This is a genomic window from Pseudolabrys sp. FHR47, assembly GCF_005153485.1.
Classification (GTDB): Bacteria; Pseudomonadota; Alphaproteobacteria; order Rhizobiales; family Xanthobacteraceae; genus Pseudolabrys.
The window spans coordinates 1,839,109-1,952,084 of sequence record NZ_CP039740.1 but is presented as its reverse complement, the minus strand read 5'-3'; the positions used below and the strand labels follow the sequence as shown (position 1 = coordinate 1,952,084).

Below are 112,976 nucleotides of genomic sequence, written 5' to 3'. Positions count from 1 at the left end.
GGCGGCCTCGGGGGCTTTATCCTGCCGATCGCCTTCGGCGTTCTCAACGATCTCACCGGTATCTGGACCAGCTGCTTCATGCTGCTGTTCCTGATCGCCACCGTCTCGCTGGCCTGGATGCATTTCGCCATCCGCCGCATGGAGCGGGAGAGCTTCGAGCCGCAACTGGAGAAGCTTCCGCAGTTTCCGGAAATGCAGCCGATCCACGAGGAGAAGCACGTCGGCGCGCTCGCCGGTCATGTGCTCGACGAGTGGAAGCCGGAGGACGCCGTCTTTTGGGACGCCAAGGGCAAAGCCATCGCCCGGCGTAATCTTTGGATATCGATCCCGGCGCTGCTCCTGGCCTTCGCGGTCTGGATGGTGTGGTCGGTTGTGGTCGCCAAACTGCCGGCAGTCGGTTTCAAGTTCTCGACCGATCAGCTGTTCTGGCTCGCGGCCATGCCGGGGCTCTCCGGCGCGACCTTGCGCATCTTCTACTCCTTTATGCCGCCGATCTTCGGCGGCCGCCTCTGGACCTCAATCTCGACCTGGTCGTTGATGATCCCGGCGGTCGGCATCGGCCTGGCGGTGCAGAGCACCGACACGCCTTACATCATCTTCCTGTCGCTGGCGCTGCTGTGCGGCTTCGGCGGCGGCAACTTCGCCTCGTCGATGGCCAACATCTCCTTCTTCTTCCCCAAGGCGGAGAAGGGCAATGCGCTCGCGCTTAATGCCGGCCTCGGCAATCTCGGCGTCAGCGTGGTGCAGTTCGTCATCCCGCTCGTCATCACCGCGGGTGTATTCGGCTGGCTCGGTGGCGAGCCGCAGGCGGCCGGCCCGACGGCGAAGCTCTGGCTGCAGAACGCCGGCTTCATCTGGGTGCCGTTCATCGCCATCTCGGCGACGCTGGCCTGGTTCGGCATGAATGACATCGCCGCGATGAAGGCGTCCTTCGCCGACCAAGCGGTGATCTTCAAGCGCAAGCACAACTGGCTGATGTGCTGGCTCTACACCGGCACCTTCGGCTCCTTCATCGGATACTCGGCTGGCTTCCCGCTTTTGGCCAAGACCCAGTTCCCCGATGTCGATTCGCTGAAGTTCGTCTTCCTCGGTCCTCTGGTCGGCGCGCTGTCGCGCTCGGCGACCGGCTGGCTATCGGACAAATACGGTGGTGGCCGTGTCACGCTCTGGGTGTTCGCGCTGATGATCGCGGCGGTGGCCGGGGTGCTCTACTTCCTCGGCATCAAGGATCAGCCTTACGCCTTCTGGGGCTTCTTCGCGATGTTCATGCTCCTGTTCTTTGCGACGGGCGTGGGCAACGCGTCCACCTTCCAGATGATCCCTGCGATCATGCGGGTGGAAATCCCGCGCCTCGAGCCGGACCTCGCGGCGCCGGCGCGCCAGAAGCAGGCCGAGATGGAATCGGCAGCGATTATCGGCTTCACCTCCGCGGTGGCGGCTTACGGCGCCTTCTTCATCCCGAAGAGCTACGGCACCTCGATCTCGCTGACAGGCGGACCGGAAATGGCGCTGTGGGGCTTCATGGGCTTCTACGTCACCTGCGTGGCCATCACCTGGTGGTTCTACACCCGCCGCGGCGGCCTGCTCTACGACATCGAACACGGCACGACGTTGCCGCCTTCCGCACCGCGCCCGCCCCTCGCCACGCAACCGGCCGAATAAGGAATTGCGACGATGAGTCACTTTCTCGACCGACTGACATTCTTCAAACGCGGCGACGAGCCGTTTTCCAACGGCCACGGCATCGTCACCCACGAGGACCGGCGCTGGGAGGACGGCTACCGCAAGCGCTGGCAGCACGACAAAATCGTGCGCTCCACGCATGGCGCCAACTGCACCGGCTCGTGCTCGTGGAAGATCTACGTCAAGGGCGGCATCGTCACCTGGGAGACGCAGCAGACCGACTATCCGCGCACGCGGCCTGAATTGCCGAACCACGAGCCGCGCGGCTGTTCGCGCGGCGCCAGCTACTCCTGGTATCTCTATTCCGGCAACCGCGTGAAATATCCGCTGGTGCGCTCACGGCTTCTGAAGTTGTGGCGCGAGGCGCGCGTGCTGCGCACGCCGGTCGCGGCCTGGGCCTCGATCGTCGAAGACGCCGAGAAGCGAGAGGCCTATACGACCAAGCGCGGCCTCGGCGGCTTCGTGCGCGCGCACTGGGATGAAGTCACCGAGATCATCGCCGCGGCTAATGCCTACACGGTGAAGAAGCACGGCCCCGACCGCGTCATCGGCTTCTCGCCGATCCCGGCGATGTCGATGGTCTCCTATGCCGCGGGCTCGCGCTACCTGTCGCTGCTCGGCGGCGTCTGCATGTCGTTCTATGACTGGTACTGTGACCTGCCGCCGGCGTCACCCCAGACCTGGGGCGAGCAGACCGACGTTCCGGAAAGCGCCGACTGGTACAATTCGGGCTTCCTGATCCTCTGGGGCTCCAATGTGCCGCAGACGCGCACACCGGATGCCCACTTCTATACCGAAGCGCGCTATCGCGGCGCCAAGAGCGTGGTGATCTGCCCGGACTATTCGGAAGCCTCCAAGTTCGCCGATCTGTGGATTTCGGTGAAGCAAGGCACCGACGCCGCGCTCGCCATGGCCATGGGCCACGTCATCCTGCGCGAATTCCATATCGACCGGAAAGCGAAGTATTTCGACGACTATGTCCGCCAGTACACGGATATGCCGATGCTGGTGGAGCTCGTGAAGCAGGACGGCAAACTGGTGCCCGGGCGGCTCCTGCGCGCCTCCGACTTCACGGGCTATCTTAACGAGACCAATAATCCGGAATGGAAGACGGTTGCCTTCGACGAGACGAGCAAGTCCATCGTCGCGCCGCGCGGCTCCATCGGCTTCCGCTGGGGCGAGAAAGGCAAGTGGAATCTCGAGGAGAAGAAGTCCGACGGCGAAGCAACCAAGCTGCAGCTCACCTTTGCCGAGGATCGTGACGAGCTCGCCGATGTCGCCTTCCCCTATTTCGGCAACCGCGAGCACGACCACTTCGCCGGCACCGACCATCCGAGCGTGCTGGTGCGCAAGGTGCCGGCCAAGCTGGTGGCGCTGAAGGACGGCGAGAAACTGGTCGCCACCGTCTACGACCTGTTCGTCGCCAATTACGGCCTCGACCGCGGTTTCGGCGGCGATCACGTCGCGACGTCCTACGATGCCAACGTGCCCTATACGCCGGCCTGGGCGGAAAAGATCACCGGCGTGCCGCGCGACCAGATCATCACCACGGCGCGCGAGTTCGCGCTCAATGCCGAGAAGACCAATGGCCGATCGATGATCATCATCGGCGCGGCCATGAACCACTGGTACCACGCCGACATGAACTACCGCGGCGTCATCAACATGCTGGTGATGTGCGGCTGTGTAGGCCAATCGGGCGGCGGCTGGTCGCATTATGTTGGACAGGAGAAGCTGCGGCCGCAATCCGGATGGCTGCCGCTCGCCTTCGGTCTCGACTGGGGCCGGCCGCCGCGCCAGATGAACTCGACGTCGTTCTTCTATGCGCACACCGACCAGTGGCGCTACGAGACCATCGGGGTCGACGAGATCCTGTCGCCGACCGCACCGGCCGGCCCGTGGGACGGCGCGCTCATTGATTATAATGTGCGGGCCGAACGCATGGGCTGGCTGCCGTCGGCACCGCAGCTCCGGCAGAACCCGCTGGAGATCGCCAAGAAGGCGGCGGCTGCCGGCCTCGAGCCGAAGGACTATGTCGCCAAGGCGCTGAAGTCCGGCGAACTGCAGATGTCCTGCGAGGACCCGGACCATCCCGACAACTGGCCGCGCAACATGTTCGTGTGGCGCTCCAATTTGCTCGGCTCGTCCGGCAAGGGTCACGAGTATTTCCTCAAGCACTTGCTCGGCACGACGCATGGCGTGCAGGGCAAGGACCTTGGCGAAATGGGTCACAAGAAGCCGCAGGAAGTCGCCTGGCATGACGAGGCGCCGAAAGGAAAGCTCGACCTTCTGGTGACGCTGGACTTCCGCATGTCGACGACCTGCGTCTACTCCGACATCGTGCTGCCGACCGCCACCTGGTACGAGAAGAACGACCTCAACACCTCGGACATGCATCCCTTCATCCATCCACTGACCTCGGCGGTGGACCCGGTGTGGGAGGCCAAAAGCGACTGGGAGATCTACAAAGCGATCGCGAAAGCGTTCTCGCGCGTCGCGCCGGAAGTGCTCGGCGTCGAGAAGGATGTGGTGCTGACCCCTATCCAGCACGACAGCGCCGGCGAGATCGCCCAGCCCTTCGACGTCAAGGAATGGAAGGAGGGCGAGATCGAGCCGATCCCCGGCAAGACCATGCCGGCGGTGGCGGTGGTCGAGCGCGACTATCCGCACATCTATGAGCGCTACACCGCGCTTGGGCCGTTGATGCAGAAGCTCGGCAACGGCGTGAAAGGCATGGCCTGGAACACCGAGCACGAAGTGGAGCTGTTGAAGCGCCTCAATGGCGAGGTGACCGAGGATGGTCCGACCAAGGGCCTCGCCCGTATCGACAGCGACATCGACGCCACCGAGGTGATCCTTTCGCTGGCGCCTGAGACCAATGGCGAGGTTGCCGTGAAGGCTTGGGCTGCGCTGTCGCAGACAACCGGCATCGACCACACTCATCTCGCCATCCCGAAGGAAGACGAGAAGATCCGCTTCCGCGACGTGGTGGCGCAGCCGCGCAAGATCATCTCGGCACCGACCTGGTCGGGACTGGAGTCCGAGAAGGTCTGCTACAACGCCGGCTACACCAACGTCCACGAACTGATCCCGTGGCGCACCCTCTCCGGCCGCCAGCAGCTCTATCAGGATCATCTGTGGATGCGGGCCTTCGGCGAGGCGCTCTGCGTTTATCGCCCGCCGGTCGATCTCAAGGCCGTCAAGCCAGTAATCGATTCAAAGCCGAACGGCGAGAAGCAGATCGTCCTCAACTTCATCACGCCGCATCAGAAGTGGGGCATCCACTCCACCTACACCGACAACCTGATGATGCTGACTTTGTCGCGCGGCGGACCGATCGTCTGGATCAGCGAGAACGACGCCCGGAAAGTCGGCATTGCCGACAACGACTGGATCGAGGCCTACAACTCGAACGGTGCGCTGGTCGCGCGTGCCGTCGTGTCGCAGCGCGTGAAAGATGGCATGTGCATGATGTATCACGCGCAGGAGAAGATCGTGAACGTGCCGGGCTCGGAAGTGACCGGCCAGCGCGGCGGCATCCACAACTCGGTGACGCGCGTCGTCGTCAAGCCGACGCACATGATCGGCGGCTACGCCCAGCAGGCCTATGGCTTCAACTACTACGGCACGATCGGCACCAACCGCGACGAATTCGTCATCATCCGCAAGATGAAGACCGTGGACTGGCTCGACAAGCCCGCCACCGATCAGCCCGAACCGCTCACCGTCGCACCCAAGAATACGCCCAAGAACACTCTGGAGGCCGCAGAATGAAAATCCGCGCACAAATCGCGATGGTGCTGAACCTCGACAAATGCATCGGGTGCCACACCTGCTCCGTGACCTGCAAGAACGTCTGGACCAATCGCGAAGGCATGGAATATGCCTGGTTCAACAACGTCGAGACCAAGCCGGGCATCGGCTATCCCAAGGAGTGGGAAAACCAGAAGCGCTGGAACGGCGGCTGGCGGCGCAAGAAGAACGGCAAGATCGAGCCGCGCATCGGCGGCAAGTGGCGCGTTCTGGCCAACATCTTTGCCAATCCCGACCTGCCCGAGATCGACGACTACTACGAGCCGTTCACCTTCGACTACGACCACCTGCAGAACGCACCGGAGATGAAGGCATCGCCGACTGCGCGCCCCCGTTCGCTGATCACCGGCGAGCGGATGGAGAAAATCGAGTGGGGGCCGAACTGGGAAGAGATCCTGGGAACCGAATTTGCCAAGCGATCGAAGGACGTCAACTTCGAGGGCATCCAAAAGGACATCTACGGCCAGTTCGAAAACACCTTCATGATGTACCTGCCGCGGCTGTGCGAGCACTGTCTCAACCCGACCTGTGCCGCCGCCTGCCCTTCCGGCGCCATCTACAAACGCGAGGAGGACGGCATCGTCCTGATCGATCAGGACAAGTGCCGTGGCTGGCGCATGTGCGTGTCCGGCTGCCCCTACAAGAAGATTTACTACAACTGGTCGAGCGGAAAATCCGAGAAGTGCATCTTCTGCTATCCGCGCATCGAGGCCGGCCAGCCGACAGTGTGCTCGGAGACCTGTGTCGGCCGCATCCGCTATCTCGGCGTCGTGCTCTATGACGCTGACCGCATCGAGGAAGCTGCCAGCGTGCCCAACGAGCAGGACCTCTACGAGGCCCAGCTCGGCATTTTCCTAAACCCGCACGACCCGGCGGTGATCGAACAAGCCCGCCGCGACGGCATCCCTGAGAACTGGCTGGAGGGCGCGCGCCACTCGCCGGTCTACAAGATGGCCATGGAGTGGAAGGTCGCCTTCCCGCTGCATCCCGAATATCGCACGCTACCGATGGTCTGGTATGTGCCGCCGCTGTCGCCGATCCAGTCCGCGGCGCAAGCCGGCAAGATCGGTCATGACGGTGAAATGCCGGATGTGCGTTCGCTGCGCATCCCGCTCAAATACCTCGCCAACCTCCTGACCGCCGGCAAAGAAGAGCCGGTGGCGCTAGGCCTTGAGCGCATGCTGGCGATGCGCGCCTATATGCGGGCCAAGACCATCGACGGCATCATCGACGAGAACATCGCCAATCGCGTCGGCCTCACCGGCCAGCAGATCGACGACATGTACCACATCATGGCGATCGCCAATTACGAGGATCGCTTCGTCATTCCGACCGCACATCGCGAGATCAACGAGGACGCCTACGACCTGCGCGGCTCGTGCGGCTTCTCGTTCGGTAATGGCTGCTCCGGCGGCGAAACCACCACCAACCTGTTCGGCTCGCCGAAACGGGCCAAGAACCCGATGGAGATGGTCTGATGAGCCGCACTCTGAAAGCGCTGTCGGCGCTGCTCACCTACCCCACTCCCGAACTCGTCCAGGCCGCGGGCGAGATCAGCGAGGCGCTGGACAAGGATCGGCGCCTCCCGGCCTCGGTACGCGAGCAGTTGCATCGCCTGATCAACGAAATGGCGACCGGCGACATCTACGACCTGCAGGAGCGTTACGTCCTGCTGTTCGATCGCACGCGGTCGCTGTCGCTGCACCTGTTCGAGCACGTTCACGGCGAAAGCCGCGACCGTGGCCAGGCCATGATTGACCTCAAGTCGCAGTATGAAGCGGCGGGACTCTTTATGGATGTGTCCGAGTTGCCGGACTTCTTGCCGCTGTTCCTCGAATATGTGGCGACGCGGCCGGCCGTCGAAGCGTCCGAGAGCCTCGGCCAGCCGGCGCACATCTTCGCCGCCATGGCCGAGCGCCTGCGCAAACGCCACTCGCCCTATGAAGCGGTGTTCCGCGCGCTGGGGGCCATCGCCGCCGCCAAGCCGACGGAAGAAGAAGTGTCCGCCCTACTGAGCCTGCCCGACCCCGACGCCGACGATCTCGCGGCACTCGATGCCGCCTGGGAGGACGAGCCGGTGAGCTTCGGTCCCGGCTCCGGCGACGGTTGCAAGGACAATCTCATCGCCCGCGTGCGCGGCTCCATGCGGCCCGCGCCCGACATGCCCCAACGCTCGCGTCCGTGAGGAAATGACCATGCGCGACATGATCAATTACATCGTCTTCGGCTGGTACCCTTACCTCTGCCTCACTGTCTTCCTGCTGGGCAGCCTGGTGCGTTTCGACCGCGAGCAATATACGTGGCGCTCGGGCTCGAGCCAGCTCCTGCGCCGCCGGCAACTGACCTGGGGCTCCAATCTGTTCCATGTCGGCATTCTGGCGATCTTCGCCGGGCACTTCGTCGGCCTCTTAACGCCGATCTGGGTGTTCGACACGCTCGGCATCTCGCACACCTTCAAACAATGGATGGCCATCGTCATCGGCGGCGTCGCCGGCGTTGCCTGCTTCGTCGGCATGACGCTGCTCATCCACCGCCGCCTGTTCGACGCGCGCATCCGCACGACCTCGTCGTTCGGCGACATCGCCATCCTGCTCATTCTCTATGTGCAGCTCATCTTGGGCCTGAGCACCATCTTCGTCTCGCTCGGTCATCTCGACGGCCATGAGATGGTGAAGTTCATGACCTGGGCGCAGGGCATCCTCACCTTGCAGCCGGGTGTCGCGGCGCAGATCGCCGACGTGCACCCGATCTTCAAGGCGCACCTGTTCCTCGGCATGACGATCTTCCTGGTGTTCCCGTTCACGCGCCTCGTCCACATCTGGAGCGCGCCGGTCTGGTATCTCGGCCGTCGCGGCTATCAGGTGGTGCGCACGCGGCGCCCGATGATCCCGGCGGAGTGAGCGACATGGCGGTATCCATCGAAGTGCGCTTCCCGACGAAGACGACCGAAAAGCCGGTGAAGGTGAGCGTCAACGGCGTCACCATTCCGCGCGACGATATCGTGCGCGAAATGCAGAACCACCCGGCCGACAAGCCGTTCGCCGCGTGGCAACAGGCCGCCCGCGCGCTCGTCGTGCGCGAGCTGCTGATGCAGCGCGCCCAGGCGCTCGGCCTGAGCGCCGAGCCGCTGACGGAGGACGGGCGGCGCGAAACGGAAGACGAGGCGTTGATGCGGGCGCTGGTCGACAGCGAGGTCGCGGTGCCGGAGCCCGACGACGCGACCTGCCGGCGCTACTACGACAGCAACAGAGCCCGCTTCCGTTCGCCGGACATCTATGAGGCCTCGCACATTCTTTTTGCCGCACCGGCGGAGGACAAGGATGCGTCCGCCGAGGCGCGTGCCGATGCCGAGGCCGTGCTGGCGACGCTGCAGGACGACCCCGACGCCTTCGCCGCGCTGGCGCAGGCCTATTCGCGTTGCCCATCCGCGGCACAGGGCGGCAATCTCGGCCAGCTGACGCTCGATCAGGTGACGGCGGAGTTCGCCGACGCACTTGAGACCATGAAGGCCGGCGAGCTTTGCCTGACGCCGGTCGAAACCCGCTACGGCATTCACATCATTCGCCTCGACCGCAAAGTCGAGGGCCGGACGCTGCCTTACGAGGCCGTGGCCGAGCGCATCGCCGACTATCTGCGCGACAGCGTCATGCACCGCGCCCAGGCGCAATATGTCGCCCGGCTGGTGTCGGCGGCGCAGATCGACGGCGTGACGCTGGCCGGCGCCGCCGAGCATCGCGTGAACTGAGGAGACCGAGCATGCTGCTGGGCGATCTGATGCGGCGCCTCACCGACGACACGGCCGCGACCGAACTCATTGTCGGTTTGGGCGATCTGACGCTGCTGCAGGCGATGACCGAACGCGCCGAGGGCGAAGGCCTCGACCTTGCGACCTTCAGCAAGGACGCTGTGCGCTCCTATGCCGCACGGGCGTCGGAAGAAGAATGGGTCACGCTGCTCGGCCAGATCGGCAAGTCGGCCGATCCGGCGGCGATCTTCATCAAACGCGCCTTTGCCAGCGCGATCCAGCCCGCGTGCGAAATCCATGGCCGGTGAAATGTCATCCAATATTCTCGCAGTGGTCTATTCCGACGGCCTCGCCGCCGACCGGATGCTGGCCGACATTGCCTACCGCCTGCGCGACGACGGCGTCGTTGTCGCCGGGCTGGTGCAGCTCAACACCTTCGTCCGCGACCGGACGAAATGCGACATGGCGGTCGAGGAGCTTTATTCGCGCACGGTCTACCAGCTCTCCGAAGATCGCGGGCCCGCCGCCACAGGCTGCCGGCTCGACCACACCAGGCTCACCGAGGCGGCCGGACTGCTTAGCGAAGCGCTGAAGAAACGTCCCGAACTGGTCGTGCTCAACAAGTTCGGCAAGGTCGAAGCCGAAGGCGGCGGCTTGCGCGACGCGTTGGGACACGCCGTCGCGCTCGAACTCCCGCTCATCGTTGGCGTGCCTTATCGCAATCTCGACCAGTGGCGTAATTTCGCCAGCGGCCTCGCCGACGAATGCGAGGTCTCGGCGCCGGATATCCTGCACTGGCTGGAAGCCAAGGGCTTCGCCTTAACGGCCGATGACTATACGCCGACGACGAGCAACGATCTGAGGCCATAGAGCTGGACGGCGCCCATGTGCCTCGACCATCTGTTCGATCGCAATGTCGCCTGGGCGCAGGCCAAGACCCGAGACGACCCCGGTTATTTCGTGCGCATGGCCGGCATTCAGAGCCCGAAGCTATTGTGGATTGGCTGTTCGGATAGCCGCGTGACGGCGAACGACGTGCTCGGCCTCGATCCCGGCGAGGTGTTTGTTCAGCGCAATATCGCCAACATGGTGCACACCAGCGACATGAACCTGCTGGCCGTGCTCGAATATGCCGTCGATGTGCTCAACATCGAACACGTCATCGTCTGCGGACACTACGGCTGCGGCGGCATCCAGCGCGCCTTGGGCGACGAGCGCACGGCGCTGGTCGATCACTGGCTGCAGCCGATCACCATGCTGTACCGCAAGCATCGCAAGCTGTTCGACGCCATACCCGACCCGGCGGCGCGCATCGACCGCATGTGCGAATTGAACGTCGAGATGCAGGTACGCCGCATCGCGGCGATCCCGACCGTCGAGAAAGCCTGGCTGCGCGGGCAGCGGCTGCACCTGCATGGCTGGCTCTACGGCGTCACCGACGGCTTGCTGCGCGATCTCGGCCCGCATTTGTCGTCGATCAAGGAGCGCGATGAGCTTCCGAGCATCGACGACCGCGCCCGCCAGCCGATCGAGCCGGTGAGCGGGATGCGCCAGCACGCTTTGGCAGCGTTCAACGCGGTGTAGGCGACCAGTTGCCTAACTGGTCTGGCTCGCCTGGTCGAAGTCCTGATCGCGATCCTTCTTGTCCGGCACCTTCTGCGAGGAATCCTGCGACGACTGGCCGGGGTATTTCCACGGTTCGTGCGTCCCCTGCTGGCCGGTCTCGATGTTCTTCTCGTGTTGCTTAGTCGGCATCGTATTCCTCCGGTCGCTTCGCCGAGCCGGCTCGGCCATTGCAAGCACGTCACGCCGGATGGCCGTCGAACTCACCATCCTTTGGCATCTGGTCCTTCTCCGCCCGCGGCGGTGTCGGATGCGTGTCCGGCTTTCCGGGCACGCCTTGCGGGCCCAACTGCTCTCTTGCCCGATCGTCCTCGGTAATCAGGTCGCCGCCTCTTTGTGACTCGTTCTTGACGTGAGACATGGCAACGTCCCTTCCATATTCGGGGGCAAACGCGTGGCTGCGCAATTTGTTCGCATCCGGCTCAATTACAAAGGAACTCTCCAGCAGCATCCGCATTAGGACGCCAGCCAATCCCAGCGGAGACGTCCCATGTCAAAAGTTAAAACCCTCGACACGCTTTTCCACGACACCCTGAAAGACATCTATTTCGCCGAAAAGAAGATCCTCGTCGCGCTACCCAAGATGGCGAAAGCCGCGCAAAGCGATGAACTGCGCGCCGCCTTCGAGAAGCACGAAGCCGAGACCGAAGGTCAGGTGGAGCGCCTCGAGAAGGTATTCGCGGAAATCGATGCCAAGCCTCAAGGCAAAACCTGCGACGCCATCATGGGCATCATCGAGGAAGGCAAGGAGATCATGGAGGAATATGACGGCTCCCCGGCGCTCGATGCCGGCCTCCTCGCCGCCGCCCAGGCCGTCGAGCACTATGAAATATCACGCTACGGCACGCTGGTCGCGTGGGCAGAGAAGCTCGGCATGACCCAGGCCGCCAAGCTGCTTCAGCAGAATCTCGACGAGGAAGAGAAGACTGACGAAGCTTTGACCGGTCTGGCCGACACGGCGATCAACGAGATGGCCGAAGCCGCGGAATAGCTGCTGCACCGCTGCACGTTCCCGTCATCGGCCAGTCAAGCGCCGGTGGCGGGAGTGCGCGCGTTTGCGCCGGAACAATTCCGCGACGGGGGCAGTTGGCAACCGAGTTCTGTTGAGAACGCGGATGCCGTTTATCGAACCCCTCATCACCAAACTTGAATCAATCGGGACGCTGAGCGCCAAGGACCGCAACCTCCTCGACAGCCTGCCGATTGTCTCCCGCCGGCTGACGCCGCAGGAGTATCTGCTGCATCAGGGCGACCGGCCGACGAACAGCGCGGTGGTGCTGGAGGGAGTCATGGCCCGATTCCAGGAGCTTCCTGACGGCGACCGCCAGGTGGTCTCATTTCATCTGCGCGGAGATGCGCCCGACCTGCACACGCTGTTCATCAATCGCATGGATCACTCACTGGTGGCGATCACCGACTGTCTTGTCGGGCTGATCGCGCACACCGAGTTGCGGCACATCATGCCGGCCTCACCGTCCCTCACCGCCCTGCTCTGGCGCGTCACCTTGATCGATGCCGCCGTATTTCGGCAATGGATCGCCAATAACGGACGGCGTGGCGCGCTGGCGGGAACGGCACACCTGTTGTGCGAATTGATCGTCCGCGCTCGCGCGATTGGAGACCTGACAACCGACGAAGCATGGCGCATGCCGTTCACGCAGCAACAGCTCGGCGACGCTCTGGGATTGAGCCTGGTGCACACCAATCGCACTCTCAAGACCCTGCGCGAAGCCAACGCCGCCGTGATCGACCGCGGCTATTTGCGTGTTCTCGACTGGGAAAAATTGCAACAGCTCGCCGGCTTCGACCCCACATACCTGCATCTGAAACATGAAAATTGAATTCAAACCCGTCACGCTCGTGATTGACGATGAGGCCCGGCTCGTCGAGATGGATGGCCGGCTGCTGGCCGTCGTCACCCTTCACGATGCGGCCGATGTCGGCGCACCGGTACACGTCGAGGCGCATTTCCACGGCGACGCGCCGAACACCTTCGATTCCCTCGATGCCATGGAAATCTGGATCAGGAGCAACCACGGCCGCATCGGCTAGCGACTGTTCCAGCCGCGCGACGCGCACTCTCCACCGCGCCACCGAAGTTCCACGAAGTTGCGGGTTTTGTTGCCGCTGCGAGGGGCCTATATTCAAATGACACAGGCGGAACTTTTTTCGATTCCCGCGATCTGGCATGCAGGACGGTTCGATGCAGCAAAGCGGCGCAGTTCCCATTTCCAAGCGGCACGCGGCCAGCTCACCGGCGGAAAATGAACTGAGCGCCGCGATCGGTGAGAAACTGACCTACGGTCTGGGCAAGAGCTTCGACACCGCGACGGACAACGACTGGTATCACGCCACGGCACTGGCGGTGCGCGATCGCGTCGTCGATGTCTGGATGGCGTCGCGTCGCCACACAAAGGCGCAGCGCAAGAAGCGCGTTTACTACCTCTCGATCGAGTTTCTCATCGGCCGGCTGCTGCTGGATGCGCTGACCAATCTCCGTCTGGTCGAGCCGGCGCGCCGGGCACTGGCCGAATACGGCGTCGATCTCGATCGCCTGCGCACCGGCGAACCGGATGCCGCGCTCGGCAATGGCGGCCTGGGTCGCCTCGCCGCCTGTTTTCTCGACAGCATGTCGGCGCTGCAGATTCCGGCCTTTGGCTACGGCATTCGCTACGAGAACGGCCTGTTCGAGCAGCGCATCGTCGATGGCTGGCAGCACGAAGTGCCGGAGGATTGGCTCGCCACCGGCAATCCGTGGGAGTTCATGCGGCCCGAACTGCGCTATCCGGTCGGCTTCGGCGGGCGCGTGGAGTATGTCGGTGCGCCGGGGCCGACCGCGCGCGCCATGTGGTATCCTGACGAGATCGTGTTCGCCCTGCCCTTTGACACGCCGATCGTCGGCTGGCGCGGCCGCCATGCCAATACGCTGCGACTCTGGTCGGCCCGGGCTGCCGATCCGATCCACCTCGAGACCTTCAATCGCGGCGACCTTGTCGGCGCCACCGCGGCGCGCGCCCGGGCCGAAGCGATCTCGCGCGTTCTCTATCCGAACGACGGCACCGCCATCGGCCAGGAGCTGCGGCTGCGGCAGGAATTCTTCTTCACCTCGGCGACGCTGCAGGATCTGACGCGGCGACACATCGAGGAATTCGGCACGCTCGACACATTGCCCGATCAGGCCGCCGTGCAGCTCAACGATACGCATCCGGCCATCGCCGTGGCCGAGCTGATGCGCATCCTGGTCGACGAGAACGAGATCGAGTGGACCAAGGCCTGGCACATTACCCGCGCCACATTGAGCTACACCAACCACACTTTGTTGCCCGAGGCGCTGGAGACCTGGCCGGTCGATCTCATGGGCCGTCTACTGCCGCGTCACCTGCAGATCATCTACGCCATCAACTGGCTGCATCTGCGCGAACTCGACAGCCGCGGCCTCGGCGAGCCGGAACTCGTCGCGCGCGTATCGCTGGTGCATGAGGACGACCAGCGCCGCATCCGCATGGCGAACCTCGCCTTCATCGGCACGCATACCGTCAACGGCGTCTCGGCGCTGCATACCCGGCTGCTGCGCGACAATGTGTTCGGCGATCTCGCACGCTCGTCGGCGACCCGCATCGTCAACAAGACCAACGGCATCACCTTCCGCCGCTGGCTCTTCGAGGCCAATCCCAAACTGACGTCCCTGCTGGTCGACACCCTCGGCGAGAGCGTGCTCGACGATCCGGCGCGGCTCACCGAACTTGCCGGGCTTGCCGGCGATGCCAAATTCATGGCGCGCTACGAATATGCCCGGCTCGCCAACAAGACCGCGCTCGCCACGCTGCTGCGTTCGAAGACCGGCGTCAAGGTCGATCCGCATGCCCTGTTCGACGTGCAGATCAAGCGCATCCACGAATACAAGCGCCAGCTCCTCAATCTCCTCGAGACCATCGCGCTCTACCAGGACATCCGCGCCAACCCGAACGCCAACCACGCCCCCCGCGTCAAGATCTTCGCCGGCAAGGCGGCCGCCAGCTACGACCGCGCCAAGCTGATCATCAAACTGGCGAACGACGTCGCCCAGGTCGTCAACAACGATCCTGCCGTCGACGATCGCCTCAAGGTCGTGTTCGTGCCCAATTACAGCGCCAGCCTCGCCGAGGCGATCATCCCCGCCGCCGACGTCTCCGAGCAGATATCGACCGCCGGGCTGGAAGCCTCCGGCACCGGCAACATGAAACTCGCGCTCAACGGCGCGATCACCATCGGCACCCTGGACGGCGCCAATATCGAAATCTGCGAGCATGTCGGCCGCGACAATGTCGTGATCTTCGGCCTCGAGGCCGCCGACGTGGCAGAACGGCAGAAGCGCCACTTCCGCGGCGAAGTCGCCATCGCCGCCTCGCCGCGCCTTGCCGCCGCGATCGACGCCCTCGCCTCCGGCCAGTTTGCCGACGGCGATCGCGATCGCTACGCCCCGCTCGTCATGGCGCTGCGCGACTATGACCGCTTCATGGTCGCCGCCGACTTCGACGCCTATTGGGAGGCGCAGCGGTCCATCGACCGCCTTTGGCGCTCGCCGCCGGACTGGTGGCGCATGAGCATTCTCAACACGGCGCACATGGGCTGGTTCTCGTCCGATCGCACCATTCGCGAATACGCCGAGGACATCTGGCGCGTGCCGGTCGCCTGAGACGCAGCGCCTTAAGTCTTGCGTCCCGCCTGCGCGAAGGCCTCGGCCACGGCCGCCAGCTCAGCATGGCTCGCAAGCTCTTCGAGACTGACCGGCAGCTTGCGCCGCCAGTTCGGATGCTCGGCCACCGTGCCCGGAATGTTGGGCTGATCGAGCGCGTCGACAACATCGTCGAGACCGACCATCGCCAGCTTCGACGGCGTCGCGCCGAGCACCGCGGCGACCGCGGCGAAGTCCTCGGACGAGCGGCCGCCGCCGAACTCCCCCAGCAGCCGGCGCAGCGCGCCCTGCCACCAGGTCCGCGCTTCCGCAGTCTCGCCGGGATCGACGCCGATCTCGTTCTTCGTCCGCAGGTCGTGGCCCGTGATCCAGCCGCGGAAGGTCGGCAGGTCGTGCGTATTGAAGGTCGCCAGCGCCTGCTCGGGATAGGTCTGCGGCGCGGCGAACTCTCCATCATGCCGGCGCTCGAAGAGCAGCACGCGATAGGTCCACAGCCCCCAACGCATCATCGTGTCGCGAAAGCCGTCCGGCACCGTGCCGAGGTCTTCGCCGATCACCACGCAACGCGCCTTGCGGCTTTCATCGGCAATGACACGCAACATCGCCTCGAACGGATAGCGCACATAAGCGCCATTCTTCGCGCCGGCGCCGACGGGCATCAGAAACATGCGCTTCAGGCCGAGAACATGGTCGATGCGCACGGCGCCGGCATGGCGCATGGTCGCGCGCAGCAACCGGCGCAGCGAAGCAAAATCGTTCGACGAGATGTGCGATGGATGAAACGGCGCGAGACCCCAATCCTGCCCCGCCGGATTGAACTCATCGGGCGGCGCCCCGGCCGAGGCATCGGACAGCACCGTGTCCTGATCGCTCCAGGCGTCGGCGCCGTGGCGGTCGATGCCGACAGCGAGATCGACATAGAGCCCAACCGGCATGCCGAGCTGGCGCGCCGTCTCCTTGCACGCGGCCAGTTGACGGTCGGCGATCCACTGGCAGAACGCGACGAAGCCGCAGGCATAGTGCGACTCGTAGAAGTCCGACAGTGCCGCCTTGTCCGGCGTTCGCCATGGCGCCGGCCATTCCGGCCAGGGTCGCGGCGACAACTGCCGGCGCAATACTTCGAAGCAGCAGAAGCGCAGCAAAGCTTCCCCTTGCTCCTCGCGAAAGGCATCGAAATCGGAGAGCCGCTTGGCTGTGGCTCCGGCCCTGAAGCCAGCATAGGCGCGTGCCAATGCCGCGAGTTTCAGTCGCGCGACCGCGCCGTAGTCGATCAGGTCGAGCCCCCGCAGACGCGCTGCTTCGGCCTGCTCCGCAGCGGTAAGCCCGCCAAACTCGGGGATCGCCTGCACATCTATATAGAGCACATTCAGGAACAGCCGGCTGTTCGGCCCATAGGGGCTCGCCCGCTCCGCATCTTCCGGAAACAGCGCGTGCAGCGGGTTGAGGCCGATGGCCGCGGCACCGAGCGGCGCGGTGGTCTCGATCAGCCGCTTGAGGTCGCCGAAGTCGCCATGTCCCCAGTTGCGCGCCGACCGTAGCGCATAGAGCTGCACCGCGAGGCCCCAGACGCGGCGGCCATCGCCCTGAAACGCGCGGTCATGATCGGCGAATGCGGGCTCCGCTTCTGTCTGAACAGGACTTGCGCCGTCGCGTCGAAGCGACAGCAAAAGACGTTTGATCGTGTCTTCTGGCACGGCGTGCCAGTGGCCGAAGACATCATGATAGCCCGGCTCGATGCCCCAGCGCTCGGCTTCTGCGACCATATCGTTCATCGCTTCCGCCCGCCGCGCCATCCGCAAAATGGGAACTTTTCGGTAGCTGGCCGGTTGACTGTGCGGGTAAGGCGGCCCGCCGAAATTCCGTCCGGACGCGAGCCGTGGTGTGGCAGGCATGGGACTTTTCGAGCAGAAGCAGACAATTGAACAATCCCCGAGTGATCCGACCGGCCCTCGATTCCACATCGAGGGAATTTTCCCCGGCGTGGATGGTGGCCGCTACGCAGTTAAACGCATTGCCGGCGAAATCGTCGACGTCTGGGCGGATATTTTTCGCGACGGTCACGATGTGCTCGCCGCCGCGCTGATCTGGCGGCGCGAAGGCGAACCGGACTGGCACCGCGAGCCGATGCAGCTGCACAGCAACGACCGCTGGCATGGTCGCTTCGTGCCGCCCGAGCCGGGATACTATCTCTTCGCGATTGAAGCCTGGACCGACCAGTACGGAACGTGGCGCAAGGAGTTCACGCTCAAGCGCGCCGCCGGACAGGACGTCACGCTCGAGGCCCGTGAGGGCTATGACCTGCTGCTCCAGCTTCTCCCCTCCCAGGCCGAAGCGCGTCACGTCGCCGATACCGCCGCGCGCCGCTACGCCGCCGAAATGGACCCCGGCGTCCTGCTCGACGACGATCTCGCGGCCGTCATGGCCGAGCATGGCGCCCGTCCCGATCTGACGCGCAGCCCGAGCGTGCCGCTGGTCGCCGATCGCGAACGCGCGCGCGCCAGCGCCTGGTACGAAATGGTACCGCGCAGCCAGAGCCGCGTGCCCGGCCAGCACGGCACCTTTCGCGACTGCATCGCGCGCGTGCCGGAAATCGCCGATCTTGGTTTCGACGTGCTTTATCTCACGCCGATCCATCCCGTCGGTCGCACCAACCGCAAGGGCAAGAACAATGCCGTCAAGGCCGAGCCCGGCGACGTCGGCTCGTTCTATGCCATCGGCAACGAGCATGGCGGCCACGATGCGATCGAACCGCAGCTCGGCACGCTCGACGATTTTCGCGACCTCGTCTCCGTCTGCCACCGACATGGCATGGAGATCGCGCTCGACATCGCCATCCAATGCTCGCCAGACCATCCCTGGCTGAAGCAGCACCCGGAATGGTTCAGCCGGCGGCCCGACGGCTCGATCCGCTATGCCGAGAATCCGCCGAAGAAGTACGAGGACATCGTCAACCCGGACTTCTATTGCGACGACCGCATCGGGCTGTGGACCGCGCTGCGTGACGTCTTCCTGTTCTGGGTCGGCCACGGCGTTCGCATCTTCCGTGTCGATAATCCGCACACCAAGCCGTTCCCATTCTGGGAGTGGCTCATCCGCGAAGTGCAGTCGCGCGACCCCGGCGTTATCTTTCTTGCCGAAGCCTTCACCCGGCCGAAGGTGATGAAGGGCCTCGCCAAGCTCGGCTTCACGCAATCCTACACATATTTTACCTGGCGCACGCACAAGGCCGAGATCGAGGCTTACCTTGCCGAGCTCACCGGCTATCCGGAGCGCGACTACTACCGCCCGAACTTCTTCGTCACCACGCCGGATATTCTCCCTGTTCAATTGCAGACGGGCGAGCCGTGGCTGTTCAAGGCGCGCGCCGCGCTCGCCGCGACGGCGTCATCGAACTACGGCATCTATAACGGCTTCGAATTGATCGAATACGAGCCCCTGCCCGGCCGCGAGGAATACATCAATTCGGAAAAGTACGAGATCCGCACCCGCGACTGGAACAAGCCGGGCAACATCAAGGACTATCTCAAGCGCCTCAACACGATCCGGCGCGCCAATCCGGCTATGCTGCAAACCGCCGATCTGCGCTTCCTGCAGACCAATGACGGCAACGTCACCGGTTTCCTCAAGGAGTCGCCCGGCGGCGACAATGCGATTGCCTGCGCCATCGCGCTGAGCCGCACGCCCAAAGAGTTCTGGCTGCATTTCGGCGACCTCACGATCGGACCGCCGGACGACCGCCGCCCGGTGCGCGCGGCCGAAAACCTCGTCACCGGCGAGCGCCATCTGCTCGAATGGAACGGCCTGCGTGTTCGCATCGAACCGGATCGCGATCCGGCGCTTTTACTTCGGTGCGAGGTATGAGGCGGCCATGAACATGCATAAAAGCATCGAGACTGTTCCCGCCTTCTCCGAGACGCCCGACGACGGCCTCTGGTACAAGGACGCGATCATCTACCAGCTTCATGTCAAGGCGTTCCACGACAGTAATGGCGACGGCATCGGCGATTTCGCCGGCCTGACCGAGAAGCTCGACTATCTGCGCGATCTCGGCGTCACGGTGCTGTGGCTGCTGCCGTTTTATCCGAGCCCCGGCCGCGACGACGGCTACGACATCTCGGACTACGGCGATATCAACCCGCAGTTCGGCACCATGAAGGACTTTCGCCGCTTCATGGTCGAGGCCAAGAAGCGCGGCCTTCGTGTCATCACCGAACTGGTGGTCAATCACACGTCGGACCAGCACGCCTGGTTCAAACGCGCACGGCGCTCGCCACCCGGCTCGAGCGCGCGCGACTGGTATGTGTGGAGCGACACCGACCAGAAGTTCCTCGAAACCCGTATTATCTTCACCGATACCGAGAAATCGAACTGGGCCTGGGACGCCGAGGCCAATGCCTTCTATTGGCATCGCTTCTTCTCGCACCAGCCGGACTTGAATTTCGACAATCCGCGTGTCGTGCGCGCGGTCGTGCAAGTCATGAAGCGTTGGCTCGATACTGGCGTCGACGGCTTCCGTCTCGATGCCGTGCCCTATCTGATCGAACGCGAAGGCACCAGCAACGAAAACCTTCCCGAGACGCACCTCATCATCAAGCAATTGCGCGCCGAACTGGACGCCTATGCGCCGGGCAAGGTGCTGCTCGCCGAAGCCAATATGTGGCCGGAGGACGTGCAGCAATATTTCGGCAATGGCGACGAATGCCAGATGGCCTATCACTTCCCGCTGATGCCGCGCATCTACATGGCGATCGCGCAGGAAGACCGCTTCCCGATCGCCGACATCATGCGGCAAACGCCCGAAATCCCATCGAACTGCCAGTGGGCGATGTTCTTGCGCAACCACGACGAACTGACCCTCGAAATGGTCACCGACGTCGAGCGCGACTATCTGTGGTCGACCTACGCCGCCGACCCCCGCGCGCGTATCAATGTCGGCATTCGCCGCCGCCTCGCGCCGCTGATGGACAATGACCGGCGCAAGATCGAATTGATGAACTCGATCCTGATGTCGATGCCCGGCACGCCGATCATCTATTACGGCGACGAGATCGGCATGGGCGACAACATTTTCCTCGGCGATCGCAATGGCGTGCGCACGCCGATGCAATGGACGCCGGACCGCAATGGCGGATTCTCCCGCGCCGATCCGGCCGCGCTCTTCCTGCCCTGCATCATGGACCCCGTCTACGGCTTCTCCGCCGTCAATGTCGAGGCGCAGAGCCGCTCGGCTTCATCGCTGTTGAGCTGGATGCGGCGTCTGATCGCCGTGCGCAAATCGACCTCGGTGTTCGGCCGCGGCACGCTCACTTTCGTGCGGCCCGCCAATCGCGCCGTATTGGCTTATGTGCGCCAGCTCGGCAACGAGGCCATCCTCTGCGTTGCCAATCTGGCGCGCACCGCACAGGCGGTCGAACTCGACCTGCCTCAATGGGAAGGCCGCATCCCGCAGGAGATGCTCGGCCGGACGAATTTCCCGCGCATCGGCCAATTGCCCTATCTGGTGACATTGCCGCCTTACGGCTTCTTCTGGTTCCAGCTCAACGAGGAAAGCGGCAAGGTCGAGGAGACGAAGCTGCCGCGCGAGATTTCCACGCTCGTGCTCGGGCCGACGCTGCAGTCGCTGACGTCCGGCTGGACCTTGCGCACGCTCGAGAATGATGTGCTGCCGGGCTTCATCGCCAACCGCCGCTGGTTCGGCGAAAAGAACCAGCGCACGCCCTCGATCAAGGTATCAAGCGCGATCCCGGTGGAGTTCGGCAATGACCGCTTCCTGATGGCGGTGGCCGATACATCCAGCGGCGCCGGCACCAGCCGCTACATGCTGCCGCTCACCATTCGTTGGTCGCGCTACACCGCCATCGACCGCGGGCCAGCAAGCGTTCTGGCGGCCGTCCGCCGCGGGCCCCGCGAAGGCACCCTGCTCGACGCCACGGTGGAGCCCGAATTCATCGCGGCGCTGCTGGCCAGCATCCGCGCCGGCGCCGTAGCGGGGCATACAGTGGCGGGGGTTGGAGACCAACGCATCGAATTCAGGCCGACCGGAGTTTTCGCCGCCGCGCCGCCGCCGGAGGTGAAGTCCGTGAAGGCGGTCGATCGCGAGCAATCGAATTCCAGCATCATCGTGGACGACCGCTATGTCGTGAAACTGCTGCGCCGCCTGTCGCCGGGCATTCATCCGGAAATCGAGATCGGGCGTTTCCTGACCGACGAGACCTCGTTCCAGAACGCGCCGGCTTTGCTCGGCTCTGCCGAACTGATCGAGGGCGACACCAGCAGCGCACTGGTCGTGGTCCATGCCTTCATCGAGAACCAGGGCGATGCCTGGAGCCTGACCGTCGGCTCGCTCGAGCGCCTGATCGATGCGCAGCGGCTCAATCTCGCCGAGCCGATCCTGGAAACCGCCGATACGCCCGTGCTGCTGCAGCGCATCCGGCAGATCGGCAAGCGGACGGCGGAGATGCACCTCGCCTTCGCCAGCCGGCCGGACATTGCCGCCTTCGCGCCGGAGTCGATTACGGATGTGGACGTTGCGGCCTGGACCGACGATCTGGCGGACCGCACGCGCGCCCGGCTGGACCTCGTCGCCAGCTCCATGGCGAACCTCCCGCGGGAGATACATCCAATTGCCTCACGGCTGACCGAGAGCCGCGAGGCCGTCCTTTCTCATATCGAAAACGGCCGCAAATCGGCCTTTGACGGCCAGAAAATCCGCCACCACGGCGATTTCCATCTCGGCCAGGTCCTCATCGCCAAAGATGATGCCTACATCCTCGACTTCGAAGGCGAGCCCCGCCGTACCGTCGAGGAACGTCGCCGCAAAGCGCCGCCGGCGCGCGACGTCGCCGGCCTGATCCGGTCGATCGATTACGCCATCAGCGCGGCCATCGCCAATGCGCCGGACCTGAACGACGAGGACCGCAGCGTGCTCACGCCGCTGATGCGCGACTGGGGCGATCGCCTGACCGAGGCCTTCTGGTCCTGTTACCGCGAGACGCTCGGCGATAGTGGCCTCTGGCCGGCCGATGCGGAGCAGGCCCGGCAGTTACTCGACACCTTCCTGTTGGAGAAGGCGCTCTACGAAATCGAATACGAACTGACGAACCGCCCCGCGTGGTCGCATATTCCGCTGGAAGCGACGGCGCGCATTCTCTTTCAGCGCGGGGTGATTGCCTTATGAACCCGATCCTCTCCGACTACGATCTTTATCTGCTCGGCGAAGGCAACCAACTCCGGCTGTACGACAAGCTCGGCGCGCATCCCATGATTCATGACGGAGTGTCAGGTGTCGGGTTCATCGTGCTTGCGCCCAATGCCCAGCGCGTCAGTGTCGTCGGCGATTTCAATTCATGGGACGGCAACAGCAACCCGATGCAGGTGCGCGGCCAGGGCTATTGGGAAACATTCGTCGCCGGCGCCAAAGTTGGAGATAGGTACAAGTTCGAAATTGTCGATCGCTTTGGTCAAATGCTGCCGTTGAAGGCGGATCCGGTCGCCTTCGCGTCGGAAGTACGCCCGCTCTCCGCATCGATCGTCGTCGATCCTTCGACAATCCCGCACCCCTCGCCGGCGCCCTCGGAAATCAACGCCTACAACAAGCCGATCTCCATCTACGAAGTCCATCTGGGCTCCTGGCGCCGCAGTGCCGAACGTGGCGGCGGCTGGCTGACCTATCGCGAACTCGCCGAACAATTGCCGGGCTATGTGCGCGACATGGGCTTCACCCACGTCGAATTGCTGCCCATCTCAGAGCACCCCTTCGACGGCTCGTGGGGCTATCAGCCGACCGGCCTGTTCGCGCCGACCAGCCGCTTCGGCCCGCCGGAGGACTTCGCGCATCTGGTGGATGCCCTGCATAAGGCTGGTCTCGGCGTATTGCTCGACTGGGTGCCCGGCCATTTTCCCGATGACCCGCATGGCCTTGCCCGCTTCGACGGCACTGGTCTCTACGAACACGAGGACCCGCGCCAGGGCCGCCACCTCGACTGGGGCACGCTGATCTACAATTACGGGCGCACGGAGGTCACGAACTTCCTGCTGTCGAACGCCCTGTTCTGGTTTGACCGCTACGGCATTGACGGCTTGCGCGTCGATGCCGTCGCCTCGATGCTGTATCTCGATTACAGCCGGCCCGCGCACGGCTGGATTCCCAACAAGCACGGCGGCCGCGAAAACATCGATGCCGTCGACTTCCTGCGGCGCACCAACACCGAGGTGTTCCGGCAATATCCGCACGCCACCACGGTCGCCGAGGAGTCGACCGCCTGGCCGCAGGTGTCACGCCCGGTCGACTGGGGCGGACTTGGCTTCGGCTACAAGTGGAATATGGGGTGGATGAACGACACCCTCGATTACATGTCCAAGGATCCGATCCATCGCCGCTATCACCACGGCAAGATCCTGTTCGGGCTGCACTACGCCTTCTCGGAAAACTTCATTTTGCCGCTGTCGCACGACGAGGTCGTTCACGGCAAACGTTCGATCCTCGGCCGCATGCCGGGCGACGCGTGGCAACGCTTCGCAAACTTGAGGGCCTACTACGCCTTCATGTTCTCGCATCCCGGCAAGAAGCTGATGTTCATGGGCTGCGAGTTCGGCCAGGACACCGAGTGGAACCACGATGTCAGCCTGCCGTGGCACCTTCTGGAAAAGTCCGAGCATGCCGGCATCCAGCGCCTCGTCCGCGACCTCAATCATCTTTATCGCGACATTCCCGCCCTGCACAGCCTCGACTGTCAGGCGGAAGGCTTCGAATGGCTGATCACCGACGATGCCGACAACAGCGTCTTCGCCTGGCTGCGCAAGGGCCGCGACCCCGGATCGCGCGCCGTCTTCGTCGTGAACTTCACCCCGCAGGTGCTGCACGACTACCGCCTTCGTGTGCCCTTCGCCGGTCACTGGCGCGAGGCCTTCAATTCGGATGCGGCCATTTATGGCGGCAGCAATGTCGGGAACGCGGGCGGCGTCTCAACCGTTGCCACGCCCGACAGTCAGGAGATTCGCATTGTTCTCCCACCGCTTGCTGCCCTCATTTTCGTTCCTGAGTCCTAACGGCAAGAAATCCGCCGCGGGGGCGCCCTATCCGCTTGGCGCGACATGGGACGGCCGTGGCACGAATTTCGCGCTGTTTTCAGCCAACGCGACCAAGGTCGAACTCTGCCTGTTCGATCGCGACGGCCGGCGGGAAACCGAGCGCGTCACGCTCAACGAACGCACCGACGATGTCTGGCACACCTACCTGTCGAATGTCGGGCCGGGGCAGCTTTATGGCTACCGGGTGTACGGCCCCTATGCCCCGGAGGAAGGCCACCGTTTCAACGCCCACAAACTGCTGATCGACCCTTACAGCAAGCAGCTCGGCGGCCACTGCACCTGGAACGATGCGCACTTCGGCTACCGGACCGGCAGCAAGCAGCAGGACCTGTCATTCGACAAGCGCGACAATGCCCGTTTCATGGTCAAGTCGGTCGTCGTCGATGACGCGTACACCGGCTCGAACCACCGTCCTCATGTCCCGTGGGAAGACACGGTGATCTATGAAGCGCACGTCAAGGGCCTCACTCACCAACGAACCGAGATTTCGGAAGGCCTGCGCGGCACATACCGCGCTCTCTCCGACCCGGCCATGATAACGCACCTGCGCAAGCTTAGCGTCACCGCGATCGAGTTGCTGCCGGTGCACTCCTTTCTCAATGACCGCCACCTGCTGGACCGCAATCTGACCAATTACTGGGGTTACAACACCCTCAGCTTCTTCACGCCGGAGGCCCGCTATTCCAATGGCTCCGAGGTAAACGATCTGCGCGGGACCATTGCCGCGCTGCATGACGCCGGGATCGAGGTCATCCTCGACGTCGTCTATAATCATACTTGCGAAGGCAATCATATGGGGCCGACGCTCTGCTATCGCGGTATCGACAATGCTTCCTACTATTGGTTGATGCCGGACGACGCGCGCTATTACGACGATTTCACCGGCACGGGGAATTCTCTCAAGCTCGCTCATCCGCGCGTGCTGCAAATGGTGATGGACTCGCTGCGGCATTGGGTCGAAGCCTATCAGGTCGATGGCTTCCGCTTCGATCTCGCCACGACGCTGGCGCGCGGTCCGGCATTCGATCGCAACGCGCCGTTTCTCACCGCCGTAAGGCAGGACCCAGTGCTCGCCGACGTCAAGATGATCGCCGAACCTTGGGACGTCGGCATGGGCGGCTATCAGGTTGGCGGCTTCCCCAACGGCTGGTCGGAATGGAACGACATTTATCGCAGGACCTTGCGGCGATTCTGGCGCGGCGACGGCGACCTGATTGGCGATATTGCCCATGCGATGACGGGCTCGTCCGTACAGTTCCAGCACGACGGGCGGTCACCGCGCGCCAGCATCAACCACGTCACGGTGCATGATGGCTTCACGCTGGCCGACCTCTACAGCTATGACGGCAAGCACAACGAGGCCAATGGCGAGGACAACAGAGACGGTTCGGACGACAATGTCAGCACCAATTGCGGCGCCGAAGGCCCAACGGACGATCCCGCAATCCTCGCATTGCGACGGACGCTCCGCCGCAATCAACTGGCCTCGCTCTATCTAGCCCAGGGCATCCCGCTGATACTGGCCGGTGACGAAGTCGGCAATTCGCAGAGTGGCAACAACAACGCCTACTGCCAGGACAACGAGATCGGCTGGGTCGACTGGTCGGCACTTGGCACCGACGACGATCTGATCGGCTTCGTCAGCACCCTTGCGCAAATCCGTCGGCAATATCCGCAGGTGCGCCAAAACAAGTGGCTGGAAGGCAAGCGCGCCGACGGCACGCACGATGTGCTCTGGCTGACGCCCGGCGCGACGGAGATGACGGATGATGACTGGAATTTCCCGGGCGGTAAGTTCGTCTCCTACGTCCTCGCCGGTCCGAAGGAAGGCGACGCACCGCTCTACATCATCCTCAATGGCGCCGATCATGATGTCGAGGTGACGTTCCCCACCTGGGAAGGATCGCCAAAATGGAAGAACCTCATCGACACCGGCAATGACGGGCCGCAGGACGTCGTCGGCGATACGGGATCGCCATGGACCATCAAGCCGCGCTCGATTGTCGTTTTTGCAGGCCAACCGTGAGCGCCCTCCCCACGTTCGGGCCGCTGATCGCCGATGATGGCGTGACCTTTAGGCTATGGGCGCCGGCGGCAAAACAAGTCGAGCTCGTGCTCGACAGCACGCAACAGATGCGGCGCGCCGACGGCGGCTGGTTCTCCTTGCATGTGCCCGGCGTCAAGGCCGGCACCCACTACAGTTTTCGCATCGACGGCGAAATCACCATTGCCGACCCGGCATCGCACTTCCAGCCCGAGGACGTCGCCGGCCCCAGCGAAGTCATCGACCACACGTACGACTGGCGCGCCGCGGACTGGAAAGGCCGTCCGTGGGAACAAACGGTATTTCTCGAAACGCATGTCGGCACGTTCACGCCCGAAGGAAGCTATCGCGCGATGATCGACAAGCTCGATCACCTCGTCGAAACCGGCATCACGGCGCTCGAGCTGATGCCGCTCGCCGAATTTCCCGGCCGCTGGAACTGGGGTTACGACGGCGTGCTCTTGTTTGCACCCGACGCGACCTACGGCCGTCCCAACGATCTCAAGGCGCTGATCGACGCCGCTCACCAGCGCGGCCTGATGGTGTTTCTTGACGTGGTCTACAACCACTTCGGGCCGGAGGGAAACTACCTGCCGCGCATCGGGCCGCCTTTCTTTACCGACATGCATACGCCGTGGGGCAGCGCAATCGACTATCGCATGCCCGAGGTTCGCACCTTCGCCGTCGAGAACGCCGTGCACTGGCTGCGCAACTATCGCTTCGACGGTCTGCGCCTCGATGCCGTGCATGCCATCGTCGCGCCCGGCGAGCCGAACGTACTGGAGGACATCAGCAAGGCGGTCGGCGATTTGGCGCAGGAAACCGGCCGGCATATCCATCTCGTGCTCGAGAACGACGACAACACCGCGCGCCGTCTAGCGCCGCTCGAGGATCCTCCCGCGGGCCACTACAACGCGCAATGGAACGACGACTACCACCACGCCTGGCACGTACTGCTGACCGGCGAAACCCAAGGCTATTACCGGGACTATCACGACGCGGCGCAGCACGTAGCGCGGACTTTGGCGGAAGGCTTTGCCTACCAGGGCGAGCCGTCGCCACACCGGGACAACGCGTCGCGCGGCGAGCAGAGCGCCGCGCTGCCGCGCCTCGCCTTCGTCAACTTCATCCAGAACCACGACCAGATCGGCAACCGGCCTCTCGGCGAAAGGCTCACAACGCTGGCCGATGACGACGCGGTCGCCGCCGCCCTGAGCGTGCTGCTGCTCCAGCCGGGCCCGCCCCTCCTGTTCATGGGTGAGGAATGGGGCGCGAAAGAGCCATTCCCGTTCTTCTGCGACTTCAAGGGCGATCTTGCCGATGCGGTGCGCAACGGCCGTAAACGCGAATTCGCCGAAGCCTACGCCAAACACGGCGACGAGATACCCGACCCGCTGGCCGAGCAGACGCGCGACCTCGCCGTGCTCGACTGGGCGGTCTGCGACAAACCTGCGCATGCACGGCGTCTCGAACTAACGCGGTCGCTGCTGGCGGCACGGCATCGCGACATTGTGCCGTTGCTGCGGTCGATGACCGGCCCGGGTCAGGCGACGATGACGGGAAGCCTGTTGTCGGCGCGCTGGCCCGCAAAGGACAAGAGCCTGCTGCTGCTGGCCAACCTTTCCGGGACAGCGCAGCCGCGCCCGCGTGACCTCGCATGGGGATCGCAAGCAGTATGGGGCGGAGATCCGCCGGCCGAACTGCCGCCGTGGTCGGTCTATGCCGCGATCGGAGGCTAGCGCCATGCCGCCTGCCATTCCGCGCGCGACCTACCGCGTGCAACTGACCAAGGATTTCACCTTCGACGATGCCGCCGCCATCGTCCCGTATCTCAAGGCGCTGGGCATCAGCCATCTCTACGCTTCGCCGTTTCTGAAGGCGCGGCCGGGCAGCACGCACGGCTATGACATCGTCGATCACGACCGCCTCAACCCCGAGCTTGGCGGCGATGAGGCTTTCGCGCGGATGAGCGACGCGCTGAAAGCGAACGACCTTGGCCTGATCCTCGACTTCGTGCCGAACCACATGGGCGTCGGCCTGTCCGATAATCAGTGGTGGCTCGACGTCCTGGAATGGGGCCAGCACTCCCCGCATGCCGAGGCTTTCGATATCGACTGGGAGGCTATCCCCTATCGGCGCCATCCGGGCGTGCTGTTGCCGATCCTCGGGCGACCTTATGGCGACGCCTTGCAGGCCGGCGAGATCGAACTGGGCTACGATTCAGCCGACGGCAGCTTCGCTGCCTGGTATTTCGAGCACAAGCTGCCGATCAATCCGCAGCGCTACGGCGAGATGCTCAGAATAATCGTTGGGACAACGCAAGCGGAGGCCGAGCGCGTCGGTGCCGCACTGTTGAAACTGGCGGACGAATTCGGCGCGCATGGCACGCCATCCTATCGTGAGGCGCCAAAGCTAAAGCAAGCCCTGACAACAACCGAAGGCGCGGCGCCGCTGATCGAGCGAGGCCTTTCTGCTTATCGCGGCGAGACCGGCGTGGCTGCGTTGCACCGCCTGCTCGAGCGGCAACATTATCGCCTCGCCTACTGGCGCGTCGCTTTCGCCGCCGTCAATTATCGCCGCTTTTTCGATATCAACGATCTGGCCGGCCTGCGCGTCGAAAGGCCGGCCGTCTTCCGCGCCATTCACCCGCTGGTCACGCGGCTGATCGCGGCCGGTCAATTGCAGGGGCTGCGGCTCGATCACATCGACGGCCTGCGCGATCCGGCGCAATACACGCGCCGCCTGCGCCAACTGGTGACAAAGGCGCGTGGCAAGGAGCGCCGTGGACCTTTCTGGATCGGTATCGAGAAAATTCTCGGTCCGGGCGAGCCCCTGCCCGACTTTTCCGGCGTCGCCGGTACGACCGGTTATGAATGGCTCAATGTCATTGGCCATGTGCTGGCCGACGCGCGCGGGCTCGATGCGCTGGAGAAGACATGGCGCGACTTCACTGGCGAGCGTGCAACGCCCGCGCAAATGCTCGATACCGCCAAGCGCCGGGTCATCGACACCATGCTGGCGAGCGAATTCACCGTGCTCGGCCTGCAACTGGCGCGCATCGCCGCCGGCCATTTCAGCACGCGAGACTACACACTCAACCGTTTGCGCGAGGCACTGCTGCTCTATGTGCTGGAGTTTCCCGTTTACCGAACTTATGTCACCGCAGGCGGGGCGTCCGACAAGGACCGCGCCATCATCGACGCGACCATCGCACGGGCCCGAGCGCGCTGGGGCGGACCCGATCCCGACGTCATGGATTTCCTGCGCGATGTCATCACGCTCGATCTGGTGAACAACCCCGGCTATAGCGCGCCGCGCGTACGCAACTTCGCCTTGAAGCTGCAGCAGTTCACCGGCCCGCTGATGGCGAAGGCGCTGGAAGACACGGTGTTCTATCGCGATCACCGCTTCCTCGCCTTCAACGAGGTCGGCGGCCATCCCGATGCGCAGGCGCTGTCGCCCCAACAATTCCACGAGCTGCAGGCCGAACGCCTGAGAACGTCGCCGGCAGGTCTGACCGCAACGGCGACGCATGACACCAAGCGCGGCGAAGACTCCCGCATGCGCATTCTGGCGCTGAGCGAAATGTCCGACGAATGGGCATCGTGCGTGAAGAAATGGGACGGCATGAACCACGCTATTGCCGCCGTGCAGGATGGATCGCTCTGGCCGAGCAAGGCGCATCAATACATGATCTATCAGGCGCTCATCGGCGCCTGGCCGGAGACCCTCGACGCGGAGTTCACCGCGCGCATGAAAGCCTATGCGCTGAAAGCGGCGCGCGAAGGCAAGCAGGAGACGAGCTGGACGGCGCCGAACGACAAGTATGAAGCGGCGCTGGACGGCTATATCGGCGCCCTGCTCGATCCGGCGCGGTCGAAAACGTTTCTCGAGTCATTCGGCGCTTTCGCGGCGCGTACCGCGCTGATCGGAGCGCTCAACAGTCTCTCCCAGCTCGCGCTCAAGGTACTCGGCCCCGGCATTCCGGACATCTATCAGGGCACGGAATATTGGGACCTTTCGCTGGTCGATCCGGACAACCGCCGGCCGGTGGACTTCGCCAGGCGCGCGGCCGAACTTGAGAATCCGGGTGACGACTGGCCGGGCCTCGCCGAGACCTGGCGCGACAGTCGCATCAAGCTGCATCTGCTTCATAAGCTGCTCGATATTCGCCGCGCGCATGCCGAACTGTTCCGCCGTGGCGATTACATCGCGCTCGATGTGAGCGGCCCCGATGCCGACCACGTCATTGCCTTCGCCCGCCGGTGGAAGCGCGACGAAATTGTGGTCGCGGTCGGCCGCCACTTCGCGCCAAAGTCGGACGACGGACGCCGATGGCCGCGTCCGCTCCACGCAGCCATTACCCTCGCTTCCGAGACGATCTTTCTGGACGGAGTCGTGCAATCGACAGAGGCAACGCCGCTTTGCGTCTGCACTCCGGCAGTCCATGTCTTCCGGCGGCGGATTGCCTGAAATATGGAAAAGGAAGGAATTGGTTATGCAATTGACGCCGCACCGCCGCTGATTGCACGTAAGCTCCGCCACGGTATCGCAGAGCGCAGCCGCTCCGATGGCACGATCGAAACGGCGATTACGCCAGCGGCGCTCGATGCGCCTGATCGAGAAACTGTCCGGCCTCGGCGTTTCGGCCGTGGCGGTGTCTCTGCTCAACGCTTACGTCAATCCGGCGCATGAAGCCGAGCGACGGCGCTTTCGCGCGCTCTCACAACTGCCAAGATACTTAAAGCGCCTTCGCTCGTCAGCGCCGATATGGGCGGCACGAGCTTCGACACCAATCACACCCTCGCCGCCGCGATCTTCATCATCGAACGGCTCCTTACCGCGTCAGATAGCGGCTTCCGCCGCGCGCATGGCTTCGGATCGAATGTCTTCGGTGAGCCGTGCCTTCAAGGCGGAGAATTCCGGGCTGGTCTTGATCGTATAGTGCCGCGGATACGGCAGATCGACGCGCACGTCGCTCTTGATACGGCCTGGCCGCGCCGACATCACCACCACGCGCGAAGCGAGAAAGATTGCTTCCTCGATATCGTGGGTGACGAACAGCACCGTCTTGCGGTCGCGTTGCCAGATGCCGAGCAGCAGTTCCTGCATCAGGCTGCGCGTCTGGTTGTCGAGCGCGCCGAACGGCTCATCGAGCAGCAGGATCGCCGGATCGTTGGCCAGCGCGCGCGCGATGGCGGTGCGCTGTTGCATGCCGCCCGAGAGCTGCTTGGGGTAGTGGCTCCCGAATCCAGCGAGTTCAACGCGCGACAGCCAGTCGGTGACGACCTTGCTGCGTTCGGCCGGCACAACGCCCTTCTCGCGCAACCCGAAGGCAACGTTGTCGGCGACCGACAGCCACGGAAACAATGTGTAGGACTGGAACACCATGCCACGATCCGGCCCCGGCCCAATAACCGGCTTGCCGTCGAGCAGGACGCGGCCGGTGGTCGGCCGGTCGAGGCCAGCAATCATGCGCAGCAAGGTCGACTTGCCGCAGCCGGAGGGGCCGAGAATGGTGACGAAGTCATTGTCGGCGACAGTGAGGCTGGTCGGCTCCAAAGCGCGCGTCGGCTCGCCGCCATGCACGGCGGGAAAGACACGCGAGACACCTTCGATGAGGAGCTTGCTCATGCAATCCTCCAAATCATGAGAGGCTCCATGGGAAAAGCCAGCGGTTGAATGACTTGAACAGAAAGTCCGAGATCAGGCCGATGACCCCGATGACGATGATGCCGAAGATCATCTGCCCCGTCGCCAGCAGCGCCTGGCTGTCGATGATCATGTGGCCGATACCGGCGGATGAGCCGATGAGTTCGGCGACGATGACATAAGTCCAGGCCCAGCCGAGCACGAGCCGGAGGATCTCGGCGATGGCAGGCGCCGACGACGGAATAAGGACGCGGCCGAGAATGCCGCTGTCCTTGGCGCCAAGCGTGAGCGCGGCCTCGACCAGATCGCGGCGGGTCGAAGCAACCGTGACCGCCACCATGAGAATGACCTGAAACACCGAGCCGATGAAGATGACGAGCAGCTTCTGCAATTCGCCGATGCCGGCCCACAGGATCAGGAGCGGTATGAAAGCCGACGCCGGCAGATAGCGCGCGAAGGACACGAAGGGTTCGAGCAACGCTTCGATCGGCTTATAGGCGCCCATCAGCACGCCGACCGGTACTGCGACGACTGCGGCCAGAGCGAAGCCGCCGACCACGCGCCAGACGGTGACGCCGATATCAGCGGCAAATCCGTGTTTTGTCAGAAGCAGCCAGCCGTCATCCAGCATGGTCAGCGGATCGGCGAGAAATGTCCTGGAGACGTAGCCGCCAAGAGTCGCGAAAGCCCACGCGCTGAAAAACAGCACGAAGAACAAAAGACCTAGCACAACGCGCGCGCGGCTTGAAATCGGTGCGAGTGGTTTCATGAAGAAAAATGCGAGCGCGACAAGATTATTTTGCCGCGCTCGCCCGGCGATTACTGGATGAACTTGGTATCGGCAAGCTTCGACAGATCGGGGATCTGCTTGATGATGCCGACTTCGAGCAGCAGGTCAGCCGCTTCCTTCGAGAACTGGGCGTGCTCGCCGGAGAAGAACTTCTTGTTCGCCTCCTTGTCCTGCCAGCGCAGATACTTCGCCGAGTTGCCGAACTGCTCGCCGGTCTGCTTCACGTCGGCGCCCATGATCTGATAGGCCTTGGCCTGATCCGACTTGATCATATCCACGGCGTCGAAATAGCTCTTGGCCAGCGCCTTGGCGGCATCCGGATTCTCCGACAGGAACTTCGGCGTGCAGCCGAACGTATCCATGATCATCGGATAGTCGAGCGTGGTGGCGATGATCTTGCCGGCGTCCGGTTTCGCGCGCACCGACGACAGGTAAGGCTCGTAGGTCATGGCCGCGTCGTTCTGGCCGGCGATGAAGGCCTGCGCGGCCGGACCTGGCTCCATGTTGACAACGGTGACGTCCTTCACCGACAGGCCATTCTTCTTGAGGAACCAGGCGAGCGTGAAGTAAGGCGCGGTGCCCGGCGCCGAAGCGGCGACCTGCTTGCCCTTGAGATCCTTGATCGAGGCGATGTCCTTGCGCACCACCATGCCGTCGGCGCCGTAAGACTTGTCCATCTGGAAGATTTGCGTGGTGGCGACGCCGTTGGCGTTCCACACCACCCAGGTTTCAACGGTGGTCGCGGCGCACTGGATGTCGCCGGAGGCGATAGCGAGATGGCGGCTCGCCTGCGGAATCTTCTTCAGCGTAACGTCGAGACCGTTCTTGGCGAAGATGCCGGCTTCCTTCGCCAACGTGAGCGGCGCAAAGCCCGTCCAGCCCGAGAAACCGATCGCGACCTTGGTCTGCGCCATGGCGGGAGACGCCGCCAGAGACGCCAGCATGGTCAACACGATTGCATGACGCTTGTTGATGATAGTCATGTTACTCTCCGATAGCCCCAATTAACTGCGTTCATGGCACCACGGGGCCCCCTCTGGTGTCAAACTCACTCTCCATCGCGCGACGGATTGAAGCGGACAGTCAACTGATAGCGGCTGCCCGGATAGGTCAATTCGACATGTGTGACGGTGCCGGCATCGAGCCAGGTCGAACGTTCGACCACAAGACAGGCATGGTTTGCCTCTATTTCCAGCAGCCGCGCCATTTCCGCCGTCGCATTCGTCGCGCGAATGAGGTGTTCCGCCTCGCGCCATTGCACCTTGGCCAGCAGCCAGCTTCCGGGCGCGATGTTTGAAAAATCGACGTCGCGCGCATCCGGCGCAACCGCGAGATTGATCACCCGGTCTTCGGCCACCAGCGGGATGCCGTCGGCGTAATGCAGGCTCTTGACGGCGAGCACCGCATCCCCCGCCGACACCTTGAGCCGCTCGGCATCGCGCTTGCTGGCACGGCGCAAGGAGCGCGAACGCAGCTCGTAACGGTAGTCACGGCCTTCGCGCGCCACTTCCTCCGGGATATTCTGGATTTTCAGGACGCTTTTCTGTGACACCGGCAGTGCCACAACGGTGCCGGTGCGGCGGCGGCGAATGACCATGCCGGACGCCGCAAGCTCACTCATCGCGCGGTTCACCGTCATGCGCGAGCAGCCGTAGCGCGCGACCAGTTCCTGCTCCGACGGCACACGATGACCAGGGGGCCAGTCACCGGAAAGGATGGACTGCTCCAGCGAGCGCCGGATTTCCGCATAACGTGGCAATTGCTCGGCCATGCGCTGATGCCCTGCCCTAATTCGCCAGCCGCAACATGGCCGCACGATAGCGGCGGCTGATGCCGTCGCGCTGCCGGTGACGACCTGCCGTGACGACCATCTCACCGCCGGCATAGACCTCCCGGATGGCGGCACGGCCGGCGGTGTAAATAAATGTATCGAGCACAAGATCGTCGCTGCGGCCGGCGAGATCGGGATGCTCGGCATCGAGCACGACAATATCGGCGCTCATGCCCGCCGCGAGCGCGCCCATCGGCCGTTGCAGCGCCTTTGCGCCACCGGCCAGCGCATCGGCATAAAGACGGCGGCCACTCGATTCGCCTTCCCGGGTCGTCATCAGGTTGCGGCCACGCAGCCCGAGCCGCTGGCTGTATTCGAGCTGCCGCAATTCGCCCGGCGCATCGATATCGATATTGGAGTCAGTACCGACGCCATAGGCGCCGCCCGCTTCGATCCATTGCGGACCGTTGAAAATGCCGTCGCCCAGCGAGCTTTCGGTCAGCGGACAGAGACCGGCCACCGCGCCGGTTCTGGCAAGACGCACCGTTTCATCCCCGGTCATGTGCGTGGCGTGGATGACGCACCAGCGCTCGTCGACCGGCGCGTTAGCCAGCAGCCACTCGATCGGCCGCTGTCCGGACCAGGCGACGCAGTCCTCCACTTCTTTCGTCTGCTCGGCGGCGTGGATGTGGATGGGACCTGTTGCGCCGGACAGAACCTCGCGCAAGGTCTCCGGCGTCACCGCGCGCAAAGAATGCGGCGCAACACCGATATTCGCGCGCGGCAATCCGGCAACGATGTCACGGCTGCGCGCCCACAACTTCGCGAAGCGATCCGGCGCATTGAGAAACCGCCGCTGTCCCGGCACCGGCGCAATGCCACCGAAGCCGCCGTAGGCATAGAACACCGGCAGCAGAGTCAGCCCGATTCCGGTTGCCTGCGATGCCGCTGCGTGGCGCGCGGCCATCTCGCCGATATCGGCAAAGGGCGATCCATCGCGGTCATGATGCAGATAGTGGAATTCGCCGACCGCGGTGAAGCCGCGCTCCAGCATTTCCATGTAAGCGAAAGTGGCGATGGCTTCCACGTCATCCGGCGTCAGGCGATCGAGGAAGCGGTACATCACCTCGCGCCAGGTCCAGAAGCTGTCATTTGCGGGGCCGCGGCGCTCGGCGAGTGCGGCCATGCCGCGCTGAAAGGCGTGACAGTGCAGATTAGGCAGCCCCGGCAAGGCGAAGCCCGCGATCCGCTCGGAACCGTTCACCGGCGAATTAGCGGCGACGCTTGCAATAACACCTTCTTCGATCTCGACGCGCACCGCGCTCGCCCAGCCAGCGGGCAGCAGCGCGTGATCGAAATGAAGCGTCCGGTGCATGACGTTCTGCCTGTGAGGCCTGTCGATATGTATAGACAATTGTGAAGCGCCGCGCAATTATGTCTATACAATTGATCCCAGGCTTCTGGCCTAAGCTTCGCGGACGAATTTGCGGGAGGCACGGCATGCAATTCGACCATGTCTGGCACGGTGGATCGGTAGCCACATTGGCGTCGGGCGGCGCCGCTTTCGGCCTGATCGAGAACGGCGCCGTGGCCGCGAAAAACGGCCGTATCGCCTATGTCGGCCCCGCAGCCGGACTGCCGAAAGGCTGGACCGCCGCGGCTGAAACCAGACTCGACGGCCGCCTCGTCACCCCCGGCCTGATCGACTGCCACACCCACCTTGTCTATGGCGGCTCTCGCGCCAATGAATTCGAGATGCGTCTCAACGGCGCGTCCTATGAGGACATCGCGCGCGCCGGGGGCGGCATCGTCTCGACCGTGAAGGCGACCCGCGGCGCCGATGAGAAAGAGCTGATCCGGCAGTCCCTGCCCCGGCTCGATCGCCTGATTGCCGAAGGCGTCACCACCATCGAGATCAAGTCCGGTTATGGCCTCGATACCGAGACCGAAAAGCGCATGCTGCGCGCGGCACGCATGCTCACCGGCGAACGGCAGATCGACGTGGTGACGAGCTATCTCGGCGCCCATGCCATGCCGCCGGGTGCGACCGACAAGGACGCCTATGTCGCCGAGGTCTGCGCCGCGATCCCCCAGATCGCGCGCGAGAATCTGGCCGACGCCGTGGACGCCTTCTGCGAAGGCATCGCTTTCTCAACCGAGCAGACGGCGCGGGTGTTCAAGGCGGCGCAGGCGGCCGGCCTCAAGGTGAAGCTACACGCCGACCAGCTCTCCAACCTGCACGGCGCCAAGCTCGCCGCCGATTTTGGCGCGCTGTCGGCCGACCATCTCGAATACACCGACGAGGAAGGCGCCGCCGCCATGGCGAAAACCGGCACCGTCGCGGTGCTGCTGCCCGGTGCGTTCTACGTGCTGCGCGAGAAGCAGTTGCCACCGGTTGAGGCGCTGCGCAAGCATGGCGTCCACATCGCGATCGCCACCGACTGCAATCCGGGCACCTCGCCAATCACGTCTCTGCTCCTGACCATGAACATGGCCTCGACCCTATTCCGCCTCACGGTTGAGGAATCTCTCGCCGGTGTGACGCGCGAAGCGGCGCGCGCGCTCGGGCGTCTCGGCGAGATCGGCACGCTCGAAGCCGGCAAGTATTGCGATCTTGCCATTTGGGATGTCGATCGCCCGGCTGAACTTGTCTACCGCATCGGCTTCAATCCGCTGTGGAAGCGCGTGTGGAGAGGCCAATGAGTCCAACCCAGCAAGGCGATTGGCTGACGATTCATCGCGGCGATGCGCCGCTGGTCGTCTCCTTCCCGCACACCGGCACCGAGATTCCGGCCGAGTACGAGTCGCGGCTCGTCTCACCTTGGCTGTCGCGCAAGGATGCCGACTGGTGGATCGACCAACTCTATGATTTCGCCCGCGACATGGGCGCGACCACCGTTCATACCGCGATTTCGCGCACCGTGATCGACGTCAACCGCGATCCATCCGGCGTGTCGCTCTATCCCGGACAGGCAACGACGGAGCTCTGCCCGACGACAACGTTCGACGGCGAGCCGCTCTACAAGGATGGCAAGGAACCCGGCGCCGCGGAGATCGCCGCGCGCCGCGCGCGCTATTTCGACCCCTATCACGCCGCGCTCGATGCCGAATTGAAACGCCTGCGCGCCAAACACCCGAAGGTCGCGCTCTACGACTGCCACTCCATCCGCACCGTGATCCCGCGCCTGTTCGACGGCGAACTCCCGACCTTCAATATCGGCACCAATTCGGGCGCGTCTTGCGATCCCGCGCTCGCCGCGACCATCCAATCAATCTGTGCCGGCACGGGGCGCACGCAGGTGCTCAATGGCCGCTTCAAGGGCGGCTACATCACGCGCAATTTCGGCAAGCCGGCCGACGGCATTCACGCCGTGCAGATGGAGCTGGCCTGCCGCGGTTACATGCACGAGCAGCTCGGCCCGGTCACGCAAGCCAACTGGCCGACGCCTTACGATCCCGCTTACGCCGCGCCGATGCGCGCGACACTTCAACGCATTCTCCAGGCCTGCCTCGACTACGCCCGCGCCTGATGTTCAAGGAGTAGAACAATGTCCCGTATCGACAATGCCCGCCGGATCAGCGCGCCGCACGGCACCGAACTCACCGCCAAGAGCTGGCTGACCGAAGCGCCTTTGCGCATGCTGATGAACAATCTCGATGCCGAGGTCGCCGAGAAGCCCGGCGAACTCATCGTCTATGGCGGCATCGGCCGCGCTGCGCGCAATTGGGAAAGCTTCGACCGCATCGTGGCGTCGCTGCGCTCGCTGGAAGACGACGAAACGCTGATCGTGCAGTCCGGCAAGCCGGTCGGCATCTTCCGGACCCACAAGGACGCGCCGCGCGTTCTGATCGCCAACTCCAACCTCGTACCGCACTGGGGCACCTGGGACTACTTCAACGAGCTCGATCGCAAGGGCCTGATGATGTACGGCCAGATGACCGCTGGTTCGTGGATCTATATCGGCTCGCAGGGCATCGTTCAGGGCACTTACGAAACCTTCGTCGAAGTCGGCCGCCGTCATTTCAACGGCGACCTTTCCGGCAAATGGATTCTCACCGCCGGTCTCGGCGGCATGGGCGGCGCGCAACCGCTCGCCGCGACGATGGCCGGCGCTTCGATGCTCGCGGTCGAATGCCAGCCGAGCCGCATCGAGATGCGACTCAAGACCGGTTATCTCGACAAACAGGCGAAGGATCTCGACGAAGCGCTCGCTATGATCGAAGCCTCATGCCGCGACAGGAAGCCTGTCTCGGTCGGGGTCCTCGGTAATGCTGCCGACATTTTCCCCGAACTCGTCCGCCGTGGCATCAAGCCCGACGTCGTCACCGACCAGACCTCGGCGCATGATCCGGCCAATGGCTATCTGCCGAAGGGCTGGACGCTCGCCCAGTGGGAGGACAAGCGCAGCAGCGATCCGAAGGCCGTGGCGCAGGCTGCCCGCAAGTCGATGGTCGGACACGTTCAAGCCATGCTCGACTTCTACAAGATGGGCATCCCGACGCTCGATTACGGCAACAACATCCGTCAGATGGCGAAGGAAGAAGGCCTCGACCACGCCTTCGATTTCCCCGGCTTCGTGCCGGCTTACATCCGGCCGCTGTTCTGCCGCGGCATCGGCCCGTTCCGCTGGGCTGCCCTCTCCGGCGATCCGGACGACATCTTCAAGACCGACGCCAAGGTGAAGGAGCTGCTGCCAGACAACAAGCACCTGCACAACTGGCTCGACATGGCGCAGAAGCGCATCAAGTTCCAGGGCCTGCCAGCGCGCATCTGCTGGGTCGGCCTCGGCGACCGCCATCGCATCGGCATGGCCTTCAACGACATGGTGGCGAAGGGCGAGCTGAAAGCGCCGATCGTGATCGGCCGCGACCATCTCGATTCGGGGAGCGTCGCAAGTCCGAACCGCGAAACAGAAGCGATGAAGGACGGCTCCGACGCGGTATCCGACTGGCCACTCCTCAATGCGCTGATCAACTGCGCCAGCGGTGCGACCTGGGTGTCGCTGCACCATGGCGGCGGCGTCGGCATCGGCTATTCGCAACATGCCGGCATGGTCATCGTCGCCGACGGCACCGAGGATGCTTCGCGCCGTCTCGAGCGCGTGCTGTGGAACGATCCCGCCTCCGGCGTCATGCGCCACGCTGACGCCGGCTATGATGAAGCGATCGCCTGTGCCGAGGAGTTCAAGCTGAAACTTCCGAGCATGGCGTAACGTGCCATGCGCATCCTGCGCTCAAAAGACTATCGCCGCATGCGCTGGAAGAACGGCGGCGGCGAGACGACGGAGATTATCGTCTCGCCGGACGGCGCGGCGCTCGATGCCTTCGACTGGCGCGTCAGCATGGCGCATGTGGCTATGGACGGTCCGTTCTCGCTCTTTCCCGGCATCGACCGGACGCTCGCCGTACTCGACGGCAATGGCATTCGGCTCCGCGTCAATGGTTTTGGCGAGCGCGACCTGACACAGACAAGCGAACCCTTCGCCTTCCCGGCCGATGCTGCGTCCGGCGCCGATCTCATCGACGGCTCCATTATCGATCTCAATGTCATGAGCCGGCGCGGTGTGGTGCGGCACACATTGTCGCGCACCATATTGAGCGAACCCATCCGGATCGCGACGTCCGGCGAAGCCATATTTGTACTCGTTCAGGGGGGCGGCGCCAGGATCGAAGCCAGCGAAATCCAGGACACGCTTGCCGATGGCGACAGCGTCCTGCTTTCCGCGGGCCATGAGGATGTCATGATGACGCCTGTCACCACGCTCACGCTTTACGAGGCAGTTTTCCAGCGCACCAACACATAGCAGGTCGACATGACTGTCACGCTTCATCCCGGCCGGGTCTCACTGCACGAACTCGCTGACATTTACTGGAACAGCGGCTCCGCGAGCCTTGATCGGCAATTTGACGTTGCCATGAACAAGAGCGCACAGCGCATCGCCGAAGTCGCCGCCGGCAATGCGGCCGTCTACGGTATCAATACGGGATTCGGAAAGCTGGCATCGGTCAAGATCGACAATTCCGACGTGACGACGCTTCAGCGCAATCTCATCTTGTCGCACTGTTGCGGCGTCGGTCACGCGCTGCCGGAGAACATTGTTCGCCTGATCATGGCGTTGAAACTGATCTCGCTCGGCCGCGGCGCTTCAGGGGTTCGTCTTGAGCTCATCCGCCTGATCGAAGCGATGTTGCACAAGGGTGTCATCCCCTACATCCCCGAGAAGGGATCCGTTGGCGCATCGGGGGACCTGGCGCCGCTCGCCCATATGGCGGCGGTGATGATGGGCGAAGGCGAGGCTTTCTTTGGAGACGCGAAGCTTGCCGCAGGCGATGCGCTTCGCAAGGCAGGACTGACGCCGGTGGTTCTCGCCGCCAAGGAAGGCCTCGCCTTGATCAATGGGACGCAGGTATCCACCGCACTCGCGCTTGCGGGACTGTTCAGAGCGCATCGTGCCGCGCAGACCGCGCTGGTGACCGGCGCCTTGTCCACCGACGCGGCCATGGGGTCTTCCGCTCCCTTTCACCCGGACATTCACGCCCTGCGCGGTCACCGGGGACAGATCGATGCCGGGGCCGCGCTGCGAAAATTGCTCGACGGCTCGGAAATCCGTGAAAGCCACCTTGAGGGAGATCAGCGCGTCCAGGATCCCTATTGCATTCGCTGTCAGCCGCAAGTCGACGGCGCCTGTCTCGATCTGTTGCGGCAGGTGGCGCGGACGCTCGAAATCGAAGCCAATGCCGTGACCGACAACCCGCTGGTGCTGTCGGACAATGAGGTTGTTTCCGGCGGAAATTTTCACGCCGAACCTGTCGCCTTTGCTGCCGACCAGACGGCTTTGGCCATTTGCGAGATCGGTGCGATCTCGCAACGCCGCATCGCGCTGCTCGTCGATCCGGCGCTGTCCTATGGACTGCCGGCGTTTCTGTCGAGGCGACCGGGGTTGAACTCCGGTCTCATGATCGCTGAAGTGACGTCAGCCGCCTTGATGAGTGAGAACAAGCAAATGGCGCATCCGGCATCCGTGGACTCGACCCCGACATCGGCCAATCAGGAGGACCATGTCTCGATGGCCTGTCATGGCGCCCGCCGGCTGCTGGCGATGACCGACAATTTATTCGCCATTCTCGGCATCGAGGCTTTGGCGGCTGTGCAGGGAATCGAGTTTCGCGCGCCTCTTATGACCAGCCCGGAATTGCGAAAGGCGATGGCCGTCGTGCGCGCTGCCATCTCCTCGCTTGAAGAGGACCGGTATATGGCGAGCGATCTTGACGCCGCGAGCGGCCTGGTGGCGTCCGGCGCCCTTGTCGCCCCGATCTCGGACGACATCCTGCCGGCGCTCACTGTATGAGAGGCATCAGGTCGGGGCTGATTGGCCTCGTCTGGAAAACCTCTGACGTCCGGAGAATGGGTGGTGGGAGAGGTAGGACTCGAACCTACGAAGGCATAGCCAGCGGATTTACAGTCCGCCCCCTTTGCCGCTCGGGACACTCTCCCCCGATCCCCATCCGTCCTACACCATTGATCCCGATGGACAATCGGGCTTTCCGGACCGGACGGATCGCGGGGATGGCAGGGTTTATGGGCAGGCGCACCGCCGAAGTCAATGGAAGCCTGCCGGAAATTGCCGGACCCCCGCTATTCCCGACCTCCGCGATCCTCTAAACGTCCCGGCCATGAGCAAACGCCCCGCCCCATTCGCCGGTAAAGGTGCCCCCGCTGGCCCACGAAGTTCCAAGCCCGGCGCAAAACCCGGCGCCACCCGCGAACAGGTCGAGCGCCGCGAGCGCTTCACCCGCGCCCGCCGGGAGGACCTGCGCGCCGCGTCGGGCGAGGACGATCTCGTCATTCTCTATGGCTGGCACACGGTCACGGCGGCTTTGCGCAACCCGAACCGGCGCCTGCGCCGCCTGCTGGTCACGGACAACGCCGCCCGCCGCCTTGAAGAGGAAGGCATCGCCGCCGCCATCGCGCCGGAGATCGTGCGGCCCTCGGCCATCGACGATCGCCTGCTCCCGGACGCCGTGCATCAGGGCCTCTACCTCGAGACGGACCCGCTGCCCTCCCCGGCGATCGAGGACGTCCCGGCACGCGGCACCGTGCTGGTGCTCGACCAGATCACCGACCCGCACAATGTCGGCGCCATCTTCCGCTCGGCCGCGGCGCTCGCCGCCACCGCCATCGTGACGACGCAGCGCCATTCGCCGGACGCCACCGCCGCGCTCGCCAAGGCCGCCTCCGGCGCGCTGGAACTGGTGCCGCTCGCCACCGTGCAGAATCTCGGCCGCGGCCTCGCCGCCCTAAAGGAGCGCGGCTTCATGGTGGTCGGCCTCGATTCCGACGGCGAAGCCGACCTTTCGGACATGACGCTGCGCAAGCCGCTGGCGCTGGTCCTCGGCGCCGAGGGCAAGGGATTGCGGCAGTCGACGCGCGAACTCTGCGACAAGGTCGCCCGCATTGACATGCCCGGCGAGATCAAGAGCCTCAACGTCTCGAATGCCGCCGTGCTGTCGCTCTATATCGCCAGCCGAGCGTAAGCCTCACCCCCAAAAGCAAACGGCGGGCCCCCCAGCCCGCCGTCGCCGCCCACTATTTCTTGAACATTGATAATCGTCAGTTCAACCGCGCGCCCGGCTTGCCGAGCTCGCCCTTGCGATAGAGCTGGATGGTCATGCGATCGGGGCCGAGGATGGTGATCTCGGCATCAGCCTGGATGACGCGAGGGCCGCCTTTGGCCTTATCCTTGGCGGGCTTGCCCTTCTTGCCCTGCGCCTCGGCCGCGGGCGCGTCGATCTCGACCTTCTTGCCGCCATCCGTGTCATCGACGACGGTGTAGCGCTCGACCACGCGCGGCGGCAGATCGACGTAACGCTTCGTCTCCACTACTTTCGGCTTCTTGTAAACGACCTTGGTCGTGTTGATGACGGCTTTGTTGCCGGAAGCGCGCTGACGCAGTTCTTCGATCAGCGCCGGGTCATTCTTGGTCCGAACAGATTTGACCTGCGAAGACTTGACCTGCGGAGCCGGCGCTGCGCGTCGCGCCGGCGCAACGACCTCGCCGGGCCGGTGGATGACATAGGCGCCGGGCGCGACTTCGACAGCGTAAGGCTGGGTCGCGGTTCGGCTCGGCTGCGCATAAGGATAGAGCGGCGCCGGCGCGGACTGCACCGACGAATACCATTGCGCCTCGGCGCTTCCGGCGCCGAGCGTGGCGGCGACGAGAGCAAGCATTGCAATATTGATGCGCGACAAGGTCATCGGTTCACTTCGGCGGCAAAAGGGGCAAGAAGGAATTGCCCGGCGCCACGTCGGCCGGCGGCATGACCACACGCGGCGGATAGAGCGAGAGCGTCGACCATTCCTGATAATAAGTGGGCGCGGGCGCAGCGATGCGCCGCGGCGCGTTGAGGTTCTCGCGGCGGCCGACCTTCGGCTTCTTGCCGGTAGACGGGAAATAGCGCCGGTTCTGCCACGGCGACGCCCACCAGGCACGGATCTCGGTGCCCGGCTCGACGTCGTAAACGAGAAGCTGCGGCGCGCGCACGGGATACGATTCGTAATAGCGGCCGTAACCGGACAGATCGCCCGCCTGCGCCGTCGTCAGGCCGAGAGTTCCAATCAAGACGGCAATGGCAATCGAGGCGCGCATCGCGGGCGGTCCACAGGTGATGTCTCGCCTCGCACAATATACGAACGATTTACGCGACCGCTTTCAATCGTCGGGTAACATTAATCCCGCACGCGGCGCGAAAGCGTGGATGGGCTTGATTTTCGCGCCGTCTTCAACGACAAGGGCCGTCGGGGCGACGTTAACGACAGCAGTTAAACTTAATCGGAATGCCAAATCGCCAGTCTTCTACCGGTGGCACGACCGGCCCCACCGAGCGCGAGAATTTCCGCCAGCGTTACGACGACGTCGAGAAGCGCCGCGAAGCCTTGCTCTCGCGGCTGAATCGGCTCGAATCCGCCGCTCAGGCGCATCCGGGCCACAAGCGCGCGCTCAAACTTCTCAATGAGACCTTCCGCAAGGCCAAACTGGCGCAGCGCCTGGCTGTGCTGCAGTCCGCAGCCTGGCTTATCGACGTGCTGGAGCGCATCGCGACCGGTCTCTAGCGCCTTTACGGACGGCGCCAGACGGAACTTTCCAGCGTTTTTCCGGAAGAAAATTCGCCGCCCGGCCGGCGGCCGATTGCGCATTTTTGCTATACGAATTCAATAGCTTAAGTCGGCGCATTCAACCTTTGGACGTAAGACCAGAGGCGCAATGACGCGCTTTGCGCCCCCGGCGTATCGCTAACGGTCAGGGCGGCCTCGAAGAAAATCAACAAACAGCGGCGCTGCCCAAAGACCGACGCGCAACGCGTCATCAGGGGAAACGCCAATGACAACGACAACCGTAACCGGTTTCACCGACCGCGGCATGACCGCCGAAGAACGGAAGGTCATCTTCGCATCCTCACTCGGCACCGTGTTCGAGTGGTACGACTTCTACATCTACGGCACCCTCGGCGCCTTCCTGGCGAAATACTTCTTCGCCAATGTGCCGCCGAACGTCGGCTTCATCTTCGCGCTGCTCGCCTTCGCCGCCGGCTTTGCGGTGCGTCCTTTCGGCGCGCTGATCTTCGGCCGCCTCGGCGACATGATAGGACGCAAATACACCTTCCTCATCACCATGATCCTGATGGGCGTGGGCACCTTCTTCATCGGCGTGCTGCCGGGCTATGGCACGTGGGGCATCATGGCGCCGGTGCTGTTGATCGCCTTGCGCCTCATTCAGGGCCTCGCGCTCGGCGGTGAATATGGCGGCGCGGCGATTTACGTCGCCGAACACGCACCGAAGGACAAGCGCGGCTATTACACCTCGTGGATTCAAACCACGGCCACGCTCGGCCTGTTCATGGCACTGCTGCTGATCCTCGGCATCCGCACGGTCATGGGCGAACAGGCTTTCGGTGACTGGGGCTGGCGGCTGCCATTCCTGCTATCGTCCGTGTTGCTGATCGTCTCGATCTGGATCCGGCTCTCGCTGAACGAGTCGCCGCTGTTCCAGAAGATGAAGGCGGAAGGCAAGGCTTCGAAGCGTCCGCTCACGGAAGCCTTCGGTCAGTGGTCGAACGCCAAGATCGCGATCCTTGCGCTGCTCGGCGCCACCGCCGGCGAAGCGGTCGTGTGGTACGGCGGACAGTTCTATGCACTGTTCTTCCTGACCCAGACGATCAAGGTCCCGGCCGTCGACGCACAGATCATGATCGTGATCGCGCTTGCCATCGGCACGCCGTTCTTCATCCTGTTCGGCTGGCTGTCGGACAAGATCGGCCGCAAGCCGATCATGCTCGCGGGCTTCGCACTCGCGGTCATCACCTACTTTCCGATCTTCCAGGGCCTTACCCACTTCGCCAACCCGAAGCTGGAAGCGGCGCTGAACGGCTCGCCGATCGTCGTGACGGCGGACCCGAGGGAATGCTCGTTCCAGTTCAAGGCGACGGGCACCGAGAAGTTCACCACCGCCTGCGACACAATCAAGGCGGCTTTGGTGGCGGCCTCGGTCAACTACGCCAACACGGCGGCGCCTGCCGGTACACCGGCGAGCGTGAAGATCGGTGAGCAGGTTCTTGCCGGTCCGGCGGCGACGCCGGCGGCGATCACCGCGGCAGTGAAGGCCCACGGCTATCCGGCGAGCGCCGATCCGAAGGACATCAACTACCCGATGACGGTCATCCTGCTCGCGATCCTGGTCATCTACGTGACCATGGTCTACGGCCCGATCGCCGCCTGGCTGGTGGAACTGTTCCCGACACGGATCCGCTACTCCGGCCTGTCGCTGCCCTATCATATCGGCAACGGCTGGTTCGGCGGCTTCCTGCCAGCCACCGTGTTCGCCATCGTGGCGGCCACCGGCAATATCTACTCGGGCCTCTGGTACCCGATCGCGGTCGCGGCGATGAGCTTCGTCGTGGCCCTGATCTTCCTGCCAGAGACCAAGGATCGCGACATTACCCAGATGTGATGACCCATTCGGCGCCCTGATGCGGTCGCCGGAAGCGTGAGCACCAGCACCCCGCAGCCTTCCCGGCTGCGGGGTGTTTGCATTCAGGCATTTCGATCGGAGATGCCGGCGGCATTTGCGGCCATCCAGGTGGCCGGCCGCGGCAGCCACGGGTGCACGACATACAATTGATTTGTCAGGTGTAATCCGCTATCCGGGCGGAAATCGCCGGATTAGCTCAGCGGTAGAGCAGCGGTTTTGTAAACCGAAGGTCGGGGGTTCAATCCCCTCATCCGGCACCACGCCCGCGTTGGCTGCGATTTTTGCACCAATCCTGCGATTTGGCCCAAAATTGAACCAATTGTCACAGCCGGGAGGCAATCGGAACGCTTGTTCGGCGGTTCAAGATTGTGCCAAACTGAGCCGTTGCTACTACTCGTAATACCTCGGAGATCTAGCATGCCTCAGGGCACCGTGAAGTGGTTCAATCCGACGAAGGGCTACGGCTTCATCCAACCGCAGGAGGGCGGCAAGGATGTGTTCGTGCATATCTCGGCGGTGGAACGCGCCGGACTTAGCACGCTGAACGAAGGTCAGACCGTGCAGTTCGAACTCGTCGAAAACCGCGGCAAGACGTCGGCGGAGAACCTCAAGGTTAAGTAGCCTCGCAGCCCGGGGACAACTTCGACCTTTGAATGAACAATGCGAACCGTCGGGTCACCCCGGCGGTTATTAGTTATTTGTTGCCTCGGATTCTCGTCGCTTCGGATTCCGTGCCACCGCTATGCCTCGGCACATCCTGTCACGGCGTCAGCTTCTCCAGTTCGGGGAACGGCTCCAGCGGCACGTCCTTGCACAGTGCCGTGACTTCCAGCGGCGTATCCAGAAAACGATCGAGCCTGCCCGACACGAAGGTGGCTGCACCGTCTTTCGGCGGCGCGTAAGTGTTGCCCGATTTGCGCTCGCGAAAACGCACGCAGACAATGAAGCGATCGCCCGGCCCGACTTTTTTCAGCAGCGGCTTCGACGCCTGCGCATTGCGCACGCCCACCGGCTCTTTGAGATAAGTGCGCAGGAAGGCCAGCAGGTCGTTCTTGTAGTTCTGCGGCGCGACGTTCTGGGCATCCCAGCGCGCCTGCAACTCCGCCGGACTCGGCCCGACATCATCCGACGTGCACCCGGCGACGAACAGCGTCGCCCCGACAATCAGCCATCGCACCCGCAACGCCATCCCCTTTCACTCTACATCTTTGACAGCCTGGCGACGTCGATTGCCTGAGCGTAGGCCACCTTGCTCGCCGCATCCGCCGAGCCCTGAACGTTGATCAGGAACTTGTTGGCGACGACCATCATGACATCGCCGTCCGGGTTTTGCACCGCGCGCTGACTGCCGACACGGATCAGCTTGCCGAACGCACCGGCCATCGCCGGATTACTCAGCATCGGCGCGAACTGCATCACCAGCGCCGAATCGCCCGTGATCGAAACTTCCACTGTGTCGCCCTTGGCGTTGGTGTAAGTACGGTTCGCCGCCGAGACGCCGCCTAATATGGCGCCGCCGACCGCGCTGGTCTGCGCCTTGTCGGCCTGCCAGCCGGACAACGGTTCGGGCAACAGCGCCACATAGCCTTCGGCATTCTTTTGCGCGATCAACTGCGAGGCAAGGTCGAGCGACTGCTTGGCGCCGGTCATGTCGCCGGCTTGGTAGGCTTTACGCCCCTGCTCGATGGCATCGAGAATATCGTCGGCCCGCGCCGGCGCCACTGCAAGCGCGATGAGCACAAGACCTGCGGTCAGTAGCGAACGTGGCATTGTTGCCCCCCTGGAATCACTTTCCGGGGCATCCTACCAATTTTTGAAGGTGTACCGCGCGGCCGGCGGCCGCGCGGTAGGCTGTTCCCTCGGCGTTACAGGGTCGAGACCTTGATACCGCCAAAGACGCCCACACCCGGCGCCTTCCAGCCGACCGGCACTTCGTAGCGCTTGTCGAACAGGTTATCGACGCGGCCGAATACCGTGACCTGCTTGTTGACCTCGTAGTTCGCGGCAATATTGACCACCGTGTAGCCTTGGAAATCGCGGGCCGTGAACCAAAGGCCCTGCCGGTCGAAATCCATCCACGGACCGACATAGACAACACTCGCCGAAAGGCCGAGCGCATCGCTGGCCTGATAGGACGCCGTGACATTGGCCTTGTGCTTCGGCCGGCGCAGCAACTCGGTATTGGCGATCTCATCCGTCGCGCCGGTGCGCGTGTAATCGGCGCGGAACCGGAGCCGGTCGCTAGCCTTGATATCGACGAAGGCTTCGTAACCTTCGGTCTTGGCCTTGCCGACATTGACGTAGGTGTTCACCGGCGTGAACACGCTGTTGATCAGATTCTCGATGTCGTTGCGGAAGTAAGTGACGCCGAAGCGCAGGCGGTCGCCGAACAAAGGCTGCTCGAAGCCGAGCTCCCAGCCTTTGCTGGTTTCCGGCTTCAGGTTTGGATTCCCGACATAGCTGTAGTCGCCGACGCCGTAGAGCTCGTACAAGGTCGGCGCCTTGAAGCCGGTGCCGTAGCTGCCCTTCAACTTGGTCTCGCTGCCCGGCACGACGAAAGCCGGCGCGACGCGCCAGGTCGTGTAGCTGCCGAACATGTCGTCGTCATCGACGCGCACATTGCCGACGATGAAGAAGCGCTCGGCGAATTGCGACTGTATCTCGACATAGCCGGCGGTGTTGCCGTTGCTGGCCGAATAGGAAATCGGCGTGCCGGTGAACGCCCCGTAGGTTTGCGTCTTGGCGCGCTCGTCCGAGCGCTCGGCACCGATCACCAGAGTATGCCCCTTGGCGACGGCGATCTCGCCGCGCCAATTCACGGCCGTGCGCGTCCCGTCATTGGTCGTTTCGGGATTGGCGTTGGGGTCCTTGTTGGTGCGTTGCGTATCGGAAACGTTGACGCCCACAGTGTTGATGAAGCGGCCATCGAAAGCGGCATAGACAGCCTCGGCGCGGCCGAAGAAGGCCTTGCTGGTGTAATCGGACCGGGTCGCATAAGGCGCCGTCGGAAATGTGCTTGGATCGTCGTTGGTGTATTTGAGCCGGGCATCGAGATAACGGCCGATGAGATTGACTTTGAGATCGTCCGTCACCTTCGCGCCGAGCCGGGTCGAATAGGTCATGTTGTCGTAGGAATTCGGATTGGCACCCTGCCCGGCCGGCAGCACGTAAGTCGGCGTGACGTCGATGTTTGTCGAGCGCAGATGCGCGACGCTGAAGGCATAGTCGAAGCGATCCTTGGCGCCGCTGACCGCCGCCGACTGGTTGAAGGTGCCGAGCGCGCCGCCTTCGAGCGTGGCCGTGGCCTTCGCCGGCCCCTCGCCTTTCCTGGTGGTGATCGAGATCACGCCGCCGATGGCATTAGCGCCGTAAAGACCGCCCTGCGGCCCGCGCAGCACCTCGACGCGCTCGATGTCGCCAGTGGCGATATGGGCAAGATCGATCGCACCGTTCGGCGTTGTCGGATCGCCAATATCGATGCCGTCGAGAAGTACCTTGACGTGGTTCGAATTGGTGCCGCGCATGAAGATCGCGGTTTGCCCGCCCGGGCCGCCAGTCTGCACCACGTTGAGGCCGGGCACATTGTTCAAAACGTCCGGCAACGTGCGGCGCTGGGTGCGGGCGATGTCGGCGGCGGTGATGACCGTCACCGAGCTGCCGATCTGGTCGAGCGGCGTCGCTATGCCGGTGGCGCTGACCGAGACCTCCGGCAGCACGACCGGTTCGGATTGTTGAGCCGATGCGGCCTGCACCGCGGCAATGACGGCCGCCGCACTCGCGGCAGCCAGATGAAAACGAGCCCCCATAACGCACATTCCTTCGATGGCGCCCGTCCTCGAACGGGCGCGCCGGGTGAAACCAAAACCCGGTGCGAGGAACATGCGAACGCAACGCGGACGATTGACGCCTCGAGACGCTCACCTGCCGATGTTCGCGGGAAAAACCATTCCAACGGACCATCGCACCGGCATTGACGTCACCGCTGCGAAAGCGCCGCTCCGTATGGACCGCCCGTCCACCGGTTGGGTGACTGCGCTGGCAGGTCTCCTGGCTCGCGGGTCATAGCCTGGCGCTTTTAAAAACGCCTTGTTGCGTCCGGCCTTCCCAGGCTCTCGCAGGAGACAAGCTCCGAGGAGAATTCCCAGTGGCCGTTCGGACGCGGGCTCGCCGCTCACAGTTGCGGGGGCAGCCACGGAATGCGCAAAATCGCTAAGCGACAACTATCGCCCGGCGACATTGCGGCCAACCGTGTTCCCTCTTTCGTCCCCGGAGCGACCCGGGGAACCAGCACAGGCAAATCATTCAATGGAACCGCAGGACGAGTCAAGCGCCGTCCCCACAGCGAAATTTCGCGGGTAAGGGATTAAACCGGCTTCACGGAATGTTTTTCTCGTCAGGCAGTCAAACTGTCGTAACCTACTGTTGCTGTGCCGGTTCAACCCAAGAGGTCCAGTCACCATGATCCTCTCCCGCTTCTTCCGCCACCTCCCCGCGGTCGCTGCCGCGGCTCTGCTCGTCACCGCCGTCGGCCTCAATGCTGTCTACGCGGCAGGAACTGACACGCCGACCGATGACAAGAAAAAGGAAAAGAAGAAAGGCAGCGCGATCGAGCAGCCCGAACAGCAGCTTGCTCACGCAAAAGCCTATGACGAATTTGTCCGCGGCTATCGTGCCGCCCGCGACATGATCCTCGCCGGTCAATACGACAAGGGCATTGCCGCCATGCACGCGCTCGGCCGCGACGACAATCCCGATGTCGCCAACTACATCGGCTATGCCAACCGCCGCATGGGTAACTACGAACAATCGAAGATCTGGTACGAGGCAGCGCTGAAGGCCGACCCGAAGCATACCCGCACATGGTCCTATTACGGCATGTGGCAGGCTGAACAGGGCAACCGCGTCAAGGCCAAGGAATACCTGACCAAGGTGGCTTCGCTGTGCGGCAATACGAGCTGCAAGGAGTACGTCGAGCTTAAATCGGTGATTGACGGCACCGGCACCTACTGATCGCCGCACGCGCCGTAACCGGCGACGATTGCGAGCGTCATTGTTAAACCGCCGGGGCAATGCCCGGCGGTTCTTTTTTGCCTGCCGCGATCAGCGCATCACAGAACGCAGAGCGTGGCACGAACGCGATTCGATTCGCGCGTGAGCGACATCGACCGCTGCGATACAGCCCCAAATATCCACCCGCCTCCCTGTAGAACGCGCTGGCGCCGCAATTCCGGATTTTCGCCAAGGCGATCTTTTTGCTCGGCAATTTGCAACTCAATCCTCTTCGATTGCACTCTAAATGGTTGTATTTTACAACTCAATGAACTAAACAAATTATGAATAAAATCAATTAATATTTAAGGTAAACAAGGTATTTTAATACTACGGGGTTGTGACGTTGATCAGCCGATCACGTAGCCCTCATGTTCGGCCTGTAAAGCCGTGCATTTCGTCGACTGTTGTCTGCCTGCCGGGACAATAAGGACCCATTGGAATGTCACAAGCTTCCTCGAGCCCATCCATGCCGATACCATCGTTGGTTGCACATGCCACAACCATCGACACAAATCATGCAACCGTTACGGCTACCTCCGCCGTCACGGAGTTCATCAGCTTCGCCATCGGCGAGGAGCAATACGGCGTCGACATCATGGCCGTGCGCGAGATCAAGGGCTGGTCGGACATCACGCACTTGCCCAAGCAACCGGATTACGTGCGCGGCGTGCTCAATCTGCGCGGCGCCATCGTCCCGATCGTCGATCTGCGATGCCGCTTTGGGCAAGGACTGACCGAAACTTCGCCGCTGCATATCGTGATCATCGTCCAGATCGGCGACCGCCAGATCGGCCTCATCGGCGACCGCGTGCTCGACATCGTCTCAGTGACGCCAGCTCAGATCCAGCCCGTGCCGCGCACCGGTCACACCCACTCGACCAAGTTCCTCGCCGGCCTGGTGTCGAACGAGGAGGTGATGATCGCCTTGATCGACCTGCCGCATCTGCTTGCCGACCACGACGGCACGGACTCCAGGACCGTCGTTCTCGACGCCTGACAAAGTCTCCGAGCGAGACTTCTCTCAATCCCGGCTGCGGTGACGAACCGCAGGCGCTCCACACTCGTGTCTTTCAACCGCGCTCTTTCCATCGCCAGGAGCTATCAATGTTCAAGCTTTCAAATATCAGTATCGGCCTCAAATTATCGATCATGTCGGGGCTTGGTGTTCTGTTTATGGTCGTTCTTATAGCCGCGCAGATGATGCTTGCACGCCAGGCCAAGAATGCCAGCAACGACGCCGACAACCAGGTTGCCATTGGCAACGGCATCGTCGCGGCCAAGGCCGCCATGCGTGGCCTGCAGATCGCGGTCAAGGATGTTCGCATCAGCCGCAACCATCAGGACACGGACAACGCGCTCAAGGACGTTGATGAGATGCAAAAGGCGACGCGCTCCCTGGCGGAGCCGTTGATCGCCAAAATGACCGTGGCGGAAAACCGCGCGCGCGTCGAGAACATGCTCAAACTGGTCGATGAGTATGCAGCCATGGGTAAAAAGATCGCCGAGGGCAAGCGCAAGGTGTTCGATACCCGCACGCGTCTCGGCGCCGCGGCCGCCGATCACCCCGAGATCGCCGCGCTCGATCAGGAGCAATTGGTGATTGCTCGCCAGTCCCTGGGCGTCGTCGACAAGGCCGAGAACCTCATCGACGAAACCGATACCGGCGCCGCCAAGGCGCGCAAGGTCGCGCTCGAGACTGCCGATAGCACCGAAGCGCTGGCCGAACGCGTCAGCACCGGGCTTTCCATCCTGACGGCCATCGTCCTCGTCATCTCGGCGATCATGGGCGCGTTCACCATTGCGAGGCCGCTGCGCGAAATGGTCAAGCCGCTCGGCGACATCGCCGAAGGCAACTTCACGGTCAAGGTACCGGGCACCGATCGCAAGGACGAGGTCGGCCAGATCGCCAATGCCGTGCAACAGATGGCCACGCGCGTGCGTGAAATCATCCAGGAGATCAAGGCATCGGGCCGCGAAGTGACCAACGCCTCGGCCGAGATATCGACCTCCACGACCGACCTCTCCCAGCGGACCGAAGAACAGGCCGCCAGCCTCGAGGAGACCTCGGCCGCGATGGAAGAGCTGACCTCGACCGTACGTCGCAATGCCGAGAACGCCCAGGAAGCAAGCCGCTCGGCTAACGACACCCGTGACGTCGCCGATCGGGGCGGCCAGGTCGTGGCCAAGACCGTCGAGGCCATGGCCAAGATCGAGGAATCCTCGCAGAAGATCACCGACATCATCGGTGTCATCGACGAGATCGCGCGCCAGACGAACCTGCTCGCACTCAACGCCGCGGTCGAAGCGGCCCGTGCGGGCGAAGCCGGCCGTGGTTTCGCCGTCGTCGCGTCCGAAGTCCGCAGCCTGGCGCAGCGCTCGTCGCAAGCGGCGAAGGACATCAAGGACCTGATTACCAACTCCAGCGTCCAGGTGAAGGAAGGCGTCGATCTGGTGAACCAGGCCGGCACCTCGCTCAACGAGATCGTCACCTCGATCAAGAAGGTGGCGGATATCGTGACCGATATCGCCAATGCCTCCATCGAGCAGGCCACCGGTATCGACCAGATCAACAAAGCGCTGACGCAGATGGACGAGGTGACGCAGCAGAACTCGGCGCTGGTCGAGGAGAATGCGGCGACCGCCAAGACCCTCGAGCATCAGGCCAAGGTGATGGACGAACAGGTCGCCTTCTTCCACCTGGGCCAGGAAGAAGCCGCGATGGCCGCCCGCTCCTCAATCGCGCGCGATATGGCGCAGAGGCCCTCGCCCGCCAAGATCACCAAGCCCGAGACCAAAGCGACGGAGACGAAGCCGGCCCCGACCAAACGTCCGGCGGTGGTTCAGCTCAAGCACACCGGCAGCGGCGGCGCGGCCAGGAAGATCGAGACCGCGATGACCGACACCGACTGGAAGGAGTTCTAGAACCCTTCAGGTCATCGATGGCCCTGCCATCGATCCGGCGCGGCGCGGCGATCTCCCCGATCGCCGCGCTGTCGCTTTTTAGTGCAGTTCAAGACTGAGTATCGACGCGGATGATTCGAAAATTCGCGACTTTGACTCTGGTGACGCGCGCAGACATCTCCCGTCTTCGGTACGTGAATTGGCGATGCATCGCGCCGGTCAGATCGCGCCAACGGCTTGCAGTCGCTGCGTTCTTCGAGCGCGGACGGCACCGCTCACGCGTCGCACTCGTGTAAATTAAGCGAAAAAAACCAATATGGATTAAGGGCAAACTCAATCGCCATTTAAAATTACGTCGCTACCTATGCCTTGCCCTCAATGACGAGAGCCTCCACTGGGGTGAATGCGCGACACCCGCTGTTGCTCATTCAGGAGGCGTTCTGTTCACAGGAGGGCATTGGAAGGAAGCCACAATGGCCTATATCGCGTCGCCGCCCGCCGCCCCCGTAACGTCTGTTTCCCCCACCCCACCCCCAGCCAAGCCCGCTGCCGCCCCCATCACCGAGTTCATCAGCTTTGCCATCGGCGATGAACAGTACGGCGTCGACATCATGGCCGTGCGTGAGATCAAGGGCTGGTCGCAAATCACCCACCTGCCCAAACAGCCCGACTATGTTCGGGGCGTCCTCAATCTGCGCGGCGCCATTGTGCCGATCATCGACCTACGTTGCCGCTTCGGCCAAGGCCTGACGGATACGACACCGCTGCACATCGTCATCATCGTGCAGATCGGCGAGCGCCAGGTCGGCCTCATCGGCGACCGGGTGCTCGACATCGTGTCGGTGACGCCGGCGCAGATCCAGTCGGTACCCCGCACCGGAGACGCGCAAAGAACCCAATTCCTGGCCGGTCTCGTGTCGAACGAAAATGTCATGATCGCGCTCATCGATCTTGCCCATCTTCTCATCGAAGAGAAGCAAACCGAAATCGCGGTTCTCGATGTCTGAAGGATCGCGCAGCAACACCGAGGCGGCGGGACATCGCATCGCACCGCGTCCGATGTCGGCGCGCGTTCCTGCTGGAACCGCCTCCTTCGATCAACCGCAATCATAACTTATCGCTTCTGGAGTTCCCGCAATGCTTCGCGTTTCAAATATCCGCATCGGCACCAAATTGGCGGCGCTGTCCTCGATCACCATCACGCTGGTGCTCGGGCTCATTGCGAGCCAGCTCATCGTCGGCAATTGGATCAAGAACGCCAACGAGAACAGCGACAAACGCAGCGAAATGTCCACCGAAGCCGCACTGACAAAGGCCGCCGCGCGCGGCATGCGCGTCGGCGCGCTATCGAGCCGAACCGCCGCCGACAAGGAAGCGCTCGACAGATCCTACGGCGAATTCCAGACTGCCTATTCCGAATTCAATGCTCACCTCGACAGAATCGACAGCCTGGCGAACTCACCCGCTCGTAGCGAACAGATCAAGAAGATGAAAGCCAATGGCGACATCTACGCCCGAGTCGCGAAAGAGCTGGTGGACACGCGGCGCGAAATGCTAGCGATCATCGAACAGGCCAAGGCCCGGTACGAGCCGCTCAACGAGGTTGAGAATGCCAAAATCGAGTACCTGAACAACCGCATCACCAAGAACTCAAAAACATCAATTCCCGCGGCGCTCGACATCAACAAGAATGCCGAGGAAATCGTCGACTCGGCCCGAAAATCGGCGGATGAGGCTCAGGCCCACGTCAACGAGGCGGCCACGGTAGCCACCACCGTAACGGTCGCGCTTGGGCTCCTCACGGTTCTCATTATGGTTCTCGCGGCGTTCGCCGGCACCGCCTGGATCGCCCGGCCGCTTCGCACATTGCTCGCCCCTCTCGACAGCATCGCCGACGGCAATTTCGCCGTTGTCGTGCCCAACACGAACCGCAAGGACGAAGTCGGCCAGATTGCGTCATCGGTTCAGCAGATGGCCGACAGGGTTCGTGCGATTATCCAGGAGATCAAAGCCTCGGGCCGCGAGGTTACAAACGCCTCGGCTGAAATCTCGACCTCGACCACCGATCTGTCGCAGCGCACCGAAGAGCAGGCTGCGAGCCTGGAAGAGACTTCGGCGGCGATGGAAGAACTCGCTTCGACAGTGCGCCGCAACGCCGAGAATGCCCAGGAGGCGAGCCGCTCCGCCAACGACACCCGCGACGTCGCGGACCGGGGCGGCCAGATCGTGGCCAAGACGGTCGAGGCCATGGCCAAGATCGAGGAGTCCTCGCGCAAGATTTCGGACATCATCGGCGTGATCGACGAGATCGCGCGCCAGACCAACCTGCTCGCGCTCAACGCCGCGGTCGAAGCGGCCCGTGCCGGTGAAGCCGGCCGCGGCTTCGCGGTGGTCGCCTCCGAAGTGCGCAGCCTGGCACAGCGCTCGTCGCAGGCCGCGAAGGATATCAAGGACCTGATCACCAATTCGAACGGCCAGGTGAAGGACGGTGTTGACCTGGTCAATCGTGCCGGCCATTCGCTCACCGAGATCGTCGAGTCGATCAAGAAGGTGGCCATGGTCGTGTCCGAGATCGCCAATGCCTCCTCCGAGCAGGCCACCGGCATCGATCAGATCAATCGCGCGCTGACCCAGATGGACGAGGCGACGCAGCAGAACTCGGCTTTGGTCGAAGAGAACGCCGCCACCGCTAAGACCCTTGAGTATCAGGCCAAGACGATGGACGAACAGGTCGCGTTCTTCCAACTCGGACAGGAGGAACGTGCCGCTTCGCGCGCGACCTCTCCGATCGAAAAGGCGGCCAAACCGGCAATGGCCAAGCCTACGGTTGCCAAAGCTGTGGTCGCGCCGGTCAGGCCGGCTGCGGCCAAATCGGCGTCCAAGCTGGTCGTGCGGCTCAAGCACACCGGCAGCGGCGGCGCGGCCAGGAAGATCGAGGCCCCTGTGGCCGACACCGACTGGAAGGAGTTCTAACTCCCATGTCAAAGCCCGGGGCGGCGATACTCACTTTAGCGCCCCGTCAACACCATCAAAAGCGAGGACCGGATCGCTCCGGTCCTCGCTCCGTTTGAACGCCGGTCAGAGACGGGCTTCAAGGACCAGATTGAACGGCGTCTGCATCGCCTGCCGGAAATGCGCAAAGCCGGCCGCCTTGAACACGTCGGCGAGACGCCCGTGTCCGGCCTGCGCGCCCAGCACATGCGTGCCCTGCTCCGCGATAGCGTGCGCGCAGCACATCGTCGTCGAGGCCGAGTAGTACAGGCGCCCGACCGGATTGAGATTGTCTTCGACGCGGTCGCCGGCCAGCGGCTCGATCAGCATCACCGTGCCGTTCTTGGCCAGACGCTTGGCGGCATAGGCCGCCGCTTCGACCGGACGGCCCATGTCGTGCAGACAGTCGAAGAAGCAGATTAGGTCGTAACCGTGCCCCGGATAGGCCGTCGCGTCGGCCTGCGCGAAGCCGACGCGGTCCGACAGGCCGGCCTCGCGCGCCGCCTCGGTCGCCGCCTTGACCGAACCGGCATGGTAATCGAAGCCAAAGAAGCGAGATTTCGGGAAGGCCTGCGCCATCAGCATCGTCGAGTGGCCGAAGCCGCAGCCGATGTCGGCGACACGCGCGCCGCGCTCAAGCTTGTCGACCACGCCGTCGAGCGATGGCAGCCATTGCTGCAACAGGCTGCCGCGATAGGCGTTGCGATAGAACGCGGCGACGCCGCAGAACAGACGCTCGTCGTGATCGCCCCAGGCAACGCCCTTGCCGGTGCGGATCGCTTCACGCGATTTCGGCTCATCGGCCCACATCGAGGCCACGACCTGCCAGGCCGGGGCGAGATAGACCGGACTGTCCTCGTCGGCCAGCGCATAAGCCTGCTCCGGCGTCAGTTCATAAGTGGCGCTGCGCGGATGATAGGTCACGTAACCGCCGGCGGCCTGCGAGTTGAGCCACTCGCGTACATAACGCTCGGCGCAGCCGCTACGCCGCGCCAGCTCTTCCGAGCTGAGCGGGCCGGCGCCGGCCATCGCCTTGTAGAGGCCCAGCTTGTCGCCGAGCGCCACCATGACGCCGCCATAGCCAGCCGAAATGTCGCCGACCAGCCTGGTCACCAGATCGTTCAATTTGCCTTCGTCGAGGGCCATCGTCATCTCCATCGCTGCGGCGGGCCCGGCGCCCGCCCTGTAGCGCGCTTGTGACCGTTGTCGGCCAGCGATTTGAGTGGCAGGTTCGCCAAAACCGGTTCATTTGTGCCAACGCGCCTTGAACGGAGCTCCCGATGGCCAAGTCCGAGCGTCCGCTCCACGTCAGCCTCGTCGCCCTTCCCGACGGCGCCGTTTCAAGTATCACCGGCCTGTTCGACGTGCTGAACTCTTTTCGAATGCTGTCGGGCGCCGATGCGGCGCTTCCGCGGAGACCGCCGTTCAAGGTCGACATCGTCGCCATTCAAAAGGAGCCGGTGACCTTGGCGAGCGGCCTGCCGGTCGCGCCGAGCGCCACGATCGCGGACGTCAAGCAGACCGATATCGTGATCGTGCCGTCCGTCGTCCTGCGCGGCGGCATCTGGGAAATCGGCCGTTATCCCGAGCTGGTCGATTGGCTGCGCGCGCAGAACGCACGCGGCGCAGTTTTGTGTTCGGCCTGTTCGGGCGTGTTTCTGCTCGCCGAAACCGGCTTGTTCGATGGCATCGAAGCGACTGTCCATTTCGGCTATGCCGATGCATTCCGCAAAACATATCCGAGGGTGCCGATCGATCCCGAGCGCGTTCTTGTCATATCCGGCCAACGCCAGGAGTTCGTCACGTCGGGCGCGTCGATGACGTGGCACGATCTCGTGCTCTATCTGATCGCACGTTATGTCGGCGCTGCCGCTGCGCAGACGATCGCGCGGTTCTTTGCGTTGCAGTGGCACCACGACGGCCTCGCGCCCTACATCGTCTTCGATGGGCCGAGACATCACGGCGACGCCATCATCGCGTCGGCGCAGGACTGGCTCGCCACACACTTTGCCATCGCCAATCCGGTGGACGAGATGATCCGCCGGTCGGGGCTCGCCGAACGTACCTTCAAGCGGCGCTTCAGGGGCGCGACGGGCTATGCACCGATCGACTATGTGCAACGTTTGCGGGTCGAGGACGCCAAGCGGCGGCTCGAACGCACCGACGAGTCCGCCGATGCGATCGCCTGGCGTGTCGGCTACGAAGATCCAGCCTTTTTCCGCCGCCTGTTCAAGCGGACCACCGGTCTGGCGCCCGGCCAGTATCGGCGGCGTTTCCAGATCCCGGTCTTTGCCGGCCCGACGCCGAAAAAGAGCGTGACGGGCCCGCGCCTCGACAAGCCGGACCCAAGTCGTATAAAGGGACGCCGGAAATCGAATGCCTGACAGGGACTTGCGTAGAACTTTTTGCGCGGGACCGGTTTCTCAAAAGCCCCCAATTCTCACAAGCCCATGAGCCCCTCGGCCTCCTCCTTCAAGCGCATCGCCTTCGTCGCCAGCCCGACGCCGGAAGCGCGCGCCGCCATCGTTCAGCTCGAGGCGCGCTACGACAATGTCGATCCGAAGGACGCCGACGTCATCGTGGCGCTCGGCGGCGACGGCCTGATGCTGCAGACGCTGCACCGCTTCATGACGTCGGCCAAGCCGATCTATGGCATGCACCGCGGCACAGTCGGCTTTCTGATGAACGAGTTTTCCATCGACGGCCTGCGCGAGCGTCTCGCCGCGGCGCATACGACGGTCATCCATCCGCTGGTGATGGAAGCCCGCGACGACCAGGGCGGCGTCCACGAGCGGCGCGCCATCAACGAAGTGTCGCTGTTCCGGCAAAGCGCGCAGGCCGCGCGCCTGCGCATCCTTATCGACGGCAAGGAGCGGCTCGCCGAACTGGTCGCCGACGGCGTTCTGGTGGCGACACCCGCGGGCTCGACCGCCTATAATTTATCGGCGCAAGGCGCGATCATTCCGATCAACGCGCCTCTGCTGGCGCTGACGCCGATCTCGCCGTTTCGGCCGCGGCGCTGGCGTGGCGCGCTACTGCCGGACAAGGCCACCGTCACCATAGAGGTCATGGAGGCCGACAAGCGTCCGGTCGCCGCCGTCGCCGATCACGACGAGGTGCGCTTCGTGCGCAAAGTCGACATCAAGATGGACCATGCGATCTCGCTGAACCTGCTGTTTGATCCCGGACACAGCCTCGACGAACGCATTCTCGCCGAGCAGTTCGGCTTCTGACCAAAGCGTTTTCAAGCGAAGTGGGGACCGGTTCGCGTCAAGAAAACGCGTCATTAAAAAGGCTCAGATCCGCTTTTGCGGATTGGTGAGCGACAGGAAGAATCCGGTCATCGTGAACAGCGCCATGACCAGGAATGCCGCGCGGAACGCGACTTTGATGTCGCCCTGAATGACCGTCATCTGCGCAGCCGACAGGCCCGCGCCGGCATGATCGGCGTGTTCGAACATCGCGGCAAAGACGCGCGCGGCGTCCGGACTGCGCATCGACAGCACCGCGAACAGAACCGTCGCCACCAGCGCGGTGCCGAACGCAGCGCCGATAGAGCGCGAGAACTGCACCGAGGCGGCAGCTTCGCCGAGCCGCTGCTGGCCTGCGGCATTCTGCACGCTGACCTGCACCACCCCCATAACCGTTCCCATCGCCAGGCCGTTGACGAGCAGCAGGGCCGCGAGCGCCGCGATGCCGAAATTGTCCGCGAGCAGCGCCAGCACTACGAAATCGAGCGTCGCAATCGACAAGCCAACAACGGGATAGATCGTCAGCCGCCCGGAAGCGTTGACCAACCGTCCTGTGACCAGCGAGCCGATGCCAATGCCGATCGTCAGCGGCACCAGCACGACGCCGGTGGCCGATGGCGAAAAGCCGCGCACCACTTCGAGATAGACCGGGATGAAGGTGATCAGCGACACCAGTGCCGCGCCGTGACAGGCCGCCAGCGCGTCGCTGTGCCAGATCGCCGATTGCCGCAGCAGCGATAGCGGAATGAGTGGCGATGCAGCGCGGTTCTCATGCCAAATGAGAATGGTGAGCGCGACGAGGCCGGCGGCCAGCAGCGCCCCACCGATTGGGAGATTCGCCAGATCGGCGCGCTGGACCTGCTCCAGCGCCAGCAGCGTGGTCGCGACGAAAATTGCAAATAGCACCACGCCGCCCGGATCGGCGCGCCAGGCCAGGCGTTCGCCATGCGGCGGTGGCAGCCGCGTCACCAGATACAGCGCGAACAGTCCGATCGGCAGATTGACCAGAAAGATCGACTGCCAGCCGAAGTGCTCGGTGAGAATACCGCCGGCGATCGGGCCGAAGCTGTTGGCGCACACCGCGACGGCGGCGAGGTAGCCTTGATAACGGGCGCGCTCACGCGGCGGAATGGATTCGCCGACCAGCGCCTGCGACAAGGTCATCAGACCGCCACCGCCCAGGCCCTGCAATACGCGCGCCGCCGTCAGCGCCAGGATCGTGGTCGACGCTGCGCACAGCACCGACGCGACGAGGAAGATGCCGAGCGCGAAATACATAACACGACGGCGACCGAAGGAGTCGCCAAGCCGGCCATAGACCGGCGCCGCGATGGTCGCGGCGATGAGATAGGAAACGACGATCCAGGAGACACGCTCGACCTCGCCAGTCGCGGCGGCAATCGCCGGCAGCGCCGTGGCGATGATGGTCTGGTCCACCACCGCCAGGAACATCGGCAGCATGATGGACGGGAATATGGCGAGAAAGCCGGGATGCCGGGGCGTGCCGGGAGCGGTGGAACCCGGCGATCGATCGGAGGTGTTCGACAACGACTCGTCCTGCTTGTCTTCCCCCTCAATGCGCCATCAACACCGGCACGGCGGCCTTGGCAAGGATGTGGCGGGTGGCGCCCCCGAAAATCATCTGCCGCAACCGGCTTTGCGTATAAGCGCTCTTCACCACGAGATCGCAGCCGAGCGACGTTGCATGCTCGAGCGTGATTTCGCCGATCGCCTCGCCCGACGGCCGGTCACCGCGCTTGACCGTGACGGCTTCGGCCTTGATGCCGTTGCGCCGCAGATGCAGCGCCGCCTCTTCCACAGACGGGCCCTCGGGCGAGCCGCCCTGGACATAGAACACCGTCACTTTCTCGGCCTGCCTGAGGAACGGCATGGCGAACGCATTGGTGTGCGCCTGTTCGGTCGAGCCGTTCCAGGCGATGAGGATATTGCGGCCGATGGAGGCCGGTACCTGCTTCGGCACAATCAGCACTGGCTTGCCGGCATCGAACAGCGCCGCCTCGAGCGGCGGCATGCGCGGATTCTCCGGCGCCGACCCGGGCCGGCCGAGCACTATGAGGTCGAAGATGCGGCCATAGGTGCCGATGAAGGCGTCCTCCATCGCGTCGGCGCGCGGCCAGGCATAGGAATAGACGGCCGGCGTCTCGGTGCCCCCCTGCGGCACGCTGCGGCCCTGCATGAACTTCTCGAAGTCGTCCTTCACCTTGGCGGTGTCGGCCTCAAACACACCGGAAATGGCGAGACTCGAGACCGGCTCGACTGTCACATAAGTGCCCGGCGACGGCCGCACCGCGAACCCTTCCATGTAGCTGTCGAAGGTCCGGGCGATCAGCCGCGCGCCTTCGAGCACGGCGGGCATGGCGTCATGGTCTTCGGTTGGGATCAGAATCGTCTTCATGGCGGGACCGTTCCGGGTTGAATTCGGACCTTCGCGAGGCCGCAGGACCGCCTGAACGCGGCGGATACTGCCAGCTTAGACGCCATGACGGCGATGACCAGCCCCTGCCCGGCCGTCATGCCCAGGCTTTCGGACCGGGTAAAAAGCAGCGAAAACCGGCGGATTTGGCGGCCCGAAACGCTCCATTAACCGTAAATCTGTAGCTTTTACCGTCTTCCGGCATATCCGAAGCGCGCCGCGTCTCCGAGGCTCTATGGTCCGCATTGATTTCAATCGGCTGCGCTTCCTCGTCATCGACGACAACGCCCATATGCGGCGGATATTGCGCACCCTGCTCCATGGCTTCGGCGCGCGCGAAGTGTTCGAAGCCGAGGATGGCGCGACCGGCCTTGAGGCCTTCAACCACTTCGTCCCGGACATCGTCATCACCGACTGGGCGATGCCGGTCTTCGATGGCCTCGAACTGACGCAGATGATCCGCCAGCCCGGCGGCAACTCCAATCCCTACGTGGCCATCATCATGCTGACCGGCCACTCGGAGAAGAAGCGCGTCACCGCCGCGCGCGATGCCGGCGTTACCGAATTCCTGGCCAAACCGATTTCGGCCAAAGGGCTGTACAACCGCATCGTCAATATCGTCGTCAACCCGCGGCCGTTCATCCGCACTCGCACCTATTTCGGTCCCGACCGGCGACGCAGCAACAGCGCAAGCTATGTCGGCCCAGAACGCCGCAAGGGCGGCAAGTCCGACCTGATCAAGCATTCAACCCTGCTCGAAAAAGTTCGTACCCCGAGCTGACAAAGGCAGACACCCATGCGGTCCAAGAAGCATTCAGCCGCGATTACGACCTACGGTGATCACGAGGTCATCCGGCCGGAGAACAAGCTGCGCAAGGCGCTTACCGACGCACCGCCGGCGGCCGGCGACGACGATCCGGTGGCGCAGGCCGAACTGGCGCTCGCCGGACTGTCCGCCGAATTCGGCGGCTGGATGAACGAGGAGTGCGAGCGCCTCGACCGCTGCCGGCAAACCATCGTCTCGCGCGGCGTCACCGAGAACGCCAAGACCGCGCTGTTTCACGCCGCCCACGACATCAAGGGCCAGGCCGCGACGCTCGGTTTTCCGGCGGTCGCCGCGATTGCCGACAGCCTGTGCCGGCTGATCGAGTTCACACCGCAGCCTAACCGCATTCCGGTCAAGCTGATCAGCCAGCACGTCGATGCGGTGCGCGCCGTGCACCGCGAATATGCCCGCTCCGACGCCAAGGCACTGGCAGCACAGCTCAATCATAAACTGCGCGACGTCACCGATCATTTCCTGGTCGAGGAAAACCGCACGCGGCCGGACATTATCGAGCAGATCACCGGCGCACCGCCGCTGACGCCGACGTAACATCTCGTCATTCCGGGGCGCAGCAAAGCTGCGAGCCCGGAATGACGACCGAGGTTACGCCACCAGCCGGGGTTCGTGGATCTGAGGCACGTAGGCCGTGTGATCATAGGCCATGTGATCATAGGCCGTGTGATCGTAGGTCGCTCGATCGTAGCCAACATGACCATTGGCGACCGGATCGTAGGCAACCAGGTCGTCGCAGAACATGCGCGCTTCCTCGCGCGCGGCCTCGACGGCGAACCGCCGCAACAGTGCCAGCAGGGACGCCATGTCATCGCGACGTTCGGCGACGCAGGCTTCAAGCACATGCTCGACCATGCGGCGCTTGAGCCGTGTCACACCACCGGTCTCGCCGACCAGAATGCCGTCGCGCAGCGCCGCGATGGCTTCGCGGAATGCCGAATAGGCGGCGTCCGGCAATCCGGCCTTCGTATAAACCGCGCGGAAGCCCGAGATGTGCTTATCGTGGATATAGGCCGATACCCGGTCGATCGACATGCCGGTCAACTCGGCGATCGCCTCTTCGAACAGCACGACATTGCCTGACAACAGCGCGCGCAGGATCATGCCGGCGGTCAGTTGTCCGCTCTGGCGCAGATGCCGCATCAGTTCGGCGATTTCCTCATAAGGCGTCTCCGCGGCGAGCGCGACGGTCGCCTTTTCGCAGGCTTCGCGTGCGGCGTGTTCCGCGTGCTCGGAGCCGAGCCAGTGCCGCGCGCTGACAAAACCCGCCAAAGTCTGCGACAGCTTGGCGAGCAGCGCCTGGCGCGAGGCCATCGGCAAATCGTGACGCGCAATGAGGTTCTCGCGGATCGCGGCGAGATGGCCGAAGCGCTCGATGATCCGGTCGAGCGAAAACAGCGCGATATCGGCGTCGAGATTCTCCAGCAGCGCCAGGCAAGCCTGCGCGCAACCGACTTCGGCGATGGCGGCGGCGACAGGCGACGACAGCAGCGCACGCGAGGCAATCGCCACTTGCGAGTCGGGCTGCGCGGTCGCGAACAGATCGACGAGATCCTCGTCGCTGAGCAGAGGCGAGCGCGACAGCACCGGGATCGCGACTTCGGGCTGATCGGCGGCCAGCGCATGAACGACGACGGGCGGCGCCTTCTGCGCCGATGCGAATACTTGCGCGAGCGCGCCGCGTACCAGCGGCGATGGATCGTCGAGCAACATGATCATCGCGCCTTCGGCGGCGGACAGATCGTCGACGGATAAATCGGAATGGAGATAAGCGCGGGCCAGCGCGGAGGTCGCCTCGGCACGCTCGCCGGGCGAGGCATTACGCAGCCACTGCAGGAACTGACGAACAATCATGACACGACCAGACGCTACAAACACCCGCCAACACAACGGCGAACGCTGCGATCCTAGCCGGCGACACTTAATAAAGCGTTCACCATAGGTATTGAGAAGAGATTAACGACGATCCGGCGGAAAGCGCCGATCTTTCAACAGGCGCGTCAGCCGCGGCCCGTGAAAAGGCCGCGCACATTGGCGGCGCCGTCGGTGAAGAGATCGAGCCCGCGGGTGCGCTGACCGGCGCCAGCCGTGACGTCCGCTGGCGCGGCGCCGGGCGCGGACAACGCCGTGGTGCCGGTATCGGTCGTGTCCGTATCGGACCACAGCGACGTCACCGTGCGGCTCACCGCGCCGCGCTCGGCGTCGCTGAACATCGCCGCGAACAACGGGCGCGACGATTGCGGCGGCGGGCGGTTGTCGGCGGCGGCCAGCGCCTGCGTCATGCCTGCGGTGTCCGGGACTTTCACCGGGGCAGCAATCGATCGCGTGGACGGCGACACCTCATCGGGACGCTGCGCTACGGTCACTGGCGTTACGGCGGCGGCCGGAGCTTGAGTTTCACCCACCGGCGCCGGCGGCCGCGGGACATCCTGCACCAGCGCCAGACGCGTGTTGTCGAACTTGGCGGTGAGCCGGTCGTAGACTTCGGTCACCGTGCGGGCGGTGCCGTCGCGGTTATAGAAGATGGGACGGTTGGCGGCGGCCGCCGCCGGAAACATCGCCGCGGCGTTGGCATTGCCGCGCGTGTTGACGGCATTGATCAGGCGCCCCGCGCCTTCAGGCCCGAGGAAATGCGCGGCGTAGAGCTCGCCCTCTGTGGGTACCTTGCCGGTCGCGGCGGTGAGGTGGGAGGCATTGGTGCGCGCCAGCGCGCCCGCCATCATGGCGCTCATCGCCGGATCGGTGCGCAGCTTGAGGATTTCAGAACGCATCGCCGGGTCGGCGACCTCGTAGCGGCCGCTGGCGGTGCGGGTGATGGCGTCGGCATATTGCCCCATGCCGAGCGCGGCGCCATCCTGCTTGACGGTGGCGAGCCAGGTCTGGTCGATGAACTGGTACAGCCCCTTGGCCGACGAGGTCGCGGCCTGTGCTTGCGGGTTCAGGCTCGATTCGATCCGCGCCGTGGTCAGCAGATACTGGAAGCTGATGCCGGTCGATTCCGCAGCCTTGCTGATCGCGCCGCTGATCTGCGGTGCGATGCCAGTGCCGACGACGCTGGACGCGGCGCGATCGACAGCCATCGGGTTGCCCTCGGGGTTGCCGGCACTCGAAAAGCCGGCTTCAAAACGGCCAACAGGGCGGGAACTGCTTCTGGTGACCTTGGGTAATTATGGTAAACGAATGGTTAACGAAGGCGTGATGGGCTACCGGCCGGGACGCTAAAAAGCGAAAAACGGGAAAGAACGGAGAACGGACAATGGCGGAAACGGTGCAACGGCATAAGCGCGGCGGGCTTTATTTCGAGGACATGGAAGTCGGCAAGCTCTACGAGCACCGCTACACCCGCACCGTGACGCAGATGGACAACATGTTGTTTTCCAACATGACGCTCAATCCGCAGCCGCTCCACATCGACCGCCATTTCTGCGAAACCGAAACCGAATTCGGCCAGCCGCTGATGAACTCGCTGTTCACGCTCGGCCTGATGATCGGCATCCAGGTATCGGACATGACGGTCGGCACCACCATCGCCAATCTCGGCATGACCGACGTGCGCTTCCCCAACCCATTGTTCGAAGGCGACACTGTGACCTGCCAGACCACGGTCGTGAGCAAGCGCGAATCGAAATCTCGCGACACCGCCGGCATCGTCGAATTCCACCATCAGGCCTTCAAGCAGGACGGCACTCTGGTGGCCGAGTGCCACCGCAACGCGTTCATCATCAAAAGGCCGAAGTAACTATTGGCCTCATCCTTCGAGACGCGGCCTTCGGCCGCTCCTCAGGATGAGGTTTGAGTCATACCCTCATGGTGAGGAGCCGCGCGCAGCGCGGCGTCTCGAACCATGAGGCCAAGGAGCAGATAACATGCGTTCCCTCCTCTTCGTCCCGGCCGATGCCGGCAACAAGCTCGACAAGGCGATGGCCTCCGGCGCCGACGCCGTCATCATTGATCTGGAAGATTCCATTTCACCGGAGCGCAAGCCGGCGGCGCGCGAGGCCGCGCGGGACTACCTCAAGGCGCATACCGGCAAGGCCGAGCGCCCGCGGCTGTTCGTGCGCATCAATGGCCTCGACACCGGCATGACCGACGCCGATCTTCAAGCCATCGTGCCAGGCAAGCCGGACGCCGTGCTGTTTCCGAAAGCCGAAGGCGGAACCAGCGTCATCCACCTCGACGCCAAGCTCACTGCGCAGGAAGCCATCGCCGGCATTGCCGAAGGTTCGATCAAGGTCCTTGCCCAGAACGTCGAGTCGGCGGCCGGCCTGTTCCTGGCCGGTACCTTCAAAGACGCCAGCCCGCGCCTGATCGGCATGACCTGGGGCCCGGAGGATCTCTCCGCCGAACTCGGCGCGGAATCGAACCGCGACGACAAGGGCTTTCTCACCGAGCCCTATCGCTTTGCCCGGTCGGTCTGCCTGTTCGGCGCGGCGGCGGCCAAGCTGCCGGCCATCGAAACGGTCTATGTCGACTTCCGCAATTCCGAAGGCCTGCGCCAGGACACGATCGAGGCGCGGCGCGACGGCTTCAGCGGAAGGCTTGCCATTCACCCCGCGCAAGTGCCGGTGATCAACGAGGTGTTCACGCCGACGGCCGAGCAAATCGAGAAGGCGAAGGCGATCATCGCCGCCTTCGCCGCCAATCCCGGTGCCGGCGCCATCGGCATCGATGGCAAGATGTTCGACCGCCCGCACCTCATTCGCGCGCAGGCCTTGCTGGCGCGGGCGGGGTCATAGGGTTGTCGTCCCCGCGAAGGCGGGGACCCATACTCCGTGTACTATCGAGAGACTGCGGCGTATGGGTCCCGGGCCTCGCGCAAGGGCGCTCGCCCGGGACGACAGTCACTCAGCCGCTTCGACCAGAGCCGCCACGACCAGAGCCGGCTCGTGCAGGTGGCCGTCCTGCGCGTCCTTGATGTGCTTGGCGCGCGCCACATAGGCCTGCGCCGCGCCGGTATTGAATAGCTCGTGCGTCTCGAGCTCGTTGTCCATGACCGGCGTCATCGCCAGGTCAGTGTAGGCATAGCGCTGCGGGTCCTTCTTGATACGCAAATAGATGCGGCGCAGCTTGAGATAGAGAGCCCCCCAGCGAACCAGCCGGCTCGCCACGCTGGCGTAATACTTCGGATAGAACAGCCACGCCGGTTCGATCGGCAGGCCCGGACGGCGGTCGAGCCGGTAGCGCCGGCGCAGGAAGCCGCTCTCGAGTGGATGGATATGCTCGATATTGATCGAGCCGGTGAACCACGAGATCAGGAACAGCGCGTTGGAGGCGTTGGCTTTCGTCGAGGCCACGCGCCGCAGGATCGTCTCGATGTGGTCGATGGTGTAGTAGCGCTGCCAGGCATCCTTGTAGGCGCGGTCCCAGTCCTCGCGCGACATCTTCTGATGCGGCGTACAGATATGATTGAGGTCGTATTTGTTGAGGTCGGGATCGAGCCACGCCCCCACCCGCTGCAGCTTGAGGTGATCCTCCGAGCCCGGCAGTGGCGTCAGATAGAAGAACTCCAGCAGATCGACCGGCAGCTCGCGCTTGATCACGTCGATGTCGTGCATGATCGACTCGTACGTGTCGCCGGGGAAGCCGAGGATGTAACCGGCATAGGTGATGACGCCCGCCTTCTTCCAGGCGAGCAGCATGGTGCGGTACTCGGTGATCTTGTTCTGGCGCTTCTTGGCGCCGAGCAGATTGTCCGGGTTGATGTTCTCGAGCCCGATGAAGACGCGCCTGACGCCGGCACGCGCTGCCTTCTCGATGAAATTCGGCAGCTTGTGGCAAAGCGTATCGACCTGGATGATGAATCCCAGATTGAACTTCTCGACCTCACGCAGATAGATGATGCGATCGAGGATCGCTTCCCAGTCCTTGTTGCGCGCGAAATTGTCGTCGGTGATGAAGAAGGAGCGCAGCCCCTGCGCGTAGTTGACGCGGACGATGTGCTCGATGTCGTCGGGCGAGCGGCGGCGTGACTTGCGGCCCTGCACGTTGATGATGGTGCAGAACGAGCACTGGTAAGGGCAGCCCCGCCCCGCATCGAACGATGTCGTGCGCCCGGCGGTGCGCTGCGCGCGCTCGGCCGCCATCAGCGGGATCGGCGTGCCCTCGATGCCGGGCAGATCGTCCATGTAATTGTAGAGCGGCTTGAGCGCGCCGGCATGAGCGTCCCGCAGGGTTTCTTCCAGACGTCCTTCCGCCTCGCCGGCGAACAGCGATACGCCCATCGCCTTGGCGCGGTCGAGATCGGCATCGACGCCGTTCAGCATCGCCAGCACGCCGGACACGTGGAAGCCGCCGATACCGACCTGAATGCCGCGCTCGCGCAGCGGTTTCGCCAGATCGAGCGCGCGTGGAAACTGGTTCGATTGCACGCCGGCAAGCATGACCATGCCGGCGCCGGCTTCCTCGATCATCGCCGCAAGTCTATCGGGGCGGATGCGGGTGTTTGTTTCGTCAAAAGTGTGAATGTCGATGGCAACATCGTCACCAAGGATGCGGCGCTCGGCGCAATCCTTCGCCAGGCCGTACAACGACGCGAGCGAGTTCGACGGGATCGGCGAGCGCAGCCACTGAATGACATAGCCGTCATCATCGTAGTGAGACGGCTTCACCAGCACCAGGCAGAAGCGCTGTGGCACCGCGCCGGATTCGAACGCATGCACATGATCCGTCGCCATCCACAAAGTCTAGCAGCATCGCGCCCGCCGGCAAGCAATCCCGTCCCATCAATGTATAAACATACCGTAATGGGTAGTTATGCGCGGCGCGGCCGGCCTGCAAATCGCGCAGATACCGGCCGCTAAGTCATTGGTCAGGCCGCCATCGGCCCCTTGCCGTCCGCGATCATGTTGGCGACGCGGAAACCGGAGCCCGCGCCGAGCGTCCAACCCAGCGTGCCGTGGCCGGTGTTGAGCCACAGGTTGCGATAGCGCGTGCGCCCGACATAAGGGATGTTCGACGGCGTCGCGGGCCGCAAGCCGGACCAGAACGTCGCCGCATCGAAATTGCCGGCGCGCGGGAACAGCTTCTTCACATTGTCGACGATGGCCTGGCAGCGCGTACGATTAAGGTCGCGGGTATAGCCCGACAGCTCCGCCGTACCGGCGACACGCAGCCGGCTGCCGTAATTGGAATAAACGAGCTTGTATTCGTCGTCGGTCAGGCTGGTCACCGGCGCCATGTTGGAGCCATCGGTCGGGATGGTCACCGAATAACCCTTGGCCGGATAGATCGTGAGATTGACGCCGTAATTGCGCAGGAACGGCGCCGACCACGAGCCCATGCTGACCACGATATCGCGCGCGCGCAATGTCTTGTAGCCCTCGGGACCGACGACCTCGACGCTGCTCACCTCGCCCGACGCGCGATCGGCGCCGAGCGCGGTCACCTGCGTATTGGTCAGGAAAGTCGCGCCCATCCGCTCGCACACCTGCGCCAGATTCTGGGTGAACTTGAACGCGTCGCCGCTTTCATCCTCGGCGGTGTAAGTCGCGCCGGCGATCTCGTGACGCTTGTCGGCGAAAGCCGGTTCGATCTCGACCACCTTGTCGGCATCGATGACGGTGCGCTCGCAGCCATACTTGCGCATCAGTTCGGCAACCGGAATCGCCGCTTCGAATTCCTTCGCGTTGCGATAGAAATGCAGGATGCCCTTGCTGCGCTCGTCGTAGTGGAAGTTCTCATCGCTGCGAATCTTCTGGATCAGCGAACGGCTCTGCACCGCCAGCTTGACGATTTCGGTGGTATGGCGGTTGGCGCGATGCGGCAGGCAATCGACCAAAAACTTGGCGATCCAAAGCCACTGATGCACGTCCATGCGCGGCCGGAACAAGAGTGGCGCATCGCTCTGCATCAGCCACTTGAGCACCTTGAGCGGTGCCGATGGGTTGGCCCAGGGCTCGGCATGACTGACCGACACCTGCCCGCCATTGGCGAAGCTGGTCTCGAGCCCGGCTTCCGGCTGGCGGTCGATGACGCAGACCGACTTGCCATTTTTCAGATTGAAGTAGGCAGTGTTGATGCCGACGACGCCCCCACCGAGCACGATGACGTCGAAATCCGTTTTGGATGAATTGGCGGATGATTGAGGGGACATGTCTCAGGTCCTTCTGGCGCGCGCGAGCGTCCTCGAGACGTCTCGCGTGCCCCCTCTGTCATTGGCCTGAGAGCTTCATCGCCAAGGCGTTATTGCCTCGAACGACTTGCACCGTCGGCAGGAGCCTTGAGGGCTCCATTCTTCAGAGGTCGAAGTCCTGGTGAACGGTCCTTTTGCCTGAGAGATTCCGGGGCGGTTGCTCCTTCGGCGCCGGCCTCGAGCGTGAGGCCGGTCTCTCCCGTTCATTGATAGAAATAATCGATTCACCGATAGGAGTCGAGCCACCAATCGCGGCAACCCGCCTAACTCTTGGGCGAATAGATAGCCGCCGGGTCGAATTTACGGTCCGCGTCCTGGAAATCGAGCCGCACTGCGCCGGTCTGGCCAAGCGGCACCGCGCGATAGAAGCACGAGCGTCGGCCGGTGTGACAGGCACCCTCGCCTTCCTGCTCGACCTTGAGCCAGAGCGCATCCTGATCGCAGTCGACGCGCAATTCCTTGATGCGCTGGACGTGACCGGAGGTCTCGCCCTTCTTCCACAACTTCTTGCGCGAGCGGCTGTAATACCAGGCTTCGCCGGTTTCGATGGTCTTGGCCAAGGCCTCGGCGTTCATGTGCGCGACCATCAGCACATCGCCATTGCCGGCGTCGGTCACAACCGCGGTCAAAAGGCCGTCGGCGTCGAATTTGGGAAGAAGGGTCAGGCCTTCTTCGATGTCGGAGGTGGAGGACATGATCGATATACCGGTTGTCGATAACAAAATGCCGGGCTCTCGCCCGGCATGATTAGTAGTTCGCGTTTGCGAGAAAGTCGGGCTTACTTCCCGCGCAGCAGCGACATGAACCGAACGAGTTCGTTCGGATCGTCGCGGAAGGTGCCGGAGAAATGCGTGGTCATGGTCAGCGAACCGGGCTTGGCGACGCCGCGCATGGTCATGCAGGTATGCTCGGCCTCCAGCATCACGGCGACGCCCCTGGGCTTCATCACTTCCTCGAGCGCGGTGGCGATCTGCGCCGTCATGTTCTCCTGGGTCTGCAGGCGCTTGGCATAGGTATCGACCAGCCGCGCCAGCTTCGACAGCCCGACCACGCGATCGGTCGGCTTGTACGCGATGTGCGCCAGGCCGAAGAACGGCATCATGTGATGCTCGCAGTGCGAGTTGAACGGGATGTCCTTGACCAGCACGAAGTCGTTGTAGCCGGACGTCTCGGAGAAGGTGCGGTCGAGCGAGTCCGCCGGCACCTCGCGGTAGCCGGCAAAAAGCTCATCATAGGCATCGACGACGCGCTTGGGCGTATCGAGCACGCCTTCGCGGGTGGCATCGTCGCCGGCATAGGCGATAAGCGTGCGCACGGCGGCTTCCGCCTCGTCACGCGAGGGCCGCGGCGCGCTGGCCGCAGGCGCGGTCCTGACATGGTCGGACAAACCCTGCTGCCAGGGCTTGATAATGGTATTCTTGGCGTCCATGGACGGTCTCCGTTCGACCGGGGCTCGCCTTCAAGGGACGGCACCGGGAGTGTCACCGGGGTGGCCGCGCGATCCCGCCCACTCGGGCGGTCGGACGCCGCAATCCCATAGCTGCCCGGCTTTCCTCTTGATCTTCAACAGGGTACCCGGGCTCCAGCGGCCGAGAACCCCTTCTCGAACCGGCTGAACGATCCCTATATATTGCTTTGTACGACCGAGGCAATGTGCCGGATCACCGGCGGCTTCGGGGGCGGCCGGGACAAAATACATGCTGAATGACGTCTATAACGAGAAAATCCTTGATCTGGCTGGCAACATTCCCCGCCTCGGCCGGCTCGAACAGCCTGACGCCACTGCCACCGCCCATTCGAAGCTGTGCGGCTCGACGGTAACCATCGACCTCAAAATGAACGGCAGCGCGGTCACGGACTTCGCCCATGACGTGAAGGCCTGCGCGCTCGGCCAGGCCTCCTCCTCCATCATGGCGCGCCATATCATCGGGTCGACGCCGGACGAACTGCGCGCGCTGCGCGAGACCGTACGCAGGATGTTGAAAGAGAACGGCGCGCCACCGAAAGACGGAAAGTGGGCTGACATCGCCTATCTCGAGCCGGTACGCGATTTCAAGGCGCGCCACGCTTCGACCATGCTGACCTTCGATGCGGTGGTGAAGGCCGTGGACGAGATCGAGGCCAAGCGTAAGCAAGCGGCCGAGTAAACCAATCGCGCCTACTTCGCCGACGCCATGCCGCCGGTCTTCTGCACCAGCGAGGCGTCCGCGCGGTCGCCAGTCGGCTTGACGCAGGCGGAGGCAAGCCGCGGGAAGTTCTGCGGCGCTCCGGTATTGCCGATGCGGATCACGGTGACCATGCCGTCGCTGGTCGTCTCGACGACCACCGAGCGGCGCCCTTCGGCAAAGCCGCGCACCAGATCGTCCGGCACGCCGCCGATCGCCAGACTGCGCAGTTCGCTCAGTTCATCCTTGCGCTCGCTCGACACCACCTTCAGCGCGGCGGCGGCACGGCCGACACGCACGCGCACATTATCGAGCCGCTGCGGCACCGCGACGGCGGTGCTGCCTGTGCGGCGTTCGACATAACTCAAGTCAAACTTGCCGTCCGCGCCACAAGACAGCATCAGATCGAAGCTACCGATGCGATCACCCTCCACGGTCAGCGGATGACGACGCGCGAGCACCGCCCCACTATCGCGGTCGAGCAAGGCCCAGCCGCGCTCGCTGATTGGCGTCGCCGCGACACCTTCCGTAATGGCGGGACGATGCGGGCGCGCTACGGGCGGCGCGGCGGCAACCGGCGCCGGCGCGACGTCTTCAGTCGCCAACCGCATGGCGACAATCTCCTGTCGCGTCATGACATGCAGCGGCTCCCACGGCGGGATACGCAGCGCCAGATCGAGCAAGTCGATCGACGCGCCCATCTCCTCCGTGAAGCGCGCGAGCGAGCCGATGTCGCGCTGCACGAGCACGAGGTCCTCGGCCGTATAGGTCGCCGCGGTCGGATCGTCACGGCGATCGCCGAGCCAGATTTGATGCACCATGACGCGCGCCTCGGCCGGCACCGTGCGCTTCACGCCGCCGAGCACCACGAAGGCGCACATGGATTCGCAATCGGCGATCGGCGAGATTTTCGCGCGCTTGATGTCGCCGGCGCCAAGATCGGTTGCTGCCGACAGATCGACGACGCGGCCGACCGCGGTCGACAGCCGCGCCTTGCGGATCTCGCGACCGAGCGCGATCGCGCCGAGCACGGAACCGCCGTCGGAGTCGAGCACCACCGTGGCATCGCGCAGGCTGTCGCCGCGCGACGCGTTGGCCTTCATGAACTTGATGAAATCGCGCGGACTGTCAGCGGTAATGGCGCCCTCTGCGCCGATCAAGGTTCGGCACGTGTCGCCGCAGGCCGCCGCCGGACCTTCCTGCCGCAGTTCGAAGCGCATCGGCAGTGCGCGATTATCGCCACGCGCCGGAACAACGAGGGCCGAACTGACCAGAGCCGGCGCAATTAGCAATGCGCCGATCATTTTATAAATCGTGGCCAGGGACCGCCGCATATCGCTCTCCGCAGCCGGCCGGAATAATCCGTCGGCAACTGGAACCGGAACGTCTCCGCCGCATTGTGGAAGCGGAGAATTCCTAATCTCCCTCGGGCCTCTGCTCGCACCGCAACAAAAGCGTTTGTGCGCACTCTTGTGTTTGCTTGAGCACTCCCCGATTTGTAAAATTTATGACGACGGCCGGATTCTCGCTAGTGCAAAAAGGTCGCTATCCCTTCCCTATCGTGCTTGAAAGCTGAGCAGTTCCATTACCTTGGAACTTTGCTATGGAACTCGCATGCGGCTCCTCCGAAGCAAAGCCGCCCCGAGCAGCCGTCCATGACTGAACCGGAACATACGTTTTCGATCATCCGATTGCCGCGGCTTTTTGGTCGCGGACTGGTCGCCATTTACCGCTACGCGCTGTCGCCGCTCCTCGGCCCGCGCTGCCGGCATCTGCCGAGTTGCTCGGAATATGCAGACGAAGCCATCAGCCACTTCGGACTCTGGGCCGGCGGCTGGATGGCGATGGCGCGCATCCTGCGATGTCACCCGTGGGGTACGCACGGCCTCGATTTCGTGCCGAAGACTTTGCCGACGAATGCCCGTTGGTGGCTGCCCTGGCGGTATGGCCGCTGGCGCGGCACGCAAGTCGAACCGTAAGCCAAAGCTTCGCAGGAACCGGGTGGCTCCCGACCGCAACACCGGGCACGGCCAGCCCGAGACTGGCACCAGCGACATGACACCAGCGAAAGATTGCAAATGGCGAACCAACCGATCCCGATGCACCGGCACGACTGGCTGCTGCTTTTTCTTCTGTCGGTGTTGTGGGGCGGTTCGTTCTTCTTCAACGGCGTGGCCTTACGCGAATTGCCGCCGCTGACCATTGCCCTCGCCCGCGTTGCGCTCGGCGCGCTGTGCCTGCTGATCGTGCTCAAACCGCTTGGCGGCGCGCTGCCGAGACGCGGCGTCGACTGGTTACCCTTCGCGATCATGGGGCTGGTCAACAACGTCATCCCGTTCTCGCTGTTTCTGACGGCGCAGACCATGATTTCCAGCGGGCTGGCCTCAGTGATCAATGCCACCACCCCGCTGTTCGCGGTGCTGGTGATGGCGGCGAGCGGCGAAGAGCGCCTGACCGGCCGGCGTATCGCCGGCGTGCTGATCGGCATCGGCGGCGTGGCGCTGCTCCGCGGCCCGGGTTTGACCGCCGAGAACCAGACGCTCGGCATTCTGCTCTGCCTCGGGGCCGCGTTGAGCTACGGCTTTGCCGGCTACTGGGGCCGCCGGGCGCTGGGTGGCGTGCCGCCGCTCACCTCCGCGACCGCACAGCTCATCTGCTCGACTCCGGTCATGGCCATCATCGCCGCATCGGTCGAGCGGCCCTGGATGCTGCCGATGCCGGGCGTCGCCACTTGGCTGGCGCTGGCCGGCCTCGCCACGCTATCGACGGCGCTCGCCTATATCCTGTTCTTCCGCATTCTCAATCGGTCCGGCGCGGTCAATGTCGTGCTCGTGACGCTGCTGATACCGGTCACCGCGATCCTGCTCGGCGTCTGGATTCTGAACGAGCCGCTCTCGGTGAACGAGGTGGCGGGAGCCCTCATCATCGCCGCCTCGCTGATCGTGATCGACGGGCGGGCGCTGGCGTGGGTCAAAAGCCGGATGGCGGGCGTTTAACGGAAGGCGAGCTCTATCTGCGCTCGCCCGATCACTCCATACCGACCGCTGTCCGACCACCGGTTTGCGCGTTGATTTTGCGAACGATGACGTTGGCGAAATGACGGGTGATCGCCGGATTGGACGATACGCCATGCAGCGCGGTATTGTTGACGGAAACGTGGTAATTCCCGAGACAGAACCGTATTCCGTTTTGCTCAGGATTTTGTCCGACCGAGCTCAACGCCCTATCCGAAATTCGCTTGTGGAGCGCGGGCCAGTCCTTGAGCAAGGATTGCAGTGACAAGACGCATGTCTTTTCACCGCCGTGCTTCGTCCAATCCGTAATAGTTATATCAACTCTTTGAAACGGCAGATCGCATTTGCCGTTGCGTTCCGGCCGGCACCAGGCACCGCCGCCGCCCTTGTAGGGTCTGAAGACATAGCCCTGAACGGTGCTCAGCTCGATGGTCTGCATCCACGCCGGCGTGTAGCTTTGCGGCAGCGGTTCGGGTCCCTTGTACTGTGCGCCGGCGCTTTTTGCCCACCACCAGCCGCCGGGAAGATCCGCGCCGGGATCGGGAAACAGCCCGGCACCAATCCCCGTCGGCGCCTTGAGTTGGTCGGTGATGTCTTTGACGCTCGCCCAAATGGCGGCGACGATCGCCTGCTTCTCCGGCTTGACCTTCTCCTGCTGGTAGGTCGCTTCCAGCCGCGCCATCCAGAACCGGTCGACCTGACGCTCGGCTCGGCGGCGCATCGGCTCGCCGATCAGATCCTTGTCCCAGCCTTTGTATCCGCTGATGTAGTCCTCAACCATTTTCGGCTTCACAACGAAATAGCCGCCGCCCAGGCTTTGGCTAACCGCATAGGAGAACGAGTTGATGATGTCCTGGTTCTGCGCACGATTCGCACGATAGGCGCCGTAGAGACCTGCATCGAGCTTAGGAACGAGCATCAGGTCGCGCACGGCTTCGAGCATCGATTTGTATAGGCGCACCGCCTTGATGGCGGTCATCAGCGGCGGCGGCAGCAAGGCTTCGGCGGCGGAGTCGGCCGCTTGATTGAGCACGGTGGTAGCGATCTCGGCATCGCGCGCATCTAGGAACTGTTGCGCGATCTGCAACGCAGTCACCGCGTCGGTCAGGCGGCCGAGCGCCGCCGCATTGTCTTTGAGGGCGAGGCTGGCTGCGTCGTTGGTCATGCCAGCGTACTGGGCGACGGTATCGATGACTTCGCCGGGCGCTGGGCGCTGCTGCGCCAAGCCAGGCGCGAAGCCAGGCGCGAAGCCAGGCACCGTTAGAGCCAATAATCCGGCCAGTATCAGCGTGCGGAGGCTCGTTCCCATTTGCTATAATTGTACTGTTGGGCTCCGACCGGCGTTGCGCTGGATCAAACCGCCTCCCCGGTTGCATCCCGCGATTCGCCTGCTATATCGCTTCTGAGTTCCACCGCTTACCCGCGCTCGTTCGCGGGAGTGAGCAACAGGAGAAGTCCTCATGGTCGCCCTGACCTTTCCCGACGGCGCGCGCCGCGACTACCCCGACAACATCACCGGCCTCGACATCGCCAAGGGCATTTCGCCCTCGCTGGCCAAGCGCACCGTTGCGATGGCGCTCGATGGCGCCCTCGCCGACCTTTCCGACCCGATCGAAAAAGACGCCCGCATCGAGTTCGTGTCGCGCGACGATCCCCGCGCGCTCGAGCTGATCCGCCACGACGCCGCCCATGTGCTGGCCGAGGCGGTGCAGGAATTGTGGCCCGGCACGCAGGTGACCATCGGCCCCGTCATCGAGAACGGCTTCTATTACGACTTCGCGCGCAACGAACCGTTCACGCCCGACGATCTGCCCGTCATCGAAAAGAAGATGAAGGAGATCATCGCCCGCGATAAGCCCTTCACCAAGGAAATCTGGTCGCGCGACGAGGCCAAGAAGGTCTTCCGCGACAAGGGCGAGCACTTCAAGGTCGAACTGGTCGACGCCATTCCCGAAGACCAGTCGATCAAGATTTACAAACAGGGCGACTGGTTCGATCTGTGCCGCGGCCCGCACATGACGAGCGTCGGCAAGGTCGGCAATGCCTTCAAGCTGATGCGGGTGGCCGGCGCCTATTGGCGCGGCGATTCCAACAACCCGATGCTGTCGCGTATCTACGGCACCGCCTTCGCCAAACAGGAAGACCTCGACGCCTACCTCAAGCAGATGGAGGAAGCCGAGAAGCGCGACCACCGCAAGCTCGGGCGCGAGATGGACCTGTTCCACTTCCAGGAGGAAGGCCCCGGCACGGTGTTCTGGCACGCCAATGGCTGGACCATCTTCCAGGAAATCATCGCCTATATGCGCCGCCGCCTCAAAGGCGATTACCAGGAAGTCAACGCGCCGCAGATGCTCGACAAGTCGCTGTGGGAGACCTCCGGTCACTGGCAGTGGTATCGCGAGAGCATGTTCGCGGCGCAATCGGCCGGCGACGAGGCCGAAGACAAGCGCTGGTTCGCCATCAAGCCCATGAACTGCCCCGGCCATGTGCAGATCTACAAGCACGGCCTCAAGAGCTACCGCGAACTGCCGATCCGCCTCGCCGAATTCGGCATCGTGCACCGTTACGAAGCGTCGGGCGCGATGCACGGCCTGCTACGCGTGCGCGCCTTCACGCAGGACGACGCGCATATCTTCTGCACCGAGGATCAGCTCGCCGAGGAATGCCTGAAGATCAACGACCTGATCCTGTCGACTTACGCCGATTTCGGCTTTGAGGGCGATCTGGTCGTCAAGCTGTCGACGCGTCCCGAAAAGCGCGTCGGCACCGATGCGGCCTGGGACCATGCCGAAGGTGTGATGCAGAACGTGCTGCAACGCATCGCCAAGGACAACAACCGCATCAAGACCGCGGTCAATCCCGGCGAAGGCGCGTTCTACGGGCCGAAGTTCGAATATGTGCTGCGCGATGCCATCGGGCGCGACTGGCAGTGCGGCACCACGCAGGTTGACTTCAATTTGCCGGAGCGCTTCGAGGCCTTCTACATCGCGCCGGACGGCTCCAAGCAGACGCCGGTGATGGTGCATCGCGCCATCTGCGGCTCACTGGAGCGTTTCCTTGGCGTCGTGCTCGAGCACTATGCCGGCCACCTGCCCTTGTGGCTGGCGCCGAAGCAGGCCGTGGTCTGCACAATCACTCAGGATGCCGACGCCTATGCCGCCGACGTGATGGCCGCGGCGCGCAAGGCCGGTCTTCGTGTCGATGCCGATCTGCGCAACGAGAAGATCAACTACAAGGTCCGCGAGCACTCGCTCGCCAAGGTTCCGGTGCTGCTCGTCGTGGGCAAGAAGGAAGCCGAGACCCGGCAGGTCTCGATCCGCCGCCTCGGCTCGGACAAGCAACAGGTCACGAGCCTCGACGATGCGCTGAAGCTGCTGACTGAGGAGGCGTTGCCGCCGGACGTAAAGCGGGCACGAAACGCCTAGCCGGCCCAGCGCACTGCGACGCCGCGTCAGCGGCGTTGCAGTGAAACGATGTAGGCGGCAAGATCGCTGGCCTCGCCGATCGGCACAAATCGATTGCCCATCGGGGTGTGACCGAAGGCCAGGTAGACTGCGAGCTGGCTGGCATTCAGACTCGTGCTCCGCGAGAGTTCGGCAAAAGTCGGTACGGTGGGGTGCCCGGTCAGGCGCGGGCCGGCGCGGATGTTATGACAACGAGTGCACGTTTGTTGCGCCAGGGCACCACCGCGCACCGGGTCGTTGGCCTGCGCCGAGTCGAACAGGGCCAGGACCATCGCCGCGATCAGAATTGCTGATTTGATCATTGTCTGCCTCCCGATCCGGATCGAATGCAGAAAACTCACACTGCATTCTCAGCGAGGAGGCCGGCTCAATGGTTGTAAATTGATACTGATCTGAGCCGCTGCGGACAGACCGACAATGAACCCTCAGATACCTGCGCTCATTTCTGGGCGGCGATATAGGCCGCCAGATCGGCCGCCTCGCTGCGCGACAATGTCATGCTCGGCATCACCGGGTGCGGCACCATCAGGAACAACGCGAGTTGCGCCGCGTCGAAATTCGGCTTTCGGGCGATGGCCGAAAATGGCGGGGCCTGGGTGTTGCCGCTTTGCTGATCCGCCGCGACGATATGGCATGCCGCGCACCAGCGTCTGGCCAGCACCTCGCCAATGGCGGCGTCGGCCGCGACCGCGAGATCGATGATGGCAAGAACAGCGAATAGAGGGAGGAATGCCAAAAGCAGTCGGGTCATCGCGGGAGGGCCTTTGCAAAATAGAGAAACAACTTACCCGTAAACGCAACGTCCGGCCATGACCTGAATCAAGGTTCGAGGTGCCTATCCCGCGCCGCCAACCCGCCGGACTGCCGGCCGAACTTCAGCCTCAGCCGCCATCGGCCCCTCGAGCAGGCCGAGAAACCGCTCCGCCCAATGCGTCAGGTCGTTCTTGACCAGCACCGCGAAATTCGCCTCGTGCCGCATGCGCCGCTCCTCGAGCGGCATGCCCAGCGCACGGTTGATGGCGATGGCAACGCCTTCCGAATCATAAGGATTGACCAGCAGCGCCGCGCCGCATTCGCGCGCCGCACCGGCAAAGCGCGACAGCACAAGAACGCCCGGATCTTCCGGATTCTGCGCCGCGATGTATTCCTTGGCCACCAGATTCATGCCGTCGCGCAACGGCGTCACCAAGCCGACGCGAGCAAAGCGATAAAGCCCCGCCAGCGCCGTGCGGCTGTGCGCCTTGTTGACGTAACGTAGCGGCGTCCACGAAGCCTCGCCGAAGGTGCCGTTGATGCGACCGACCAATTCACCGACCTGACGGGCGATATCGGCATATTCACGAATGTCGGAACGGCTGCGCGGCGTGATTTGCAGATAGGTCACCAGCCCGCGCCAGTCGGAGAACTCGGTGAGGAACCGCTCGAAGGCATTGAAGCGCTCCGGAATGCCCTTGCTGTAATCCAGACGGTCGACGCCGATGATCAGCGCGCGGTCGGCCATGCTGGTCATCACATGGCGAACGAACTGGCTGTTCACGGCGCGCCGTGCCAGACGCGCAAAGGCTTCCGTTTCGACGCCAACCGGAAAAATGCCGGTTTGCACAATGCGATCCTCATAGTGGAAGGCGTCGTCACCGGCGCGCTTGAGGCCGACTTCGATGGCGAGATAGCGCGAAAAATTGTTGGCGTCGTTCTCGGTCTGGAAGCCGACGAGATCGTAGTGGCACAGCGCCGGGATCAGCCTCTCGTGGTTTGGCAATCCGGTGAGGATTTCCGGCGGCGGACAGGGGATGTGCAGAAAAAAGCCGATGCGGTTCTTGTGGCCGCGCTCGCGCAGCATCTGCGCCAGCGGCATCAGGTGATAATCGTGCACCCAGATGACATCGTCGGGCCGCAGCACCCGTTCGAGATTCTCGACGAAGTACTGGTTGACGCGGAAATAGCCGCCGAGATCGCGGCGCGTGAATTCGGCAAGATCGAGCCGATAGTGCAGGATCGGCCACAGCACCCGGTTGGCGAAACCGTTGTAGAACTCCTCATAGTCGTCCTTGAGCAGGTCGATCGTAATGTACGAGACCTTGTCATGCTCGACGGTCTTGGCCGCGCCGGTCCGGTCCTCGGCCACCTTGCCGCTCCAGCCAAACCAGATGCCGCCGCGCTTTTTCAAAGCAGGCCGGATTGACACTTCAAGTCCGCCCGCCCGGGCGCTGCCGTCGGGAATACCCACACGATTGGAAACGACCACAAGTCGTGACAATGCTCTTACTCTCCCCTGCTCAGCAACGCCCCCGCCCGCTCAGAAAAACAAATGCGAAATGTATGTCGCAGGAGACGCCAAATGATTGAGTGATAACGCTTTCCCCCTGCGAAAGTTCAATGTGTCGCCACAATTTCGCTCAGCGCGCGGCGAACCTCTGATGGGCTCGAAAACACACCACTGAGGCCCTCGAAACTGCGTCCGACCGAAAAACTCAGGCCTCCCAAGGCCGGCATCGCCGCAAACGCCGCCTCATCCGTCACGTCGTCACCGATAAAAACAGGCATACGGCCCGCAAAAGGATTATGGCGCATCAACCGCCGAATGCCGGCCCCCTTGTCGATGCCCGGACGCTTTACCTCGATCATCATCTTGCCGGGCAGCACCTCGGTCTCTTCTCCGGGAAAGGCGGCGCGGCTCTCGGCAACATGGGCATGAAGCCGTGCCTCGTGCTCCGGCGCCCGCCGATAATGCAGCGCCACCGAATAGCCCTTGTCTTCGTACTCGACGCCGGTTGCCGGATCGACGGCGGCGATCAGACGTTCGCGCAATGCCTTCGGCAGGTCGGAAACATGCGCCGCAGCCTCGCCTTCGCGCAGACGCATCTCCGCGCCATGACCGCCGACCGCGGGCAGCGCCAGTGGTGCGAACAGTTTGTCGAGGTCGCCGATTGGGCGCCCGCTCACCAGCGCCACGGCGCCATCGGTCAGGTCGAATAGCCGGTCGAGAGAACGCTTCAGTGTATCGGGAACATCGACATCGAAGGGCGCGGGACCGATATCGATCAAGGTGCCGTCGACATCGAACAGCAACGCCACCTGACGCGGATCGAGGGCGGCAAAGGACCGAAGGGCCGCCACGTTGGCCTCCTCGCCCTCCAGTGTCGCGTGAGATGTCTCGCTCACCGCCGTCCCCTTTTTCAGCTTTGGGCGCAAGGCCTATCGCGCCAGCACCTCGACATCGCCGTCCACGCCGGGAACGACAGTGAATTCACGCTCGAAGACCGTGCCGTCATTGCGCGCGATCGCGCGATACTCGCCTTCGGCCAGCACCACGCGCGGAAACGCGCCGATCGATTCCTTGATGACGTCGCCGCCGGGGGTCAGCACCGACCACGCCGTATTTGCCAACGCTTCGCCGCCTTTTTCGTTCACCAGCTTCAGCGTAATGATCGCGGCGCGGTGATTGACGATAACGTCCGTGAGCTTGCCCGCCTGCACGCGGATATCGGAGCGCACCACTGAATTGGCGTCGCCGTAATTGGACACGATGTAATAGGTGCCTTCCGGCACCACGACCACGGCGCCGCTGGCGACATGCTCGGCGATGGGCCGGCGGTCGCCAGGCTCGAATTGGCTGCCTTTGAACACGTCGAATGAAATCTGCGCTGACGGAATGCGCGCATCGCCCACCCGGCCTTCGATGCGCAGCCCGCCGGCCGGCAATTCGAATTCTTCCTTCACGGTGGCGCCGCGCAAGGTCACCGGCTTGACGGCATTGGCGAGCCCGAAGCCGACATGAATGATGTAATTGCCTGCCGGCAGCACCATGGTCGGCGCCGCCGACTTGTCCTCACGGATCAGGCGATAGTTGCCGCCCTGCTCGGCCTTCGCGGCATAGACTCGCCAGGTCAGGCCGCCGGTGATGGGGCCCGCCTGCGTGCCGAAGCGTGCCGCCAGCGACAGGGCCACCTGCCCGGCCGGCACCATGGGGGCCGTGGTCTGCGGAATCGCGACCGGTGCCTGCGGCGGCGCGCCGAGCACGCCCCCACCAAATCCCTCGCCGCGCGCCGGCGGTGGCGAAAAGGCGCCTAGCGAAGGTGTTGCCGAGAACAACGAACCGGAGCCGCCCGCCTGCGCCATGGTCATCTGCGCCGCGGCGGGGCCGGCCAGCACCGCCCCAATGGCCGCGAGCACGACCAAAACCCCGCAATGATGCGGGGAAAGCCAGGCTTTCACGTGACGATTGGCCGATGGAGGTGCAGCGGTCATATCGGTCCGCTTTTCGGCCGAAATCGCGGCGATTTCAAGCCATTCTGCAACTCGCCGAGGGATGGCGCCACCGGCCGTAAAATAAGCAATGTCCGACCGTGGATAGTCGCGCCTGCCGTGACCGAATGTCATCCAACTGCAACATCGGTATCCCATGACGACCGCGGGCATTTTCCCATCCCTTCGCCCTTCTGTTCGCGGGTTCAACCACCCGCGCAGTCCGTCTTGGAGAATCGCTATGAAAAAACTCATCGGCGCGGTCGCGCTGTCGCTGTTTGCGCTTGTCGCGCACAAGCCGGCCCAGGCCGCCGACGTCATCTGCTACAATTGCCCGCCGCAATGGGCCGACTGGGCTTCCATGCTCAAGGCGATCAAGACCGATCTCGGCTACGATATCCCGTTCGACAACAAGAATTCAGGCCAGACGCTGTCGCAGCTCCTGGCCGAGAAGAACAACCCGGTCGCCGACATCGCCTACTATGGCGTGAATTTCGGCATGAAGGCCAAGGCGCAGGGCGTGGTCGAGCCCTATAAGCCGAAAGGCTGGGGAGAAGTCCCCGCCGGCATCAAGGATGCCGACGGCGAATGGACTGCGATCCATTCCGGCACGCTTGGCCTGTTCGTCAACAAGGATGCGCTCGGCGGCAAGCCGGTGCCGGCCTGCTGGAAGGATCTCGCCAAGCCGGAATACAAGGGCATGGTCGGCTACCTCGACCCGACCTCAGCGGCAGTCGGCTATGTCGGCGTCGTCGCCGTCAATTCGAGCCTCGGCGGCTCGGACAAGGACTTCACGCCGGCCATCAACTTCTTCAAGGCGCTCGCCAAGAACGATGCCATCGTGCCGAAGCAGACATCTTACGCGCGCGTGGTGTCGGGCGAAATCCCGATCCTGTTCGACTATGATTTCAACGCCTATCGCGCCAAGTACACCGAGAAGGGCAACTTCGAGTTCGTCATCCCTTGCGAAGGCACCGTCGTGTTTCCCTATGTCGTCAGCCTCGTGAAGAACGCGCCGAACAAGGAGAAGGCCAAGAAGGTGTTCGACTATCTCCTGTCGGATAAAGGCCAGGCGATCTGGACCCGCGCCTATCTGCGTCCAGCGCGGCAGATCGAACTGCCGGCTGAGGTGAAGGCCAAGTTCCTGCCCGATGCCGACTACGCCCGCGCCAAGAGCGTCGACTGGGCGCAGATGGAAGCGGTGCAGAAGGGCTTCACCGACCGCTATCTCGCGGAAGTCAAGTAACGCTGCCCGGTGCTCCGGTCCGCCAATGGGCCGGGGCACCACTCTCTCATCATGCGGCTCGATACATTCATCCGCTTGTGCATTCTGCCACTGGCGGTCGTCACCATCGCGTTCTTCTTATTGCCGATGCTGCGCCTGATGATTGTCGGCGCCAGCGGCGATATGGGCCTGCGCGCCTATGCCGCGATCCTGACCGAGCCGCGCTATCGCGCCACGCTGATCAACACGGTGGCACTGTCCGTCGCGACAACCTTCGCCTCACTCATCATCGCCACGATCGCCGGGCTGTTCCTGCAGCGCCATCGATTCCCCGGGCGCTCGCTGCTGATCGCGATGCTGACCTTTCCCCTCGCCTTTCCCGGAGTCGTCGTCGGCTTCATGATCATTCTGCTGGCCGGCCGCCAGGGCCTGATCGGACAGATGACACTGCCGTTGATCGGCGAGAAGCTGGTGTTCGCCTATTCGATCTACGGCCTGTTCCTCGGCTATCTCTATTTCTCGATCCCGCGCGTGATCCTCACGGTGATGGCGGCGATCGACAAACTCGATCCGTCGCTGGAAGAAGCCGCACGCACGCTCGGCGCGTCGCCCTTCGCTGTGCACCGCGATGTCATCCTGCCGGCGCTCAAGCCCGCTTTCTTCGCTTCGGGCGCGATAGCCTTCGCCACCGCCATGGGCGCCTTCGGCACCGCGTTCACACTCGCGACGAATATCGACGTGCTGCCGATGCTGATCTACACCGAGTTCACCTTGTCCGCGAACATCGCCATGTCGGCGGCGCTGTCCGTCGGCCTTGGCCTTGTGGCCTGGGCGGCGCTGGCGCTGGCGCGGCAAGCGGCCGGCGGCTCCGTCGCGGCGGCGGGTTAAACTTATGCCGAACCGCCTCGCCTTCTCCGCGCAACTCGCTTTCACGCTCCTCGTGGCGGCGTTTCTCATCGTGCCAGCTTTGCTGTCGATGCTGGCCGGCGTCACCGTGAACTATTTTCAGGGCATCCGATCGGGCCTGACGCTGCAATGGGTGGTGCAGGTCTGGACGCTCTATGCCGAGACCATCGCGCGTTCGCTGGTCGTCGCGCTTGCGACACTCGTGGTGACGCTGATTGTCGGCGTTCCAGCAGCCTATGCCCTGCATGTCCGCGGCGGGCGGCTGGCGCGCATCGTCGAGGAGATCATCACCCTGCCGCTCGCCATTCCCGGCCTCGCCATCGCGCTGGCCTTGCTGCTTACCTATGGCGGCTTTTCCGATTTCCGGCGCTCCTGGGGCTTCATCCTCGTCGGCCATGTGGTCTTCACCATGCCCTTCATGGTGCGCTCGGTGATGGCGGTGTTCTCGGCCATCGACGTCAAGACGCTCGATGAAGGCGCGGCCTCGCTCGGCGCTTCGCCGTGGCGGCGCTTCCGCGACGTCATCGTACCCAATGCGAGGCCCGGCATCCTCGCCGGCGCATTGATGGTGGTGACGTTGTCTCTCGGCGAATTCAACCTCACCTGGATGCTGCATACGCCGCTGACCAAGACGCTGCCGGTGGGCCTTGCCGATTCATACGCCTCGATGCGCCTTGAAGTGGCGTCAGCCTATACCCTCGTATTCTTCGTCATGATCATTCCCCTGCTGGTCGCCATCCAGCTCATGGCCGACCGCACCGGAGCCCGCAATGACCGCCCCTGAAAACGAACCGCACGGCGTCACCGTGCGCGTGGAAAACTGCGGCAAGACTTTTGCCAACGGCGCCCGCGCGCTGCTGCCGGTCACGCTCGAGATCAGCCGCGGCGAGACGGTCGTTTTTCTCGGGCCCTCCGGCTGCGGCAAGACGACCATGCTGCGCATGATCGCAGGCCTCGAACAGCCCGACGCCGGCGGCCGCATCCTGTTCGACGGCGCCGACGTCACCCCGGTGCCGATCGAGAAGCGTCAGGTCGGCATGGTGTTCCAGTCCTACGCGCTGTTCCCCAACATGGATGTTGCGGAGAACATCGGCTACGCCCTGAAACTCCGCGGTGTCAGCGCCGCGGAGCGCGCTCGGCGGGTCGCCGAACTCGTGGCACTGACCGGCATCGAAGGTCTCGAACATCGCCGCGTCGACCAGCTCTCCGGCGGCCAGCGCCAGCGCGTCGCGCTTGCCCGGGCCGTGGCGGCTCGACCCAAGGTTCTGTTGCTCGACGAACCGCTCACGGCGCTCGATGCAGCGCTGCGCATCCGCCTGCGCGACGAACTCGATCAGTTGCTGCGCCGGCTCGGAATCACCACGATCTACGTGACGCACGACCAGGCCGAGGCCATGGAGCTTGGCGACCGCATCGTGGTCATGCGCAAGGGCGACATCGCCCAGATCGGCTCGCCGCGCGACATCTACTTCGCGCCGGAGAGCCGCTTCGTCGCCGAATTCGTCGGCGCCGCGAACATCATCGAAGCAGAATGCCGCGACGGCGCGCTGCACCTGCCGGGCGGAAAGCTCGCGGTCGACAAGGCGGCCGGAAACGGCAAGGTCATCGCCATGATCCGTCCCGAGTCCTTTGCGATCGCCGATCCAGCCACCGCCACGCTCTCGGGCGAAGTCGATACTGTGAGCTTCGTCGGCGACCGCCTGCGCCTGACCGTGCGCGGCGCCGCGGACAAGCCGTTGGCGGTCGACGCGCCCAATACGCTGGCCTTGCGGCCGGGCGATCGCGTCGGCCTCGCTATTGATCCTGCCGCCATCCGCCTGCTGCCGCCGAACGAGGCTCCATGACCGCTCCCATCCTGATCGCGCAGATTTCCGATTTGCACATCAAGCAGCCCGGCGCGCTCGCTTATGGCATCGTTGATACCGCTGCCGCGCTGAGCCGCTGCGTTGACGCGCTCAACCGGCTTGCGCCGCGCCCGGCACTCGTCGTCATCTCCGGCGACCTGTGCGACACACCGACGGCCGAGGAATACGAGCATCTGCTGCGTCTGCTGGCGCCGCTCGAGCTTCCTTATCTGGCCGTGCCCGGCAATCACGACGGCCGCGAGCTGATGCGCGCCGCCATCCCCGCACTGCCCTACGCCCGGCCGCAGGGTGCGCTCAACATGAGGCAGGCGGTCGGCGCGCTCGACATCATCGCTCTCGATTCAAGCGTGCCGGGCCGCTCTCATGGCGAGCTCGATGCCGACACACTCGCGTTCCTCGACGAAAGCCTCGCCGCATCGCCGGATCGTCCGGCCCTGGTGTTTCTGCACCATCCGCCTTTCGTCACCGGGATCGGACATATGGATGTGCAGAACCTGCGCAACGCCGACGCGCTGAGTTTCATCCTGTCGCGGCATCCGCGCGCGCGGCTCGTCGCCGCGGGACACGTCCACCGCGCGACCCTCACGACCTTCGGCGGTATTGCAGCGACGATCTGCCCGGCGCCCAATCACGCCGTTGCGCTCGATCTCGATGCGCGGCTGCCGCCGTCCTTCAAGGTCGAGCCGCCGGCCTTTCACCTGCACGCCTGGTTTGCCGGCGGTCCTTTCGGCCACCTCGTCACCCACACAGTGCCGATCGGCGATGTCGAAGGCCCGCATCCGTTCTTCGATGCCAACGGCCGCTTGCTGTAGCAGCGCGTCCGACACTGTTATCGCGCAATCTCCCGGGGCTGGAGCGCCCCCGGGAGATCACGGCGACCGCTTCGGTCAGAACTCTTTCCAGTCCTGCCCGACCGCCGTTGCCAGCGATGTCTGCATCTCGCGGGCCGGACCGGCAGCCGGCTTGGCGGCTTGTTTCGCCGCAGGCCTAGCCGGCGCCAGCCGAGCCGCCGATTTGGCCGGCGCTGCGCTCATGGTCGTCGCCGGCGTGTAGCTGCCGTTGTCGCCGACCGCGATCTGGAACACGGAGACCTGATCGTCCATCGCCTTGGCCTGATGCTCCAGCGTCTTGGCGGTGGCGGCATTCTCCTCGACCAGCGCCGAGTTCTGCTGCGTCACTTCATCCATCTGGGTCAGCGCCTTGTTGATCTGGTCGATGCCGGTGGCCTGCTCGGCCGAGGCATTGGCGATTTCGGACACGACCACGGCCACCTTCTTGATCGACTCGACGATCTCGGTGAGCGACTGGCCAGCTTTGTTGACCAGTTCAACACCGTCCTTCACCTGGCCGTTCGAATTGGTGATCAGGTCCTTGATGTCCTTCGCCGCCTGCGACGAGCGCTGGGCGAGGCTGCGCACTTCGGAGGCCACCACGGCGAAGCCGCGGCCGGCTTCACCCGCACGGGCCGCTTCGACCGCGGCGTTAAGCGCGAGCAGGTTCGTCTGGCGTGCGATCTCGTCGATGACACCGATGATGTCCGAAATCTTGCGCGAGGAATCCTCGATCTTGGCCATCGCATCAACCGCCTTGGCGACGACCTGACCGCCGCGATCGGCGACTTCACGCGTCGTCGCCGCATCCTGATTGGCCAGTTGGGCGTTCTCGGCATTCCGGCGTACGGTCGCAGCAAGCTCCTCCATCGCCGCCGAAGTCTCTTCCAGGCTCGCGGCCTGCTCCTCGGTGCGCTGCGACAGGTCGGTGGTCGAGGTCGCGATTTCGGCCGAGGCGTTGGTCACCTCGCGGCCGGACGCTTTGATCTCGGCGATGGTGTGGCTCATTTTCTGAGCCATACTTTGCACCGCATCGGCGATCTGGCCGACCTCGTCCTTGCGGCCCACACCGGGCACCACGACCGTGAAGTTGCCGGCGGACACCGTGGCTAGCGGCTCGACCAGTGCGCGCAGCGGACGAGCGATCGTCACGACGCCGATAACAGCAGTCATAAGTGCGATCACGAGAGTGAGGAGACCCATCGCGGTCGAAACGACGGTGATGAACTCCTCGGTCTGAATGGCATCCTTCTGCGCGGCTATTGCGTCGGCGTGAGCCGATTCAACGGCACCCTCGAGCAGCTTCGTCGCCTCGGCCGCGGCCGGGATCGCGTTCTGCTCGACGAGCTTGTTCACGGCTGCGGTATGTTCCGCAATCTTCGCCTTGTCGGCATCCGAGAGTGGCTGCCCGCTCGCCTTGGCTCGTATTTCAACATCTGCTCGCCGCTGTTTGATAATCTCGGCCGAGGCCTTGGCATAAGCCGAACCATCCGCCTTGACGCGTTCGATGACCTGCTTCCGTTCGGCGTTTTTCGAGATGCTCATGAAGCGATCCGTCGCATTCTTGAACGTGGCATAGGCGCGCTCGAACTCGGCGACATTGGCTTCCAAAACCTTCGCATCATCCGTGAAGCGGACATAGGTCGCGCCGAGACGCATACCCCGCAGCGCCGCACTGGCTTTCTCCGCCTCCAATGCGAGATCGCTGCGGCGGCTGGCGGTCTCGATATCGTCCTTGAGGTGCTGTCCCAGCACAATTTGGGTGACAATCAATGCACCGATAAGCAGCGCGGTAATCGCCGACATGATGGCGAGTTTCGTTCCGATACGGATATTCGACAGCTTGAACATGCGTTCTCCTTCGGGATTGATACATCCCATTTCCATATGCGCCGCCAACATCATCGTTCGCTGCGCAACCAACTCTCACAACTTTGAATCAGCGCTTGCTATGCGGCCACCCTTGCCGCTCCTGCGAGCTCGTCGACCGACAGCAGATGAGGCAGATCGATCAGCGCGATCATGACGTCGTCGTGCGTGACAAGGCCGGCCAGGAAGTCGTTCTGCGGACCGTTGCCGGTGCGAGGCACCTTCTGAATTTCGGACGCTTCGACCGAGACGATGTCGAGGACGCGATCGCCGATCAGGCCGACCTGACGGCCGTCTATCTGCACGATGATGACGATGTGCAGCGGCGTGGTTTCGGTCAGCCCCTGGCCGAAGCGACAGCGCAGATCGACAATCGGAACGATGGCGCCGCGCAAGTTGAGCACGCCGCGAACATATTCAGGCTGCTTCGGCAGATGGGTGATGTCAGCCCAGCCCTTGATCTCACGCACCGCCATGATGTCGACGCCGTACTGGTCGTCGCCGATGGCGAAGCTGATGAACTGGATTTGCGCCGCACCGCCCGCGGCGTCCGGCGTGTCGACACCGGCCCAATCCTTGGGGCGGGCGGCGATGGCGGTTTCCGATGAAAGCTCGACTTGGCTCATAGCCCTGCATCTCTGTCTGTGACCATCGCAGTCCGGACTTTCGGGCTACGGCGACGCCTCATGTCGAGGAGAGTCCCGTTGCACAAAGTTTTCGTATTGCGAAAACCGCGCATGCGGTCTTGATGCAGAGATATCAGTCAGCCGTATTTAATTTGTTTATTAGACACATCGTCGGAGATAAATTTTGATTCAATACGTGAGACACACCGACGCATGCCGGACTTATTTATTTCGGCAGCGAGTTACCATCGGTCCGCACAACACAGCGCCGTATACGGTATCCGAGGAAATATGGAACAAGCACCGTGATACGCCGCAACAATGCGACACGCGCGAGTAGCATCCGAGACTCGCAATAACGCGCCATTTGCTTCCGGTAATTTCGTCGGTGACATCATCACCGCCTTGTCCACGCCGGCGTTTGAAAAGTGAAAGGCCGTTATCGATACGGGCGACCTCGAGTGATTCGCGAGGCTCCAGACCAACCAATGTCGCAGCAGGAAGTGGCCACCCTTCGCGGACCTCTGCTATGCCGCGATGGTATCCTGTTGCGCGGACGCCGAAGGGCTACTATTTGACGTACAGTCCCCTCCGCCGCCCGTTCGTGCGCGGCCCTCGCGTTCCCATGCGCTCCGAAAGCCATCAATGCCCGACGCCTTAGAACTTCTCAAAACCCGCCGCTCCGTGAAGCCGATCGAAATGACCGGCCCCGGCCCCACCGCCGCCGAAATCGAGACGCTGCTGACGGTCGCTGCGCGCGTGCCGGACCACGGCAAGCTGGCGCCATGGCGCTTCATTATCTTCAGCGGCGACGCGCGCGAAGCCGCTGGCGAGAAGATCGCCGAGGTCTTTCGCGCCAGCCGACCTGACGCGACGCCCGAGCAGATCGAATTTGAACGCCGGCGCTTTGCCCGCGCCCCACTCGTCATCGCCGTCGTCAGCCGCGCCGCGCCGCATGTGAAGATCCCGGAATGGGAGCAGCAGCTCTCCGCCGGCGCCGCCTGCATGAACCTGCTGACGGCCGCGCACGCCATGGGCTATGTCGCAAGCTGGCTGACCGAATGGTTCGCCTTCGACCGCGCCGCGATGACCGCGCTCGGCCTCGCCGAGCAGGAGCGCATCGCGGGTTTTGTCTATATCGGCAAGGCGGTAAAGCCGCCGGAGGACCGCGAGCGGCCCAGGCTCGACACCATCGTCACCTATTACAACGGGATACGCGGCTGATGTTCTACGAACCGGAAAAGCGCGACCGCGCCGTCCTGCCGCACGACCCCTTCAAGGCCATCGTGGCGCCGCGTCCCGTCGGCTGGATCACCTCAATGAGCGCCAGGGGCGAGATCAACCTCGCGCCCTACTCTTTCTTCAACGCGGTCGGCAGCCGGCCCAACATGCTGATGTTCTCGAGCGAAGGTCATAAGGACTCCATCGCCTTCATCGAGGAGACCGGCGAGTTCGTCTGCAATCTGGCGACGTGGGATCTGCGTGAGCAAATGAACGAAACCTCCGCGCCGATGGCGCGCGGCCAGAACGAGATGGTGCGCGCCGGTCTTGCACCGGCGCCATCGGTCATCGTCAAGCCGCCGCGCGTGGCGGCGAGCCCCTGTGCGCTGGAGTGCAAAATGACCCAGATCGTTGCGCTGCATGACATCGCCGGCGCGCCGGTCGATTGCCATGTCGTGTTCGGCCAGGTCGTCGGCGTCCATATCGACGACCGCTTCGTGAAGAACGGCATTCTCGACACGGCAGCCATGCGCCCGATCGCGCGGTGCGGTTATGCCGGCGACTACGCCGTTGTCGACAGCCTGTTTTCCATGCTGCGGCCGGAGCGCTGACCCGCATTTTGCGGACAGGCCTTGAACTTATGTGACGTCGCGGCATTGTTCCGGGCCGGTTCTTAACCCTAAGGTAATCCGACCGGCGCAGGCTCAAATTGTCACGGTTTTGTCATTCAATTCCGGTCGCAAGCTCGCGCCCTGCCATCGTTCTGCCGCCGGCATTCACCACATGCGGGTGAACGGCTTGTGCCGCGGTCCGACCCGGCCCGATGATACGGCCGGGATCTGAGGAGTTCAGGCTTGGTGTTTGAAGGATTCTTCGCGCGGACTCATAGCGGCGACGACCGTGCAGCCGACGCGAACGAGACGCCGGCAAAGCCGGACAGGATCAAGCCGACCATCGGCCTTGCGCTCGGCGGCGGCGCCGCTCGCGGCTTTGCTCACATTGGTGTCATCCGCACGCTCGCGGCACACGGCATCGTGCCGGATGTCATTGTCGGCACGTCCATCGGCGCGGTGGTCGGCGGCTGCTACGCGGCCGGCCAGCTCGATGGTTTGGAAGCCTGGGCGCGCAGCCTCACCGTCCGCAGCATCATGAGCTACCTCGACATCAGCCTGTCGGGTTCGGGGCTGATCGGCGGCAATCGCCTGGCGGGGCAGTTGACTGAGGAATTGAAGGACACGCGTATCGAAAACCTGCCGATGCGCTTTGCGGCGATCGCCACCGAATTCAATACCGGTCATGAGATCTGGCTGACACGTGGCCGGCTGTCCGATGCCTTGCGGGCGTCCTATGCCCTGCCGGGCATTTTCCCGCCGGTGAAGATCGGAGGCCGCTGGCTCGTCGATGGCGCACTGGTCAACCCGGTGCCGGTGTCGGCCGCGCGCGCGCTCGGTGCCCGCGTCGTCATCGCCGTCAATCTCAATGCCGACCTGTTCGGACGCGGCACCATCATCGCCGATCACGGCTCGGACGATAGCGACGATCCGCCGCCCGCCCTCGAGGCACATACCGGGCTCCGCGCGCTGTTCGGGCGCGAAGCGTCGCTGCGCCGCAAGCTGTTCGGCCATCACGGACGTCCGGGTATTCCGACGGTGATGGTGGAGGCTTTCAACGTGATGCAGGACCGCATTACCCGCGCGCGGCTGGCCGGCGACCCACCCGACGTCCTCATCAGTCCGCGTCTCGGCCCCATCGGCTGGTTCGATTTCCACCGCAACAAGGATGCGATCGCGGTGGGCGTCGACGCCGCCGAGAAGGCGATGGACACCGTGACCGAGGCCATCGAAAGTCTGTCGCAGCCTTATGAGGCTGGCGCCAGCGGCGGCAAGTAAGAGCGCCTCGACGATCAGGCCGTCTGGATGTAATCGCGCATCGCGGCGGCGTCGCTCTCGATTTCCTGCACGCGCGACTTCACGACGTCGCCGATCGAGATCACACCAATCAACCGCTCGCCCTTCACCACCGGCATGTGACGAAACTTGCCCGCCGTCATCCGTTCCATGAGCTCGGAGATGGAGTCATTCTCGCCGCAAGTGATCACGTTGCGCGTCATCACCTGCCCGACCGGCACGTTAAGCGCCGCAGCGCCGTGCTCGGCGACGGCGCGCACGATATCGCGCTCGGAGAGAATCCCGGACAGGCGCCCGCCAGCGCCGCAGATGACGACCGCACCGATGCGGTGCTTGCTGAGCAGATGTGCCGCGGCCGCAAGATCGGCCGTGGGTTCGATGCTGATAACGTCGCCGCCCTTAGCGGCCAGAATCGTCTTCACGTTCATGGCAGCCTCCTGACTTCCCGAAGGCCTCGCCGAGTTGGTGGTCAGTCGACCTGCTTGACCACGCTCGCCGTCATTTCCGAGTCCCGGGTCCGAGCTAACGATCAGGCCGCCGACGCTGTTCCGTCAAGCGCCGCCGCGACGAAAGTTGCGCTGCGCTGCGATAAGTCGCGCTCGGCAAACGACTTTATCGTCAGCAGAGCACCTATGCGGCTTAATGCATTCGGAATGTCATCACGCAGCAATGTCATCGCGCGGCTCGATTTCCCGCGCCGCCGGATCGAACCACGAAAACAGCAGAAGTCCCGCGAGAAATCCGCCGATATGCGCCTGCCAGGCCACGACCTCGTCGCTGCCGGTGAGCGGCGAGGACCACAGCCCGAACAGGATATTGATACCGAACCACACGCCGACGAACAGCAGGACGCGCGCATCGTTGAACACGCCGGTGAGCGGCAGCGCCGGCACGCGAAAGCCATCATCGTTCGTATTGCGCCATAAACCGAGCGGGCCGCCACGCTGAAAGGCAAAACGCATGGTCGCCGCCATCGCACCGGATATCGACGCCGAAGCGCCGACCATCGGTGCGATCGAGCCGGCGTTGGTGATGAGATGCATCGCCGCGCCGGCCGCCGCGGTCACGGCGAAGAAGGCAAGAAAGCGCAGCGTGCCGAAGCGGCGCGCCAACGGGGTGCCGAATGCCATCAACCACACCGCATTGACCGCGAGATGCATCCAGCTGCCGTGCAGAAAGGCGTATGTGACAAAGCTCCACACGTCGGCGCCGGCACCGCCAGGGAAAACGCCGCCCGGCACCACGCTCGCGTCGTAGCGCGCCGGGATGAAGGCAAAGTCGAGCAGAACCAGGATGTCCTGCTGTTCCGTGAGGAACCATTCGCGCACGCCGTGAATAAGCGCGAGGGCGCCCAACAGGATGACGATAATGGTGGGAAGATTGAACAGCGGTTCGCGTTGTTGCACGAGCAATTTCCAATGCCGCTGCTGGAGTTAAGGCTTTCGGCAGGAGGCCGCAAGCGCGCCCGCGCCGATTTTAACGCTAACGCACCGCACTTTAGCCACATCGCACACCATGGCACGCGGCCTGCTCAATCCCCTGTGAGCGCGGCGAACGGCGCCCGAACTGTCCCGAACGGACACAACGGAGAAGGCTGGACGTCTCGCCACGGCACAGGGTGGCGCGTCATGAAGCACTTATCATCGCAGGCGGTTTACGCTTACTGGAACGAGAAACGCGGCGCGCGGCCGGCCCCGGAGCGCGCCGATATCGACCCCGCCGACATCCGCCGGGCGCTCGGCGACACGGTGATGCTGGCCGCCGATTTTGTCGATCGCTGGCGTTTTCGCCTCGCCGGCACGCGCGTCTGCGCCCTGTTCAACCGCGAGATCAAGGGCGAGGCCCTCACCGCGCTGTGGCGCGAGGAAGACCAGAGCACGATCGAGGCCCTCGCCGTCACCCTAACCCTGGAGCAGACCGGCGCGGTCATGGGCCTCACCGGCGTCGCCGCCGACGGCGCGACGGTCGACCTGGAATTGCTCCTACTTCCACTTGCCCATGCCGGCCATGCCCGGATACGCGCGCTCGGCGTGCTGGCGCCGCTGTCGGCGCCGTATTGGCTAGGCAGCAAGCCTGTCGCCGAATTGCACCTGACCGCGCTGCGCCACATCGGCCCCGAGATCGAAGCCTTCGCCAGCCCGGCACTGGCGCCGGCACAGAGCGCTATCCGCTCGCCGCTTCAAAAGCCCGCGTTGGCCTTGCACGACGGCGGGCGGATGCGACGCGGTTTGGTCGTTTATAGCGGCGGCCGGGACGATTTGCCGAACTCGGATACCAACTAACCAACCATTAACAATACGAACCTAGGGTCGTGTGTAGCGGGAACATTCGCTCCCTGGGCTACGTCCGACCATGGCATTGCCGCTCTCCCAACCGAGAATTCTGCCGCTCGCCGACGAGCGCAGGCGGCACCAGCGCGTCAAGGTGAACCTGCTCGGCCGCTATATGCTGTCCGACCGCAACGAATATCCCTGTCAGGTCGTCAATATGTCGCCGGGCGGCATGGCGCTGGTGGCGCCGGTGCTCGGCCGGCCTGGCGAACGCGTCATCGCCTATGTCGATCACCTCGGCCGCCTTGAGGGCCAGATCGCCCGGCTGCTCGACAATGGCTTTGCCATGACCATCTCGGCGACCGCGCGCAAGCGTGACAAGCTCGCCGCCCAGCTTACCTGGCTCGCCAACCGGCAAATGCTCAATCTGCCGGAAGACCGCCGCCACGGCCGCTTCACGCCGAAGAACCCGCGCGCCCGCCTGATCCTGCCCAACGGCCAGAACATCGCCTGCCGGGTCATCGACCTTTCGGCCTCGGGCGCCGCTGTTGCGGTGCCAAGCGAACTGTTGCCGCCGGTCGGCGCCGCCATCACGCTGGGCAAGACGCCGGGCCGCGTCGTCCGCCACATCGAAGGCGGCTTCGCCGTCGAGTTCAGCCGTCTCCAGCATCCCGATTTCATCGAAGATAACGTCACCGGCGACTGAGTCGGCTTCGACAACTGCAATTCCTCAAACGCCGTGGCCCTCGCCGCGGCGTTTTGCTTTTGGACGCCATCACAGCCGCGGCCGAAAGCGACCGTCGCGGCGGCCCACGGACGGCGTCATTGCGGCATGGTGAGCCGTCCCTATCGGCGACCCCTAAAATTGCGCCTACTTTGAACCGCGTGCACCGTCGGATTTTCGCTCCCGGAGCGCGCGCCGGCTCGCCCCTCTGCCACCGCGCACGGTAAACCGCGCCGCCTCGCGACAGCGATTTCGCCCGATTTTGCGGGGCGCACACGGCTAATGGTTCGAGTTTTAGGTAAATCGTAGTCGACTGCTTTTTACACAAATTAGACTTCAGTTTTCAAAGTATTCGCATCTTATTTGACGCTAATTCCATTTAATACTGATCTTATTACTTCAGCGCGGCGAAAAACATCTTTGCGATTGTTGTCCCGGGACGAATGGGAAGGGACAACATCATGATTACTTCAGGCAAAAGCTGTATTCGGATCGCCAATACTTTGGCGATCGCAGCGGCCGCCGTCACCATCACGCTGGCGGGGCCAGCGCCGGTGATCGCTACGCATCATTGGGCAATGGCGGCAACGCCAACCGCCCGGTCTTCGCGAGCGTCGGCGAAGCGACGCGCGCGCCGATCGGCTGGGTCGACTTCTGTCAGGAATACAGAGGCGAGTGCAACACCAGGGCCTCCGCGCCGCGCGACATCGTGCTGACCGCGAAAGCCTGGGACGACCTCATCAAGGTCAATAACTGGGTCAACGATTCGATCAAACCAGTGACCGATATCGAACACTGGGGCGTCGTCGAACGCTGGAATTTCGGCGAGGACGGCTACGGCGATTGCGAGGACTACGTACTCGTAAAGCGCCGCATGCTGATGCAGGCCGGCTGGCCGCGCGAAGCGCTGCTCATCACCGTGGTCCGCGACAAGAAGGGCGACGGCCACGCCGTGCTTACGGTCAAGACCGATCGCGGCGAGTTCGTGCTCGATAATCAGGAAGCGCAGATCCTGCCGTGGACGCAGACTGGATACAAGTTCGTCAAACGCCAGTCGCAAGCCGACCAGAATACTTGGGTTTCGCTGGGCGAACCCCGCAACGCGCCGGCCACCGTCTCGGCCCGCTAGAGGAGACTTTGGGGAGAGTCTATCTGAACAAACAACTTCGGTGAGGATACGCGTTTCCGGTCACGTCCCCACCCCTCCCCGTCCCCAGACCGGGAACGCGCGCGGCCAGCCTCCCCCAAGGCTGGCCGCAACTTTTTTATAAACAGCGGATCACCCGATCCGCTTCAGCCCCTTCGCATACTGCTTCGAACGCTGAACGTAGTGATCGGCGCCGCCGCGGATCATCGCCAGCATCTTGTCGTCGAGCGTGCGGATCGCTCGCGCCGGCGAGCCGACGATCATGGAATTATCGGGAAAGCTCTTGCCTTCGGTGACCAGCGCGCCGGCGCCGACCAGCGAGTTGGCGCCGATCTTCGCGCCATTGAGCACCACGGCGTTCATGCCGATCAGCGAATTGTCGCCGATGGTGCAGCCATGCAGCATCACCTGATGGCCGATAACGCAATCCTTGCCGATGGTCATCGGGAAGCCCATGTCGGTGTGCAGCGTGCAATTGTCCTGGATCTGCGAGCCTTCGCCGAGCTCGATCCACTCGTTGTCGCCGCGCACCACCGCGCCGAACCAGACGCTCGAATTGCGCTTGAGCCGCACGCGGCCGATCAGCACGGCGGTCTCGGCCACCCAGTATTCGCCCTCGGCCGGGAATTCCGGGCCCTGTCCGTCAAGTTCGTAGATCGGCATGTCGCGCTCCCTGTCAGGAGCGCGAGTTAGCCCATAAGAACGGCAAAATGGAAGGGCTCGGATAGAGCGTTCGCGGGCGTAAAACGCCGGACCAAACTAGACGACGCCGCAAGCGCGCAGGCTCATCACCAGTACCTGGCCCGACATCAGGCTCCAGAATCCGGCGATGATGGTGGCGAAGAATACGAACTGAAACTGACGGCCTTCCTGGCGCGCGCCCATCAAGGTGTTGCGCATGATCAGGAACGGCGCGGCGATGACGAGCAGCGGCACGGCGGCGAGCGCCTGTGCGCTCGGACCCTTGGCCAGCATGGTGAAGCTCGGCAGCCGGCTGGTCGCAAGCTGAAACGCCGAACATGCCATCCCCGCCACGGCAAAGCCGAAGGCGAGTGCCAGAAGCATTTGTACGGATTCCGGGGTCATCACCGCCTCAACGCTACGCAACGCCCTGCAAATACCGCGCGACGGCCGGCCCCGGCCAGTCAATCCTTAACGGATGGTTAACCTCTTTACCGATCGTTAACCAGACCGTGGCACTTCAAGGACCATGGCCAGCATCGCGCATCACCCCGCCCAGCGGCGTCGCCCCGCCAAACGGCGTCACCATGCCGGTCCGCTGGTCGCGCCGGTCGCGGTGTTCGCCGCCGTCTGCGTCATTGCCGCCGCCTATGTGGGCTATGTGCTGTGGCCGCGCTGGCCCGATGCGCCGGTCGCGACCGATGCGCCGTCCATACCGATCACCGTCGGCGGCACGGTCTTCAACATCGAGCCGGCGGCGGTGCGCATTCCGAGCCAACGCCACGCCGGCTCGCAGAGCCGTATCGACATCGCCTATCTGTGGCCATCGCTGATGCCGCCCGACCCGTCGCTGAAAGTCATCGACGGCAAGCCGGTGGATCCCAATGAGCGGTTGTTCGCGCTCATCCAGATCGACGACGGCGCGCTCCCGCTCGCCGAGCGCGTCAAGAACATCTATCCGCGCTATCTGTCGAAGACGCTCGCCTCCGGACCGGATGGCCTGGTGGTGCATCCCTTTCGCGCCGAAACGCCCTACGAAGGCGAAGACCTCGTCTACGATCAGACGCAACGCTTCCTGACGCGCTGCTCGCGCCAGGGCGTCGCCAATGCCGGCACCTGCCTTTTGGAAAGGCGTGCCGGCGCCGCCGACGTCACCTTCCGATTCCCGCGCGAATGGCTGTCCGACTGGCAGAATGTCGCCGCCGGCATCGACAGACTGATGGCGCGCTGGCGGCCGAACACTTAGCGGATGACGGCGGGACCTTACTCGCCCGTATCCTCGAGATCGAAATCGAGGATCGGCAATTCGAGAATGTAGGACTTGCGGCCGCGCTCGGCCTCGAGGAACAGCACGCCGAGGAAGTCGTCGCCGATATAGACCTCGAGCGAGTCCATCTTCTTCGGCCGCGTCACGACGCGAATTTTGTCGTTGTCGAACTTCTTGCGCAGATAGGCATTCAGCGTCGGCACCGGCTGCATCGCCGGGTCGTTCGACACCTGGATCACCATACGGAAGTTATACGACTTCTCGCCCTCGTCCTCATCGGACGTGAGTTCGCCGAGATCGTCCTCGCCGGCGAAGACTTCGGCCATGTCGCCGGCCTTCGGCACCACGCGAATGGTTTGATTGCCGAATATCTTCTTCAGATAGGCGTCGAGTTTTGAGACTTCCTGGACGTCCACCGGGCCGCTCCCTGAACAAATCGAACTGTCCCGGCTAGTTGCCCGATTGGACGCCCGAGCGCAACCCGTCGCGGTGTCGCCGGATCAGCCGTCCAGCATGAGGCCGGACAGCATCTGGTCCATGGTCCGCGACGGCTCGGAGCAACCGGCCTCCCCCACCACCTTGGCCGGCACGCCGGCCACCGTGACGTTGTTCGGAACCGGCTTGATCACCACCGAACCGGCGGCAATGCGGGCGCAACGGCCGATCTCGATATTACCGAGAATACTCGCGCCGGCGCCGATCATCACGCCCTGGCGAATCTTGGGATGACGGTCCTCGTGCTCCTTGCCGGTACCGCCGAGCGTGACGCCATGGAGGATCGAGACGTTGTCGTCGATCACCGCGGTCTCGCCGACCACAAGCCCGGTCGCGTGATCGAGGAAGATGCCTCGGCCGATCTTCGCAGCCGGATTAATGTCGCACTGGAATGCCGCGGACGAGCGGCTCTGCAGATAGAGCGCGAAATCCTTGCGGCCCTTCTTGAGCAGCCAGTGCGCCAGGCGGTGCGTCTGGATGGCGTGGAAGCCTTTGAAATACAGCACCGGCTCGATAAGCCGCGACGCCGCCGGATCGCGATCGATGGTGGCGACGATATCGGCGCGGAAGTCCTCGCCCAGCGACGGCTGGTCGTCGATGGCGTCGCTGAAGGCCTGACGGATCAGGTCGCTCGACACATCCGAGTGTTCGAGCCGCTGGCTGACGCGATGCGCGACCGCCGTCTCCAGCGTGTCGTGATGCAGGATGTTCTCGTAGATGAAGCTGGCGAGTTCGGGCTCGCGCCGCACGATGTCTTCGGCCTCGGTGCGGATACGCGTCCAGACGGGATCGACGGTCTCGAGGCCTTTGGCCCGGGTCTGATGCAGCGCCATAGAATATTATTCTCCGAATGCCTCTCAACCCCTCAGATATTCCTTAGCACACCCGGCGCCAGAGAACACCCGAAGAACAGCCAGGCTTTTTTGTGGAGTCATGACCGCAGGTCATTTTCAGGGACGCTGGTTAAGAAACTCCAGAACGCCGGCCTTGTAGACCTTGTCGCCGACCGCAAGCATGTGATCGCGGTCCGGGATATCGAGCGCTTTCGCACCGGGAATCAGCGCCGCAAGATCATGCGCCGAACCGGCCACGTCGTCCTTGGTACCTATAGCGATCAGGATCGGCGGCTTCAGTGACGAGAACTCGTCGCGCGACATGACCTGGCGCGAGCCGCGGATACAGGCGGCCAGCGCCCTGCGGTCAGACTTCGTCTGCTCGGCGAAGGCGCGGAAAACGCGGCCCTGCTTGTCGGTGACATCGTCGAGCGATGGCGCTTCCAGCGCATCGGCAATGGTGGTCGGCAGGCCGACGCCGTCGATCAGGTGCATGCCGAGGCCGCCGAGGATCGCCGATCGGACGCGCTCGGGATGCCTGAGCGCGAGGAAGGCCGTGATGCGCGCACCCATCGAATAGCCCATGACATCGGCGCGCTGAATGCCGAGATGATCCATCAGCGCGCGGACGTCCTCGGCCATCTTGCTCGTATCGTATTCGGCCGGGTCGTACAGTTTCTGTGAGGCGCCATGGCCGCGATCGTCGAGGGCGATGACGCGATAGCCCGCGCGCGTCAGCGTCGTCACCCAGCCCGGATTGACCCAGTTGATTTCCTTGGTCGAGGCAAAGCCGTGCACCAGCACGATCGGATCGCCAGAACCTTCGTCGATGTAGGCGATTTCGACGTTGCCGTTATGGAAGGTGGGCATTGGCAGGCTGCCTCGGACATGATCGACGGCGCTCCTTAAACCGCCTCGTCACGTTGCGCAATCTCACACCGGAAACGTCGCGTCGGCCTCGCGCTGCAGGCGCCGGCGCTTGCGATAGCGGAAATAGCGCCGCGCGCCGCGCTCGGTCGCGCTCTTGAGCGAGGCGATGAACATCGTGAGCGTGAACAACGCGCTCACGATCCAGGTCGTGAGATTGAAGGCAGCGACCGACAGCGCGATGGCGCCACGGCCCGCTACCTTGAGGATCGCCCGCGTGCGGCTGCCGGATTTCTCCGCGAGCTTGGCAACGCGCGCCACCTCCGCCGGGCTTTCGGCGATCTTGAGGCCATCGAGCGCGGCCTGCGTGCCGGCCTTGGCCTGCACACGGCCGACATTGCGCGCCATGTCGATCAGCCCGTCCGCGCGTTCCATCTTCACCGCGTCGCGCGCGGCGCGCACGGCAAGCTGCGGCTCGGTGATCGAGAAGCTGCCGGCCGCGCGACGCAACGCCGGCCAGTCGACGACGCCGCGCACCATCCGCGACACGCGCGCCGCCAATCCCGCGCTCAGCCGCCCCGTCCTGCGCGCCGCCTTCGCCACCGTGAGGCCCATGCGTACCGGTGCGGCAAGGCCGCCGGTCGCGTAAGTGCCGGCGGTGATCGCCAGGCCAACGCAGGCGAGACCGAGAATGAGTTCGTCGGCCTCCTGCCCGCTCGCGAGTCGGGAGCCTTCGCGCACCGCATCGCGGATATCGCCGAACACGAACAGATCGCCGAGCGCGGTGCCGGCAAGCCCGGCCATGTCGCTGGGCTCGCCGGTGACAAGCCCGTAGGCGAAGCTCTGCGCCACATGCGACGCGCTGGCGTCTTCGGCCACCGCGACATTGACGCGGTCGACCAACTCCGGGGCCAGCGCGACCTGCCGGTCGGCAGCGAGATCGACGAAACTCTTGGCCAGGTCACTATCCTTCGCCGCCAGCGCCGCCTCGATCTCGCGGCCGGCCACCTCGCTGTTGAAGCTTGAGGCCAGCGCCCGATCGGCGATCGCCCCCGGATCGTCCTCGATCGCGAACAAGTGCCCGGCCTCGAAGCCGCGCGGCACGACATAGGCGCCGGCCACGGCCAGCAGCGCGGCGACGAGCAGCACCGGCGCCAGCCGCAGCTCACGCCGCAGCTGCGTGCGTACTGCCTTCGGCGCTAAACCTTCCGCATTGCGCATGCCATTTGACCGCTTGCCGCCACGGTAAAGCCGGTGCCTGGGGATTACCCGCCATGGTGAGGCGCCACGCCCCCCCAAGGCCATCGGGAAAACCCAAGCGAATCAGGGCAGTTCCATCGAATCTGGGGCCAAGCCTAACGAAGCATCACCGCTAGATATATGGCAGGTGTATCGCTATGGTGCGGGCGCAAATCGGTCCCTTTAAGGCGAAGGCGAGAGGTCCATGGCGGAGCACGTTGTCCCCCATTTCCAGAACGATCCGGGCGTACCGGTGATCGAAGTCGGCGCCAAGGAATTCATGTGCGTCGGCGCCACGCCGCCTTACGACCATCCGCACATCTTCCTCGACATGGGCGCGGACAACGAAATCATCTGCTCCTATTGTTCGACGCTCTATCGCTTCAACGCCTCGCTCGATCCGCACGCCGCCATTCCCGCCGCCTGCGCCTATCGACTGGTCGCGGCCTAGGCCCGCATCTTGGCGCCTTCGCGTCACGTCATCGTCGCGGGCGCCGGCATCGCCGGGCTGACCACGGCGATGACCTTGTCGCGTGCCGGCTTCCGCGCCACCGTTCTCGAGCAGGCGGCTAAGCTCGAAGAGACCGGCGCCGGCATCCAGCTTTCGCCGAACGCCACCCGCATCCTGTTCGAGCTCGGCCTGCGCGACCGGCTCGAACCGCATGTCGTGAAGCCGCAGATGATCCGCGTGATGTCCGGTGGCTCCGGCCGCGAGATCGCACGCATTCCGCTCGGCGATCTGGCCGAGCGCCGCTACGGCGCGCCGTTCTGGGTCATCCATCGCGGCGACCTGCAGGCGTCGCTCCTCGATGGCGCCCGCGGCATGATCGACATCGACATCAAGCTCGATCATCGCTTTGATGACTTCGCCAGCCACGCCAATGGTATCACCGTGCAGGCGTTTCGCGGCAAACAACTCGTCGATGAACGTGGCGCGGCGCTGATCGGTGCCGATGGCATCTGGTCGGCGGTCGGCGACAAACTTAAGAACCACCGCAAGCCCGTCTTCGCGCATCGCACCGCCTGGCGGACGCTGGTGCCCGCGGACAACGTGCCCGACTATCTTCGCGCCCCGGCGGTGCATCTCTTCCTCGGCATGGACGCGCATCTCGTCGCCTATCCGGTGAAAGCCGGCGCGCTGATCAATCTGGTCGGCATCGTCAACGACAACTGGAATCAAACCGGCTGGAATGCACCGGGCGAGCGCACCGAAATCCTGCGCCACTTCGCCCGCTTCACCTGGCACGAGTCGGTGCGCGAACTGATCGGCATTCCGCAGCGCTGGCTCAAATGGGCGCTGTTCGACAATGCCTCGCCCTTCGCCGGCAGCACGGGCGCCGTGACCCTCGTCGGCGATGCCGCCCACCCGATGCTGCCGTTCCTGGCGCAAGGCGCCGGCATGGCCATCGAGGATGCCGCGGTTCTTGCTCACCAACTCAGGGAACACGCCGAACACCCCGAAGCCGGCCTGCGCGCTTATGAGCGGCTGCGCCGCGCCCGTACCGCGCGGGTGCAGCGCACCGCGCGTCAGCAAGGCTCGATCTACGGCCGCGCCGGGCCGGAAGCCCTCGCGCGCAATCTTGTGATGCGCATGATCGGCGGCGAGAGGCTGCTGAAGCGTTACGATTGGGTCTATAGTTGGCGCCGGGACTGATTGCGCGGCGCGCATGATCCCGAAAAGTGGGAACCGGTTTTCGGATCGGATCATGCGCCAATAAAAAAGAGGGAGGCGTCCATGCTATTTCCGACGACCATCGCCGGCAGCCTGCCTAAACCGTCATGGCTCGCCGAGCCCGACAGGCTGTGGCCGAAGTGGCGGTTAGAGGCCGCCGACCTCGCGCAAGGCAAGCTCGACGCCACGCTGCTGATGATCAAGCTGCAGGAAGACGCCGGCATCGATATCGTCTGCGACGGCGAGATGTCACGGCAACATTTCGTGCACGGCTTCCTTGAGTACGTGGACGGCATCGACACCGTGAACAAGGTCGAAATGGGCATCCGCGCCGACCGCTACAAGGCGATGGTGCCGGTGGTGCGCGGCGCGCTCACGCTCAAGGGCCGCGTGCACGGAACCGAAGCGCGCTTTGCCCGCGCGCATACGACGCGCCGGCTCAAGATCACCCTGCCCGGCCCGATGACCATCGCCGACACGGTCGCGGATGCGCATTACGGCGACAAGATCAAGATGGCGATGGCTTTCGCCGATCTCCTCAATGCCGAAGCCAAGGCGTTGGAAAAAGACGGCGTCGATGTCATCCAGTTCGACGAACCGGCTTTCAACGTGTTCATGGACGAAGTGTCGACCTGGGGTATCGAAGCGCTGCACCGCGCCATCGACGGCCTCAAATGCACCACCGCCGTTCACATCTGTTACGGCTACGGCATCAAGGCCAATATCGACTGGAAGAATTCGCTCGGCGAGGAATGGCGGCAATACGAGAAGATCTTTCCGGCACTGGCGAAGAGCCGCATCAATCAGATCTCGCTTGAGGCCATTAACTCGCGGGTACCGCTCAACCTGCTGACGCTGCTCGAGGGCAAACACCTGCTGGTCGGCGTCATCGATGTCGCCAGCGATATCGTCGAGACGCCGGACAAGGTCGCATCCGTCATCGCCGACGTTATGAAATATGTGCCGAAGGAGCGCATCGTCTGCTGCACCAATTGCGGCATGGCGCCGATGCACCGCAATATTGCCGAAGCCAAGCTCAAGGCGCTGGGCGATGGCGCGAAGCTGGCGCGGCAGCGGTTCGGCTGACTTCTCCACAGCCCTTCACGTCCGCGTGAGAGTTGATCCACGTCAATACCGGCGCGCCGGCGCCCATATATTCATCCATCCGCATGTGATTGCGTACGCATTGCCTGTGGAGGATTCGCCATGCTCAGCCAGAAAGCCTGGTCGCCTTATGTCGCCGGCGTCGTCATCGGCCTGCTGCAAATCCCTGCCTTCCTGCTGATCGAAACTGCGCTCGGCGCTTCGTCGTCCTATGTCACCATCGGCGGCCTGATCGCTTCGTGGATCGATCCGTCTGTGGTCAAAATCGATTATGTCGCCAAGCACGTCGCCACGACCGGCAAGAACTGGTGGCAGGTCGCCCTCGTCGGCGGCGTCGCCATCGGCGCCTTCCTGTCGATGAAACTGTCCGGCGCCAGCCGCGCGCCGATCTCGCCAATCTGGAGCCGCGCCCTCGGCAGCGCCTCGCCCACCAAACGCTACGGCGTCGCTTTCGTCGGCGGCTTCCTGATGCTGTTCGGCGCCCGCGTCGCCGACGGTTGCACCAGCGGCCACGGCATTTCCGGCATGGCCCAGCTTGCCGTCGGCTCGACGGTGGCCGTCGCCGCCATGTTTGCCGGCGGCATCGCCACCGCGATGCTGATGCTTCGCCGCGTCTGAGATCGAAGGAGAACGATCATGTCTCTCACATTCGCCATCGTCACCGGCATCGTCATGGGCATCGTGTTCGGCTTCGCGCTGGAGAAATCGCGCGTGTTCGAGCCCGGCGTCATTGTCGGGCAAATGCAGATGCGCAACTTCATCATGCTCAAGGTGTTCCTCACCGCGGTTGCAACTGGCGCGGTGGTGCTCGCCGTGCTCAACGGCTTCGGCTACGTCAAGCTCGCGCCGAAGGCGGCGATGTACTACGCCGACATCATCGGCGGCCTCATTCTCGGCGCCGGCATCGCCCTCGCAGGTGCCTGCCCCGGCACCACCCTGGCGCAGATCGGCGCCGGCTACCGCGACGCGCTGTTCACGCTGGTCGGCGGCCTGTTCGGCGCCGTTGCCTATTCCTACGCCGAGCCGGCGCTGAGCAAGAGCTTCCTTGGCCAGTCGAGCGGCAAGCTGATCTTCAGCCAGCTCTTCGGAATTCCCTACTGGGCCGGCGCGCTCGGCTTTGCCGTGCTTATCGCGCTTGTGCTCGTCGCGCTCGAGGCCTGGCGGCCGTGGCGCGACGACATGGGCAATGACGTCGACGGCGACCTTGCCTCGACGCAGCCCGCATCACCGCACATCCGCGCGGTGCCCGCGGAATAGTTCCGTACGATAACAAGGAGAGAGAGCATGACTGCCAATGTCGGAACGATCGACCGCCTCGCGCGGATCATCGTGGGGCTTGCCCTGATCGCCTTCGCGCTCGGCTATATCGCGCCGGGCACGAGCTGGTCCTGGGTCGGCTGGATCGGCGTGGTGCCGATTCTCACCGCGCTGATCGGCTATTGCCCAGCTTACAGCATCGTCGGCTGTTCGACGAAGTAGCTTGCTTCACCCTCCCCTGGAGGGGGAGGGTCGCGAGCGTTAGCGAGCGGGGTGGGGTGAATCCCGCGTTCGCCGAAGATCACCCCACCCCGATAGCATTCGCTTCGCTCATGCTATCGACCCTCCCCCTCCAGGGGAGGGTGAAGAGCAGTACTACCGCCCCGCCCGGCCCATGACGTCCATCAGCTCCGCGACCTTGCGGCGCTGATCGGCCTTGTCGCCGGAGGCGATGGCGTGCTCGACGCAATGCGCGACGTGCTCGCGCAGGATTTCTTCTTCCACCTTGCGCAAGGCGGCGCGCGCCGCCGCGATCTGCGTGACGATGTCGATGCAGTAGCGGTCCTCATCGACCATGCGCGCGATGCCGCGCACCTGGCCCTCCAGCCGGCCGAGACGCTTGAGCGTATCGGCCTTGTGCGAAGGATTATGGCCGATCGCCGAACCGGCCTTGCTGTGCTTTGCCATAACGTCTATATACCCCCTAGGGTATCAGTTGCAAGGCACAGGCCGCGCGCCAGGACCGACAAAAATGACCGACCACTCGCATCACGATCACAGCCATCACGATCATGACCACAGCCACGATGGCCATGCGCATGGCGCGGCCGATGGCGGCGCCATCGATCCAGTCTGCGGCATGACGGTCGATCCGCACACGGCCAAGCACAAGGCCGACCATGGCGGCCACCCTTACTACTTCTGCTCGGCCGGCTGCCGCACCAAGTTCATTGCCAATCCGGCAAAGTATCTCGGCCCGCGCGAGCCTGAGCCCGTGATCGAGGGCGCGATCTATACCTGCCCGATGCATCCGGAGATCCGCCAGGAAGGTCCGGGCTCCTGCCCGATCTGCGGCATGGCGCTCGAACCCGAAATCGCAACCGCCGATACAGGTCCCAATCCGGAGCTTGTCGACTTCACGCGCCGATTCTGGATTGGGTTGGTGCTGACGCTGCCCGTGCTCGCGCTGGAGATGGGCGGGCATCTGACCAATCTGCACATGCTACTCGGCAAGACCATGTCGAACTGGATCCAGTTCGTGCTGGCGACTCCTGTCGTGCTGTGGGCGGGGTGGCCATTTTTCGTGCGCGGCTGGCAATCGCTGGTGACGCGCAATCTCAACATGTTCACGCTGATTGCGATGGGCGTCGGCGTTGCCTGGGTCTACAGCGTGGTTGCGGTGCTTCTGCCCGGCGTTTTCCCGCCGGCGTTCCGCGACGCTGAAGGCGCCGTCGCCGTCTATTTCGAGGCAGCGGCCGTCATCACCGTGCTGGTGCTGGTCGGCCAGGTGCTCGAACTGCGCGCGCGTGAAGCGACATCGGGCGCGATCAAGGCCTTGCTCGACCTCGCGCCCAAAACTGCACGCCGCGTCAACGAGGACGGCAGCGACGAGGAAGTCGCGCTCGACACCATCGTTGCGGGCGACAAATTGCGCGTGCGTCCCGGCGACAAGGTGCCGGTCGATGGCACCGTGATCGAGGGCCGCTCGTCGATCGATGAATCCATGGTCACCGGCGAATCCATGCCCGTCACCAAGGAGAAGGATGCCCGCGTCATCGGCGGCACCATCAACGCCTCCGGCTCCTTCGTCATGCGCGCCGACAAGGTCGGCCGCGATACCTTGCTGTCGCAGATCGTCCAGATGGTGGCGACCGCGCAGCGCTCCCGCGCGCCGATCCAGCGTCTCGCCGATCAGGTATCGGGATGGTTTGTGCCTGCGGTGGTCGCGGTGGCGCTCATCGCCTTCGGCGCATGGGCGGTGTTCGGACCCGAACCGCGCTTCACCTATGGCCTGGTCGCCGCCGTCAGCGTGCTGATCATCGCCTGCCCCTGCGCGCTGGGCCTTGCCACGCCGATGTCGATCATGGTCGGCGTCGGGCGCGGCGCCCAGGCCGGCGTCCTGATCAAGAACGCCGAGGCGCTCGAACGCATGGAGAAGATCGACACGCTCGTCGTCGACAAGACCGGTACGCTGACCGAAGGCAAGCCAAAGGTCGTCGCCGTCATCCCCGCCGACGGCTTCGACGAGACGCAGGTGCTGACCATCGCCGCCTCGGTCGAGCGCGGCAGTGAGCATCCGCTGGCCGCGGCGATTACGAAGGCGGCGGCGGAACGCAACCTCACCCTCTCGCCGGTGCGCGGCTTCGACTCGCCCGCCGGCAAGGGCGTCATCGGCATGGTGAGCGGCAAGCGCGTCGCCCTCGGCTCGCCGGCGTTCCTGAAGGAATTGAGCATCGACACCGCGCCGCTGCACGATGTCGCCGAGGCGCAACGCCGCGACGGCGCCACCGCGATTTTCCTCGCGATCAATGGGAAGCCGGCCGGCGTCATCGCCATCGCCGATCCGATCAAGGCGACGACGCCGGAGGCGCTTCTGCGCCTCGCCGCCGACAACATCCGCGTCGTCATGCTCACCGGCGATAATCGCACCACCGCGCAGGCGGTCGCCAAGCGCCTCGGCATTACTGAAGTCGAGGCCGAGGTGCTGCCCGACCAGAAGAGCGCGGTGGTCGAGAAGCTGACGCGCGAAGGCCGCGTCGTCGCCATGGCCGGCGATGGCGTCAACGATGCGCCGGCGCTCGCGGCCGCGCAGGTCGGCATCGCCATGGGCACAGGCTCGGACGTCGCCATCGAAAGCGCCGGCGTGACACTGCTCAAAGGCGACCTCATGGGCATCGTCAAGGCGCGTGCGCTTTCCGAAGCGGTGATGCGCAACATCCGCCAGAACCTGTTCTTCGCCTTCATCTACAACGCGGCCGGCGTGCCGATCGCCGCCGGTATTCTCTACCCGGTGTTCGGTCTACTGCTGTCACCGATTATCGCCGCCACAGCAATGGCGCTTTCTTCGGTCAGCGTGGTCGGCAACGCGCTGCGGCTGCGTGGGGTGAAATTATAAGGGGCGTTGCGTATGCGGCACCTGCTGCCGGCATTGCTGGCCGGATTTGTTGCTTTGGGCGCAGGATCGGCACGGGCCGGCGAATGGCGCGCTGAGATCGTCGACACGCCGGCGCGCGTTACAGCGATCGAGATGGTCGATGGCAGGCCGCGCGTCGTTGCCGGCGGGCTCTGGTACGACATCGACATGAGCGGCGCGAAACCCAGGCTGGTTTTTCGCGACGAGCGGCGGCGCGCGTCGCCACCGGAAAACGCCCTGCCCGGCAGCACCGTTGTCACCGGCACGCGCGACATCGCGCGCGCCTGGTTCGCCGCCCCGACCAAACGCTATGGCCACGCCGTGCTCGGCGACGACATCGAAGCCGGCAGCCTGGTCATCGAGACCCCCGACGGCGCAAGCCATACCGTTGCGCTCGGCGACGACGCCGTATTCGAGGACCTGACGCCGCGCCTCGCCGA

The 112,976-nt window shown here is 63.7% G+C and carries 102 protein-coding genes, 2 tRNA genes, 1 pseudogene and 2 riboswitches (2 of these 107 only partly in view); of the genes and pseudogenes, 64 read left to right on the top strand and 41 right to left on the bottom strand.

The features are described from left to right. The 9 genes in view from E8Q40_RS09555 to E8Q40_RS09515 are tightly spaced (at most 15 nt apart) and all read left to right on the top strand, a layout consistent with a single transcriptional unit that may run on beyond the window. On the top strand, nucleotides 1–1,662 hold the 3' portion of the coding sequence (locus tag E8Q40_RS09555; RefSeq protein ID WP_137044159.1) for an MFS transporter. The gene continues 1,098 nt to the left of window position 1, outside the view; only the last 1,662 of its 2,760 coding nucleotides appear in the window; the start codon falls outside the window, past its left edge; its stop codon occupies nucleotides 1,660–1,662. 12 nt (nucleotides 1,663–1,674) lie between these two features. Then, nucleotides 1,675–5,457 carry a nitrate reductase subunit alpha gene (locus E8Q40_RS09550; RefSeq protein ID WP_137044158.1) on the top strand — a complete coding sequence of 1,261 codons (3,783 nt, stop codon included), beginning with the start codon at nucleotides 1,675–1,677 and terminating at the stop codon, nucleotides 5,455–5,457. Next, a complete protein-coding gene (gene narH, locus E8Q40_RS09545) occupies nucleotides 5,454–6,974 on the top strand; it encodes a nitrate reductase subunit beta (protein WP_137044157.1) in 1,521 nt (506 codons plus the stop codon). The genes E8Q40_RS09550 and narH overlap by 4 nt, the downstream gene beginning before the upstream one ends. Continuing rightward, a complete protein-coding gene (gene narJ / locus E8Q40_RS09540; RefSeq protein WP_137044156.1) occupies nucleotides 6,974–7,681 on the top strand; it encodes a nitrate reductase molybdenum cofactor assembly chaperone in 708 nt (235 codons plus the stop codon). Before narH ends, narJ begins: the two co-directional genes overlap by 1 nt. Before the next feature lie 10 nt (nucleotides 7,682–7,691). Continuing rightward, complete coding sequence (gene narI, locus E8Q40_RS09535) at nucleotides 7,692–8,396, top strand: respiratory nitrate reductase subunit gamma (protein ID WP_137044155.1); 705 nt, start codon at nucleotides 7,692–7,694, stop codon at nucleotides 8,394–8,396. A 5-nt stretch (nucleotides 8,397–8,401) separates the two neighbouring features. Continuing rightward, nucleotides 8,402–9,241 carry a peptidylprolyl isomerase gene (locus E8Q40_RS09530; protein ID WP_137044154.1) on the top strand — a complete coding sequence of 280 codons (840 nt, stop codon included), beginning with the start codon at nucleotides 8,402–8,404 and terminating at the stop codon, nucleotides 9,239–9,241. Nucleotides 9,242–9,252: 11 nt separating this feature from the next. Then, nucleotides 9,253–9,549, top strand: coding sequence for a hypothetical protein (locus E8Q40_RS09525; protein WP_137044153.1), 297 nt, complete (start codon nucleotides 9,253–9,255; stop codon nucleotides 9,547–9,549). Nucleotide 9,550: 1 nt separating this feature from the next. Continuing rightward, entirely contained in the window at nucleotides 9,551–10,111 is a 561-nt protein-coding gene (locus tag E8Q40_RS09520; RefSeq protein WP_246663057.1) for a DUF2478 domain-containing protein, read from the top strand. A gap of 15 nt (nucleotides 10,112–10,126) precedes the next feature. Beyond that, nucleotides 10,127–10,825 carry a carbonic anhydrase gene (locus E8Q40_RS09515; protein WP_137044151.1) on the top strand — a complete coding sequence of 233 codons (699 nt, stop codon included), beginning with the start codon at nucleotides 10,127–10,129 and terminating at the stop codon, nucleotides 10,823–10,825. Between the two features lie 12 nt (nucleotides 10,826–10,837). Here E8Q40_RS09515 and E8Q40_RS21955 read toward each other — a convergent pair whose 3' ends face one another. Then, nucleotides 10,838–10,996 carry a hypothetical protein gene (locus tag E8Q40_RS21955; RefSeq protein WP_168197790.1) on the bottom strand — a complete coding sequence of 53 codons (159 nt, stop codon included), beginning with the start codon at nucleotides 10,994–10,996 and terminating at the stop codon, nucleotides 10,838–10,840. 49 nt (nucleotides 10,997–11,045) lie between these two features. Continuing rightward, on the bottom strand, nucleotides 11,046–11,321 hold the full coding sequence (locus E8Q40_RS09510) for a hypothetical protein (protein WP_246663056.1): 276 nt from the start codon (nucleotides 11,319–11,321) through the stop codon (nucleotides 11,046–11,048). 33 nt (nucleotides 11,322–11,354) lie between these two features. On the opposite strand from E8Q40_RS09510, the gene E8Q40_RS09505 reads away from it, so the two are divergent. The 4 genes from E8Q40_RS09505 (at nucleotide 11,355) to E8Q40_RS09490 (ending at nucleotide 15,539) form a co-directional block, all read left to right on the top strand. After that, nucleotides 11,355–11,855 (top strand): ferritin-like domain-containing protein, encoded by a 501-nt coding sequence (locus E8Q40_RS09505; protein WP_137044150.1) that lies wholly within the window; start codon nucleotides 11,355–11,357, stop codon nucleotides 11,853–11,855. 124 nt (nucleotides 11,856–11,979) lie between these two features. Continuing rightward, nucleotides 11,980–12,705 carry a Crp/Fnr family transcriptional regulator gene (locus E8Q40_RS09500; RefSeq protein WP_137044149.1) on the top strand — a complete coding sequence of 242 codons (726 nt, stop codon included), beginning with the start codon at nucleotides 11,980–11,982 and terminating at the stop codon, nucleotides 12,703–12,705. Further along, complete coding sequence (locus E8Q40_RS09495) at nucleotides 12,695–12,916, top strand: hypothetical protein (protein ID WP_137044148.1); 222 nt, start codon at nucleotides 12,695–12,697, stop codon at nucleotides 12,914–12,916. The genes E8Q40_RS09500 and E8Q40_RS09495 overlap by 11 nt, the downstream gene beginning before the upstream one ends. Nucleotides 12,917–13,052: 136 nt before the next feature. Next, on the top strand, nucleotides 13,053–15,539 hold the full coding sequence (locus E8Q40_RS09490) for a glycogen/starch/alpha-glucan phosphorylase (protein WP_137044147.1): 2,487 nt from the start codon (nucleotides 13,053–13,055) through the stop codon (nucleotides 15,537–15,539). 11 nt (nucleotides 15,540–15,550) lie between these two features. Here the strand turns inward: E8Q40_RS09490 and malQ are convergent, their stop codons facing one another. Next, nucleotides 15,551–17,311 (bottom strand): 4-alpha-glucanotransferase, encoded by a 1,761-nt coding sequence (gene malQ / locus E8Q40_RS09485; RefSeq protein WP_168197789.1) that lies wholly within the window; start codon nucleotides 17,309–17,311, stop codon nucleotides 15,551–15,553. A 118-nt stretch (nucleotides 17,312–17,429) separates the two neighbouring features. On the opposite strand from malQ, the gene E8Q40_RS09480 reads away from it, so the two are divergent. From E8Q40_RS09480 to treY, 6 genes and pseudogenes are all read left to right on the top strand, one after another. Then, nucleotides 17,430–19,400 (top strand): alpha-1,4-glucan--maltose-1-phosphate maltosyltransferase, encoded by a 1,971-nt coding sequence (locus E8Q40_RS09480; protein WP_137044145.1) that lies wholly within the window; start codon nucleotides 17,430–17,432, stop codon nucleotides 19,398–19,400. A 7-nt stretch (nucleotides 19,401–19,407) separates the two neighbouring features. Next, nucleotides 19,408–22,716, top strand: a complete 3,309-nt coding sequence (gene treS / locus E8Q40_RS09475; protein WP_205995753.1) for a maltose alpha-D-glucosyltransferase — start codon at nucleotides 19,408–19,410, stop codon at nucleotides 22,714–22,716. 2 nt (nucleotides 22,717–22,718) lie between these two features. Beyond that, nucleotides 22,719–24,587: pseudogene (glgB, locus tag E8Q40_RS09470) on the top strand (1,4-alpha-glucan branching protein GlgB); the annotation flags it as partial. After that, entirely contained in the window at nucleotides 24,577–26,655 is a 2,079-nt protein-coding gene (glgX, locus tag E8Q40_RS09465; RefSeq protein WP_246663085.1) for a glycogen debranching protein GlgX, read from the top strand. The pseudogene glgB and the gene glgX, both read left to right, overlap by 11 nt. After that, nucleotides 26,652–28,412 (top strand): malto-oligosyltrehalose trehalohydrolase, encoded by a 1,761-nt coding sequence (gene treZ / locus E8Q40_RS09460; RefSeq protein WP_246663055.1) that lies wholly within the window; start codon nucleotides 26,652–26,654, stop codon nucleotides 28,410–28,412. Before glgX ends, treZ begins: the two co-directional genes overlap by 4 nt. A gap of 4 nt (nucleotides 28,413–28,416) precedes the next feature. Further along, nucleotides 28,417–31,146 (top strand): malto-oligosyltrehalose synthase, encoded by a 2,730-nt coding sequence (gene treY / locus E8Q40_RS09455; RefSeq protein WP_137044141.1) that lies wholly within the window; start codon nucleotides 28,417–28,419, stop codon nucleotides 31,144–31,146. A 372-nt stretch (nucleotides 31,147–31,518) separates the two neighbouring features. Here treY and E8Q40_RS09450 read toward each other — a convergent pair whose 3' ends face one another. From E8Q40_RS09450 to E8Q40_RS09430, 5 genes are all read right to left on the bottom strand, one after another. After that, nucleotides 31,519–32,307, bottom strand: a complete 789-nt coding sequence (locus tag E8Q40_RS09450; RefSeq protein ID WP_137044140.1) for an ABC transporter ATP-binding protein — start codon at nucleotides 32,305–32,307, stop codon at nucleotides 31,519–31,521. A gap of 13 nt (nucleotides 32,308–32,320) precedes the next feature. Further along, a complete protein-coding gene (locus E8Q40_RS09445) occupies nucleotides 32,321–33,094 on the bottom strand; it encodes an ABC transporter permease (RefSeq protein ID WP_137044139.1) in 774 nt (257 codons plus the stop codon). Nucleotides 33,095–33,144: 50 nt separating this feature from the next. Continuing rightward, nucleotides 33,145–34,059 (bottom strand): ABC transporter substrate-binding protein, encoded by a 915-nt coding sequence (locus E8Q40_RS09440; protein WP_168197948.1) that lies wholly within the window; start codon nucleotides 34,057–34,059, stop codon nucleotides 33,145–33,147. 104 nt (nucleotides 34,060–34,163) lie between these two features. Then, a complete protein-coding gene (gene hutC / locus E8Q40_RS09435) occupies nucleotides 34,164–34,886 on the bottom strand; it encodes a histidine utilization repressor (RefSeq protein WP_137044137.1) in 723 nt (240 codons plus the stop codon). A 16-nt stretch (nucleotides 34,887–34,902) separates the two neighbouring features. Then, entirely contained in the window at nucleotides 34,903–36,261 is a 1,359-nt protein-coding gene (locus E8Q40_RS09430) for a formimidoylglutamate deiminase (RefSeq protein WP_137044136.1), read from the bottom strand. Nucleotides 36,262–36,386: 125 nt separating this feature from the next. Here E8Q40_RS09430 and hutI point away from each other — a divergent pair, with 125 nt between their 5' ends. From hutI to hutH, 5 genes are read left to right on the top strand one after another with little or no spacing between them, the layout of a single operon-like run. Then, nucleotides 36,387–37,589, top strand: coding sequence for an imidazolonepropionase (gene hutI, locus E8Q40_RS09425; protein ID WP_137044135.1), 1,203 nt, complete (start codon nucleotides 36,387–36,389; stop codon nucleotides 37,587–37,589). Further along, on the top strand, nucleotides 37,586–38,416 hold the full coding sequence (gene hutG, locus E8Q40_RS09420) for an N-formylglutamate deformylase (protein WP_137044134.1): 831 nt from the start codon (nucleotides 37,586–37,588) through the stop codon (nucleotides 38,414–38,416). The genes hutI and hutG overlap by 4 nt, the downstream gene beginning before the upstream one ends. Before the next feature lie 18 nt (nucleotides 38,417–38,434). Beyond that, nucleotides 38,435–40,099, top strand: coding sequence for a urocanate hydratase (gene hutU / locus E8Q40_RS09415; protein WP_137044133.1), 1,665 nt, complete (start codon nucleotides 38,435–38,437; stop codon nucleotides 40,097–40,099). A gap of 6 nt (nucleotides 40,100–40,105) precedes the next feature. Then, nucleotides 40,106–40,690, top strand: a complete 585-nt coding sequence (locus E8Q40_RS09410; protein ID WP_137044132.1) for a HutD family protein — start codon at nucleotides 40,106–40,108, stop codon at nucleotides 40,688–40,690. A gap of 9 nt (nucleotides 40,691–40,699) precedes the next feature. Next, nucleotides 40,700–42,235, top strand: a complete 1,536-nt coding sequence (gene hutH / locus E8Q40_RS09405; protein ID WP_137044131.1) for a histidine ammonia-lyase — start codon at nucleotides 40,700–40,702, stop codon at nucleotides 42,233–42,235. Nucleotides 42,236–42,296: 61 nt separating this feature from the next. Here the strand turns inward: hutH and E8Q40_RS09400 are convergent. Then, nucleotides 42,297–42,381, bottom strand: a tRNA-Tyr gene (locus E8Q40_RS09400). Between the two features lie 179 nt (nucleotides 42,382–42,560). On the opposite strand from E8Q40_RS09400, the gene rlmB reads away from it, so the two are divergent. Next, complete coding sequence (gene rlmB, locus E8Q40_RS09395; RefSeq protein WP_137044130.1) at nucleotides 42,561–43,421, top strand: 23S rRNA (guanosine(2251)-2'-O)-methyltransferase RlmB; 861 nt, start codon at nucleotides 42,561–42,563, stop codon at nucleotides 43,419–43,421. 76 nt (nucleotides 43,422–43,497) lie between these two features. Here the strand turns inward: rlmB and E8Q40_RS09390 are convergent, their stop codons facing one another. After that, nucleotides 43,498–44,142, bottom strand: a complete 645-nt coding sequence (locus E8Q40_RS09390) for a hypothetical protein (protein WP_137044129.1) — start codon at nucleotides 44,140–44,142, stop codon at nucleotides 43,498–43,500. Between the two features lie 4 nt (nucleotides 44,143–44,146). Continuing rightward, nucleotides 44,147–44,533: a hypothetical protein gene (locus E8Q40_RS09385; RefSeq protein ID WP_137044128.1), complete on the bottom strand. Its 387-nt coding sequence runs from the start codon at nucleotides 44,531–44,533 to the stop codon at nucleotides 44,147–44,149. A gap of 188 nt (nucleotides 44,534–44,721) precedes the next feature. Between E8Q40_RS09385 and E8Q40_RS09380 the strand changes: the two genes are divergently transcribed. From E8Q40_RS09380 to E8Q40_RS09365, 4 genes are all read left to right on the top strand, one after another. Further along, on the top strand, nucleotides 44,722–44,997 hold the full coding sequence (locus tag E8Q40_RS09380) for a hypothetical protein (protein WP_137044127.1): 276 nt from the start codon (nucleotides 44,722–44,724) through the stop codon (nucleotides 44,995–44,997). A 268-nt stretch (nucleotides 44,998–45,265) separates the two neighbouring features. After that, on the top strand, nucleotides 45,266–46,891 hold the full coding sequence (locus E8Q40_RS09375) for an MFS transporter (RefSeq protein WP_246663054.1): 1,626 nt from the start codon (nucleotides 45,266–45,268) through the stop codon (nucleotides 46,889–46,891). 206 nt (nucleotides 46,892–47,097) lie between these two features. Next, nucleotides 47,098–47,172: transfer RNA gene (locus E8Q40_RS09370), tRNA-Thr, on the top strand. A gap of 157 nt (nucleotides 47,173–47,329) precedes the next feature. Then, nucleotides 47,330–47,533, top strand: a complete 204-nt coding sequence (locus E8Q40_RS09365) for a cold-shock protein (RefSeq protein WP_056910640.1) — start codon at nucleotides 47,330–47,332, stop codon at nucleotides 47,531–47,533. A 139-nt stretch (nucleotides 47,534–47,672) separates the two neighbouring features. Here E8Q40_RS09365 and E8Q40_RS09360 read toward each other — a convergent pair whose 3' ends face one another. The 3 genes from E8Q40_RS09360 to E8Q40_RS09350 form a co-directional block, all read right to left on the bottom strand. Next, nucleotides 47,673–48,101: a hypothetical protein gene (locus E8Q40_RS09360; protein ID WP_137044126.1), complete on the bottom strand. Its 429-nt coding sequence runs from the start codon at nucleotides 48,099–48,101 to the stop codon at nucleotides 47,673–47,675. Between the two features lie 11 nt (nucleotides 48,102–48,112). Beyond that, nucleotides 48,113–48,682, bottom strand: a complete 570-nt coding sequence (locus E8Q40_RS09355) for a hypothetical protein (protein WP_137044125.1) — start codon at nucleotides 48,680–48,682, stop codon at nucleotides 48,113–48,115. Between the two features lie 95 nt (nucleotides 48,683–48,777). After that, entirely contained in the window at nucleotides 48,778–50,718 is a 1,941-nt protein-coding gene (locus tag E8Q40_RS09350) for a TonB-dependent siderophore receptor (RefSeq protein WP_168197788.1), read from the bottom strand. A 213-nt stretch (nucleotides 50,719–50,931) separates the two neighbouring features. Continuing rightward, nucleotides 50,932–51,216, bottom strand: a riboswitch (cobalamin riboswitch). Between the two features lie 154 nt (nucleotides 51,217–51,370). Here E8Q40_RS09350 and E8Q40_RS09345 point away from each other — a divergent pair. The 5 genes from E8Q40_RS09345 (at nucleotide 51,371) to E8Q40_RS09325 (ending at nucleotide 57,838) form a co-directional block, all read left to right on the top strand. Beyond that, nucleotides 51,371–51,922 carry a tetratricopeptide repeat protein gene (locus E8Q40_RS09345; protein ID WP_137044123.1) on the top strand — a complete coding sequence of 184 codons (552 nt, stop codon included), beginning with the start codon at nucleotides 51,371–51,373 and terminating at the stop codon, nucleotides 51,920–51,922. Nucleotides 51,923–52,430: 508 nt separating this feature from the next. Next, nucleotides 52,431–52,961 carry a chemotaxis protein CheW gene (locus tag E8Q40_RS09340; protein ID WP_137044122.1) on the top strand — a complete coding sequence of 177 codons (531 nt, stop codon included), beginning with the start codon at nucleotides 52,431–52,433 and terminating at the stop codon, nucleotides 52,959–52,961. A 107-nt stretch (nucleotides 52,962–53,068) separates the two neighbouring features. Continuing rightward, nucleotides 53,069–54,886 carry a methyl-accepting chemotaxis protein gene (locus E8Q40_RS22380; protein ID WP_137044121.1) on the top strand — a complete coding sequence of 606 codons (1,818 nt, stop codon included), beginning with the start codon at nucleotides 53,069–53,071 and terminating at the stop codon, nucleotides 54,884–54,886. A 452-nt stretch (nucleotides 54,887–55,338) separates the two neighbouring features. Next, nucleotides 55,339–55,872 carry a chemotaxis protein CheW gene (locus E8Q40_RS09330; RefSeq protein WP_137044120.1) on the top strand — a complete coding sequence of 178 codons (534 nt, stop codon included), beginning with the start codon at nucleotides 55,339–55,341 and terminating at the stop codon, nucleotides 55,870–55,872. A gap of 130 nt (nucleotides 55,873–56,002) precedes the next feature. Further along, entirely contained in the window at nucleotides 56,003–57,838 is a 1,836-nt protein-coding gene (locus E8Q40_RS09325; RefSeq protein WP_137044119.1) for a methyl-accepting chemotaxis protein, read from the top strand. Nucleotides 57,839–57,943: 105 nt separating this feature from the next. Here E8Q40_RS09325 and E8Q40_RS09320 read toward each other — a convergent pair whose 3' ends face one another. After that, nucleotides 57,944–59,002 (bottom strand): class I SAM-dependent methyltransferase, encoded by a 1,059-nt coding sequence (locus tag E8Q40_RS09320; protein ID WP_246663053.1) that lies wholly within the window; start codon nucleotides 59,000–59,002, stop codon nucleotides 57,944–57,946. Between the two features lie 134 nt (nucleotides 59,003–59,136). On the opposite strand from E8Q40_RS09320, the gene E8Q40_RS09315 reads away from it, so the two are divergent. Together E8Q40_RS09315 and E8Q40_RS09310 are read left to right on the top strand one after the other, a co-directional pair. Then, a complete protein-coding gene (locus E8Q40_RS09315) occupies nucleotides 59,137–60,240 on the top strand; it encodes a GlxA family transcriptional regulator (RefSeq protein ID WP_137044117.1) in 1,104 nt (367 codons plus the stop codon). 66 nt (nucleotides 60,241–60,306) lie between these two features. After that, on the top strand, nucleotides 60,307–61,089 hold the full coding sequence (locus tag E8Q40_RS09310) for an NAD kinase (RefSeq protein WP_137044116.1): 783 nt from the start codon (nucleotides 60,307–60,309) through the stop codon (nucleotides 61,087–61,089). A gap of 63 nt (nucleotides 61,090–61,152) precedes the next feature. On the opposite strand, the gene E8Q40_RS09305 is transcribed toward E8Q40_RS09310, so the two are convergent. Continuing rightward, nucleotides 61,153–62,655 (bottom strand): MFS transporter, encoded by a 1,503-nt coding sequence (locus E8Q40_RS09305; protein ID WP_246663052.1) that lies wholly within the window; start codon nucleotides 62,653–62,655, stop codon nucleotides 61,153–61,155. Between the two features lie 25 nt (nucleotides 62,656–62,680). Beyond that, nucleotides 62,681–63,523, bottom strand: coding sequence for a universal stress protein (locus tag E8Q40_RS09300; protein WP_137044115.1), 843 nt, complete (start codon nucleotides 63,521–63,523; stop codon nucleotides 62,681–62,683). Between the two features lie 253 nt (nucleotides 63,524–63,776). Here E8Q40_RS09300 and E8Q40_RS09295 point away from each other — a divergent pair, with 253 nt between their 5' ends. Together E8Q40_RS09295 and E8Q40_RS09290 are read left to right on the top strand one after the other, a co-directional pair. Continuing rightward, nucleotides 63,777–64,322 (top strand): response regulator, encoded by a 546-nt coding sequence (locus tag E8Q40_RS09295; RefSeq protein ID WP_137044114.1) that lies wholly within the window; start codon nucleotides 63,777–63,779, stop codon nucleotides 64,320–64,322. 15 nt (nucleotides 64,323–64,337) lie between these two features. Then, nucleotides 64,338–64,916, top strand: a complete 579-nt coding sequence (locus E8Q40_RS09290) for an Hpt domain-containing protein (RefSeq protein ID WP_137044113.1) — start codon at nucleotides 64,338–64,340, stop codon at nucleotides 64,914–64,916. 54 nt (nucleotides 64,917–64,970) lie between these two features. Here E8Q40_RS09290 and E8Q40_RS09285 read toward each other — a convergent pair whose 3' ends face one another. After that, entirely contained in the window at nucleotides 64,971–66,233 is a 1,263-nt protein-coding gene (locus E8Q40_RS09285) for a DUF2336 domain-containing protein (protein WP_137044112.1), read from the bottom strand. A 146-nt stretch (nucleotides 66,234–66,379) separates the two neighbouring features. Then, nucleotides 66,380–67,459, bottom strand: coding sequence for a transglycosylase SLT domain-containing protein (locus E8Q40_RS09280; RefSeq protein WP_137044111.1), 1,080 nt, complete (start codon nucleotides 67,457–67,459; stop codon nucleotides 66,380–66,382). A 176-nt stretch (nucleotides 67,460–67,635) separates the two neighbouring features. Between E8Q40_RS09280 and E8Q40_RS09275 the strand changes: the two genes are divergently transcribed. Further along, complete coding sequence (locus E8Q40_RS09275; RefSeq protein ID WP_137044110.1) at nucleotides 67,636–68,118, top strand: MaoC family dehydratase; 483 nt, start codon at nucleotides 67,636–67,638, stop codon at nucleotides 68,116–68,118. Between the two features lie 127 nt (nucleotides 68,119–68,245). Beyond that, nucleotides 68,246–69,115, top strand: a complete 870-nt coding sequence (locus E8Q40_RS09270; RefSeq protein WP_137044109.1) for a CoA ester lyase — start codon at nucleotides 68,246–68,248, stop codon at nucleotides 69,113–69,115. Nucleotides 69,116–69,220: 105 nt separating this feature from the next. Here the strand turns inward: E8Q40_RS09270 and E8Q40_RS09265 are convergent, their stop codons facing one another. From E8Q40_RS09265 to folE, 4 genes are all read right to left on the bottom strand, one after another. Next, the gene (locus tag E8Q40_RS09265; protein ID WP_137044108.1) at nucleotides 69,221–71,053 is read right to left on the bottom strand and encodes a radical SAM protein; all 1,833 of its coding nucleotides are present in this window, start codon (nucleotides 71,051–71,053) and stop codon (nucleotides 69,221–69,223) included. A gap of 134 nt (nucleotides 71,054–71,187) precedes the next feature. Next, a complete protein-coding gene (locus E8Q40_RS09260) occupies nucleotides 71,188–72,471 on the bottom strand; it encodes a D-amino acid dehydrogenase (RefSeq protein ID WP_137044107.1) in 1,284 nt (427 codons plus the stop codon). Nucleotides 72,472–72,626: 155 nt separating this feature from the next. Continuing rightward, nucleotides 72,627–72,722, bottom strand: a riboswitch (glycine riboswitch). A 51-nt stretch (nucleotides 72,723–72,773) separates the two neighbouring features. Then, nucleotides 72,774–73,205 (bottom strand): phosphoribosyl-AMP cyclohydrolase, encoded by a 432-nt coding sequence (hisI, locus tag E8Q40_RS09255; RefSeq protein ID WP_137044106.1) that lies wholly within the window; start codon nucleotides 73,203–73,205, stop codon nucleotides 72,774–72,776. Between the two features lie 83 nt (nucleotides 73,206–73,288). Then, on the bottom strand, nucleotides 73,289–73,939 hold the full coding sequence (gene folE / locus E8Q40_RS09250) for a GTP cyclohydrolase I FolE (protein WP_137044105.1): 651 nt from the start codon (nucleotides 73,937–73,939) through the stop codon (nucleotides 73,289–73,291). 268 nt (nucleotides 73,940–74,207) lie between these two features. Here folE and E8Q40_RS09245 point away from each other — a divergent pair, with 268 nt between their 5' ends. Continuing rightward, on the top strand, nucleotides 74,208–74,657 hold the full coding sequence (locus tag E8Q40_RS09245) for an iron-sulfur cluster assembly scaffold protein (protein WP_137044104.1): 450 nt from the start codon (nucleotides 74,208–74,210) through the stop codon (nucleotides 74,655–74,657). An 11-nt stretch (nucleotides 74,658–74,668) separates the two neighbouring features. Here the strand turns inward: E8Q40_RS09245 and E8Q40_RS09240 are convergent, their stop codons facing one another. Then, nucleotides 74,669–76,009, bottom strand: coding sequence for a hypothetical protein (locus tag E8Q40_RS09240; RefSeq protein ID WP_137044103.1), 1,341 nt, complete (start codon nucleotides 76,007–76,009; stop codon nucleotides 74,669–74,671). Between the two features lie 321 nt (nucleotides 76,010–76,330). Here E8Q40_RS09240 and yidD point away from each other — a divergent pair, with 321 nt between their 5' ends. Together yidD and E8Q40_RS09230 are read left to right on the top strand one after the other, a co-directional pair. Next, the gene (gene yidD / locus E8Q40_RS09235) at nucleotides 76,331–76,654 is read left to right on the top strand and encodes a membrane protein insertion efficiency factor YidD (RefSeq protein ID WP_137044102.1); all 324 of its coding nucleotides are present in this window, start codon (nucleotides 76,331–76,333) and stop codon (nucleotides 76,652–76,654) included. A 99-nt stretch (nucleotides 76,655–76,753) separates the two neighbouring features. Next, on the top strand, nucleotides 76,754–77,671 hold the full coding sequence (locus tag E8Q40_RS09230) for a DMT family transporter (RefSeq protein WP_137044101.1): 918 nt from the start codon (nucleotides 76,754–76,756) through the stop codon (nucleotides 77,669–77,671). Nucleotides 77,672–77,702: 31 nt separating this feature from the next. Here the strand turns inward: E8Q40_RS09230 and E8Q40_RS09225 are convergent, their stop codons facing one another. Beyond that, nucleotides 77,703–78,998, bottom strand: coding sequence for a hypothetical protein (locus E8Q40_RS09225; protein ID WP_137044100.1), 1,296 nt, complete (start codon nucleotides 78,996–78,998; stop codon nucleotides 77,703–77,705). Between the two features lie 151 nt (nucleotides 78,999–79,149). Here E8Q40_RS09225 and thrS point away from each other — a divergent pair, with 151 nt between their 5' ends. Beyond that, the gene (gene thrS / locus E8Q40_RS09220) at nucleotides 79,150–81,114 is read left to right on the top strand and encodes a threonine--tRNA ligase (protein WP_137044099.1); all 1,965 of its coding nucleotides are present in this window, start codon (nucleotides 79,150–79,152) and stop codon (nucleotides 81,112–81,114) included. A gap of 26 nt (nucleotides 81,115–81,140) precedes the next feature. On the opposite strand, the gene E8Q40_RS09215 is transcribed toward thrS, so the two are convergent. The 5 genes from E8Q40_RS09215 to E8Q40_RS09195 form a co-directional block, all read right to left on the bottom strand. Beyond that, nucleotides 81,141–81,455, bottom strand: a complete 315-nt coding sequence (locus E8Q40_RS09215) for a cytochrome c (protein WP_137044098.1) — start codon at nucleotides 81,453–81,455, stop codon at nucleotides 81,141–81,143. A gap of 137 nt (nucleotides 81,456–81,592) precedes the next feature. Next, on the bottom strand, nucleotides 81,593–81,904 hold the full coding sequence (locus E8Q40_RS09210; protein WP_137044097.1) for a cytochrome c: 312 nt from the start codon (nucleotides 81,902–81,904) through the stop codon (nucleotides 81,593–81,595). 84 nt (nucleotides 81,905–81,988) lie between these two features. Beyond that, a complete protein-coding gene (gene otsA, locus E8Q40_RS09205; protein ID WP_137044096.1) occupies nucleotides 81,989–83,410 on the bottom strand; it encodes an alpha,alpha-trehalose-phosphate synthase (UDP-forming) in 1,422 nt (473 codons plus the stop codon). Nucleotides 83,411–83,526: 116 nt separating this feature from the next. Further along, nucleotides 83,527–84,315 carry a trehalose-phosphatase gene (gene otsB, locus E8Q40_RS09200; RefSeq protein WP_137044095.1) on the bottom strand — a complete coding sequence of 263 codons (789 nt, stop codon included), beginning with the start codon at nucleotides 84,313–84,315 and terminating at the stop codon, nucleotides 83,527–83,529. A 33-nt stretch (nucleotides 84,316–84,348) separates the two neighbouring features. Continuing rightward, nucleotides 84,349–85,278, bottom strand: coding sequence for a hypothetical protein (locus E8Q40_RS09195; protein WP_370455251.1), 930 nt, complete (start codon nucleotides 85,276–85,278; stop codon nucleotides 84,349–84,351). Nucleotides 85,279–85,639: 361 nt separating this feature from the next. Here E8Q40_RS09195 and E8Q40_RS09190 point away from each other — a divergent pair, with 361 nt between their 5' ends. Genes E8Q40_RS09190 through E8Q40_RS09170 form a run of 5 tightly spaced genes read left to right on the top strand, consistent with a single transcriptional unit; the run spans nucleotide 85,640 to nucleotide 90,206 of the window. Beyond that, entirely contained in the window at nucleotides 85,640–86,644 is a 1,005-nt protein-coding gene (locus E8Q40_RS09190) for an ABC transporter substrate-binding protein (RefSeq protein ID WP_137044094.1), read from the top strand. A 51-nt stretch (nucleotides 86,645–86,695) separates the two neighbouring features. Further along, nucleotides 86,696–87,511 (top strand): ABC transporter permease, encoded by an 816-nt coding sequence (locus E8Q40_RS09185; RefSeq protein ID WP_137044093.1) that lies wholly within the window; start codon nucleotides 86,696–86,698, stop codon nucleotides 87,509–87,511. 4 nt (nucleotides 87,512–87,515) lie between these two features. Further along, on the top strand, nucleotides 87,516–88,313 hold the full coding sequence (locus E8Q40_RS09180) for an ABC transporter permease (protein ID WP_137044092.1): 798 nt from the start codon (nucleotides 87,516–87,518) through the stop codon (nucleotides 88,311–88,313). After that, on the top strand, nucleotides 88,300–89,373 hold the full coding sequence (locus tag E8Q40_RS09175) for an ABC transporter ATP-binding protein (protein ID WP_137044091.1): 1,074 nt from the start codon (nucleotides 88,300–88,302) through the stop codon (nucleotides 89,371–89,373). The genes E8Q40_RS09180 and E8Q40_RS09175 overlap by 14 nt, the downstream gene beginning before the upstream one ends. Further along, a complete protein-coding gene (locus E8Q40_RS09170) occupies nucleotides 89,370–90,206 on the top strand; it encodes a phosphodiesterase (RefSeq protein ID WP_137044090.1) in 837 nt (278 codons plus the stop codon). Before E8Q40_RS09175 ends, E8Q40_RS09170 begins: the two co-directional genes overlap by 4 nt. A 75-nt stretch (nucleotides 90,207–90,281) precedes the next feature. On the opposite strand, the gene E8Q40_RS09165 is transcribed toward E8Q40_RS09170, so the two are convergent. Both E8Q40_RS09165 and E8Q40_RS09160 read right to left on the bottom strand, forming a co-directional pair. Next, the gene (locus E8Q40_RS09165) at nucleotides 90,282–92,075 is read right to left on the bottom strand and encodes a methyl-accepting chemotaxis protein (RefSeq protein WP_168197787.1); all 1,794 of its coding nucleotides are present in this window, start codon (nucleotides 92,073–92,075) and stop codon (nucleotides 90,282–90,284) included. Between the two features lie 98 nt (nucleotides 92,076–92,173). After that, nucleotides 92,174–92,719, bottom strand: coding sequence for a chemotaxis protein CheW (locus tag E8Q40_RS09160; RefSeq protein ID WP_137044088.1), 546 nt, complete (start codon nucleotides 92,717–92,719; stop codon nucleotides 92,174–92,176). 645 nt (nucleotides 92,720–93,364) lie between these two features. On the opposite strand from E8Q40_RS09160, the gene E8Q40_RS09155 reads away from it, so the two are divergent. From E8Q40_RS09155 to E8Q40_RS09145, 3 genes are all read left to right on the top strand, one after another. Beyond that, nucleotides 93,365–93,943, top strand: a complete 579-nt coding sequence (locus E8Q40_RS09155) for a nitroreductase (RefSeq protein WP_137044087.1) — start codon at nucleotides 93,365–93,367, stop codon at nucleotides 93,941–93,943. After that, nucleotides 93,943–94,551, top strand: coding sequence for a flavin reductase family protein (locus tag E8Q40_RS09150; protein ID WP_137044086.1), 609 nt, complete (start codon nucleotides 93,943–93,945; stop codon nucleotides 94,549–94,551). Before E8Q40_RS09155 ends, E8Q40_RS09150 begins: the two co-directional genes overlap by 1 nt. A 330-nt stretch (nucleotides 94,552–94,881) precedes the next feature. After that, entirely contained in the window at nucleotides 94,882–95,829 is a 948-nt protein-coding gene (locus E8Q40_RS09145) for a patatin-like phospholipase family protein (RefSeq protein ID WP_137046654.1), read from the top strand. A 14-nt stretch (nucleotides 95,830–95,843) separates the two neighbouring features. On the opposite strand, the gene E8Q40_RS09140 is transcribed toward E8Q40_RS09145, so the two are convergent. Beyond that, nucleotides 95,844–96,275 carry a CBS domain-containing protein gene (locus tag E8Q40_RS09140; RefSeq protein ID WP_137044085.1) on the bottom strand — a complete coding sequence of 144 codons (432 nt, stop codon included), beginning with the start codon at nucleotides 96,273–96,275 and terminating at the stop codon, nucleotides 95,844–95,846. 231 nt (nucleotides 96,276–96,506) lie between these two features. Further along, nucleotides 96,507–97,253, bottom strand: a complete 747-nt coding sequence (locus E8Q40_RS09135; RefSeq protein WP_246663051.1) for a rhomboid family intramembrane serine protease — start codon at nucleotides 97,251–97,253, stop codon at nucleotides 96,507–96,509. A 12-nt stretch (nucleotides 97,254–97,265) separates the two neighbouring features. Between E8Q40_RS09135 and E8Q40_RS09130 the strand changes: the two genes are divergently transcribed. The 3 genes from E8Q40_RS09130 (at nucleotide 97,266) to E8Q40_RS09120 (ending at nucleotide 99,970) form a co-directional block, all read left to right on the top strand. Continuing rightward, nucleotides 97,266–98,129: a PAS domain-containing protein gene (locus tag E8Q40_RS09130; RefSeq protein ID WP_137044083.1), complete on the top strand. Its 864-nt coding sequence runs from the start codon at nucleotides 97,266–97,268 to the stop codon at nucleotides 98,127–98,129. Nucleotides 98,130–98,199: 70 nt separating this feature from the next. Beyond that, on the top strand, nucleotides 98,200–98,823 hold the full coding sequence (locus tag E8Q40_RS09125; RefSeq protein ID WP_137044082.1) for a PilZ domain-containing protein: 624 nt from the start codon (nucleotides 98,200–98,202) through the stop codon (nucleotides 98,821–98,823). Between the two features lie 589 nt (nucleotides 98,824–99,412). Beyond that, complete coding sequence (locus E8Q40_RS09120; protein ID WP_168197785.1) at nucleotides 99,413–99,970, top strand: transglutaminase-like cysteine peptidase; 558 nt, start codon at nucleotides 99,413–99,415, stop codon at nucleotides 99,968–99,970. Nucleotides 99,971–100,120: 150 nt separating this feature from the next. Here E8Q40_RS09120 and E8Q40_RS09115 read toward each other — a convergent pair whose 3' ends face one another. Together E8Q40_RS09115 and E8Q40_RS09110 are read right to left on the bottom strand one after the other, a co-directional pair. Further along, nucleotides 100,121–100,651 (bottom strand): gamma carbonic anhydrase family protein, encoded by a 531-nt coding sequence (locus E8Q40_RS09115; protein WP_137044080.1) that lies wholly within the window; start codon nucleotides 100,649–100,651, stop codon nucleotides 100,121–100,123. A gap of 96 nt (nucleotides 100,652–100,747) precedes the next feature. After that, complete coding sequence (locus E8Q40_RS09110; protein WP_370455240.1) at nucleotides 100,748–101,053, bottom strand: hypothetical protein; 306 nt, start codon at nucleotides 101,051–101,053, stop codon at nucleotides 100,748–100,750. A 145-nt stretch (nucleotides 101,054–101,198) separates the two neighbouring features. Between E8Q40_RS09110 and E8Q40_RS09105 the strand changes: the two genes are divergently transcribed. Next, nucleotides 101,199–101,915, top strand: coding sequence for a hypothetical protein (locus tag E8Q40_RS09105; RefSeq protein WP_137044078.1), 717 nt, complete (start codon nucleotides 101,199–101,201; stop codon nucleotides 101,913–101,915). A gap of 17 nt (nucleotides 101,916–101,932) precedes the next feature. Here E8Q40_RS09105 and E8Q40_RS22205 read toward each other — a convergent pair whose 3' ends face one another. The 4 genes from E8Q40_RS22205 to E8Q40_RS09080 form a co-directional block, all read right to left on the bottom strand. Further along, a complete protein-coding gene (locus E8Q40_RS22205; RefSeq protein ID WP_246663050.1) occupies nucleotides 101,933–102,352 on the bottom strand; it encodes a DUF3126 family protein in 420 nt (139 codons plus the stop codon). Between the two features lie 84 nt (nucleotides 102,353–102,436). Then, on the bottom strand, nucleotides 102,437–103,264 hold the full coding sequence (cysE, locus tag E8Q40_RS09090) for a serine O-acetyltransferase (RefSeq protein WP_137044077.1): 828 nt from the start codon (nucleotides 103,262–103,264) through the stop codon (nucleotides 102,437–102,439). A 117-nt stretch (nucleotides 103,265–103,381) separates the two neighbouring features. Then, complete coding sequence (locus E8Q40_RS09085; protein WP_137044076.1) at nucleotides 103,382–104,134, bottom strand: alpha/beta fold hydrolase; 753 nt, start codon at nucleotides 104,132–104,134, stop codon at nucleotides 103,382–103,384. A 63-nt stretch (nucleotides 104,135–104,197) separates the two neighbouring features. Continuing rightward, nucleotides 104,198–105,352 carry a hypothetical protein gene (locus E8Q40_RS09080; RefSeq protein ID WP_246663049.1) on the bottom strand — a complete coding sequence of 385 codons (1,155 nt, stop codon included), beginning with the start codon at nucleotides 105,350–105,352 and terminating at the stop codon, nucleotides 104,198–104,200. Between the two features lie 223 nt (nucleotides 105,353–105,575). Between E8Q40_RS09080 and E8Q40_RS09075 the strand changes: the two genes are divergently transcribed. The 6 genes from E8Q40_RS09075 (at nucleotide 105,576) to E8Q40_RS09050 (ending at nucleotide 109,625) form a co-directional block, all read left to right on the top strand. Then, a complete protein-coding gene (locus E8Q40_RS09075; protein WP_137044075.1) occupies nucleotides 105,576–105,821 on the top strand; it encodes a zinc-finger domain-containing protein in 246 nt (81 codons plus the stop codon). A 9-nt stretch (nucleotides 105,822–105,830) separates the two neighbouring features. Beyond that, on the top strand, nucleotides 105,831–107,024 hold the full coding sequence (locus tag E8Q40_RS09070; RefSeq protein ID WP_137044074.1) for an FAD-dependent monooxygenase: 1,194 nt from the start codon (nucleotides 105,831–105,833) through the stop codon (nucleotides 107,022–107,024). An 81-nt stretch (nucleotides 107,025–107,105) separates the two neighbouring features. After that, nucleotides 107,106–108,128, top strand: a complete 1,023-nt coding sequence (locus E8Q40_RS09065; RefSeq protein ID WP_137044073.1) for a methionine synthase — start codon at nucleotides 107,106–107,108, stop codon at nucleotides 108,126–108,128. Nucleotides 108,129–108,248: 120 nt separating this feature from the next. Then, on the top strand, nucleotides 108,249–108,764 hold the full coding sequence (locus E8Q40_RS09060; protein ID WP_137044072.1) for a YeeE/YedE thiosulfate transporter family protein: 516 nt from the start codon (nucleotides 108,249–108,251) through the stop codon (nucleotides 108,762–108,764). A gap of 18 nt (nucleotides 108,765–108,782) precedes the next feature. Then, nucleotides 108,783–109,403: a YeeE/YedE thiosulfate transporter family protein gene (locus E8Q40_RS09055; RefSeq protein WP_246663048.1), complete on the top strand. Its 621-nt coding sequence runs from the start codon at nucleotides 108,783–108,785 to the stop codon at nucleotides 109,401–109,403. A gap of 27 nt (nucleotides 109,404–109,430) precedes the next feature. Next, nucleotides 109,431–109,625, top strand: a complete 195-nt coding sequence (locus E8Q40_RS09050; RefSeq protein WP_137044070.1) for a DUF2892 domain-containing protein — start codon at nucleotides 109,431–109,433, stop codon at nucleotides 109,623–109,625. A gap of 153 nt (nucleotides 109,626–109,778) precedes the next feature. On the opposite strand, the gene E8Q40_RS09045 is transcribed toward E8Q40_RS09050, so the two are convergent. Next, entirely contained in the window at nucleotides 109,779–110,090 is a 312-nt protein-coding gene (locus tag E8Q40_RS09045; protein WP_137044069.1) for a metal-sensitive transcriptional regulator, read from the bottom strand. Between the two features lie 64 nt (nucleotides 110,091–110,154). Here E8Q40_RS09045 and E8Q40_RS09040 point away from each other — a divergent pair, with 64 nt between their 5' ends. After that, nucleotides 110,155–112,518, top strand: coding sequence for a heavy metal translocating P-type ATPase (locus tag E8Q40_RS09040; protein ID WP_137044068.1), 2,364 nt, complete (start codon nucleotides 110,155–110,157; stop codon nucleotides 112,516–112,518). A 12-nt stretch (nucleotides 112,519–112,530) separates the two neighbouring features. Continuing rightward, nucleotides 112,531–112,976, top strand: partial view of a VCBS repeat-containing protein gene (locus tag E8Q40_RS09035; protein ID WP_137044067.1) — the 5' end (the start) only. Its footprint extends 553 nt past the window's final position; the window shows 446 of its 999 coding nt (coding positions 1–446); its start codon is at nucleotides 112,531–112,533; the stop codon falls past the right edge of the window.

What these genes read in the sequence shown, in the direction of transcription:
- E8Q40_RS09495 (WP_137044148.1), top strand. Translation starts at nt 12,695, where the DNA reads ATGAAAATTGAATTCAAACCCGTCACGCTCGTGATTGACGATGAGGCC.
- hutU (WP_137044133.1), top strand. Translation starts at nt 38,435, where the DNA reads ATGTCCCGTATCGACAATGCCCGCCGGATCAGCGCGCCGCACGGCACC.
- E8Q40_RS09165 (WP_168197787.1), bottom strand. Translation starts at nt 92,075, where the DNA reads ATGTTCAAGCTGTCGAATATCCGTATCGGAACGAAACTCGCCATCATG.
- narH (WP_137044157.1), top strand. Translation starts at nt 5,454, where the DNA reads ATGAAAATCCGCGCACAAATCGCGATGGTGCTGAACCTCGACAAATGC.
- E8Q40_RS09340 (WP_137044122.1), top strand. Translation starts at nt 52,431, where the DNA reads ATGCCGATACCATCGTTGGTTGCACATGCCACAACCATCGACACAAAT.
- cysE (WP_137044077.1), bottom strand. Translation starts at nt 103,264, where the DNA reads ATGGCGCTGCATCAGACCCGGGCCAAAGGCCTCGAGACCGTCGATCCC.
- E8Q40_RS09140 (WP_137044085.1), bottom strand. Translation starts at nt 96,275, where the DNA reads ATGAACGTGAAGACGATTCTGGCCGCTAAGGGCGGCGACGTTATCAGC.
- E8Q40_RS09445 (WP_137044139.1), bottom strand. Translation starts at nt 33,094, where the DNA reads ATGAAACCACTCGCACCGATTTCAAGCCGCGCGCGCGTTGTGCTAGGT.
- narI (WP_137044155.1), top strand. Translation starts at nt 7,692, where the DNA reads ATGCGCGACATGATCAATTACATCGTCTTCGGCTGGTACCCTTACCTC.
- E8Q40_RS09105 (WP_137044078.1), top strand. Translation starts at nt 101,199, where the DNA reads ATGGCCAGCATCGCGCATCACCCCGCCCAGCGGCGTCGCCCCGCCAAA.
- rlmB (WP_137044130.1), top strand. Translation starts at nt 42,561, where the DNA reads ATGAGCAAACGCCCCGCCCCATTCGCCGGTAAAGGTGCCCCCGCTGGC.
- E8Q40_RS09240 (WP_137044103.1), bottom strand. Translation starts at nt 76,009, where the DNA reads ATGCGGCGGTCCCTGGCCACGATTTATAAAATGATCGGCGCATTGCTA.
- E8Q40_RS09300 (WP_137044115.1), bottom strand. Translation starts at nt 63,523, where the DNA reads ATGAAGACGATTCTGATCCCAACCGAAGACCATGACGCCATGCCCGCC.
- treS (WP_205995753.1), top strand. Translation starts at nt 19,408, where the DNA reads ATGAACATGCATAAAAGCATCGAGACTGTTCCCGCCTTCTCCGAGACG.
- E8Q40_RS09365 (WP_056910640.1), top strand. Translation starts at nt 47,330, where the DNA reads ATGCCTCAGGGCACCGTGAAGTGGTTCAATCCGACGAAGGGCTACGGC.
- E8Q40_RS09275 (WP_137044110.1), top strand. Translation starts at nt 67,636, where the DNA reads ATGGCGGAAACGGTGCAACGGCATAAGCGCGGCGGGCTTTATTTCGAG.
- E8Q40_RS09360 (WP_137044126.1), bottom strand. Translation starts at nt 48,101, where the DNA reads ATGGCGTTGCGGGTGCGATGGCTGATTGTCGGGGCGACGCTGTTCGTC.
- E8Q40_RS09505 (WP_137044150.1), top strand. Translation starts at nt 11,355, where the DNA reads ATGTCAAAAGTTAAAACCCTCGACACGCTTTTCCACGACACCCTGAAA.
- E8Q40_RS09065 (WP_137044073.1), top strand. Translation starts at nt 107,106, where the DNA reads ATGCTATTTCCGACGACCATCGCCGGCAGCCTGCCTAAACCGTCATGG.
- narJ (WP_137044156.1), top strand. Translation starts at nt 6,974, where the DNA reads ATGAGCCGCACTCTGAAAGCGCTGTCGGCGCTGCTCACCTACCCCACT.
- thrS (WP_137044099.1), top strand. Translation starts at nt 79,150, where the DNA reads ATGGTCGCCCTGACCTTTCCCGACGGCGCGCGCCGCGACTACCCCGAC.
- hutC (WP_137044137.1), bottom strand. Translation starts at nt 34,886, where the DNA reads ATGGCCGAGCAATTGCCACGTTATGCGGAAATCCGGCGCTCGCTGGAG.
- hutI (WP_137044135.1), top strand. Translation starts at nt 36,387, where the DNA reads ATGCAATTCGACCATGTCTGGCACGGTGGATCGGTAGCCACATTGGCG.
- E8Q40_RS09375 (WP_246663054.1), top strand. Translation starts at nt 45,266, where the DNA reads ATGACAACGACAACCGTAACCGGTTTCACCGACCGCGGCATGACCGCC.
- E8Q40_RS09190 (WP_137044094.1), top strand. Translation starts at nt 85,640, where the DNA reads ATGAAAAAACTCATCGGCGCGGTCGCGCTGTCGCTGTTTGCGCTTGTC.
- E8Q40_RS09345 (WP_137044123.1), top strand. Translation starts at nt 51,371, where the DNA reads ATGATCCTCTCCCGCTTCTTCCGCCACCTCCCCGCGGTCGCTGCCGCG.
- E8Q40_RS09110 (WP_370455240.1), bottom strand. Translation starts at nt 101,053, where the DNA reads ATGCTTCTGGCACTCGCCTTCGGCTTTGCCGTGGCGGGGATGGCATGT.
- E8Q40_RS09085 (WP_137044076.1), bottom strand. Translation starts at nt 104,134, where the DNA reads ATGCCCACCTTCCATAACGGCAACGTCGAAATCGCCTACATCGACGAA.
- E8Q40_RS09160 (WP_137044088.1), bottom strand. Translation starts at nt 92,719, where the DNA reads ATGAGCCAAGTCGAGCTTTCATCGGAAACCGCCATCGCCGCCCGCCCC.
- E8Q40_RS09185 (WP_137044093.1), top strand. Translation starts at nt 86,696, where the DNA reads ATGCGGCTCGATACATTCATCCGCTTGTGCATTCTGCCACTGGCGGTC.
- E8Q40_RS09385 (WP_137044128.1), bottom strand. Translation starts at nt 44,533, where the DNA reads ATGCGCGCCTCGATTGCCATTGCCGTCTTGATTGGAACTCTCGGCCTG.
- E8Q40_RS09440 (WP_168197948.1), bottom strand. Translation starts at nt 34,059, where the DNA reads ATGCTGGCGTCTCTGGCGGCGTCTCCCGCCATGGCGCAGACCAAGGTC.
- E8Q40_RS09180 (WP_137044092.1), top strand. Translation starts at nt 87,516, where the DNA reads ATGCCGAACCGCCTCGCCTTCTCCGCGCAACTCGCTTTCACGCTCCTC.
- E8Q40_RS09060 (WP_137044072.1), top strand. Translation starts at nt 108,249, where the DNA reads ATGCTCAGCCAGAAAGCCTGGTCGCCTTATGTCGCCGGCGTCGTCATC.
- E8Q40_RS09550 (WP_137044158.1), top strand. Translation starts at nt 1,675, where the DNA reads ATGAGTCACTTTCTCGACCGACTGACATTCTTCAAACGCGGCGACGAG.
- E8Q40_RS09450 (WP_137044140.1), bottom strand. Translation starts at nt 32,307, where the DNA reads ATGAGCAAGCTCCTCATCGAAGGTGTCTCGCGTGTCTTTCCCGCCGTG.
- E8Q40_RS09225 (WP_137044100.1), bottom strand. Translation starts at nt 78,998, where the DNA reads ATGGGAACGAGCCTCCGCACGCTGATACTGGCCGGATTATTGGCTCTA.
- E8Q40_RS09295 (WP_137044114.1), top strand. Translation starts at nt 63,777, where the DNA reads ATGGTCCGCATTGATTTCAATCGGCTGCGCTTCCTCGTCATCGACGAC.
- E8Q40_RS09390 (WP_137044129.1), bottom strand. Translation starts at nt 44,142, where the DNA reads ATGACCTTGTCGCGCATCAATATTGCAATGCTTGCTCTCGTCGCCGCC.
- E8Q40_RS09245 (WP_137044104.1), top strand. Translation starts at nt 74,208, where the DNA reads ATGCTGAATGACGTCTATAACGAGAAAATCCTTGATCTGGCTGGCAAC.
- E8Q40_RS09330 (WP_137044120.1), top strand. Translation starts at nt 55,339, where the DNA reads ATGGCCTATATCGCGTCGCCGCCCGCCGCCCCCGTAACGTCTGTTTCC.
- E8Q40_RS09500 (WP_137044149.1), top strand. Translation starts at nt 11,980, where the DNA reads ATGCCGTTTATCGAACCCCTCATCACCAAACTTGAATCAATCGGGACG.
- treY (WP_137044141.1), top strand. Translation starts at nt 28,417, where the DNA reads ATGCCGCCTGCCATTCCGCGCGCGACCTACCGCGTGCAACTGACCAAG.
- E8Q40_RS09175 (WP_137044091.1), top strand. Translation starts at nt 88,300, where the DNA reads ATGACCGCCCCTGAAAACGAACCGCACGGCGTCACCGTGCGCGTGGAA.
- E8Q40_RS22380 (WP_137044121.1), top strand. Translation starts at nt 53,069, where the DNA reads ATGTTCAAGCTTTCAAATATCAGTATCGGCCTCAAATTATCGATCATG.
- E8Q40_RS09310 (WP_137044116.1), top strand. Translation starts at nt 60,307, where the DNA reads ATGAGCCCCTCGGCCTCCTCCTTCAAGCGCATCGCCTTCGTCGCCAGC.
- folE (WP_137044105.1), bottom strand. Translation starts at nt 73,939, where the DNA reads ATGGACGCCAAGAATACCATTATCAAGCCCTGGCAGCAGGGTTTGTCC.
- E8Q40_RS09045 (WP_137044069.1), bottom strand. Translation starts at nt 110,090, where the DNA reads ATGGCAAAGCACAGCAAGGCCGGTTCGGCGATCGGCCATAATCCTTCG.
- E8Q40_RS09285 (WP_137044112.1), bottom strand. Translation starts at nt 66,233, where the DNA reads ATGATTGTTCGTCAGTTCCTGCAGTGGCTGCGTAATGCCTCGCCCGGC.
- E8Q40_RS09480 (WP_137044145.1), top strand. Translation starts at nt 17,430, where the DNA reads ATGGGACTTTTCGAGCAGAAGCAGACAATTGAACAATCCCCGAGTGAT.
- E8Q40_RS09130 (WP_137044083.1), top strand. Translation starts at nt 97,266, where the DNA reads ATGCCGCTGCTGGAGTTAAGGCTTTCGGCAGGAGGCCGCAAGCGCGCC.
- E8Q40_RS21955 (WP_168197790.1), bottom strand. Translation starts at nt 10,996, where the DNA reads ATGCCGACTAAGCAACACGAGAAGAACATCGAGACCGGCCAGCAGGGG.
- E8Q40_RS09075 (WP_137044075.1), top strand. Translation starts at nt 105,576, where the DNA reads ATGGCGGAGCACGTTGTCCCCCATTTCCAGAACGATCCGGGCGTACCG.
- E8Q40_RS09125 (WP_137044082.1), top strand. Translation starts at nt 98,200, where the DNA reads ATGGCATTGCCGCTCTCCCAACCGAGAATTCTGCCGCTCGCCGACGAG.
- E8Q40_RS09520 (WP_246663057.1), top strand. Translation starts at nt 9,551, where the DNA reads ATGTCATCCAATATTCTCGCAGTGGTCTATTCCGACGGCCTCGCCGCC.
- E8Q40_RS09320 (WP_246663053.1), bottom strand. Translation starts at nt 59,002, where the DNA reads ATGGCCCTCGACGAAGGCAAATTGAACGATCTGGTGACCAGGCTGGTC.
- E8Q40_RS09055 (WP_246663048.1), top strand. Translation starts at nt 108,783, where the DNA reads ATGTCTCTCACATTCGCCATCGTCACCGGCATCGTCATGGGCATCGTG.
- E8Q40_RS09115 (WP_137044080.1), bottom strand. Translation starts at nt 100,651, where the DNA reads ATGCCGATCTACGAACTTGACGGACAGGGCCCGGAATTCCCGGCCGAG.
- E8Q40_RS09230 (WP_137044101.1), top strand. Translation starts at nt 76,754, where the DNA reads ATGGCGAACCAACCGATCCCGATGCACCGGCACGACTGGCTGCTGCTT.
- E8Q40_RS09510 (WP_246663056.1), bottom strand. Translation starts at nt 11,321, where the DNA reads ATGCGGATGCTGCTGGAGAGTTCCTTTGTAATTGAGCCGGATGCGAAC.
- E8Q40_RS09525 (WP_137044153.1), top strand. Translation starts at nt 9,253, where the DNA reads ATGCTGCTGGGCGATCTGATGCGGCGCCTCACCGACGACACGGCCGCG.
- E8Q40_RS09040 (WP_137044068.1), top strand. Translation starts at nt 110,155, where the DNA reads ATGACCGACCACTCGCATCACGATCACAGCCATCACGATCATGACCAC.
- E8Q40_RS09515 (WP_137044151.1), top strand. Translation starts at nt 10,127, where the DNA reads ATGTGCCTCGACCATCTGTTCGATCGCAATGTCGCCTGGGCGCAGGCC.
- E8Q40_RS09170 (WP_137044090.1), top strand. Translation starts at nt 89,370, where the DNA reads ATGACCGCTCCCATCCTGATCGCGCAGATTTCCGATTTGCACATCAAG.
- hisI (WP_137044106.1), bottom strand. Translation starts at nt 73,205, where the DNA reads ATGTCCTCCACCTCCGACATCGAAGAAGGCCTGACCCTTCTTCCCAAA.
- yidD (WP_137044102.1), top strand. Translation starts at nt 76,331, where the DNA reads ATGACTGAACCGGAACATACGTTTTCGATCATCCGATTGCCGCGGCTT.
- hutH (WP_137044131.1), top strand. Translation starts at nt 40,700, where the DNA reads ATGACTGTCACGCTTCATCCCGGCCGGGTCTCACTGCACGAACTCGCT.
- hutG (WP_137044134.1), top strand. Translation starts at nt 37,586, where the DNA reads ATGAGTCCAACCCAGCAAGGCGATTGGCTGACGATTCATCGCGGCGAT.
- E8Q40_RS09410 (WP_137044132.1), top strand. Translation starts at nt 40,106, where the DNA reads ATGCGCATCCTGCGCTCAAAAGACTATCGCCGCATGCGCTGGAAGAAC.
- E8Q40_RS09350 (WP_168197788.1), bottom strand. Translation starts at nt 50,718, where the DNA reads ATGGGGGCTCGTTTTCATCTGGCTGCCGCGAGTGCGGCGGCCGTCATT.
- E8Q40_RS09210 (WP_137044097.1), bottom strand. Translation starts at nt 81,904, where the DNA reads ATGACCCGACTGCTTTTGGCATTCCTCCCTCTATTCGCTGTTCTTGCC.
- E8Q40_RS09080 (WP_246663049.1), bottom strand. Translation starts at nt 105,352, where the DNA reads ATGCGCAATGCGGAAGGTTTAGCGCCGAAGGCAGTACGCACGCAGCTG.
- malQ (WP_168197789.1), bottom strand. Translation starts at nt 17,311, where the DNA reads ATGAACGATATGGTCGCAGAAGCCGAGCGCTGGGGCATCGAGCCGGGC.
- E8Q40_RS09325 (WP_137044119.1), top strand. Translation starts at nt 56,003, where the DNA reads ATGCTTCGCGTTTCAAATATCCGCATCGGCACCAAATTGGCGGCGCTG.
- E8Q40_RS09150 (WP_137044086.1), top strand. Translation starts at nt 93,943, where the DNA reads ATGTTCTACGAACCGGAAAAGCGCGACCGCGCCGTCCTGCCGCACGAC.
- E8Q40_RS09270 (WP_137044109.1), top strand. Translation starts at nt 68,246, where the DNA reads ATGCGTTCCCTCCTCTTCGTCCCGGCCGATGCCGGCAACAAGCTCGAC.
- E8Q40_RS09355 (WP_137044125.1), bottom strand. Translation starts at nt 48,682, where the DNA reads ATGCCACGTTCGCTACTGACCGCAGGTCTTGTGCTCATCGCGCTTGCA.
- E8Q40_RS09490 (WP_137044147.1), top strand. Translation starts at nt 13,053, where the DNA reads ATGCAGGACGGTTCGATGCAGCAAAGCGGCGCAGTTCCCATTTCCAAG.
- E8Q40_RS09530 (WP_137044154.1), top strand. Translation starts at nt 8,402, where the DNA reads ATGGCGGTATCCATCGAAGTGCGCTTCCCGACGAAGACGACCGAAAAG.
- E8Q40_RS09430 (WP_137044136.1), bottom strand. Translation starts at nt 36,261, where the DNA reads ATGCACCGGACGCTTCATTTCGATCACGCGCTGCTGCCCGCTGGCTGG.
- E8Q40_RS09290 (WP_137044113.1), top strand. Translation starts at nt 64,338, where the DNA reads ATGCGGTCCAAGAAGCATTCAGCCGCGATTACGACCTACGGTGATCAC.
- E8Q40_RS09260 (WP_137044107.1), bottom strand. Translation starts at nt 72,471, where the DNA reads ATGTCCCCTCAATCATCCGCCAATTCATCCAAAACGGATTTCGACGTC.
- E8Q40_RS09195 (WP_370455251.1), bottom strand. Translation starts at nt 85,278, where the DNA reads ATGACCATGGCGCAGGCGGGCGGCTCCGGTTCGTTGTTCTCGGCAACA.
- E8Q40_RS09315 (WP_137044117.1), top strand. Translation starts at nt 59,137, where the DNA reads ATGGCCAAGTCCGAGCGTCCGCTCCACGTCAGCCTCGTCGCCCTTCCC.
- E8Q40_RS09265 (WP_137044108.1), bottom strand. Translation starts at nt 71,053, where the DNA reads ATGGCGACGGATCATGTGCATGCGTTCGAATCCGGCGCGGTGCCACAG.
- E8Q40_RS09380 (WP_137044127.1), top strand. Translation starts at nt 44,722, where the DNA reads ATGCCAAATCGCCAGTCTTCTACCGGTGGCACGACCGGCCCCACCGAG.
- E8Q40_RS09155 (WP_137044087.1), top strand. Translation starts at nt 93,365, where the DNA reads ATGCCCGACGCCTTAGAACTTCTCAAAACCCGCCGCTCCGTGAAGCCG.
- E8Q40_RS09280 (WP_137044111.1), bottom strand. Translation starts at nt 67,459, where the DNA reads ATGGCTGTCGATCGCGCCGCGTCCAGCGTCGTCGGCACTGGCATCGCA.
- E8Q40_RS09050 (WP_137044070.1), top strand. Translation starts at nt 109,431, where the DNA reads ATGACTGCCAATGTCGGAACGATCGACCGCCTCGCGCGGATCATCGTG.
- E8Q40_RS09215 (WP_137044098.1), bottom strand. Translation starts at nt 81,455, where the DNA reads ATGATCAAATCAGCAATTCTGATCGCGGCGATGGTCCTGGCCCTGTTC.